Below are 93,162 nucleotides of genomic sequence, written 5' to 3'. Positions count from 1 at the left end.
CTCGACGAGCTCAACGAAGCGCTGAAGACGCCGGCCCCGCAGATCGAGAACAAGGCCAACATCGATCTCGTCGGCAAGTACTACGACAAGCTGGTCGCGGCGCTGGGTGACGATCAGAACTGAACCTCTACTCTCACCGCTGTCATGCCCCGCGACCCGGCTACGCCAAGGCTTCGCCGAGGTTAAGGTGAAGGGGCGCCGAAGCTTTAGCGAAGGCGGCAGGCGGGGCATCCAGCACGCCGCGGCGGATGCGGTGAGAGCGAGCTCTACAACGCGGGCCTCTGGATACTGGATCGCCCGGTCAAGCCGGACGATGACACCTTTGGTAACGCGAGCTTTCGCTTAACCCCGCCATCAGCGCCCCAACAAAAAGCCCCGGAGACATCTCCGGGGCTTTCGTCGTTTCCGACCCTCACGCGTCGCTCAGCGGTTCACGTCCGCGTCCGCATCCGCATCATGAAACTGTCGAAGCTCAGTTCGGCGACCTGCATCCAGGCCAGCGATTCGCTGCGGAAACCGGTCAGGCTCGCATACATCTTGCCGAAATGCGGGTTGGTCTTGGCGAGATCGGCGTAGATCTCGTTGGCCGCGCCATAGCAGCTTTCCAGCACTTCCTGCGGGAACGGTTTCAGGATCGCGCCGGCCACCAGCAGGCGCTTCAGCGCCGGCGGATTGACGTAATCGTATTTGCCGGTCACCCAGGTGAAGGTATCGCGCGACGCGGCATCGACCGCGGCCTGGTAGTGCTTCGGCAGCGTGTTCCACTTGTCGAGATTGATGATGTTGTGACCCTGGCCGGTGCCTTCCCACCAGCCCGGATAGTAGTAGTATTTCGCCACCTTCACGAAGCCGAGCTTCTCGTCGTCATAGGGCCCGACCCATTCGGCGGCATCGAGCGTGCCCTTCTCCAGCGCCGGATAGATGTCGCCCGCCGCGATCTGCTGCGGCACGCCGCCAACCTTGGCGATGATCGTTCCGGCAAAACCACCGACCCGGAATTTCAGTCCCTTGAGGTCGTCGATCGACTTGATCTCCTTCCGGAACCAGCCGCCCATCTGCGCGCCGGTCGACCCGGTCGGAATGCCGATGGCGTTGTATTCCTTCAGGAGATTGTTGATCAGGTCCTGACCGCCGCCCCACTGCAGCCACGAAATGTGCTGGCGCGTGTTCAAGCCGAAGGGCAGCGACGTGCCGAACGTGAAGGCGGGGTTCTTGCCCCAATAATAATACAGCGCGGTGTTGCCCATCTCGACCGTGCCGTTGGCGACGGCGTCGAGCACTTGCAGGCCCGGCACGATCTCACCGGCGGCGAATGGCTGGATCTGGAAACGATTGTCGGTGATCTCGGCGACGCGCTTGGCGAAATACTCGCAGCCGCCGTAGAGCGTATCGAGCGCCTTGGGCCAGCTCGCGGCATATCGCCATTTGATCTCGGGCATCGACTGCGCGATCGCCGGCGCAGCGACGGCACTTGCGGCCAGGCCCAATCCGCCTGCCGTCAGGAATTTACGACGTTCCATGCGCTTCCCTCCGTTAAGTCGATGCTTCGACCTGGGGAACGATCTTGGTGTCGTCTTGTCTTCGTCGACGCTCGACGTTTTCTGTTGAGACGTTGTGGCGTTTCCGAACGGCCCTTGCGGGCACTCGTAGATGGAATTCCGATCATTGCGGTTCCGCGGCGAGGATGACCGGGCGCTTCGCCGGAATCAAGCCTCAAGTCTCAAGCCTCTTGAGCGCCTCGCAAGTGCGAACGCCGGCCTGACGCAAGTCGGGCCTGCGAGCGATCTGCTATTCAGTCGCGCAAAAACCAGGGAGGCTCGCGCATGACGGGCAAGAAAGTCGTGGTTGCCGGAGCGAGCGGTCTCGTCGGCAATGCCGCGTTGCGACACTTTGGCATCTCGGGCGGGTGCGATGTCGTTGCCCTGTCCCGGCGGAAGCCGCGCGAGCTCTACGGCGCCCGCCATGTCCCGATCGACCTGACCAGCGCAGCGGATTGCGAGCGCGCCGCCTCGGACCTGAGCGGCGCCACGCATCTGATCTACGCCGCGCTCTACGAGGCGCCGCAGCTCGTCGACGGCTGGCGCGACCCGCAGCAGATCAAGATCAACGACCTGATGCTGCGCAATCTGATGGGCGTGCTTGAGCCGGTGTCACCCGGCCTCAGGCATGTCGCCCTGTTGCAGGGCACCAAGGCCTACGGCGTCCATGTTCGCCCCTTGGCCGTGCCGGCCCGCGAAGGCCGCTCCGAAATGTACGAGCAGCCCAACTTCTACTGGGCGCAGGAAAACTTCTTGCGCGAGCTCCAAGCCGGCAAGAGCTGGCATTGGAGCATCCTGCGGCCGGTGCTGATCGTCGGCCTCGCCATGGGCGGCGCCATGGATTTGATTCCGCCGCTCGGGGTCTATGCCGCGATGCTGCGCGACCAGGGCAGACCGCTCGATTATCCCGGCGGCGCCCCGCGGGTGGGGCAGGCCGTCGACGTCGATCTCCTCGCCCGCGCCATCGCCTGGTCGGGCGAGGCGGAGGCCGCGCGCAACGAGGCCTTCAACGTGACCAATGGCGACGTCTTCACCTGGGAGAACATCTGGCCTGCGGTCGCCGATGCGCTGGAGATGAAGCCGGGCAAGCCGGTGCCGCTGTCGCTCGCCAGGGAGTCGACATCCTGGGTCGGCCCCTGGGATGCGCTGCGGCGCAAGCACGACCTTGCATCGCCTGCGCTGGCCGAATTCGTCGGCCTCTCGTTCCAATACGCCGATTACAGCCTGCGCTACGGCCACGCCGAATCCGGTCCGCCCTCGATCGTCTCGACCGTGAAGATCAACCGCGCGGGCTTCACCGAGATGATGGACACCGAGGACATGTTCCGGAAGTGGTTCAGGCAGGCGAAGCAAGAGCGACTGCTGCCTTGAGCGAAGTCACCACCCTCTAGCTGGTCGAGGACATTGCTCGGCGTCGCGTGCTGCGAACACCGACACCCGTATCTACACGGTAGATGAAATTAAGAGAGCTGCAATCGCTCGATTACCATAGTTTCCCGCGCGAACAGCGACGGGCGAATCGCGCGATTTTAGGTTCCCGTCAAGGAACAGGCGCCTCGACATGTCCTTCCTCGGAAATTTCCGCATCATCACCAAAATTCTTACTGTCATCACGCTGATCGGCGTGATGGTTCTCGCCGGCATCTGGTACGCCACGTCGCGCATGAGCACCATCGACGACGCCTATTCCACCTTTCTTGAGAAGGATGCCAAGAGTGTCAGCACGGTCTCGCGCCTGAACCGGAGTATTTTCGAGATCCGTTACCTGCTTTATCGGATCCTTGCCGAGCCTGATGTTCAGGAGATCAAGGAAGCCGCAGCTCTGGCGGGCAAGGCTTACGAGGAAAACGGCAAGCTGCTGAAGCTGATCCAGGACACAACGCCTCTCTATACCAAGCAGCTCGACATCATCGGCGGCGAGATCGCCAAGACGCAGCAGGCGATGCAGTCGGTCATCAACGCGTCCCTCGCCAATCAGAAAGATCAGGCCCTCGCCGTGGTGCGGTCACAGATGCGTCCCGCCTTCGTCAAGGCGCTCGAAGACACGCGCAGCTTGCGCGACACCATGGACAAGGTCATCCAGAAGGGCTCGAACGATCTTACGGACATGACAAATGCCACGATCCGCATGACCTGGACCGTGATGGGGACCATCCTCGCGATTGGTTGCGGCTTCGGCTTCGTCATCGCGCGGTTCGGTGTCACGAAGCCCATCCGTCTGGTTGTGGACTTGCTGCAGAATCTCGCCAACGGCGACTACAGTGTCGAGGTTGTCGGCACCGAACGTAAGGACGAGGTCGGCGATATCGCCAAGGCGGCTGTCGTGTTCAAGGAAAACGGCTTGGCCAAGATCCGCATGGAGGCGGAGCAGAAGGTCACCGACAGACGCGCGGCCGAGCAGCGCAAAGCCGAGATGATCCAGCTGGCTGATGACTTCGAATCGGCTGTCGGCGAGATCATCGAGACGGTATCATCTGCATCGACCGAGCTCGAAGCCTCCGCCGGAACACTCAGCAAGACCGCTGAGCGCGCCCAGGAGGTGACAACCGCGGTCGCCGCGGCTTCGGAGGAGGCTTCTACCAACGTGCAGTCGGTTGCGTCGGCAACGGAAGAATTGACGTCCTCGGTAAATGAGATCAGCCGTCAGGTTCAGGAATCAGCGCGGACCGCAAATGAAGCAGTCAATCAGGCACGCAGGACCAATGATCGCGTCAGCGAATTGTCCAGAGCTGCCGCCCGGATCGGCGACGTGGTCGAACTGATCAACACCATCGCGGGCCAGACCAATCTGCTGGCGCTCAATGCCACCATCGAGGCGGCCCGGGCCGGCGAAGCCGGCCGCGGGTTTGCCGTGGTTGCTTCCGAGGTGAAGGCCCTGGCGGAGCAAACGGCGAAGGCGACCGGCGAGATCGGCCAGCAGATCACCGGCATTCAGTCGGCAACACAGGAGTCGGTCGCGACTATCAAGGTGATCAGCGGTACCATTGAAAGCCTGTCCGAGATTTCTTCGACGATCGCAGCCGCCGTGGAAGAGCAGGGTGCGGCAACCCAGGAGATCTCTCGCAACGTGCAGCAGGCAGCCCGGGGCACGCAGCAGGTCTCTTCCAACATCATCGACGTGCAGCGCGGTTCGGGCGAGACCGGCGCGGCCTCCTTGCAGGTGCTGTCGGCGGCGCAGTCGCTGTCCCGCGATAGCAACCGACTCAAGCTGGAGGTCAGTAAATTTCTGAGCACGGTTCGAGCTGCCTGAGTCGCATTCTGTACTCGCCCCGCAGCTGACACCAAGCCGATGTTCGTTTGACTCCGTGAGAATGGGTCGCGGACATCGCGCTCAAGTTCGTCATCCGGGACTTTGCGGCGCAGATTTTTCCGGCTGTAGACGTCCTGCGCATCTGGTCCGTTCGGCCTTCAGCGGTGATTTCGCAGAGCAGGTTCATTAGATCCTGCCGAGCTAGCCCCCGATATTCACGAACGCCGCTTCCATGGCCCTCCGCGTCCTGACCGTCTCGTTGCCTGCGTCGAATTCGACGTCGCTCCAGCGCACGATCTCGCCGTGGGCGATATCGCGCTTCAGCCTCACGCGATGCGCCAGCCCGATCGGCAGCGCGCCGGCCTTGAGGCTCGCGGCCGCCGGCACCAGCTTGCCCCACACCGTGTAGCCGCCTTCGCCGTCCAGCATCTCGCCGGCGCGCAGATTGCGCTTTGCCACGGCGGCGACGTCGCCACGGAAGCCGTGGGGCTGCCCGGTCGGCTCGCCCCGCAGCGCGGCCGACAGCACCGAGATGTTCAGCTCGAGGCCGATCAGATGATAGGGCTTGTACATCGCCGCGTACCGTCCGCTGCCGTCGGTCTTCAGGCCGTACTGCCTGAAGCAGTCGGCGGCATAGTCATTCGGCGCCTCCAGCACCACGTAAACGCCCCAGCGCAGATCGCGAAACACCGGCCTTCCGTCGCGCTCCAGCGAGGAGACCACCTCCACAACGCTCGATCGCTCCAGCACGCCGCCCCTGCTGCGCGGCCGCATGATATGCGGCAGGTCGTCGACGCCACAGGGTGGAAACAGCAGACCCTCCGCAGGCACGTCCAGTCCGCAGGCGTTCGCGATCGCGGCCATCTCGATCGCCGACTTGGTGCCGTCAAGGAAGGAGTTGAACATCTGCGGGTTCATCCCGGCCGATTGCGCCTCGCCCGCGGTCAGCCCGTAATGCTGCCAGACGCTGTCAGGCGTCACGTCGTGATAGGCCGGCAGATATTTTGTGCCCTTGCCGGCGGCAACCACGTGAAAACCGGTGGCGCGAGCCCAATCCACCATCTCCGCGGTCAGCGCCGGCTGGTCGCCATAGGCGAGCGAATAGACCACGCCGGCCTTGCGGGCTTCATCGGCGAGCAGCGGACCCGCCAGCACGTCGGCTTCGACATTGACCATCACGATATGCTTGCCCGCCGCGATCGCGGCGCGGGCGTGCCTGATCCCGACGGCCGGATTGCCGGTCGCCTCCACCACCACATCCATCGCGCCGCCGGCAATGGCGCGCGCGCCGTCATCGGTGAAAACCGTGGCGGCGATGCGGTCCTCGTCCCATCCGACCGTGCGGCAGGCCTCGCGCGCGCGATCGCGATCGATGTCGACAATGATGGGGACCACGAGCCCCGGCGTGTGCGGCACCTGCGCCAGAAACATCGAGCCGAATTTTCCCGCGCCGATCAGCGCCACACGGACGGGCTTACCGGCGGCAGCGCGGGCCTGGAGGAGGCGGAAGAGGTTCATGGGGATGTCCAGCGAGGGCAGAATTGGTGAGGTGCGTATATCTATCAGCTCGTCATGGCCGGGCTTGTCCCGGCCATCCACGTCTTTGCCTGCAGTGATCGTCTCAAGGCGTGGATGCCCGGGCCTTCGCCTCGCCGAAGCGGCTTCGGCCGCGCAGGCGGGACAAGCCCGGGCATGACGGCTGAGGATGTCCTGCGAGTAAGTCTACTCCGCCGCCTGCCGCGGCGCACGGGCGAGCCGCACCAGCGCGTCGTCGTCCACCGTCTTGATCGGTGCGAAGTCGCGATGCGCGATGTACTCCGGCCGCGTCGGGGTGCGGATGTAGTTCGAAACTGCGTTCAGCGTCAGGTACACGATCTTGCGCGGGTAGGGCGTGATGTTGCCGGCCGAGCCATGCACGAGATTGCCGTGGAACATCAGCATGCCGCCGGGCTTCCCCGTCGGCGCCACGATGCCGCCCTGCTTGACGAGGCGTGTCACGGTCTCCTCGTCCAGCGTCCACAGCGGATAGGAGGTCGTCGCGAGGTCGTGCGAGGCCTTGAGGTCGCCGGCGTTCTGGCTCTGCGGCACCAGCATCAGCGGGCCGTTGATCGGCATCACCTCGTCGAGGAAGATCGCGATGTTCATCGCGCGCGGCTCGGGCATGCCGTCGTCGCGCTTCCAGGTGCCGTAATCCTGGTGCCATTGCCAAACGTCGCCGGTGAAGGCGGATTTTGCGTTGATCTTGAACTGGTGCATGTAGACCTGCTCGCCGAACAATTGCTCGACCGGGTCGATCATGCGCGGATGCGCGCCGAGGATTCTGAACGCTTCGTTGTAGAGATGCGCGGCAAAGGCGGTGCGCGGTGCGCCGCTCTTCTCGCGCCAGACTTCCGGCCGGTTCGCGTCATAGATGGCAACCGCCTCGCGCGCGAGGAGATCGACCTCCTCCGGGCTGAACAGTTCGGGCAGGAACAGCCAGCCCTCGCGCTGGAAGAACTCCAATTGCTCCTGGGACAGTTTCATGGCGCGTCCTCCTGTTTTGTCATTTTTTCTCTCTCGTCATGCCCGGGCTTGTCCCGGGCATCCACGTTCTTCCAGCGTCGAACAAAGTCGCGGATGGCCGGGTCAAGCCCGGCCATGACGGCGACGGAGATCGTGATCTACGCCGCCGCCTCTTCCGTTGCCCTCAGTCTCTCCTCGGTCATTCGTCCCGCCGTCTGCGCATGCGCAAGCGCCGCACGCTCGGCCGCCTTCGCGTCGCCCGCGAGAATGTGTCCGGCAATGTCGGCATGCTCGGCCCAGGCGCTGCCGCGATAATCGAGTTCGGACAGCACTGTTGCCATCGAGCGGCGCATATGCGGCCATTGCGGCGTAATCGTCTCCTCGATCACGGGATTGCCGGCGAGCCGATAGATCGCGCGATGAAACGCGACGTCGAGCGCGATCAGCTCGGCGAGCGTGGTCTTGCCATCAACCCCGCGCCCGGCTGCGAGCGCCGCCTCCAGCCGCGCGCGTCCCGCCGCATCGCTTGCGGCGCGTTCGCCGGCAAGCCGTGCCGCCAGCGCATCGATCGCGCCGCGCACCTCGTAGAGCTGGCGGATGCGCGCGGGATCGAGCTGGGTGACTTCAAAGCCGCGCCGGCCGCTTTCGGCGACCAGTCCCTGCCGGTGCAACAGGTGCAGCGCATGCGATACCGGCTGGCGCGATACGCCGAGCCTATCGGCGAGCTCGTTCTGCCGGATGCGCTGGCCGGGCTGCAGCGTGCGGTCGGAGATCGCCTCCAGGATCCGCGCATAGACTTGGTCGATCAAGTTCGGAAGCGGGTCGAGAGGGATCACGCCGGCAGCTCCGAGAGCATGAGAGCGAATACGGAATTCCGTATTCAAAGATACGGCCGAGAGGGGAACGGCGTCAAGCGCGGACCAACGGGGCGTCCGATCCCATTTTTGCGCTCGGCCAAGCCATTGATATTGCTAGGCTCAGCTACTGTGCATGGGGTTGTTTTCAAAAAAAGAGAGCGTGAGGCCGCTTACTCCGCCAAAAACGCGCTGACCGCCTCGCCGAACTCCAGCGGCGCCTGCTCGAACATCCAGTGCCCGGCATTGGGGATCACGGCCGTTTTGGCGCCCGCGATGTGCGCGGCCAGCACGCGCCACATCACGGACAGGCTCCCCGCAGTCGCCCCGCCGCCGATCAGGAGCGTCGGGGTCCTGATCGCCTGCGCGTCCGCGAGCGTGTAGGGCCTGCGCTGCTCGTTGATCTGGCCGAGGAAGGTGATCGCGTTGTCGCGCAATTGCTGCTTCGCCGCCGCCGGCACGCGCCGCCACGAGCCGTCGCCTTCGATCCCTTCGTAGAAGTTCTGCAGCGCGCCCTCGGTGTCGCCGGCGCGGATCATCTCGACCGAGCGCGCCGTGCGCGCGGCCAGCGGCGGATGCGCGGGCGTGCCTGCAGGCACCGGCAGGCTAGCATCGAGATCGCCGCCGGGCTCGGCCAGCACCAGCTTGCGCAACAGATCAGGCCGCGACTGCGCCACGCGAAAGGCGATGTGGCCGCCGCGCGAATGGCCCATGAGGTCGACCGGCCTGGGGTCGACCTGCTCGATGAAAGCGATCACGTCGGCGACGTGCTGGGCCATCTTGTAGTCGTCGCCGACGGCATCCCAATGCTCAGGAAAGAAATGCCTCAGGCTCACCGAGATCACGCGATGTGATTTCGACAGCGGGCCGAGCACGGAGTACCAGGTGCGGAAATCACCGAGCGTGCCGTGCACGCAGACCAGCGGCGGGCCTTCTCCCACTTCGAGATAGGCCATGTCGTAATCGTTGACGCGAAATGTCTGCATGATCAGCCCGCCAGAAAATCCAGCACCACTTCGGAGTATTTCTGCGGCGCCTGCTCGAACATCGGGTGCGTTGCGTTCGGGATGACGGCCGTCCTGGAATATGGCACATGCGCCGCCAGCGCATGCAGCACCTTCGGCAGCAGGCCCTTGGTCCGCGCGCCCAGGACGAACAGCGTCGGCATCCTGATGGACTCCGCGTCCGCCTTCGAGAACGGCGGGCGGTTGTCGCGGACCTGGCCGATCAGCGTGAAAGCGTTGTCACGCAGATTCTGCTTCACCAGCGCCGGCAGCCGCGGCCAGGTGCCGGGTCCCTCCAGCGTGTCGACGAAGACGGCAAGACCGCCGTCGATGTCGCCGGCCGCGATCTTCTCGGCCGAGGCCGTGAACCGCGCCAGCAGCGGTGAGGGACCGCCGGCATAATCAGGATCGAGGCTCGCATCGAGCTCGCCGCCGGGCTCGGCCAGCACCAGCCGCCGGAGCAGATCCGGCCGCCGCTGCGCCACGCGGAAGCAGATATGCCCGCCGCGGGAATGGCCCATCAAATCGACCGGGCCGAGGTCGAGTTCCTCGATGAAGGCGATGACGTCGTCAACATGCTGGGCGATCGAATAGGTGTCGCCGACGCCATCCCATCGCGCCGGGAAAAAATGCCGCAGACTGACGCAGATCAGCCGGTGCCGCTGCGACAGCGGCCCGAGCACGCAGCCCCAGACACGGAAGTCGTTGAGCGAGCCATGCACGCAGACCAGCGGCGGCCGGCCCCGGTCTTCGCCCACGTCGAGATAGGGCATGTCGTATCCGTTGACGTGGAGGCTCTGCATTCTGGGCTCGCGAAAAGGGAGGCGGAACTCCTGTGCAAGATTCCCGGAAACCGGGTGGATCGCAACTATTTCCAAGCCTAGATTTGAGTTCAGTTCACATTGGGGCATGCGAGGGAACGCAAGCCAGGGACCGAACCATGACCGACCAGCATTTTGCCCTGTTCGATAGCAAGATCGGCCTGTGCGCCATTGCCTGGGGTCCGCGCGGCATCAACGGCACGCAACTGCCGATGGGCGGCGAGCAGAAGATCCGCACCCGCATCAGCCAGCGCCATGCCGACGCCAGCGAAGCCGAGCCGACCGCCGAAGTGCAGCAGGCGATCGACCGCATCACAAAATTGCTCGCCGGCGAGCCGGATGACCTCACCGACATCCCGCTCGACCTCGACGGCGTGCCCGGCTTCAACCGCGGGGTCTACGCGATCGCCCGCACCATTCCGCCGGGCAAGACCGTCACCTATGGCGACATCGCCAAGCAGCTCGGCGGTGTCGAACTGTCGCGCGAGGTCGGCCAGGCGCTCGGCCGCAATCCGTGCCCGATCGTCGTGCCCTGCCATCGCGTGCTGGCGGCCGGCAACAAGCCCGGCGGCTTCTCCGCGAATGGCGGCGTGGTGACGAAGCTGAAGATGCTGGAGATCGAAGGCGCGCTGGTGAACCACACGCCGAGCTTGTTTGATTGAGGCGATGACGCCGCGGGCTAGATCTTCGCCGCCGCCTTCGGCCAATATTTGTCGCGCAAATGCCGCTTCACCAGCTTGCCGGTCGGCGTGCGCGGCAGCTCGGCTTCGAAGTCGATCGAGCGCGGGCATTTGATCGTCGAGAGGCGGCTCTTGCAGTAGGCGATCAGGTCGGCCTCGAGCTCCTTGCCGGCGCGCTTGGGATCGTGCGGCTGCACCACGGCCTTGACCTCTTCGCCCATCTCCTCGTTCGGCACACCGAACACGGCGACGTCGGCGACTTCAGGGTGGGTGATGAGCACGTCCTCGGTCTCCTGCGGGTAGATGTTCACGCCGCCCGAGATGATCATGTAGGACTTGCGGTCGGTGAGAAAGAGAAAGCCGTCACTGTCGAGATAGCCGACGTCGCCGAGCGTCGACCAGCCTTTTGCGTTGTAGGCCTTCTTCGTCTTCTCGGGATCGTTGTGATAGGTGAAAACAGGCGCATCGGCGAAATAGACGGTGCCGATCTCGCCCGTCGGCTGCTCGTCGTCGTTCTCGTCCAAAATCTTGATCTTGCCGACCACGGCGCGGCCGACGCTGCCGCGGTGCTCCAGCCATTCTTTCGAGTTGCAGACGGTGACGCCGTTGCCTTCGGAGCCGGCGTAATACTCGATCAGGATCGGCCCCCACCATTCGATCATCTTGGCCTTGACCTCGACCGGGCAGGGCGCGGCGGCGTGGATCGCGCCCTTCAGGGTCGAGACGTCGTGGCGGTTGCGGACCTCGTCCGGCAGCTTCAGCATGCGCACGAACATGGTCGGCACGAGCTGCGCGTGGGTCACCTTGTATTTTTCGACCAGCCTCAGGAAATCTTCGGCGTCAAAGTGCTCCATGATGATGGAAGTGCCGCCGAGCAGGATCGCCATCATGTTGAAGCGCAAGGGAGCCGCGTGATAGAGCGGTGCCGGTGAGAGATAAGTGGTCTCGTCGTTCATGCCGCACATGCTTGCGCAGAGCACGCGCAGAAACGCGTTCGGCTCGTCGATCGGCTTGCCCTCGAATGCTTTCTTGATGCCCTTGGGCCGGCCGGTGGTGCCGGACGAATACAGCATGTCATAGCCGGCGATCTCGTCGGCGATCGGCGTTGTCGGCTGGGCGGCCGCTTCCTTGTCGTAGGAGCGGAAGCCGGCTTGCGGCTCGTCCATCATGTAGAAGACCGGCTCGCCGGCCGCACCCCTGATCAGGGCCTTGATCTGGTCGGCGCATTTCGGCGTCGTGATCACGACCTTGGCGCCGCAATCGGCGATGATGTAGTCGATCTCGTCCTGCTTCAAATAGCGGCTGATCGCGGTGTAATAGAGCCCGCTGCGTTGCGCAGCCCAGCAGATCTCCATGAAGGCGAGGCGGTTCTCCATCAGCAGCGCGATGTGGTCGCCGGCCTTCAGCCCGAGCGAGCGGAACAGGTGCGCGCCTTGGTTCGAAAGCTCGTCGAGCTCACGATAGGTGATCGCCTTGCCGGTCCCGGCCATCTGATAGGCGATCTTGTCGGGTGTGGCGCGGGCGTGGATGGAGGGGTGAGTCATACGCGGTCCCAAGGCAAAAATGGTGTCGTCCCGGCGTAGGCCGGGACCCATACCCACTGCTGCAAATTGTTGAAGCGCGATGTCGCCACAGCTCGCCCTAACCACAAACTCCTGCGGTTATGGGTCCCGGCCTACGCCGGGACGACACCGTTAATGTGGTGACCAATGAGGCGACGGCTTACAGCCGCTCCACGATCGTCACGTTGGCCATGCCGCCGCCCTCGCACATGGTCTGCAGGCCGTAGCGCTTGCCGCGCTGATGCAGGGCATGCACCAGCGTCGTCATCAGTTTGGTGCCGGAGCCGCCGAGCGGATGGCCGAGCGCGATGGCGCCGCCATTGACGTTGAGACGTTCCGGATCGGCGCCGGTGGTCTTGAGCCACCCGGTCGGCACCGAGGCAAAGGCCTCGTTGACCTCGAACAGGTCGATGTCGTCGATCGTCATGCCGGCCTTTTCCAGCGCGCGCTTGGTGGCGTGCAGCGGTGCGTCGAGCATGATCACGGGATCGCCGCCCATCATGGTCATGTGGTGGACGCGCGCCAGCGGCTTCACGCCGAGCTGCTTCAGGCCGCGCTCGTTCACCACCATCACGCCGGAGGCGCCGTCGCAGATCTGGCTGGCGCTGGCCGCGGAGAGCTTGCCGTTCTCGGCGATCAGCTTGACGCCCTTGATGCCGTCGAGCGTGGCGTCGAAGCGGATGCCCTCGTCGATGTGGTGGGTGTCCTTGGAGCCGTCGGCGCGGGTGATCTCGAGCGGCACGATCTCCTTTTTGAAGTGGCCGGCCTGGGTTGCCGCGATCGCGCGCTGATGGCTGTTGTAGGAGTACTCGTCGAGCTCGTCCTTGGAGAGACCGTACTTCTCGGCCATCATCTCGGCGCCGGTGAACTGGCTGAACACGATGTTCGGATAACGCTGCTCGATACCCGGGCTCTTGTAGTTGCCAAAGCCGTTCTTGGCGGGAAGCTGTGACGACAGGCCCATCGGCACGCGCGTCATCGATTCCACGCCGGCGGCGATCACCACGTCCATCGCGCCGGACATCACCGCCTGGGCTGCGAAGTGCAGTGCCTGCTGCGAGGAGCCGCACTGGCGGTCGATCGAGGTGCCCGGCACGCTCTCCGGCAGTTTCGAGGCCATGATGGCGTTGCGCGCGACATTGTTGGACTGCTCGCCGACCTGCATGACGCAGCCCATGATCACATCCTCGACCAGCGCGGGATCGACCTTGGTGCGGTCAACCAGCTCGTCCAGCACCTTCGCGGCGAGATCGGCCGGATGCCATCCGGCGAGGCGGCCCCCCTTGCGCCCACCGGCGGTACGCGCAGCGGCGACGATGTAAGCCTCGGCCATGTCGGTTTCTCCCTGGATTGTTTTGAACGGTTGCTTGTCGGGGCGGATTTAAGGGGCGACGGGTTGTTTAGTCAATCGATCAATTAACTCTTGTGGGGAGACGCCGCTTGGGCTTATCTGCGGCCGCTCTCGCGCCAAAATCAGGGATCTCCGTGACTACCAGCGTACCGAACAGGCTCCCCAGCGGAAAGAATTCCACGGCAGAGAAATTGCTCGTGGCCGCGAGCGAGCTGATGATCGAACGCTCCTCGATCGAGATTTCGCTGAGCGACATCGCCCAGAAGTCCGGCGCCAACGCCGCGCTGGTCAAATATCACTTCGGCAACAAGGACGGCCTGCTGTTGGCGCTGCTCGAGCGCGACGCGGGAACGGAACTGTCCAACCTCGAATATCTGTCGGCTCAGCCGATCACGCCGACCGCGAAGCTGAAGCTGCATATCGGCGGCATCATTCGCGCCTATCACCGGTTTCCCTACATGAACCGGCTGATCCACTATCTGCTGCACGAGAGCGTCGCGGGCTCCGCGGACGAAGTCTCGAAATTCTTCGTCGCACCGCTGCTGGATTTCCATCGCCGCCTGCTCGCCGAAGGCGTCAGTCAGGGCGAATTCCGCGCGACTGATCCGGTGCTGTTCTACACCAGCCTGATCGGCGCCTGCGATCATTTGTTCTTCGGCCGGCACGCGATGTCGCGCGCGACCGGCGTTGGCCCGGTCACCGACGACGTCTGCCGGCAATACATCAAGCATATGGAAACGCTGATCTGCGGTGGCATCCTCACGCAAGGCGAGGAAGCTGTCGCAGCCGGATGATCCGGCCAGAACGCAGAAGTCTAGAGAAGAAACGCCCAAGGAAAAGGTTCGAGGAAAGGTACAAGCGATGCAGTTGAAAGACGTTGCCGTTCTCATCACCGGCGGCGGGTCCGGCCTTGGTGCCGCGACCGCCCGCGCCATGGCCGCCAAGGGCGCCAAGGTCGGCGTGATCGATCAGAGCAAGGAAAACGCCGAGAAGGTTGCCGCCGAAGTGAAGGGCATCGCGCTTCACGCCGATGTCACCAGCGAGGAGCAGATCAAGGCGGCGATCGCCAAGGCGGAAGCCGCGCACGGCGTCGCGCGCGTGCTGATGAACTGCGCCGGCATCGGCGGCTCGCAGCGCATCGTCGGCCGCGACGGGGTCTACCCGCTGGAAAAGTTCGCGCGCATCATCAATGTCAATCTGATCGGCACCTTCAACTGCCTGCGTTTGTTCGCCGAGCGCCTCGTCACGATCGAGCCGGTCGGTGAAGAACGCGGAGTCATCGTTAACACGGCGTCGGTCGCGGCTTACGAAGGTCAGATCGGCCAGATCGCTTATGCGGCGTCGAAGGGCGGCGTCGTCGGTCTCACCCTGCCGGCGGCGCGCGACCTCGCGAGCCAGAAGATCCGCGTCAACACCATCGCGCCCGGCCTGTTCCTGACGCCGCTGCTGATGGGCTTGAACGAAGAGGCCCGCAAGAGCCTCGGTGCCCAGGTGCCGCATCCCGCGCGTCTCGGCGACGCCAATGAATACGGCTCGCTGGCCGTGCACATCGTCGAGAACCCGATGCTCAATGGCGAGACCATCCGTCTCGACGGCGCGATCCGCATGGCGCCGCGGTAGCTCTTCCTCCCTTCTCCCCTTGTGGGAGAAGGTGGCGCGCTTTTGAGCGCGCCGGATGAGGGGTCTCTATCCACGGAGACAGACCCCTCACCCAGGCGAATTCCGGGTTCGCAGCGTACATGCCCTCTCCCACAAGGGGAGAGGGCGCAGCAATCGGCACCGCGAATGGCGGCAAGCACGAGGCGCCTCATGTCCCAACCGCTGCTGATCGAGCACAATGACGGCGTCGACACGGTGACGCTCAATCGTCCCGAACACCTCAACGCGCTCGATTCTGCGCTGATCGACGCGCTCAACGTTTACTTCCGGGGCCTCCAGCGCAACCGCGACACGCGCGTCGTGGTGCTGAAGGGCGCCGGAAAGAATTTTTGCGCAGGACTCGATCTCAAGGCGGCGATGGCGCGCCGTGCCGGGCAGCAGGAGCCGCCTGATGTCACCGAGTCGCTGGATTCGCAGCGGCGCATCGCCGACATCGTGATGCTGATGCGGCGCTGTCCGCAGCCGATCCTCGCGCTGGTGCAGGGCGCGGCGGCGGGCGGCGGCTTTGCTCTTGCGCTCGCCTCCGACATTCGCATCGCGACGATATCGGCGCGAATGAACTGCGCTTTCATCAAGCTCGGCCTTGGCGGCTGCGACATCGGCACCAGTTATTTCCTGCCGCGCCTGGTCGGTGTCTCCGTTGCCTCGGAGCTGATCCTCACGGGACGCTTCATCGGCGCCGAGCGGGCGCTCGCGGTCGGGCTGGTCTCCGAGGTCGTCGACGAGGACAAGCTCGATGAGGCCGCCGAACCCTATGTCGACGCGATGATCACGGCCTCGCCCGTGGGCCTACGCCTGTCCAAGGAATGCCTCAACATGAGCGTCGATGCCGGATCGCTGGAAGCCGTGATCGCGATGGAGGATCGCAACCAGGTCCTGTGCAGCCGCTCCGAGGAATTTTCGGAAGGCATCAGGGCCTTCCTTGAGAAGCGAAAGCCTGTCTATATCAGGCGCTGAAAATGAAGATCCGTAAAGGACAAGAAATTCCGGGAGACGCACAATGAGTGGAAGCGCGGCGGCGGTGATGACGAAGCCCGCCTTTCGCAAGGTCAAGTGGCTTGCGCGCGACATCGATGTCGAGCGCCGCGACGACGGCACGGTGGTGCTGAAGTCGCGCATCCCGCTGCAGACCTACGAGAAGCATATCCCGGCTTCGCTGGCAAAATGGGCGAAGGAAGCGCCCGAGCGGATCTGGCTTGCCCAGCGCGGCGGCCCTAACCGCGAATGGCGTAAGGTGTCCTATGGGGAGGCCAAGCGCACCGTGGATGCGCTGACGCAAGGCCTGCTCAATCTCGCGCTCGACGGCCGCCCGGTCACGATCCTCTCCGGTAATTCGATCGAGCACGCGCTGATGACGCAGGCGGCGATGCAGGCGCGCGTCCCGGCCGCGCCGGTCTCGCCCGCCTACTCCTTGATGAGCCATGATCACGTCAAGCTGAAATACCTGTTCGACCTGATCAAGCCGGGCGTGGTGATGGTGCAGGACGGCCCAACCTTCGAGAAGGCGCTGAAAGCGCTCGATCTCACCGGCGTCACCGTGGTTCACGTCTTGCGGCCCTGCGAGGGTATCGCGAGCGTCAGCTTTGCCGAGATCGCGGCGACAGCCGTGACTGCCGATGTCGAAGCGTCGATCGCGAAGATCACGCCTGAGACCGTCGGCAAGCTGCTGTTCACGTCAGGCTCGACCGGCATGCCCAAGGCCGTCATCAACACGCAAGCGATGATGTGCGCCAACGCGGCGATGATGATGCAGGTGCGGCCGCGCGATCCGCGCGGTCCGATCTCGACCATGCTGGACTGGATGCCCTGGAACCACACCATGGGCGGCAACGCGGCGTTCCACCCGATCCTGGTCGACGGCGGCACGCTCTATATCGATGACGGCCGACCGATGCCGGGCCAATTCGAGGAAACTCTCCGGAATCTGCGCGAGATCTCGCCGACCTATTACGCCAACGTGCCTGCCGGCTATGCCGCGCTCGCCGCCGCCATGGAGAAGGACGAGGCGCTGTGCCGATCCTTCTTCAAGAATCTCTCGATCATGGCCTATGGCGGCGCGCGACTGCCGGATGATCTCTACGACCGCATGCAGGCCCTCGCCGTGAAGACGACCGGTGAGCGCATCGTGTTCTACACCGGCTGGGGCTCGACCGAGACCGCGCCGACCTCGACCGGCACCTATTGGGACACCGAGCGCGTCGGCCTGATCGGCCTGCCGTTCCCCGGCGTCGAGTTGAAGATGGTGCCCTGCGGCTCGAAATACGAGCTGCGTCTGCGCGGCGTCAACGTCACGCCGGGCTATTTCGGCCAGCCTGACCTGACGAAGAAGATGTTCGACGAGGAAGGTTTTTATTGCATTGGTGACGCCGGAATCTTCGTCGACGATGCCGATCCGGTGAAAGGCATCATCTTTGCCGGCCGCGTGGTTGAGGATTTCAAGCTGACCACCGGCACCTTCGTCCATGTCGGCTCGCTGCGCACGGATGCGATCGCAGCCGCGACGCCCGTCGTGCATGATGCGCTGGTCGCGGGGCAGGATCGCGCCTTCATCGGCCTGCTGGCCTGGCCGAACCTGCATGCCTGCCGCCAGCTCGTCGGCAAGGCCGATCTCAGCTTCGATGATGCAGTGAAGCATCCCGAGGTGATCGCTTGCTTCAGGCGCGGGCTGGAGGCTCACAACAGGGAGTGCGAGGGCGCCAGCAGCCGCATCATCGCGCGCGCCATGCTGATGGCGGAACCGCCCTCGATCGACGGCAACGAGCTCACCGATAAGGGCTACATCAACCAGCGCGCCGGCCTGGAGCGCCGTGCCGCTCTGGTGGAGCGGCTTTATGCCGACAAGCCTGACCAGGACGTCATCGTTCTCAAGTAATCGACATCATCAACACGGATACGCGCCATGAATTTCGATTTCTCCGACGACCAGAAGCAGCTCCGCGATCAGGCGCGCAAATTCCTCACCGAGAAGTGCCCACCGAAGGCGGTGCGCGCAGTTCTCGACGGCAAGGCGCCGTACGACAAGGAGCTGTGGAAGGGCCTCGCCGAGATGGGCTTTCTTGGCGTCGCCATTCCCGAGGATTTTGGTGGCGCCGGTGCCGGTCATCTCGAACTTTGCGTGATAGCCGAGGAGATGGGCCGTGCGAACGCGCCGGTGCCGTTTTCCTCCACCGTCTATCTCGCGGCCGAGGCGCTGCTGATCGCCGGCAGTGAGGCGCAGAAGAAGAAATGGTTGCCGGCGATTGCCTCGGGCGAGGCGATCGGCACGCTGGCGCTGTTCGAGGGCAAGGGCAATCCGTCGCCGAAGAACGTCAAGCTGACGGCTGCGAACGGCGTGCTCAACGGTGTCAAGAAGCCGGTCGCCGATGGCGCGATCGCCGACTTCGCGGTGGTCGCGGCACGCACGGGATCGAGCGGACGCGACGGCGACATCTCCTTGTTCATTGTCGACCTCAAGGGCGGCGGTGTCGAGGTGAAGAGCCTGACCAATCTCGATCCCACCCGCGGGCAGGCCGAGATCACTTTCAGGGATTGCAAGGCCGAGCCGCTGGGCGCGTCCGGCGAAGGCTGGAGCATCTTGACTCAAGTGCTCGATCGCGCCGCGGTGCTCTGCGCGTTCGAGCAGGTGGGCGGCTCCGACCGCGCGCTGGAGATGGGCCGCGACTACGCGCTCGACCGCATTGCCTTCGGCCGCCAGATCGGCTCGTTCCAGGCCGTCAAGCACATGCTGGCAGACATGTACGTGTCGGCGACGCTGGCCCGTTCCAACAGCTATTACGGCGCCTGGGCGCTCTCGACCAACGCCGCGGAGCTGCCGGAAGCCGCCGCCGCGGCCCGTATCAGCGCGACGCAGGCGTTCCAGCACTGCGCCAAGAACAATATCCAGGTTCACGGCGGCATGGGTTTCACCTGGGAGTTCGACTGCCACATGTATTACCGCCGCGCCAACGCCATGGCGCTCGGGCTCGGCAGCCTGTCCTATTGGGAGGACCAGTTGATCGACCGCATGCGCAAGAAGAACGCGGCGTAGGCAAAGGGCAACGTCATGAACTTCGACGACACGCCGCAGGAAGCCGAATTTCGCGCCACTGCTCGCGCCTGGATCGCGGCGAATGCGCCCAAGCAGTACGAGGACGAGCTTCGCAAGTCCTCGCTCGGCCGCACGCAATTGAAGAACGCCAACATCCTCGACGTTGCAAAGGCCTGGCAGAAGAAGAAGGCGGATGCCGGCTGGGCCTGTCTGCACTGGCCGAAGGAGTATGGTGGTCGCGGCTCGTCGCCGATCGAACGTGTGATCTGGCAGCAGGAAGAGGGGCCGTTCGGCCAGCTCTCCCGCATGTTCATCATCGGCCATGGCATGTGCGGGCCGACTATGATGGCGTTCGCACGCGAGGAGCATAAGCGCGCTTATCTGCCGCCACTCGCCTCCGGCGAAAAGGTCTGGTGCCAGCTGTTCTCCGAGCCCGCCGGCGGCTCCGACGTTGCGGGCCTGCGCACGCGCGCCGAGAAGGACGGCGATGACTGGGTGATCAACGGCCAGAAGATCTGGACGTCGGGCGCGCATTATTCCGATTACGGCATTTTGCTCACCCGCACCGATCCGACCGTGCCCAAGCACAAGGGCCTTACCATGTTCTTCCTGGACATGAAGAGCCCGGGCGTCGAGGTGCGGCCGATCAAGCAGGCGAGCGGCGCTTCCGACTTCAACGAGGTCTATTTCACCAACGTCCGCATTCCCGATCACCAGCGCCTCGGCGAGGTCGGTGACGGCTGGAACGTCTCGCTGACCACGCTGATGAATGAGCGCAGCGCGATCGGCGCGGCCGTCTCGACAGGCTTCCCCGAGTTGTTCGAATATTGCTCCAGCCTGATGCTGGACGATGGCCCGGCCATCGAGGATCGTGCCGTGCGCGCGAAACTGGCGAGCTGGGCGGTGAAGGCGAGCGGGCTGAAATACACCAGCATGCGCGCGATCTCCGCGCTGTCGAAGGGCGAGCGCCCGGGACCGGAAAATTCCATCGGCAAGCTGGTGGCGGGCGCGATGATCCAGGATGTCGCGACTTATGCGCTAGACTTGCAGGGTGCGGGCGGAGTGGTCAGCGGCGAGGACGCCGAACTCGCCGGCCGCTTCCAGGCGATGCTGCTGCGCGCGCCGGGCACCCGTGTCGAAGGCGGCACCGATGAGATCATGCGCAACATCATCGCCGAGCGGGTGTTGGGCCTGCCCGGCGACATCCGGGTCGACAAGGACGTGCCGTTCAACAAGATCCCGACGAAGGGAAGATGAATTGTAGGGTGGGCAAAGGCGCACAGCGCCGTGCCCACCAATCTGTCGAGCACGAGGGAAGGCGGTGGGCACGCTTCGCTTTGCCCACCCTACGCACCGAACAAGGATTGAGAGGTCCGCCATGAATTTCGACGACACCCCGCAGGAAGCCGCATTCCGCGAGACCGCGCGCAAATGGGTCGAGGCCAACGCGCCGAAGGAGTTTTTGGCCGAGCTGTCAAAATCCTCGCTCGGCCGCATCCGGCTCGCCAACCACGACATCGTCGATGTCGGCAAGGCCTGGCAGAAGAAGAAGGCCGAAGGCAACTGGGCCTGCCTGCATTGGCCCAAGGAATATGGCGGCCGGGGTGCGACGCCGATCGAGCGCGTGATCTGGCAGCAGGAGGAAGGCGTCTATGGCAAGCTGACGCAGCCGTTCCAGATCGGCGAGGGCATGTGCGGGCCCACCGTGATGGCTTTTGGCAGCGAGCACGCCAAGCGGCGCCATTTGCCGAAGCTGGCCGCGGGCCAGGAGATCTGGTGCCAGCTGTTCTCCGAGCCGTCAGCGGGCTCCGATGTCGCGGGCTTGCGCACGCGCGCGGAGAAGAAGGGCGACAATTGGGTCGTCAACGGCCAGAAGATCTGGACTTCGGGTGCGCACTATTCTGACTACGGTCTTTTGATCGCGCGCACCGATCCCAATGTGCCCAAGCACAAGGGTCTCACGATGTTCTTCCTGGATATGAAGAGCCCCGGCGTCGAGGTGCGCCCGATCAAGCAGGCCAACGGCATGCAGGAGTTCAACGAGGTCTATTTCACCGACGTCGTCATTCCCGACAGCCAGCGTCTTGGCGCGATCGGCGAGGGCTGGAGCGTGTCGCTGACCACGCTGATGAACGAGCGGATGTCGATCGGCTCGCGGCTCGCGACCGGCGTCCCCGAGATGTTCGAGTTCTGCTCCAATCTGATGCTGGAGGATGGCCTCGCCATCGACGATCCCGCCGTGCGCTCAAAACTCGCGAGCTGGGCGGTGAAGTCGAGCGGGCTGAAATACACCAGCTACCGGGCGATCTCGGCGCTGTCCAAGGGCGAGCGGCCGGGGCCGGAGAATTCGATCGGCAAGCTCGTCTCCGGCATGATGCTGCAGGACATCGCAACCTACGCCATGGACCTCCAGGGCGCGGCCGGCGTTCTCACCGGCAGCGACGAGGAAACCGTTCAGGGCCAGTTCCAGCAGATGCTGCTGTCCTCGCCCTCGATGCGCATCGCGGGCGGCACCGACGAGATCTTGCGCAGCATCATCGCCGAGCGTGTGCTGGGATTGCCGGGTGACATCCGCGTCGACAAGGACGTGCCGTATAACAAGATCCCGACCAAGGGACGGTGATCCAGCCTCTCGCCGTATCTTGTAGGGTGGGCAAAGCGAAGCGTGCCCACCATGCGCAGATGCGCCGAGGTAAGTCTGTCGGTGGGCACGGCGCTGTGCGCCTTTGCCCACCCTACGAAGAGAAGGCGCGAGTTGATCCATGGACGCACAAGTAAAGCAAAACGACCGCATCGGCGTGCTCGAAGAGCTACTCAACGAGCGCTACTCGGTGCGCGCCTTCCTGGCCAAGGAGGTCGATCGTGCGACGATCGAACATGTGCTGACCACCGCGCAGCGCACGGCGTCCTGGTGCAACAGCCAGCCCTGGCAGGTCGTCATCGCCAGCGGCGAGGCCAAGGAGCGTTTCCGCAAGCTGATTTACGCAGAAGCATCGAGCGGGCTCGGCGACGACTATGATTTCACGCCCCCGCGCGAATATCTCGGCGCCTATCTCGAACGCCGCCGCGAGAGCGGCTTCCAGCTCTACAACACACTCGGCATCGCGCGCGGAGACAAGATGGCCTATGCCAAGCAGGCGCTGGAGAACTACAACTTCTTCGGCGCGCCGCATGTGGCCATCATTCACACCGACGAGCCGCTCGGCATCTACGGTGCGATCGATTGCGGCGCCTATGTCTCGAACTTCATGCTGGCCGCGCAGGCGCTCGGGCTCGGCACCATTCCGCAGGCGGCGCTCGCGCGCCACTCCGGCCTGATCCGCCGCCATTTCAATCTGCCTGCTGACCGCCGCATCGTTTGCGGCATTTCGTTCGGCTATGCCGACAATGCCCACAAGGTCAACAGCTACCGCACGTCGCGTGCGAGCGTGGCCGAGACCGTGACCTTCGTGGACGAGTGACCAAGCGTGGACCGGTGATCGAGGCGGCCCAGGCACGCATCAAGTTTCACGCTTCAGACATACGAAGACGGCCGCGGAAGCGGCCGCCTTCATCGGGGTCTCAGTCGGATTGACGCCGGCGGTCAGCCGCCGCTGCCGCCGATCACGGCGCGAATGGTCTCGTCGGGCCCGAAATCCTCGGCGCCATCGACATAGAGCAGTGCCGCGAGCTTGGAGCGCGCACGGTTCACGCGGCTCTTGATCGTGCCGACTGCGCAGCCGCAGATCGAGGCCGCATCCTCATAGGAGAAGCCGGAGGCGCCGACGAGGATCAGCGCTTCACGCTGGTCCTGCGGAAGCTTGTCGAGCGCCGTGCGGAATTCCTCGAACTCGAGATGTGCGTTCTGCGACGGCTGCGTCTTCAGCGTCTTGGCATAATTGCCTTCGGCGTCCTCGACTTCCCGCCGCCGCTTGCGATAGTCGGAGCGGAACAGGTTGCGCAGGATCGTGAACAGCCACGCCGGCAGATTGGAGCCGGGCTGGAACGAGTCGATGTTGGCGAGCGCGCGCAACAGCGTCTCCTGAACCAGATCGTCGGCGCGATCGGCATTGCCGCTGAGCGAGATGGCGAACGCGCGCAGACTGGGCACGGCCGCCAGGATGTCGTTACGCAGGGAGTCCGTGAGAGGCATTAGTCCCTCCCATTGTTGTTGTCGTTAGAGCCGCCACCATTTTCCACTTGGGGTGTCGCTCCCGGCGCATCAAGTTTCTTGATTAGTTCCGCGAACCGGTCCGGAACCCCCTGCCGCACCACGTCGTCGTACATGGCGCGCAGCTGGTGCCCGATCCGGGACTGGATCTCCGGAGTGAGCCCTCCCTTGCCGGGGGTCGTGCTTTTGCTGGCTTGAGACTTGAGATCTTTCATGACCTGTTCCACGTTTCCCCGAGTTAAGTAACTGTAAAATCGAGAAGTTCTCTCAACCGGGAGCCGTTCCCTGGATAGGCTCAATGCGAGTTGCGAGAAAAAGTTCCGCCCCCATGCGGAACTTTTCTCAGTCTGAGGCGTAATCAGCCCAGCAGGGGAACCCGGGCCCCCCGCCTAACGCCTGCACGTCAAGGTCGGCCCGATGATGATATGGAGTGGGGATGTCCCGTTCACAGCTCGTTGCTGAACACTTGCCGTTGTTGCGCCGGTACGCGCGCGCCCTGACGGGCAGCCAGTCCTCCGGTGACGCCTATGTCGCAGCCATGTTGGAAGCCATGCTGGGGGATCCGTCGGTGCTCGACGAGAGCCACGGGCCGCGCGCCGGCCTGTTCCGGCTGTTCACCCAAATCTGGAATTCCGTTTCCGTCAACGACGATTCCGAGGTGACGAACTTGCCGATGCCCCCGGAGCGACGGCTGTCGAACATCACGCCATTGCCGCGGCAAGCCTTCCTGCTGCTCTCGCTCGAGGGATTTTCGGAAGAAGAGGTCGGCTACATTCTCGGCACCGACGTCGGCGAGACGCGCCGGCTTGCGGATGCTGCAGGACGTGAGATGGCCGCCGAGATCGCCACCGACGTGCTGATCATTGAGGATGAGACCTTCATCGCCATGGATCTCGAGAGCCTGGTGAAGAATCTCGGCCACAATGTCGTCGGCGTCGCCCGTACCCACGCCGATGCGGTCGCCTTGGCAAAGAACAGGCGGCCCGGCCTGATCCTCGCCGACATCCAGCTCGCCGACGGCTCGTCGGGCCTCGACGCCGTGAACGAGCTGCTCCGCACCTTCGAGGTGCCGGTGGTGTTCATCACCGCCTACCCGGAGCGCTTCCTCACCGGCGAGCGTCCCGAGCCGGCGTTCCTGATCTCAAAACCGTTCCAGCCGGCGATGGTGTCGGCGGTGGCGAGCCAGGCCCTGTTCTTCCAGCGCAACTCCCGCAACCGCGCGCCGAAAGTGCCGGCGGCGTAAGGGAGCGCCTACTCCCGACATTTGACGAAATCCGATCCGGCGTGCCGCAAGGTGCGCCGGATTTTTGTTGACCAGGTTGCCGCGCTTGACGGCCATCGAATTCGCCGCTCATACCTCCTGCAGCGGCCGCGTTGCAGCCGCAGCGCATCGGAGACGTGTTCATGGACCAGCAACTCCTCGATCGCCTCGCCATCCGCGACCTCGTCGAGAACTGGGCGGTGTGGCGGGATGCCGGCGACTGGGAGCGCTTTGCCACGGTCTGGCATGAAGAGGGCTGGATGTCCGCCACCTGGTTTCAGGGGCCGGCGCGGGATTTCATGCGGGTCAGCCAGGAGGGGTTCGCCAAGGGCGTGCGCATCCTGCATTTCCTGGGCGGCTGCAGTATCGACCTCGAGGGGGCGCGCGCCATCGCGCAGACCAAGATGACCATCTCGCAGCGCGCGCCGGTGCACGACGTGCACTGCGACGTCGTCTGCACCGGGCGCTTCTACGATTTCCTGGAGAAGCGGCAGGGAAAATGGGGCATCGTCCGCCGCCAGCCGATCTACGAGAAGGACCGGATCGACCCGGTCGATCCCGCCGCGACACTTCAGCTCGACCAGAAAGCCCTTGCCGCGCTCCCGGAAGGCTACCGCCACCTCGCCTACATGCAGGAGCTGATCGGCTACAAGGTCAAGCGCGACATGCCGGGCCTCACCGGGCCCGAGGTCGAGAAGCTCTATGGGGAGGGGCGGGAGTGGCTCGCGGAGAAGGCGAACTGAACGCCAGACAAAAGTAAGGCGCGACTGGCATCACCACAGTCGCGCCCTACGTCGCCGGCTTATGGGGCAGGGGGGAATAGCCGGCTGTTGAGACGACTCCCGTCCGCGAAAGTCGTTCCAGGCGGTTGCGAAATTTTTCGCAGGTCGTGTCTTTTTCGCACACGGTTAAGTGATCTTAACGACTGAGAACTCCCGGTCCTCTCCTCGCGTTGTTCCCGCGATCGCCATGGGGCGAGGGACCGACAGCCATGTCACAGATCCAAAAGGTATTTTTAGGCGCCGTCGCGCTCGCCGCGACGCTTGGCGCCGTTCAGGTCGGCGCCGTGCAGCTGGCCTCCGGCCATGATCTGGCCGACCGCTGGCAGGCGGTCGCTGACAAGCCGGGCCATAACGTCAATCGCTCCAGCAAAGCCGACCGGCTCGCCGACATCAAGCAGGCGGAGGTTCCAACCCGTACCGTGTCGATGCGGCTGAACGATCTCGCCGACACGTCGGTGCTGCTGCGGGTCCCCGCGGTGATCGAGACCGGTAACGCCAAGCCGCCGGTGTTGCTCCCGGACCAGAAGCAGAGCCGCAAAAAGCCGACGATTGCCTGCGAGCCGATGGTCAGCTCCCTGACCGAGGTCGCAAAACTGCTCCAGCCCGGTCGCTGCGTGACCTGATCGGCATTTGCCAGGGACAAGTCGGCCTCCGCCTGGAGGGCGATTGCTTGCGTCCACTTGATCCCCTGCCCCCTCGCGTTATATCCCGGGTTTCTTTCCCTTTCGATTGACCGGGTAAACGCATGACGACGTCAGACACGGCTGTGCATACGCAGCCCTTCCAGGCCGAGGTTTCCGAGCTTCTGCACCTGATGGTGCACTCCGTCTATTCCGAGACCGATATCTTCCTGCGCGAGCTCGTCTCCAACGCATCGGACGCCTGCGACAAGCTGCGCTATAAGGCCATCGCGAGTCCGGCGCTGCTGGGCGAGGGCGACGCGCTCAAGATCCGGATCATTCCGAACAAGACGGCCGGAACGCTTGCGATCGCTGACAATGGCATCGGCATGGAGCGGCAGGAGCTGATCGACCACCTCGGCACCATCGCCCGCTCGGGCACCAAGGCCTTCGTGTCGAAGCTCAAGGAAGCCAAGGATGGACTTGGCCTGATCGGCCAGTTCGGCGTCGGCTTCTATTCCGCTTTCATGGTCGCCGACAAGATCGTCGTGGTCAGCCGCCGCGCCGGCGAGAGCGACGTCTGGACCTGGACGTCCACAGGCGGGTCGGGCTTCGAGATCGCGCGTGCCAGCGAGGAGGATGCGGCCCGCGTGCAGCGCGGCACCGAGATCGTCCTGCACCTCAAGGACGATGCGAAGAAATATCTCGAAGCCTACGAGATCGAGCGTGTCGTCGCCGCTTATTCCGACAACATCCTCTTCCCCATCGAGCTCGTGCCCGAAGAGGGCGAGCCGCGTCAGATCAATTCTGCAAGCGCACTGTGGCAGCGCTCGAAATCCGAGCTCACGCCGGAAGACTACAAGAAGGCTTATCAGCAGATCGCCTCCGCCTTCGACGATCCCGCGATGACGCTGCATTATCGCGCGGAGGGGCGTTACTCCTACGCCGTGCTGCTGTTTGCGCCCTCGACCAAGCCGTTCGACCTGTTCGAGCCGAACCGCAAGGGACGCGTCAAGCTCTATGTCCGCCGCGTCTTCATCACCGACGATGCCGATCTTCTGCCGGGCTACCTCCGCTTCATCCGCGGCGTCGTCGACAGCGAGGATCTCCCGCTCAACATCTCCCGCGAGATGCTTCAGAACAATCCGCAGCTCGCACAGATCCGCAAGGCCGTGGCGACCCGCGTCTTGTCCGAGCTCGAAAGCCTTGCGGAGAAGGATCCGGAGAACTTCGCGAAGATCTGGGAGGCCTTCGGCGCGGTGCTGAAGGAAGGCATCTACGAGGATTTCGAGCGCCGCGAAAAGCTGCTCGCGCTGTCGCGTTTCACTACGACCTCGGGCGAGAGGCGCTCGCTCAAGGACGTCATTGCCGATTTCAAGCCGAACCAGACCGAGATCTATTATCTCGTCGGTGACGGCATCGAGCGGCTGAAGTCGAGCCCCCGGCTCGAGGCGGCGACTGCGCGTGGCATCGAAGTGCTGCTGCTGTCCGATCCCGTCGACGCCTTCTGGACCTCGATGCCATCGGAGTTCGACGGCAAACCGCTGAAGTCGCTGAGCCAGGGTGATCTCAATCTCGACCTCATCCCGCGCGTCGACGAGGTGGACGAAGCGAAGAAGGACGAGCCGGCCGCCGACGAGGGCGCCACCATCGCGGTGATCAAGGCCGCGCTCGGCGAGCGCGTCAGCGACGTCAAGGCATCGACGCGCCTCACCAGTTCCGCGTCCTGCCTCGTTGCCGACAGCCAGGGCCCGAGCCGCGAGCTCGAGCGCATCCTGGCCCAGCAGAACCGCGGCATGCGCACCAAGCCGATCCTCGAGATCAATCTGCGCCATCCGATGGTCACGGCGATCACGAAGGCTCAGGCCGGCTCGAAGGCGGTCGACGATCTCAGCCTGCTCCTGCTCGAACAGGCGCAGATCCTGGACGGCGAACTGCCGGAAGACCCGGCGGCGTTTGCGGCAAGATTGAACCGGCTGGTGTTGCAAGGGCTCGGCGCGTAGCGGGCGCAGTGCACCGCACTCACCTTGCCGTCATTTACGCGCAGGAACGGTCGCCTCTGCCGTGGTGTTATGCCATACGAGGTGGCCGGCATCTGGGCCGCCGACATGACAGATTCGAGGATTTCTCCATGCGTTTGCCGATCCTGACCCTCACCGCAATTGTCACGCTGTTCGTGGCGGCAGATGCCAGCGCCCAGACCTATGATCCGCGTTATCCGGTGTGCATGCACGTCTATACGCCCGGCGGCTTCGGCGGGGGCGGCGGCGATTATTTCGATTGCTCCTTCACCTCGCTGCCGCAGTGCCGCGCCACGGCCTCGGGCCGCTCGGCAAGCTGCGACGTCAATCCCTACTATGCGTTCGACCAACCCCCGCCGCCGCCGCGCCGGCGTCACAAGAACGTGCACTAGCGATCCGCAACGCGGCTTTCAGGGGGAATTCCTATGCGTCGCTTATTCGGCCTGATCATGACCGTCGGTGCCCTGCTCACGGCCGCGCCGTCGCATGCGCAGACCTTCGATCCGCGCTATCCCGTCTGCATGCACGTCTATTCCGGCGCGAACGGCGGTGGCGGGGAGTGGTATGATTGCTCCTTCACCTCAGTGCCGCAGTGCCAAGCTACCGCTTCAGGCCGCTCCGCCAGTTGCGATCTCAATCCGTATTATCCGTTCAACGTACCGCCGCAGCGCTCGCGCCATCATCGGGGCGGATAGCGCTGCGCGAATCCTACGCTCCCGCTTCGCGTGCAGGCGCGGTCGTTACTCCTTCCTGATTCCCGACAACTCCACCACCTTGCGCCAGCGGTCGGTCTCCGCCGTCAGCATGCCGCCAAATTCGCCGGCATTGCCGTGCAGCGGGATCGCGCCGAGCCCGGCGATGCGGGACTTGATCTCCGCATCCGACAGCGCGGCGTCGATTTCGCGATTGAGCAGGTCGACGATCTCGCGCGGCGTGTCGTGCGGGGCGCCGACGCCGTAGAATGAACTCGTCTCGTAGCCGCTGAGCGTGTCCGCGATCGATGGCACGTCCGGCAAAATCTCCGAGCGCTCGCGCGTGGTGACGCCGAGCGCGCGCAATTTTCCGGCGCGCACGAGCTCGAAGGATGAAGTGACGTTGTCGAACATGCCCTGGATCTGGCCGCTCATCACGTCGGTCAATCCGGGCGCCGAGCCGCGATAGGGCACGTGGATGAACTGCACGCCGGCCAGCGACTTGAACAGCTCGCCGGAGAGATGCAGCGAGGTGCCGATGCCGGAAGAGGCGATCGACATCTTGCCGGGATTGGCCTTGGCGTAGGCGATGAAGTCGGCGACGCTGGTCACCGGCAGGTCGTTGTTGACGACCAGCACCAGCGGAATTCGCGCGACGCCGGCGACCGGCGCGATGCCCCTGGCGAAATCATACGGCAGCGCCGGGTCGAACGAGGCGTTGATGGCGTTCGCGGTCGAGGTCAACAGCAGGGTGTGACCATCCGGGGCGGACGTGATCACTGCCTGTGTCCCGATATTGCTGCCGGCGCCAGGCTTGTTCTCGACGACGAAGGTCTGGCCGAGCCGGTCGGAGAGGCGCTGGCAGAGCAGTCGCGACAGCACGTCGGTGGCCCCGCCCGGCGCATAGGGCACCACCCATTTCACGCTATGCGAGGGATAGGAGGGATTCCCGATCGCAAAGGCGCGTGGCGTGGCGAGCACGGTTGCCGCAGCGGCCGCAGCCTGAATGAAATGTCGCTTGGTGATCATCATGCTCTCCAGTTCACCTTGCGCTGCAAGCGGGGCAAGGGGACACGCGCAGCGCGCCCCGACAACTGGCCTTGCTATCGCAAGAATTGCGAGGCCGCGCACGCCGATCCCACTGGCTTGGTAAAGGATGACTAGAGTTAATCACCCACTAACCCGGTTTTACCTTGTCTCTTAACACCTGAGCAGGGCGTGCGAGCTAAGCTCTCGGAACCAGCAGACACGTTCCGAAAGAATGAACGGCATGACAACCGGCGTCATCGAGCAACCGAAAGCCGCGCGCGCACCTTCGGCTTCGAAAATCTGGCTGAAGGCGATCGAGCTCACCGCACGGATCGAGACGTTGCCGGGCCGGCTGTTCGCCGATGTCGTCGATGATTGGGCGCAGCGCCAGCCCGATCGCATTGCGCTGGCCACCGATCACGCGAGCCTCGACTATGAGGGGCTTTCAAGACGCATCAATCGTTATGCGCGGTGGGCGCGCTCGGCCGGTGTGGCCAAGGGCGATACTGTCGCGCTGATCATGCCGAACGGCATCGACTATGTCGCGGCCTGGCTCGGCATCAGTCGGGTCGGCGGCGTGGTGGCGATGATCAACACCAAGCTCGTCGGCCGATCGCTCGCGCATTGCATCGGAGTAGCAAAGCCCGCCCACATCATTGTCGCGCACGAGCTCGAGGATGCGCTGGACGGCGCGTCGCCACCCCTGAAGACGGAAGCAAAGGTCTGGACCCATGGCGATGCTCGCTGCGAGCGCGCGATCGATGTCGCGCTTGCCGCGCTCGATGACGGGCCGCTTTCGCCGGACGAGCGTGGCGACGTCACCATCGACGACCGGGCCCTGCTGATCTACACGTCCGGGACGACCGGCCTGCCGAAAGCCGCCAGCATCAGCCACCGCCGCATCCTCAATTGGGGCTTTTGGTTCGCCGGCCTCACCGGCGCGACACCGCAGGATCGGCTCTACGATTGCCTGCCGCTGTTCCACTCGGTCGGCGGCATTGTCGCGCCATGCAGTATGCTTGCCGCCGGCGGTTCGGTGGTGATCGCGGAAAAATTCTCAGCATCGAATTTCTGGCCCGACATCGTGCGCCACGACTGCACGTTGTTTCAGTATATCGGCGAGCTCTGCCGCTATCTGCTCAAGGCACCGCCGTCAGAATACGAGAACCGGCATCGCCTGCGGCTCGTCTGCGGCAACGGCCTGCGCGGTGACATCTGGGACGATTTTCAGACGCGTTTCGCCATTCCGCGCATTCTCGAATTCTACGCGGCGACGGAAGGCAATTTCTCGCTGTTCAACGTCGAGGGCCAGCCCGGCGCGATCGGCCGCGTTCCGCCGCTGCTCGCGCATCGTTTCCCTGCCGGTCTCGTCAAGCTCGACCCCGATAACGGCGCGCCGCTGCGCAATGCGGAGGGGTTTTGTATCCCCTGCGCGCGCGGCGAGCCCGGCGAAGCCATAGGACGCATCGGCACGGCGGATGAGGGCGGCGGTCGCTTCGAGGGCTACACCGACGCGAGCGAGACCGAGAAGAAGATCCTGCGCGATGTCTTTGCCAAGGGCGATTCCTGGTTCCGCACCGGCGATCTGATGCGGCTCGACGACAAGGGTTTCTTCCATTTCGTCGACCGCATCGGCGACACCTTTCGCTGGAAGGGCGAGAACGTCGCGACTTCGGAGGTCAATGACGCCGTGCGCGACTTCAGCGGCGTGATCGACGCCACCACCTACGGCGTCAGCATCCCCGGTACCGACGGCCGCGCCGGCATGAGCGCGATCGTGGTAAACGAGGGCTTCGTCCTAGAGGCGCTGCCCGCCCATCTTGCTCAGCGCCTGCCGGCCTATGCTCATCCCGTCTTCATACGCATCTCGCGCGAGCTCGATGCGACCGAGACGTTCAAGCAGAAAAAGGGCGAGCTCGCGCGCGAGGGATTTGATCCGGCCGTGGTCTCCGATCCGCTGTTCATGCTGGACCCGAAGGCCGGCACCTATGTCGCGCTGGACGCGGAGACATATGCGCAAATCAACGAGGGCACGATCCGGCTCTAGTCGCACGAAAATTCGGAGATAGGTCCAATTTTATCCGAATTGTCCAAGAAGCCATTTACTTCTATCGGGTAAACAAGCGGCCCAGGGAGGCGGTCATCAAGAGCCGCCGTAACACGAACGACAACAGAAGCGAGCCAGCCATGTCGGTACGGTCTAAGGTCATTGAAGCGATCCAGCAGATCGCCAAGGAGCAGCACGTCGCGCTTCCCGCACTCTCGGACGATCTGTCCCTGCACGAGACGGGCTTCGACTCGCTCGCCTTCGCCATCCTGGTGGCGCGCCTCGAGGACGAGACCGGCGTCGACCCCTTCACCATCTCCGAGGACGCAGCGTTCCCCGCCACCGTAGGCGATTTCGTGCGGGCCTACGAAAATGTCCCCGCGTGAGATCTTTGCGCTTCGCGACCATCTCGGCGCGGAGCTGACCGGCCGCACGCTGTCGGATGCGCACCATGTCGTGTCGCTGTCCGATATCCTGTCGCAGACGGTCCTGGGTGGCCGTCTGGGCGAGCTGTCCGGGCGCGCGGTGCTGCTGAAATTGTCCGACCAGCTCCGATCGGGCCTTGCCATGATCGAGCTCGACGGTATTGCCCGCCGCATGCTGCTGTGCCCGCCCGATCTCAATCCCGCGCATCTCGATGCGCTGATGTCGGATGCCGGGATCGATGCCGTCGTCACCGACGAGCCCGATCGCTGGGCCGAGACCGGCGTGCCGATGGTCGTCACCGCTCAACTGCCGCTTCAAGCCATGGCGCCGGCCAGGACCGAACGCGCCACGGAGTGGCTGATGCTCACTTCGGGCACGTCGGGCGTGCCGAAGATCGTCGGCCATACGCTGGAAGCGCTCACCGGCGCCATCGTCGCCGAAGGCCCGGCGCGTGGACCCGCGCCGGTATGGGCGACGTTCTACGACATCCGCCGCTATGGCGGCCTGCAGATATTCCTCCGCGCCATCCTCTCCGGCGGTTCGATGGTGCTGTCCGATCCGCATGAGGCGCTCGGCGATCACGTCACGCGGCTGAACGCGCGCGCCGTCTCCCACATCTCCGGCACGCCCTCGCACTGGCGCAAGCTGTTGATGAGCGGTGCGGCCGCGCAGTTCGCGCCGCGCTATGTCCGCCTCTCCGGCGAGATCGCCGATCAGGCGGTGCTGGACGGCCTGAAGGCGGCGTTCCCGAATTCCTCCGTTGGCCATGCCTATGCATCCACCGAGGCCGGCGTCGGCTTTGCCGTCAATGACGGGCTGGAAGGCTTTCCGGCCGACTATCTCGGCAACCGCAACGGCGTCGAGATGAAGGTCGTCGACGGCTCGCTACGTATCCGCTCGACGCGCACGGCGCACGCCTATATCGGCCGCGACGCGGCTGCGCTCACCGATGCAGACGGGTATGTCGACAGCGGCGATATCGTCGAATTGCGCGGCGACCGCTACTATTTCGTCGGCCGCCGCGGCGGCATCATCAATATTGGCGGGCTGAAGGTTCACCCCGAAGAGATCGAGGCGGTGATCAACCGTCATCCCGACGTGCGGATGTCGCGGGCGAAGTCACGCAAGAGCCCGATCACCGGCGGCATCGTCGTCGCCGACGTGATCCTCGCCGACGGCACCGATCCGGCGCGCGCGAAAGAGATCCGCGACCAGATCCTGGATCAGTGCCGCGCGCAGCTCGCGTCCCACAAGGTGCCGGCGGTGATCCGCTTCGTCGAGGCGCTCGACGTCACCCCGGCCGGCAAACTGGCGCGCACCGATGCATAATGTCCTCGTCACCGGCGGCAGCCGCGGCATCGGCCTTGCGATCGGCAGGCGGCTTGTCGATGCCGGCTACAACGTGATCGCGGCGGCGCGGCGCGAGAGCGACGAGCTCACGGCGGCGATCGCCGGGTCGGAAGGGCGCCTGCATTTCCGCGCCTGTGATCTCGCCGTGATCGACGCGATCCCGGCCTATGCCAAACTCGTGCGCGATGAATTCGGCCCGATCTACGGCCTCGTCAACAACGCCGGCCTCGGCACCGAAGGCCTGCTCGCGACCATGCACAATTCCGAGATCGAGGCGCTGGTACAGCTCAACGTGTTGTCGCCGATCATTCTCACCAAATATGTCGCACGCCAGATGATGGCCGACGGTGCCGGCCGCATCATCAACATCTCCTCGATCATCGCGACCACCGGCTATAACGGCCTCTCGGTTTACGGTGCGACCAAGGCCGCCGCCACAGGCTTCACCCGTTCGCTCGCGCGCGAGGTCGGCAAGCTCGGCATCACCGTGAACGCGATCGCGCCCGGTTTCATCGACACCGAGCTGACGCACAATCTCTCCGACGACAGCCGCAAGCGCATCGCCGGCCGCAGCGCGCTGCGCCGCCTGCCGGAGACCGACGACGTCGCTCGCATGGTGGAATATCTGCTGGGCGAGGGCGGTCGCAATGTGACGGGTACCGTGTTCACGGTCGACGCGGGCAACACGGCGTAAGCGGAACTCCATCGCCACAATTGCATTGATCCGGCGCAATGACATCATCCGGATTTGGTCGTAAGATGCCGCGCAATCGATTGGCTTACGTCAATCGATCTGCCCTAATCGATAGGGAGCAGTCCATGACCGCTTCGAGCCAGATCAAGGCGTCGGCAAAGCCATCTTGCGCACAGCAAAGCGACGTTCACAGCCAGGCCATTCACTGCCAACCGATGTCTCATCAAAATTCCGGTGATCACGGTTACGAAATGTATCCGCAGAAACTCGTGCGTCTGGTCGGCTGCCACGACGTACCCTCATCTGCGCTGCGCAAGTGCGAGGGCGAGAAGCTGCACTAGATATTCAGGTCCGGTGCTTCGGCAGGTCAATCCATTCGTGTGAGAACTCCGGCGGGCCGTCGGTCAGGCGGCGGATCCGGCGCTCGCGTTCGTCTTCAGACAGGGCGGGATCGAGCAGTCCCTCGAGTTCATGCACTGCGAGCTCTTCGATCCTGGTGGCATCCGAGGCGAGCGGGTGCCCTGGCCGGAGTGCCGGAGGCGCGACCTTCAGGCCCAGCTCGACCAGCGTGCGGATAGCATCGGAGCGCGACAGGTGATGGGTTTCGGCCCAGCTATCGACGGCTGCGGTCAGGCTTTCCGGCATCTTCACCGCGCTGATGGGATCACGCCCGGTGCGCCGGCGTACCGGAGCGATGGAGTCCTTCCCGTCGAAGTCGGACACGTCGATGTTCCCGCGCAACCATGTGAGATCATCGAGACTAGACGCCATTTGCGGCCCGCTGTTTGATGCCGATCAATGACCTTCTGTGGCATTGCAGCGCGCCCTCGTCTTGTTGTCCGGGTCCATTTCGGCCAATGGTTGCAAGAGCGCGCTCCCGGCGAACCCGAATCGATTCTGCTACGTATGTCTTTTGGACGTGCGTCCCAACCATCCGGCATCATCCGATGACATCAGCGTTCTATAGCGGCATTCCGGTCTTTCGCGGCTTCACCAGCCTGATGGACCCCGCTTTGTACTCGCCGCTGCCGGACGATTGGAGCATCGGCGTTGCCGACATCGTGGATTCCACTAAGGCCATCGCGGCGCAGCGCTACAAGGCGGTGAACATGGCCGGTGCCGCCGTGATCGCGGCCGTGACGAACGCATTGGAGGGACGCGAATTTCCCTTCGTGTTCGGCGGTGACGGCGCGAGTTTTGCGGTCGCGCCCCGCGATCTCGAGCCGGCCCGCGAGGCCTTGGCTGCGACCGCGACCTGGGTGCGGGAAGATCTCGATTTGGGGATGCGCGTCGCGCTGGTGCCGGTGAGCGCCATCCGCGCGCAGGGCCTCGACGTGCGCGTCGCGCGCTTTGGTCCGTCGGCCAATTTGTCTTATGCGATGTTTTCTGGCGGCGGGCTCGCCTGGGCCGACGCCGCGATGAAGCGCGGCGAGTTTGCGATCACCGAAGCGCCCGCGGGCACGCAGCCCGATCTCTCCGGCCTGTCCTGCCGCTTCGAGGTCATTCCGGCTGCGCGCGGCCTGATCCTGTCCGTGCTGGTGATGCCGACCCAGGACGCCGATCCCTCGGCATTCCGCAAGGTGATCGAGGACATCATCCATCTCGTCGAGCGCAGCCCGGATGCCGGTCGGCCCGTGCCGCCGCAAGGGCCGCCGCTGACATGGCCGCCGCAGGGGCTGGACTATGAGGCGCGCACCAAGCGCGGAGGTCCGTTGCTCGCACGCCGCGCCAGCGTGCTGGCCTATACGCTGTTCGTCTATCTGATCATGCGCTTCGATCTCAAGGTCGGCGGCTTCGTGCCGAAGCTTTATAAGCGGCAGGTCGTGGAGAACTCCGACTTCCGAAAATACGACGACGGCCTGCGCATGATCCTCGACTGTACGCCGGAGCTCGAGCGTGCCCTCAGCGATCGCCTCGCGACTGCCGCGCGCGACGGCATCGTGCGTTACGGGCTCCACCAGCAGGACGCCGCGATGATGACCTGCTTCACCCCGTCGGCGCTGCGCAGCGACCACGTCCATTTCATCGACGGCGCGCGGGGCGGCTACGCCTCGGCGGCGACGGCGCTGAAGGCAATGATGGCGTGAAGCGCTAGCGCCCCGCGCGGGTCCACGTTTCGCCGCCGCAGAGCGCGCCGACGCAGCCTTCGACCCGCAGCGAATCCGCTGATGTCACCGTAACGCTGCTCGCATAGGTGCTGCCGTCGTCGGCATTGTAGATCTGGCCCGACCATTTGTTCGGCCCGGAAGGCTGCATGCCGCTGAACAACGGCAAGCCGATCATCGGGCGCCTGGCGAGGGCGGGATTGGGATTTTTGCTGTCGGTGGCGGGCTGGCCGGTCGCGGTGTCGTGGGGTTCACGCAGCCAGACGACGTTGCCGCAGATGCCGCCGCCGCATTTGCTGATCTTGACGCGGGCATCGCCGGCCTGGGTCAGCCAGGTCCCGTCGGCGCTCTGCGCATGGGCGGCAGTCGCGCCAAGGAGCGCAGCCAGAAGGACGATGAGAGCAGCGAATCTGGAAGTCATGGAGAGAGCCCCGAAGTGGAGCGCCTCCATAGCAGCCTAGCAGGATAGTGCAACGCTGGATGGAATCACATTCCCGCGTTTATTTGCCTGCGTGCATTGACCTGTGCTCATTTGCCCCAGCGCACCAAGGCGACCGAGGCCGCGGTCGAAAGCCCGAACACCGCCATGGCGCCGCCAACCAGCGCGAACAGGGTCCAGGCCGGAGCCTGCGCCATCATGAGGGTGCCGCCGCCGATTGCGACGATCAGAAGCCGCGCGGTGGAGGCGAGCACGGGACCGCCGACGCGCGCCGCGCCTTGCGAGGAGAAATAAAGCGACACGCCGATGCCGAAGAACACGAAGGTCGGGCCCGCCCAATGGAAATAGCTGTGCGCGGCGGCGGCAACGCCGGGATCCCTGGTGAAGAGCGAAACCCACAGGGATGGATCGAGCGCGATGACGACGCCGATCAGGCCAACCGTGATTCCCGAGGCCGCGGCGGCGGTCCAGGCCACGCGCCGCGCGCGCTTCACCTGTCCGGCGCCCATCGCCATGCCGACCATCGGCACCGAGGCGATGCCGAAGGCGAAGGTGATCGGGATCAGCAGGAATTCCAGCCGCGAGCCGATGCCATAGCCGGCCAGCATCTCGGTGCCGAAGGTCGCCAGGATCTTGGTGAAGATCAAAATGGTGAGCACGGTCTGGAGCGGCGACAGGCAGGCGACCGCGCCGACCTTGAGGATGTCGAAGAACAACGCGCGATCGAAATGGAACGCGCGGAAATCCAGCGGCAGCCGGCTGCGGCCGGACCAGAGATACCAGAGGAAAAAGATCGCGGCACAGGTGAACGCGATCAACTGACCGGCGGCGACACCGGGCATGCCGAATTGCGGCACACCGAACAGGCCGAGCCCCAGCGTGCCGCCGAGCGCGATCTGGAGCACGCTCGTCCCGATCAGCGCCATCGAGGGCAGACGCATGTCGCCGGTGCCGCGGATCACCGAGGCCAGCGTGTTGACGAGCCAGATCGCGACCGCGCCGGAGAACAGCATTTGCGAATAGCCGCTGGCTTCCTCGAGCACGCGCTCGCGCCCGCCCAGCAGCGTGAAGAACGAGCGGCCGAAGACGAGCATCGTCACCGTGAAAAAAAGCCCGCCGCAGAGGCCGATGATGGCGGCATGCAGCGCCAGCGTCGCCGCTCGGGTCCTGTCGCCTGCGCCGAGCGCGCGGCTGATCGCAGACGAGACGCCGCCGCCCATCGCGCCTGCGCTCATCATCTGCGTCAGCATGGCGAACGGAAACACCAGCGCGATCGCTGCGAGCGGGATCGTGCCGAGCCGGCCGATATAGGAGGTCTCGGCGATCGCAACCAGCGTGCTGCCGACCATCGCGATCATGTTGGGGATCGCAAGCCGCAGCAGTGTCGGCAGGATCGGTGCCGTCAGCAAGCTGGCGATGGGGGAGGCGACCGGGGCAGGCGGCGGCACGGCGTCCAGGGAGGCGTCGATCGTCATGTGTCACCGCGCGGAATATTGGATGATGATCGACATATTATATGGCGTGCAGCCCCGGCACCAGCCGCGCCTCACGCAGGGCTCACCAGGGCAGGCCGCAGAGGTCGATGGTGCCCAGCGTCGGCGCGCTGACGATGTTGCAGACATAGGGCGCCATGTGGGTGAAGCGGATCCGCCCCTCCGGCTGCTCGCAATGGACCTCGCCCTTGAAGGGGAGCCAGCTGCGGGCCTGGTAAAAGGCGACATTGTGCGGCTCGCAGAGCAGCAGCGCGAAGCGGACCGCCTCGTTGGCGCGCATGGTATGCACCGCGGCATCGATCGCCATGGTCGCATAGCCGCGGCCGCGCCGGTCCTCCCGCGTGCAGACTCCGCCGATGCCGCCGATGTGAACCTTCTGCCCATTCCAGGTGACGGTGCGGAAGTAGATGCCGACATGGCAGACGAGACCATCCTCGGGCGTCTCGATCAGCACGCGCAGGTCGGCATTGGCCCATTTGACGTGAGCCCAGGGCTGCTTCCCGACGATATCAGGTCCGAAGACCGCCTGATGCAGTGGCTCCGCCATCCGCCAGGACGCGTCGCCGTTCAAAATGTCGATCTCGATGCTCATCGCTCTCTCTTCCGCATCTCCGCGCCGTCGGTGCGTTTCGTTCTGCCATAAGCACCTCAAAGGCAATGATATTTTACGGCCTGGTTGAAACGCCGACATCCTTGCGACGATTTTATGCAATCCGGCCAAGCCGCCGCACCACGCCTTTTGCAAAATTCGCGGTATTTAACGGCCACGGAACCTTCTATAAGGGGTGACCGTTAAGTCTCGTTCCCCCATCAGTCGCGGACAACACCCATGACCTTTACGCTGCCCCCACTCCCCTACGCCTATGACGCCCTCGGACAATTCATGTCGAAGGAAACGCTCGAATTCCACCACGACAAGCATCATCAGGCCTATGTCACCAACGGCAACAACGCGCTCAAGGGCACCGAATGGGAAGGCAAGTCCCTTGAGGAGATCGTCAAGGGCTCGTTCGGCAAGAACCCCGCGGTGTTCAACAATGCCGGCCAGCACTACAACCACATCCATTTCTGGAGCTGGATGAAGCCCAATGGCGGCGGCACCAAGCTGCCGGGCAAGCTCGAGAAGAAGATCAACGAGGACCTCGGCGGCTTCGAGAAGTTCAAGACGGACTTCCAGGCGGCCGGCGTCGGCCAGTTCGGCTCCGGCTGGTGCTGGCTCCAGGTCAAGAACGGCAAGCTCGAGATTGCCAAGACCCCGAACGGCGAGAATCCGCTGGTGCACGGCGCCACCCCGATCCTCGGCTGCGACGTCTGGGAGCACTCCTACTACATCGACTATCGCAACCGCCGTCCCGATTATCTGAAGGCGTTTGTCGAGAACCTCGTGAACTGGGAATACGTCGAGTCCCTGTTCGACAAGGCCTGAGTTAAGCCTCATCGGAATAGCGAAAGGCGGTCGCATGCGCGGCCGCCTTTTTGCTGTGCGGAATTCGCACTTCACCTCGCATGGCCCTGCGCGAGGTGCGCATCGCTCCCGTCATCGTACTGTTTGCATCGCATCCGCGGCGCCCTTAATCAGGACGGGCATCACCCTCGAGCCGAACGCGCCCGTTGTCAGAACCTTCCCCGAAAGACCCGGCGCCCGCCGAGGACGCGGACTCCGAGCCGCGGCCGGGTCGCGTGCGCAAGCCGATCGGCTGGTCGACCATCATCATCGCAGCGCTGGTGGCGGTGAGCGCGGGTCTGGTCTGGCGGCGTGACGGCACCGACGGTGTTCTCGACATACTGACTCACGATCTCTCGCTGTTCGGCGGCATCCTGCCGCGCGTGCTCGCCGGTTGCCTGCTCGGCGCGTTCATCTCCGAGATCCTGCCGCACGAAAAAGTCTCGCGTGCGCTCGGGCCGAAATCGGGCCTGAAAGGCCTTCTGATCGGCACCGCATTCGGCGCGATCCTGCCCGGCGGTCCCTTCACCGCCTATCCCGTGGCGAGTGCGCTGCTCGCGGTCGGCGCCGATTTCGGTGCCACCATCGCCATGGTCGTGAGCTGGACCTTGATCGGCTATGGCCGGGCCGTGGCCTGGGAGATCCCGATCATGGGCACCGACTTCACGCTGTGGCGCATCGTCATCTCGCTGCCGTTGCCGGTGCTCGCAGGCGCGCTCGGCCGCTTCGTCTACGTCCGGCTTTATCCGAAGCCGGCCATCAAGGACGACGAGAATTGAGCGCCGCGCTTCTGATCGACATCCTGTTGTGGGGCTCGGTGTTCGGCGTTGGCCTGATCGCCTTTCGCCGCGGCCCACCGGTGTTCAAGGCCTCGCTGCGCGAAGGCTCGATGGACTTCATCAACATCGTGCCGCGGATCGCGCTGGGGGTGATCGGCTCCGGCTACATCGCTGCCATCATCCCGCAGGAGGTGATCAGCGGCTGGCTCGGCCCGGATAGCGGCTGGCTTGGGGTCGCGACTGCCGTGGTCGCCGGGGCCGCGACCCCCGGCGGCCCGGTGATCGGGTTCTCCATCGGTACGGTGGCGCTGAAATCGGGCGGTGGGGTGCCGCAGGTGGTGGCCTACGTCGTCGCCTGGGCGCTGTTTGCCTTCCAGCGGGTGATTTTGTGGGAGATTCCGTTCATGCCGGCCCGTTTCGTCTGGTTCCGCTGTGCGGTTTCGGTGCCGTTCCCGTTCGTCGCCGCCGCCATCGCCATGGTGATCGGCAAGCCCTGAGCCCGGCGTGGACAGGGGTAATGTTATAATATAACGTTTCGGCATGGTTCCCGCCGCGTCCCCAGCCCATCAACACGACCATGCTCATGGCCATTCCCATGATCACGGGCATTCGCACGGACACGATCACACCCACGCACATGTCCACGGTGCGGCCTCTCCGCATCCGGCTCAGGCGGCGCACTGGTCGATCCTGCGCATGACGATGGCCGCCCGCCTCGCGGCCGCGCTCGCGGTCTGCGCCGTGCTTTGGGGCGTGGTCTTCCTGGCGATGAGGTGACCATGGCGGCGCTGCATTTCCACAACGTCACGCTTGGCTATGACCGTCATCCGGCCGTGCACCACCTCAATGGTGAGGTCGCCCCCGGCGCGCTGTTGGCCGTGATCGGCCCGAACGGCGCCGGGAAGTCGACCCTGCTGCGGGGCATCGTCGGCATCCTCAGGCCGCTCGACGGCAGCATCCATCTCGGCGGGCTCGACAGCCGCGATATCGCCTATCTGCCGCAGAGCGCGGAGATCGACCGCAGCTTCCCGATCTCGGTGCTGGACTTCGTTGCAACCGGGCTGTGGCGCGGGACCGGCCTGTTCGGCGGCATCGGCAAGGCGGCGCGCGAAAAAATCCTCCGCGCGATCGCTTCCGTCGGCCTCAACGGCTTTGAGAACCGCCCGATCGGCACGCTCTCGGGCGGCCAGATGCAGCGCGTGCTGTTCGCGCGCGTACTGCTCCAGGACACGCGGCTGATCGTGCTCGACGAGCCCTTCAACGCCATCGACAGCAAGACCACGGCCGATCTGCTGACGCTGGTGAAGCACTGGCACGGCGAGGGCCGCACAGTGCTCGCCGCACTGCACGACATGGAGATGGTGCGCACCCATTTCAGCGAGACGCTGGTGCTGGCGCGCGGCCCTGTGGCGTGGGGGCCGACGGCGGAGGTGCTGACGCCGGAAAACCTGATGGTCGCAATGCGGATGTGCGAAGCCTTCGACGACAGCGCCGCCGCCTGCTCGGCCGATGATGCCCGCTCACGGGCGGCTTGATATCCGATGCTCTATGACGCGCTGATCGGCCCGTTCACCGAATTCGAGTTCATGCGACGTGCGCTCGCGGCCGTTATCGCGCTGTCGCTCGCGGGTGCGCCGATCGGCGTGTTCCTGATGTTGCGGCGGATGAGCCTGGTCGGCGACGCCATGGCACATGCAATCCTCCCCGGCGCCGCTGTCGGTTTCCTGCTCTCCGGTCTTAATCTGTTCGCGATGACGGCCGGAGGCCTGATCGCAGGTTTTGCCGTCGCAATCCTCGCAGGCCTCGTCGCGCGATCGACCGGGTTGAAGGAGGATGCCTCGCTCGCGACTTTCTATCTGGCATCGCTGGCGCTGGGCGTGACCATCGTCTCGATCAAGGGCACCAATATCGACCTGCTGCACGTGCTGTTCGGCAATATTCTCGCGATGGACGACCAGACGCTGCTGGTCGTCGCATTCAACGCCACGGTGACGCTGCTGGTGCTCGCGGTGATCTATCGTCCGCTGGTGATCGAGAGTGTCGACCCCTTGTTCTTGCGCACCGTGAGCCGGGCGGGCGGCCCTGCGCATCTCGCTTTCCTCGCGCTGGTCGTGATCAACCTCGTCAACGGCTTTCAGGCGCTCGGCACGCTGCTCGCGGTCGGTCTGATGATCCTCCCGGCCGGCATCGCGCGGTTCTGGTCGCGCGATCTCACCGTCATGATCTGCATCGCGGTCGTCGCTGCCGCCGTCTCCGGCTATGCAGGCCTCGTGCTGTCGTTCCAGACCCGTGTGCCCTCGGGCCCTGCGGTCATTCTGGTGGCGAGCGCGCTCTACACCGTCTCGGTCATGTTCGGCCGGGTCGGCGGCGTCGTCAGGCAGCTGTTTCCCGGCCGGCATCTGGAAGCGTGACAGCGATGCGGCGCATCCTGCTTTGTGTGCTTTTGCTGATTGCCTCGCCGCTGCACGCCGCGGAGCAGCTGAAGGTCGTCGCGAGCTTCTCGATTCTGGCCGATTTCGTCCGCAATGTCGGCGGCGACCGGGTCAATCTGACGACGCTGGTCGGGGCCGACAGTGACGTCCACGTCTACACGCCCGCGCCAAGCGATGCGAAGCGGATCGCGGACGCAAAGCTCGTCATCGTCAACGGGCTTGGTCTCGAGGGTTGGCTGCCACGGCTCGTGCAGTCCTCTGGATCCAAGGCGCAGGTGATCACCGCGAGCGCCGGCATCGCACCCCTCAAGCTCGGCTCGGCCGCTGACCCGCATGGCTGGCAGTCCGTCCCCAACGCCAAAATCTACGTCACCGACATCGCCGATGCGCTGGCCGCGGCCGACCCAGATGATGCGGAGTTCTTCCGCGCCCACGCCAAGGCCTATCTGGAAAGGCTCGAAACGCTCGACCGCGAGGTCCGCGAAGCCGTGGTCAAGATCCCGCCGGAGCGGCGCAAGGTGATCTCGACCCATGACGCCTTCGGCTATTTCGCCGCCGAATACGGCGTCCAGTTCATCGCACCGCTCGGCGTCTCCACGGAAACCGAGCCCAGCGCGCGGGACATCGCCACCATCATCGGCCAGATCAAGGCCCAAAAAATCCCGGCCGTGTTCCTGGAAAATATCAGCGACGACCGGCTGATCCGGCGGATCGCGGCGGAGACCGGCTCAAAAGTCGGCGGGACCCTGATTTCGGACGGTTTGACCGGCGAAAAGGGGCCTGCACCCACTTACATTGATATGGTCAGGCACAATATAAAGGCCCTGACCAGCGCGCTTGACCACTAGGGCAGGGGCCACCCCGCCTCGCGTCGCGCGAAAAGCCCGAAGTCCGGAGTTGTTATGTCTGAAGCGACCGCCCCAAAAATTCCCGTGACCGTCCTGACCGGCTATCTCGGTGCCGGCAAGACCACGCTGTTGAACCGCATCCTGTCGGAAAACCACGGCAAGAAATACGCCGTCATCGTCAACGAATTCGGCGAGATCGGCATCGACAACGACCTCATCATCGGCGCCGATGAGGAAGTGTTCGAGATGAACAACGGCTGCATCTGCTGCACCGTGCGCGGCGATCTCGTGCGCATCATGGAAGGCCTGATGAAGCGCAAGGGCAAGTTCGACGCCATCATCGTCGAGACCACCGGTCTTGCCGATCCGGCACCGGTGGCCCAGACCTTCTTCGTCGACGAGGACGTGCAGAAGAACGCGCGCCTTGACGCGGTCGTGACGGTTGCGGACGCAAAATGGCTGTCCGACCGTCTCAAGGATGCACCCGAGGCCAAGAACCAGATCGCCTTTGCCGACGTCATCGTGCTGAACAAGACTGATCTTGTCACCAAGGGCGAGCTTGCCGAGGTCGAGGCTCGCATCCGCGCCATCAATCCCTATGCGAAGCTGCATCGCACCGAGCGCTGCTCGGTGGCTTTGGCGGACGTGCTCGACCGCGGCGCCTTCGATCTCGACCGCATCCTCGACATCGAGCCGGACTTCCTGAATGCCGAGGATCATGACCACGACCATGATCATCATCACCATGGTCACGACCATCATCACGATCATGATCACGGCCACGGCCTGAAGCACTATCATGACGAGGACATGCAATCGCTGTCGCTCAAGACCGACAAGCCGCTCGATCCGAACGTGTTCATGCCCTGGCTCCAGAACCTGGTGCAAGTCGAGGGCGGCAAGATCCTGCGCTCCAAGGGCATCCTCGCCTTCCACGACGACGACGACCGCTACGTCTTCCAGGGCGTGCATATGATGCTGGAGGGCAACCACCAGCGGAAGTGGAAGGATGGCGAGCCGCGCGAGAGCCGCCTCGTCTTCATCGGCCGCGAATTGCCGCAAGACCTCATTCGCCAAGGTTTTGAGAGCTGCATCGTCTCGTGATGAAAGAGTTTACGCCGCCCGCCGATTCCGCCTCGATCGTCTCCGTCACCGAGCGCGTCAAACCGCTTGCGCTCGGCATGGTCGTGACCTCCGTGCATTTCCTTGGGCCCCGCGCTGCCTTCGTCGGCGGCGAGGAGAACGTTGCGTTCGTGGATGGTCAGGGCGAGATCAGCAAGGTCGCCGTGCATAGCGGCGGCATTCTCTCGGCCGCCTCCGATGGCAAGCGCCTCGTGATGGGCGGCGACGATGGAAAAGTCGTATCGCTCGACGCCAAGGGCGAGGTGACGCTGCTTGCGACCGACCCGAAGCGGCGCTGGATCGATGCGGTGGCGCTGCATCCGGACGGTGCCTACGCCTGGTCGGCCGGCAAGACCGCGTTCTTCAAGAGCGGCAAGAGCGAGGAGAAGTCGCTCGATGTGCCCTCGACCGTCGGCGGCCTTGCGTTTGCGCCGAAGGGCCAGCGTCTCGCGATCGCCCATTACAACGGCGCGACGCTGTGGTTTCCCAACATGGCGGGATCGGCCGAATTCCTGCCCTGGGCCGGCTCCCATCTCGGCGTCACCTTCAGCCCGGACAACAAATTCCTGGTCACCACGATGCACGAATCGGCGCTGCACGGCTGGCGGCTTGCCGACAACAGGCACATGCGCATGACCGGCTATCCCGGCCGCGTCCGCTCGATGTCCTGGAGCGCGGGCGGCAAGGGGCTCGCGACGTCGGGCGCCGACACCGTCATCATATGGCCGTTCGCCAGCAAGGACGGCCCGATGGGCAAGGAGCCTGCGATGCTCGCGCCGCTGCAGGCGCGCGTGTCGGTCGTTGCCTGCCATCCCAGGAACGACATCTTCGCCGCCGGCTACAGCGACGGCACCGTGCTGATGGTGCGTCTGGAGGACGGCGCCGAGATCCTCGTCCGCCGCAACGGCACCCCGCCGGTGGCCGCGATCGCCTGGAACGCCAAGGGGACGCTGCTGGCGTTCGCCGACGAAAATGGCGACGGCGGCCTGCTCGAGCTTTAATCTGTCATCGTTCCGACCGTAGATGGGGCCATGCGGTTTCTGACGACCTTCCAGATCGCTGATTTTGCGGACACGCTGGTCAGCCTGTTCACGGCCTTCGTGCTGGGCACGCTGATCGGGGCTGAGCGGCAGTACCGGCAGCGCACCGCGGGCCTGCGTACCAACGTGCTGGTCGCGGTCGGCGCCGCCGCCTTCGTCGATCTCGCCATGCACCTGACCGGCGCCGACGGCGCGGTGCGGGTGATCTCCTACGTCGTCTCAGGCATCGGCTTCCTCGGCGCCGGCGTCATCATGAAGCAGGGCATGGACGTGCGCGGGCTCAATACCGCGGCGACGCTGTGGGCTTCGGCCGCGGTCGGCTCCTGCGCCGGCGCCGACATGGTCGCGCAGGCCGCGGCGCTCACCGTCTTCGTCATTGCCGGCAACACCATGCTGCGGCCACTGGTCAACGCCATCAACCGCATCCCTCTCAACGAGAAGACCTCCGAGGCGACCTATTACTTCAAGCTCGCGGTCGCATCGGACGCCTTGCCCGACATGCGTGACCGGCTGGTCGAGAAGCTCGAGAGCGCAAAATATCTGGTGGCCGATATCGAAATGGTCGAAACCGGGGATGATCTGATCGAGATCGTGGCAAAGCTGGTCGCGAGCGCCGTCGATCCAAACGAGCTGAATGCAGTGGCGACCGATCTCCAGCACCTGCCCGGCGTCCGCCACGCCACCTGGGAAGTCAGCACCACGGACTGAGCGCGGCGATTGGGCGCGCTGGCGTCGAGTTCCCGCCACCGCGGGCAGGGAACCGTGGACCGGCGATTTCGTTGATCCCACGGACAAAGGCGGTGATCGACATGCCCGGCCAATATGACAAGCGCAGACTGAAACTCGACCTGATGGTTGCCTGCTCGCTGTTCGCGGCAGGCGTCGTGGTGTCAGGCATGTCGCTGGCGCAAATCCGCGCCGAGACCCGGATGCAGACGGCCCAGGCGACGCAACCGCTTCAGGGCACGCCGTCCGACGATCAGAACAAGCCCGCGGAAGCCAAGCCCGGCGGCGACCGGCCGACCACGCCGGCCCCGGAGCCCGCGCGGCCCGACCCGCAGACGCAAGGCGCTGCGGGCGCGGCTAAACCAGCATTGCCGCCAGCGCCAGCCGAGAAGATCGCGCCTCCGATCGAGAGGAAGTAGCTAGCTGCCAGTTGTGGCGTCATGGCCGGGCTTGTCCCGGCCATCCACGTTCTTGGAGTCGCGAGACAATTGCGTGTATGCCCGGGACAAGTCCTGGCATGACGGCACAATCACCGCACCAGAACATTCCGGAACTGCCACGGATCGCTGGTGTCGATATCTTCCGGAAACAGTCCCGGACGATCCGTGAGCGGCGTCCAGTCGGTGTAGAAACCCTTCACCGGGCCGAGATACGGCAACTGGATTTCCAGCAGACGGTCGAAATCCATCTCGTCGGCTTCGACGATGCCTTCCTTCGGGTTTTCCAGCGCCCACACCATGCCGCCGAGCACGGCGGAGGTCACTTGCAGGCCGGTGGCGTTCTGATAGGGCGCGAGCTTGCGGGTCTCTTCGATGGAGAGCTGCGAGCCGTACCAATAGGCATTGTTGTCGTGGCCGAACAGCAGCACGCCGAGTTCGTCGATACCGTCGACGATCTCGTTCTCGTCGAGGATGTGATGCTTTTCCTGCATCTTCGCGGCGCGGCCGAACATTTCGTGCAGCGACAGCACGGCATCGTCTGCCGGATGATAGGCGTAGTGGCAGGTCGGCCGGTAGACCGCGGTGCCCGATGCATCGCGCACCGTGAAGTAATCGGCGATCGAGATCGACTCATTGTGGGTGACGAGGAAGCCGTACTGCGCGCCGCGGGTCGGGCACCATGTGCGCACGCGCGTGTTGGCGCCGGGCTGCATCAGATAGATGGCGGCGCCGCAGCCGGCTTCGTGAGTCCGCGCATTCTCGGGCATCCAGTTTTCATGGGTGCCCCAGCCGAGCTCGGAGGGCTGCACGCCTTCCGACAGGAAACCTTCCACCGACCAGGTGTTGACGAAGACATCGGGCTCTTTCGGCTTCTTGGAGCGCTGGGTGTCGCGTTCAGCGATGTGGATGCCCTTGATGCCGGCCTGCCGCATCAAGTCCGCCCATTCGGCTTTGGTCTTCGGCTTGGGGGCATTGAGCTTCAGATCGGCGGCGACGTTGAGCAGCGCTTGCTTGACGAAAAACGAGACCATGCCGGGATTGGCGCCACAGCAGGAGACGGCCGTCGTCGAGCCTGCGGGGCGCGCCTTCTTGGCGGCCAGCGTCGCTTCGCGAAGGGCGTAGTTGGAGCGCGCCTCCGGGCCCTTCGACGAATCGAAATAGAAGCCGAGCCAGGGCTCGTTGACGGTGTCGATATAGAGAGCGCCGAGCTCGTTGCAGAGCTCCATGATGTCGGTGGAGCCGGTGTCGACCGAGAGATTGACGCAAAAGCCCTGGCCGCCGCCCTCAGTGAGCAGCGGGGTCAGCAACTCCCGATAATTGTCCTTGGTCACGCCCTTCTGGATGAAGCGCACATTGTGCTTCTCGCAATGGGCCTTGCGACCCTCGTCCTTCGGATCAATCACGGTGATGCGCGACTTGTCGTAATCGAGATGCCGCTCGATCAGCGGCAGCGTGCCTTTGCCGATGGAGCCGAAGCCGACCATGACGATGGGACCAGTGATCTTCGCGTAGATCTGCGAGGCGGGGCTCATGGGATGGTTTCTCCGGAACGTGCTGGCGAACAAATGGTGAGGGATGGCTCAGGCGCTGCGGCGCTTGGCAGTGGCTTCGATCTCGACCTTCATCTCGGGCTTGTAGAGCGCCGAGACGACCAGAAGCGTGGCGGCCGGGCGGATCTCGCCGAGGACTTCGCCGCAGACCGCGAAATGCGCGTCCGCATCCTTGATGTCGGTGAGGTAGTAGGTCACGCGGACGATATCGGCCATCTCGAAGCCGCCCTCCTTCAGGGCAGCTTCGATGGTCTTGAAGCAGTTGCGTGACTGGCTCGTGACATCGGCCGGCATGGTCATCGTGGTGTAGTCGTAACCGGTGGTTCCCGCGACGAAGGCGAACTCGCCGTCGATCACGGCTCGGCTGTAGCCGGCGGTTTTCTCGAACGGGGAGCCGGTGGAAATCAGGCGGCGGGACATGGTCGTGGGCCTCGACTGAAGGGGGCGTTTGGCGGGTTAAAGGGCGTTTCTCAGGCCCGCGCAACCCTAAAGCAAAGGGTCGCGCGAGCATCTCCGCTCGCCGCGGCTTTGGTCATCGCCATCATGGCAATCCCTTACGCCGCGCGCGCCTCGAGGCCGCGAACTACCCTCCGTTTGGGTAGGGCCGCGCCAGTCGGGACGATCATCCCCTCGGCGCCATCCAGCGCACCGGCATGGAATTCGATCGCCAGCAGGCGGTCGCGCTCGAACGGGCCGGGCAGCGACAGCTCGCCGGTCTTCTCAGGCGAGAAGCCGAAGCGGGCGTAATAAGGGGCATCGCCGAGCAGGATCACGGCGGAATGCCCGCGCGCCCGGGCGGCAGCCAGCGCTTGTTGCATCAGCGCGGCGCCGATCCCGAGCTCGCGGCAGGCAGGGTCCACCGCCAGCGGTCCGAGGACCAGAGCGGGCCTGCCTCCGGCGCTGACGTGCCACAGCCGCACGGTTCCCACGAGCTTCCCCTCGCGCATCGCGGCCAGCGCGAGGCCGGCTGCGGGTGCGCGTCCGTCACGCAGGCGCTGGCAGGTGCGGCCATGGCGGTTATCGCCAAAGGACGCATCGAGCAGCGCTTCACGCATCGCAACGTCGCCAGCACGCTCCGCACGGATCGCGAACGGAGCGGCTTTCGAGGTGGGGTTAATCTGTGTCTTCCGAAGAGCAGTCATGGCGCGTCAGTCCCCGCTTGAAACCGACGTGCGCAAAGCACGCCGGTCCAAGGCGTCGTCAGATCGAAATGTCAGGGAGGAGCCGGCAAGCCGGCTCCCGGGTTCGTCAGGCCTCGGAAAAAGAGGCGATCAGATATGGTAGGTCTTCAGCGGCGGGATGCCATTGAACGCCACCGCCGAGTAGGTCGACGTATAGGCCCCGGTGCCTTCGATCAGCAGCTTGTCGCCGATCTCGAGCGTCACCGGAAGCGGATACGGGTTCTTCTCGTACAGCACGTCGGCGCTGTCGCAGGTTGGCCCAGCGAGCACGCACGGCGTCATGTCCGCGCCGTCATGCGGGGTGCGGATGGCGTAGCGGATCGACTCGTCCATGGTCTCGGCGAGACCACCGAACTTGCCGATGTCCAGATAGACCCAGCGCACCTCGTCCTCGTCGCTCTTCTTCGAGATGAGCACGACTTCGGACTCGATGATGCCGGCGTTGCCCACCATGCCGCGGCCCGGCTCGATGATGGTCTCCGGAATCTGGTTGCCGAAGTGCTTGCGCAGCGCGCGGAAGATCGAGCGCCCGTAGGTCACCACCGGCGGTACGTCCTTCAGGTACTTGGTCGGGAAACCGCCGCCCATGTTGACCATGGTCAGGTTGATGCCGCGCTCGGCGCAGTCACGGAACACCTGCGAGGCCATCGCCAGCGCACGGTCCCACGCCTTCACCTTGCGCTGCTGCGAGCCGACATGGAAGGAGATGCCGCATGGCTCCAGGCCCAGACGCTTGGCAACGTCGAGCACGTCGACGGCCATCTCCGGGTCGCAGCCGAACTTGCGCGACAGCGGCCATTCGGCACCGGCGCAGTCATAGAGGATGCGGCAGAACACCTTCGCGCCGGGCGCGGCACGGGCGACCTTCTCGACCTCGGCGACGCAATCGACCGCGAACAGCCGAATGCCGAGCGCGAAGGCGCGCGCGATGTCGCGCTCCTTCTTGATCGTGTTGCCGAAGGAGATGCGGTCGGGCGTCGCACCGGCGGCCAGCGCCATCTCGATCTCGGCGACCGTCGCGGTGTCGAAGCAGGAGCCCATGGAGGCGAGCAAAGCCAGCACTTCCGGCGCCGGGTTCGCCTTGACGGCATAGAACACGCGGCTGTCGGGCAGCGCCTTGGCAAAGGTCTGGTAATTGTCGCGCACGACTTCGAGGTCGACGACGAGGCAAGGCTCGGTGTCGAGGCCCTCGCTGCGGCGGTTGCGCAGGAATTCCTGGATACGATCGGTCATAGCACTCTCCCAAACGGCCCAGCGACGGGGATCCGTTCAAAAAATGACGTCGGATAAGAGCACTCCGGCCAGATCGCGCGATGGAGGCGCGACGAGCCAAAGACTCACATCAGACTGTGCTGCCGTGGATTGGTTGGGAATGTTCCCGCCCGCACACCTGGCAATGAAGGACAAGCCTTTTCAGTAGCCCGCGCCGGCGTTGGACTGCCGGTAGAGACCAAAAAAGCCCGATCCGTCGTTGCTTTAAGTCGCGTCCCCCGTTGAGAGCGGGGTGCGCCGGTTCGCCTCCGGCTGCCAGTCACGGTTGCAAAGAGCAAAGTCACCTTCGACAAGGCATCTCTTTGAGAGAGATGCTGGACGCTCCGGGTTTGCTTTCGTCTTCCGGCTATGAGCCTTCCGACTTCCACACTTCCGAAGAGCCCCTCGGCTTCTTCACCCCTTGGCGGCTGTCCGGCCTCTTGTCCGGATACCTACCGACTGACACACGACCACAGGCACGTGCGAAATTGGGCAATCCGCACATAAGTGTTTTGACTCTGCTTCGCAAGAGATTTTTTAGACTGCGAACAGAATTGCCTAACATCTGCTTGCGCAGTGTTGCGCGAGCGACGCGGAAGATGAACGCGCGTTAAGTTTTCTGTGCGGCGCGCGTCACTTGCGCGCCTGCGCGCTTCAGCCGCGCTTCGTGAACGGCTCGACGCGTTGAGCGGCGCGGATGAAGGCCGTCATGACGAGCACGCCGAGTGCAAACAGCGCGGCCTGAAGGATGTGCGTGCCCTGCTCGCCCAGCCCGAACAGGATCGCGAGCGCCCAGCCGCCGGCAAACGCCGCGCCAAACACCTCGGCGCCGATCAGGATGGCGGCGCTGATGACGGTGATGACGCTCGGCCAGACGATCCGACGGGAAGACGAGGAGGTCGCGTTCATGAGCTCAGGGGTCCTAGGCTTGGAGGGCCGCAATCTCCCCGAAAAGGCAGCCGGGAGCAAGGGCAAATGGCCCAAAAAAGCCCCATCGCGTGCTATAGCTGGCCGCAACAATCGAGCCACAAATCGGGACTTGTAATGTCAGAACCCCGCCAAACTACGGACTCCGAGACCAACCCGCTGCTGAAGGCGTGGGTGACGCCGTTTGCGACCCCGCCCTTCGACGAGATCAAGCCGGAGCACTTCCTCCCGGCCTTCGAGCAGGCCTTCGCCGACCACTCCGCCGAGATCGCAGCGATTACCAACGACCCGACCGCGGCCGACTTCGCTAACACCATCACGGCGCTGGAGCGCTCGGGCAAGCTGCTCAGCAAGGTCGCGTCGGTCTTCTACGACCTCGTCTCGGCGCATTCCAACCCGGCCATCCTGGAGATCGACAAGGAGGTTTCCTTGCGGATGGCGCGGCACTGGAATCCGATCATGATGAACGCCGTGCTGTTTGGCCGCATCGCCCAGCTGCACGAGAACCGCGCCAATCTCGGTCTGACACCGGAACAGCTCCGCCTGCTCGAGCGCACCTACACCCGTTTCCACCGCTCCGGCGCCGGCCTCTCCGAAGAGGCCAAGACGCGGATGGCGGAGATCAACGAGAGACTCGCCCAGCTCGGCACCAGCTTCAGCCATCATCTGCTCGGCGACGAGCAGGAATGGTTCATGGAGCTCGGCGAAGCCGACCGCCAGGGCCTGCCGGAAAGTTTTGTCGCCAGCGCCAAGGCTGCGGCAGAAGAACGCGGCATGGCTGGCAAGGCCATCGTCACCCTGTCGCGCTCCTCGGTCGAACAGTTCCTGAAGAGCTCGGCACGGCGTGACCTGCGCGAGAAGGCCTACAAGGCCTTCACCGCGCGGGGCGACAACGGCAATTCCAACGACAACAACGCGACCATCGTCGAGGTCCTGAAGCTGCGTGAGGAGAGCGCCAATCTCCTGGGCTACCCGACCTTCGCGGCCTACCGGCTCGAGGATTCCATGGCCAAGACGCCGGAAGCGGTGCGCGGCCTTCTGGAGCGGGTCTGGAAGCCGGCGCGGGCGCGGGCCCTCGCCGACCGCGACGACATGCAGGCGCTGATCACCGAGGAGGGCGGCAATTTCAAGCTCGCCCCCTGGGACTGGCGCTTCTATGCCGAAAAGCTGCGCCTTCAGCGCGCCAATTTCGACGACGCCGCGATCAAGCCGTATCTCGCGCTCGATCACATGATCGCCGCCGCGTTCGACTGCGCCACGCGCCTGTTCGGCGTCACCTTCGAGGAGCGCAAGGACGTGCCGGTCTGGCATCCGGACGTCCGGGTTTGGGAGATGAAGGGGCGGGACGGCAAGCACAAGGCGCTGTTCTATGGCGACTACTTCGCCCGGCCGTCGAAGCGCTCCGGGGCCTGGATGACCTCGCTGCGCGACCAGCAGAAGCTCGACGGCGAGGTCGCGCCGCTGATCCTCAACATCTGCAACTTCTCCAAGGGCGCGGATGGGGAACCCTCGCTGCTGTCGCCCGACGATGCCCGCACCCTGTTCCACGAGTTCGGCCACGGCCTGCACGGCATGCTCTCCAACGTGACCTATCCGTCGCTGTCGGGCACCTCCGTGTTCACCGACTTCGTCGAATTGCCCTCGCAGCTCTACGAGCACTGGCAGGAGCGGCCGGAGGTGCTGCAGCAGTTCGCACGCCACTACCAGACCGGCGAGCCGCTGCCGGACGATCTGCTGCAACGTTTCCTGGCCGCACGAAAATTCAACCAGGGTTTTGCCACCGTCGAGTTCGTCTCCTCGGCGCTGATCGATCTCGAATTCCACACCCAGCCGGCCTCCGCCGCGCAGGATGTCCGCGCCTTCGAGAGACGCGAGCTGGAAAAGATCGGCATGCCCGAGGAGATCTCGCTGCGTCACCGTCCCACGCAATTCGGTCACATCTTCACCGGCGATCATTATGCGGCCGGCTATTACAGCTACATGTGGTCGGAGGTGATGGACGCCGACGCCTTCGGCGCGTTCGAGGAAGCCGGCGACATCTTCGATCCCGCCGTCGCAAAGCGCCTGCACGACGACATCTACTCGAGCGGTGGATCGGTCGATCCGGAAGCCGCCTACGAGGCCTTCCGCGGCCGGCCGCCGGAGCCCGACGCGCTGCTGCGCCGCCGCGGCCTGCTCGACGCTCCGAAGGCGGCCTGATCGGCATGCGCGCCCTGTTCGGGCTGCTGCTCGCTGTCGCCCTGTCGCTCGCATCAGGCGCGGCGTGGGCGCATCCGCATGTCTGGATCACCGCGACCAGTGAACTGCTCTATAGTGGGGACGGCACCATCACCGGCGTGCGCCACGCCTGGACCTTTGACGACATGTTCTCGGCCTATGCGGTGCAGGGGCTCGAGAGCAAGGCCAAGGGCGCCTACACCCGCGAGGAGCTGGGTCCACTGGCGCAGACCAATGTCGAGTCGCTGAAGGAATACGCCTACTTCACCTTCGCGCGAGCCGACGGCAAGAAGGAGCGATTCCAGGAGCCGGTCGACTACTTTCTCGACTACAAGGATACGGTCCTGACCCTGCACTTCACGCTGCCCCTGAAGAACCCGGTCAAGCCCAAGCAATTGGTGCTCGAAGTGTTCGACCGCTCCTTTTTCATCGACTTCCAGATGGCCAAGGACAATCCGGTCAGGCTGGTCGGCGCGCCCGCCGGCTGCCAGATGAAACTTGAACGGCCGAGCGACGGCACCGCGACCGCGCAGAAGCTCAACGAGCAGACGTTCATGAACGGCGAGAATTCTAATTTCGGCATGATGTTCGCCAACAAGATCACGGTGGATTGCCCTTGAATCCGCAACTCGCGCCCATGGCACGCGGGCTCGCTGTCTGCGCCGGCGTTCTTCTCATCGTGGGCGCGGCCGATGCGGCGCTCCACGATCTCCTCGCGCAGAACCCGTTCGGCGCGCCGCGTTCGCCACAAGCCACCCAGCCCGAGGCCGGCGGCCTGATCGGCTGGCTGCTGGCAAAACAGTCGGAATTTTACCGCCAGATGTCGGCGACCATCCGCGCCGCGAAGTCCGATGGCTCCGCGGTGTGGACGCTGCTCTTCATCTCGTTTGCCTATGGCATCTTCCACGCGGCTGGTCCCGGGCACGGCAAGGCGGTGATCGCCTCCTATCTCGTCGCCAATCGCGAGACCGCCCGGCGCGGCATCGTGCTGTCGTTTGCCTCCGCGTTGATGCAGTCGCTGGTGGCGATCCTGATCGTCGGCATCTCGGCCTGGGTGCTGAATGCGACCGCCAAGACCATGTGCAAGGCGGAAGGCGCGATCGAGATCGCAAGCTACGCCCTGATCGCGCTGTTCGGCCTGCGGCTGGTCTGGGTCAAGGGCCGCACCTTCATCCGTGCGCTGCAGGCGGTTCAGCCGGTGCCGGCGATCGCGGGCGTGCCGCATGACCATCATGATCTCGGTCACCACCATCACGATGCGCACGATCATCATGGCCACGATCACGCCCAGGCCCATCATCACCACCAGCATGACCACGTTCACGACGAGCATTGCGGCCATTCCCACGGTCCCACGCCGAGCGAGCTCGCCGGCCCCGGTGGCTGGGGACGCGGCTTTGCCGCGATCCTGACCGTCGGCATTCGCCCCTGTTCGGGCGCGATCCTGGTGCTGGTGTTCGCGCTGGCCCAGGGCCTGTTCTGGGCCGGCATTGCCGCGACCCTGCTGATGGGGCTCGGCACCGCGATCACGGTCGCGGCCATCGCTGTGGTCGCCGTCTCCGCCAAGGACATCGCCGCCCGCCTGAGCGCCGGACGCGACGGCGGCGGCGCACTGTTCATGCGCGGCATCGAATTCGCCGCCGCCGGCCTCGTGCTGCTGTTCGGCGCGGGTCTGTTGCTGGGCTACGTCGCGGCCGAACGGACGACGTGTTTTTGAGCGGCAGGCGTTGTAGCCCGGATGGAGCGAAGCGCAATCCGGGACAGTGCCGCCGTGGAGGAATCCCGGATTACGCTTCGCTCCATCCGGGCTACGATCTCAAGCTCACACCGGCAAGAACTGCTTCAACGCTGGCATGAAGAAGATCCCGAGATTGATCGCAAAGCCGATGCTCCAGAGGATGGAGCGCAGCGTCGGGCGGTTGCCGAGATAGGTCAGCACATAGGCGATCCGTACGATCAGGAACAGCACCGCGAGCTCGTCGATCAGGCGCTGCGGCGAATCCCTGTATTCGGCGAGCAGCACCGCAAAGGCGAAGAACGGAAAGGTCTCGATGCCGTTCTGGTGAGCGCCGAGCGCGCGCTGCGCGATGGCGTCCTCGAAGAAGGCCGGGTCGCGCGGCCGCGAATTGTCGAAGCCGCGAAATCTGATCCATTTGATCGAGACGATCGTTAAGAGATAGAGCAGCAGCGCCCCGAAAACGCACCATTCCGCCAGCGTCATGGTTCTCCCCCTGTGTACTGACCCTAGCGAAACCGCCCCAATCTTGACAAGTTCGGAACAACGCGCGACGCAACGGATCATGATGACAATCGCTCCCAGCCAGACCGCGATGCCGGCCACGCAGCCCGCCCCCTCGCGCGTCGGCGTGCTCCTGGTCAATCTCGGCACGCCCGATACCGCCGACGCGCGCGGCGTGCGGGTCTATCTGAAAGAGTTCCTCTCGGACGCCCGTGTCATCGAGGATCAGGGCTTGATCTGGAAGCTGGTGCTGAACGGCATCATCCTGCGCACCCGCCCCCGCGCCAAGGCGCGCGACTATCTGAAGATCTGGAACACCGAGAAGAACGAGTCGCCGCTCAAGACCATCACGCGCTCGCAGAGCGACAGGCTCGCGGCCATGCTCTCGGACCGCGACCAGGTCACGGTGGAGTGGGCGATGCGCTATGGTAATCCTTCGATCAAGTCGGGCATCGATGCCCTGATTGCGAAGGGCTGCGATCGCATCCTTGCCGTACCGCTCTATCCGCAATATTCGGCTGCGACATCCGCCACCGTCTGCGACGAGGTGTTTCGCGTGCTTGCCCGCATGCGCGCGCAGCCGACGTTGCGGGTGACGCCGCCTTATTACGCGGACGAAGCCTATATCGAGGCGCTCGCCACCTCGGTCGAGACGCATCTGGCAAACCTGCCGTTCAAGCCGGAGCTGATCGTCGCCTCCTTCCACGGCATGCCGAAGGCCTATGTCGAGAAGGGCGATCCCTATCAGGGCCAATGCGTGGCCACGACGGAGGCGCTGCGGCGCCGGCTCGGCATGGACGAGACAAAGCTGCTGCTGACGTTCCAGTCGCGCTTCGGATTCGACGAGTGGCTGCAGCCCTACACCGACAAGACCATGGAGCGTCTGGCGAAAGAGGGCGTGCGCCGCATCGCGGTGATCACGCCGGGTTTTTCCGCCGACTGCCTGGAGACGCTGGAGGAGATCGCGCAGGAGAATGCCGAGATCTTCGAGCACAATGGCGGCGAGCAGTTTTCCGCGATCCCCTGCCTCAACGACAGCGCCCCAGGCATGGATGTGATCCGAACGCTGGTGCTGCGCGAGCTCCAGGGCTGGATATAGTGAGCCTGGATCCGAGGAGCGCCCCATGAACCGTCGCGAGGTTCTGGCGCTTCTTGGGCTGACCGCGTCGCTGCCGACCTCGGTGCTGGCACAGCAAACGAATGCGACGCGCCGGCTCGGCGTGCTCTCGGTTACGGCGGCCGACGATGCGATCGGGCAGACGCGTAGCGCGGTCCTGGTCCAGGCGCTTGCCGACCATGGCTGGAAGGAGCGCGACAACCTCAAGATCGATTGGCGCAACGGCGGCGGCGACCGCGCACGGATCGCGCAATTCGCCGACGAACTCGTGGCGCTCAAGCCCGACATCCTGCTTGCAGTCGGCACGCCCTCCGTGGAGGAGCTGCGCCGGCGCACGACGACGGTCCCGATCGTTTTCGCCGTCGTCACCGATCCTGTCAGCCAGGGCTTTGTCCAGAATCTCGCCCATCCCGGCGGCAATGTCACCGGCTTCACCGATTACGACGGCCCGCTGGCCGGCAAATGGCTGGAGATGCTGACGCAGGTCACACCAAGACCGTCCCGTGTGTTCGTGGTCTACAATCCCGCCACCGCGCCGTTCGCGCCCCTGATGCTGCGTACGATCGAGGACGCCGGCCGCGCGCTCGATGTGACGGTGGAGCCCGCGCCGGTCCATGACACGGCCTCGATCGCCGCCCTGGCCTCGCGAAAGGACGGCGGCCTGCTGGTGCTGCCGGACTTCTTCACCATGTCCAACCGCGCGCTTCTGCTGGCGGCGATCAATGACGCGCGCGTGCCGGCGGTGTTCTGGAGCCGCACCTTCGTCGACGAGGGTGGCTTGATGTCCTACAGCACCGACAGCGCCGAGCAGCTCCGCCGCGCCGCCTCCTATATCGATCGCATCCTGAAGGGGGCGCGGGCGGCCGACCTGCCGGTCCAAAATCCAACCACGTTCGAGCTGGCGATCAACTTGAAGACGGCCAGGGCGCTCGGCGTCACGCTTTCGCCAAGCCTGCTCGCAACCGCGAACGAAGTCATCGAGTAGGATTTGGCTGCGACCGCCGGCGTGGCCGGATTCGTTAACGTCGTCGCTAGGTCTGCGCCAGCACGCTTTCAAGAGCGCCTCGCAAATACATAATCGCGACCATTCCCTCTCCCGGCGTCTTGTGTAGAATCCTGCCGATGCCGAAATCATCTACGACCGCTGAAGACTGAATCCTTTACTGAACGCTTTACTGAACCCTTGGGGTCGTGATCCCGACCAATGACAGCGCGGAAAAGGCCTTTCCCGACAATCTTTCCCGCCTTGGAGGAAATATGAGCGGTTTCGACATTTTCGCAATTGTGCTGGTTTTGCTGGTCATCGTCACGCTGGTTGCCGGCGTGAAAACGGTACCGCAGGGCTATGACTGGACCATCGAGCGGTTCGGCAAATACACCCAGACGCTGAGCCCGGGTCTCAATCTGATCGTGCCCTATTTCGATCGCGTCGGGCGCAAGATCAACATGATGGAGCAGGTGATCGACATCCCCGAGCAGGAGGTGATCACCAAGGACAACGCCACCGTGACGGTCGACGGCGTCGCTTTCTTTCAGGTGTTCGACGCCGCCAAGGCGAGCTACGAGGTCTCCAACCTGACCCAAGCCGTTACCGTGCTGACGATGACCAACATCCGTTCGGTGATGGGTTCGATGGATCTCGACCAGGTGTTGTCGCACCGCGACGAAATCAACGAGCGCCTGCTGCGTGTGGTCGATGCCGCCGTCTCGCCCTGGGGCCTCAAGGTCAATCGTATCGAGATCAAGGACATCGTGCCGCCGGCAGACCTCGTCGAAGCCATGGGCCGACAGATGAAGGCCGAGCGTGTCAAACGCGCCGACATCCTTCAGGCCGAAGGTGCACGCCAGTCCGAGATCCTGCGCGCCGAGGGTGCCAAGCAGGGCCAAATTCTCCAGGCGGAAGGTCGCCGCGAGGCCGCCTTCCGCGACGCCGAAGCACGCGAGCGGTCGGCGGAAGCTGAGGCCAAGGCGACGCAGATGGTCAGTGAAGCCATTGCCAAGGGCGACGTCGCGGCGCTGAACTATTTTATCGCCGACAAGTATATCAAGGCGTTCGGCCAGTTCGCGGACTCGCCGAACCAGAAGATCATCATGCTGCCGATCGAAGCCACCAGCATGCTCGGCTCGCTCGCCGGCATCGGCGAGATCGCGAAAGCCACGTTCGGCGAGAGTGCTGCATCCGCCGCTGCCGCCGCTCGTCGCGGTTCGGTGCCGTCGTCAAGTCCGACGCCGCCGGCGGTGCCGCCGCGGCAGAGCTAAAGCGCATGCCCCGGAAAAGTGAACACCGGTTTTCCCTCGCGACAAACGCGGAACGCGTTTGCGCGGAGGGCATGCGCCATTTCAAAGAGGTCGTGTCATGACCGACATGTTCGTATCGCTCGGCACCTGGAACTGGCTGATCTTCGGCTTCATCCTGATGGCGCTGGAGGTGCTGGCGCCGGGCGTGTTCCTGTTCTGGCTCGGGCTCGCCGCGCTGCTGGTCGGGCTGATCTCGTTCGGAGTAGGGATATCCTGGCAGATCCAGCTCGTGATGTTCGCGATCTTCGCCGCCGCCGCCGTGCCGGTATGGCGCCGGCTCGCCCGGCCGAAGCCGGATGCAATTGCCGCCAGCCCCTTCCTCAACAAGCGCGCGGATGCGCTGCTCGGCCGCGAGTTCACGCTGGAGAAGCCGATCGTCGACGGCAACGGCACCATGCGTATCGGCGACACGGTCTGGCGCGTCGCAGGTCCCGATACGCCGGCGGGCACGCGTGTGAAGGTGGTGCAGGTCGACGGTGCGAATCTGACGGTGGCGGCGGCGTAGCTATTTTCCCTCCCCCCTTGTGGGGGAGGGTGGCTCGCCGCGGAGCGGCGAGACGGGTGATGGGTATCTCGCCTCCAACGCTGAGCTGAGTTTGCGGAGACAAACCCCTCATCCGGCGCTTCGCGCCACCTTCTCCCACAAGGGGAGAAGGAAGATTGGAGTGCGGAGCTACGACTAACGCTACCTCTTCCACCGCTCCGCAAACCTATGCAGCGGCATGAACGTCTCGCACAATTCCCGCCCCAGCGCCGTCAGCCCGTAACCGCCAGCTTCGCCCAGCTCCACGAACCCGGCCTCGCGCAAATCGCCCAGCCGCGCCTGCAGCACCGTCGGCGAGGCCTCGTCGCAGGCCGCTCGCAATGCGCGCGAGGTGAGGGGGGCGTCGCGCAGCTCCCACAGGATTCGCAAGGCCCAGCGTCGTCCCAGGAGGTCGAGCAGCACCATGACCGGCCGCGCGGTGCGCGAGCCACGGACGCCGCGCGATCTCGAAGTGGTCTGTTTCGCCATCGCCGCCTCTTGCGTGATGCTACAAATAGTGTAGCGTACCGCTACAATAAATGTAGCAAAAGAGGCGGCCGATGTCCCAGGCCACACCGCGTATTGCCCCGCTCACCCCGCCTTATCCCCCGGAGATCCAGGCGCAGTTCGACCGCATCATGCGCGGTGCGCCGCCGCTGCTGCTGTTCCGGATAATGGCGGGCCACACCCGCGCCTGGGACAAGTTTCGCGCCGGCGGCCTGCTCGATCCCGGCCCGCTGTCGTTGCGCCAGCGCGAGATCGTGATCGATCGTACCTGCGCGCTGAACAAATGCGAATATGAATGGGGCGTGCACGTTGCGATCTTCGCCGCGCCGGCGGGGCTCAGCGCGGCGGAGGTGCGGGCGACCGTGCAGGGTGATGCGGCGTCGTCGTGCTGGTCCCCGGCCGAGCAGGCGCTGATCGCCGCCGTCGACGCGCTGCATCACCGCGCGACCTTTGACGACGCCGAGTTCGCCGCGCTGTCGGCGCATTACGACGAGGCGCAGATCCTGGAGATCATGCTGCTGTGCGGCTTCTACCGCACGGTGTCGTATCTGGCGAACGGGCTGCGGCTGCCGCTGGAGGACACGGCGGCAAGATTTCCGGCGTTGCTCTAACCGCCGTCATTGCGAGGAGCTTTTGCGACGAAGCAATCCAGGCTGTTTCCGCGGAGGCAGTCTGGATTGCTTCGCTGCGCTCGCAATGACGAGCGGATAGAGCGTGTCTTAAGCCACGCCCGCCCGCAGCAGATCGTGCAGATGCACGATGCCCACCACCTTGTCCGCCTCGGTCACGACCAGCGTCGTGATCTTGCGCGTGTTCAGCACCTCGATCATCTCGGTGGCCAGCATCGAGGGCGGCACGGTCTTTGGCTGTCTGGTCATGATGTCGTCGACCGACGCCGCCAGCAGGTCCGGCCGCATCTGGCGACGCAAATCGCCGTCGGTGATGATGCCGACGGCCTCGACCGCATCGTTGACGATGCAGACGCAGCCGAGACCCTTGGCCGACATCTCCATCACCGCGTCCGACATCTTGGTGCCGAGCGGCTTGACCGGGATCTCTGCGCCGGTGCGCATGTAGTCGCGGACGAATTTCAGCATCGCCCCTAACTTGCCGCCGGGGTGGAAATGCGCGAACTCCAGCGCGGTGAAGCCGCGGCCTTCGAGCAGCGCGATCGCGATGGCATCGCCGATCGCTGCCTGCATCAGGGTCGAGGTGGTCGGCGCCAGATTGTGCGGGCAGGCCTCGCGCGCCTTCGGCAGCTCGATCACGATGTCGGCGGCTTGTCCCAGCGAGGACGCCGCGTTCGACGTCACCGCGATCATGGGAATGGCGAACCGTGCCGAATAGTTCACCAGCGTCTTCATCTCCGGCTGCTCGCCGGACCAGGACAGCGCCATGATGACATCGTCGGTCGTGATCATGCCGAGGTCGCCATGACCGGCTTCGGCGGCGTGGACAAAGAAGGCGGGCGTGCCGGTCGAGGCCAGCGTTGCCGCGATCTTGCGACCCATATGACCCGACTTGCCGAGCCCGGTGACGATGACGCGGCCCTTTGCGTTGCGGATCAGATCGACCGCCTTGGCGAAGCTCGCGCCAAGCGGGCCGCGCAGGGCGGCGGCGAGCGCGTTGATGCCGCCGCTCTCCGTTTCCAGGGTGCGGAGTGCGGATTCGACACTGTCGGGAATGGGGCCGGATGATTGGGTCATCAGCGGTTTCGAACTCGGCATGTTCTGGTCCAGGGAGGAGGGGCGTTTGCCCGTTGGCGTCTGCTTAGCACGCCAGGGCCTTCGAGGCGACGAGGGCTCCCCAGCCCTCAACCGGTCGTTAACCATAATTGTTTTAACTCCATTAACGATGGTTCCCTCCGATCGGCGGGGATAATCGCGAAAGTGTTTGATTTCGTTGGAGTTCTTCCATCGTGGGGTCGTCTCCAGGCACGAGCCGGAGCAAGCGCGCGCATTTCCTGCGCGCGGCTTTGCCGTGCTTTTGGCTGACGGTCCTTGGAAGCGCCCCCGGGGCCGCCCAGAGCCTCACGGCCGACCTGTTCAGTCCTAACCGCGGTGGCTTCGCCTCGCCCGACACGCTGCCGACGCGCCGTACCGCGGGCGTGCCGCAGGCACCGTCGGATGCGCTGCCGACGTTGCCCGATCCCAATGCCGATTTGCGCAAGCGCCAGCAGGCGCCGGCGCGCCCAGGCCAGACCCCGAACAACCAAAACCCGACCAACCAAAATCCGACCAACCAGGTCCCGATCTACGGCCTGCCCGCAGCCAATGGCGCCAGCGCCTCCGGCTACGATTCGCTCAACCGCAAGCGACAGCAGCCCAAGCTCCATCCCGGACAGCCGAAGCCGAAGCGTCCGGTCGGTCCCGGCTCGCCGGTGCCGCCGGCAACGCCGGAGCGAACGCTCGGCCCGCCGCGCATCGCGCCGCCCCCGTCCGAGACCGCGCACAAGACACCGGTCCCGCCGGCGTTGGCCGGCAACGTGCCCGGCCAGCCGCTGCGCCGCCGCCTCAAGCTCGACGAGGATGCGTTCGGCGCGGTCGGCGACTATGCCGGCAGCTTCCTGATCAAGGGCGGGCTCGAGCTCTCCACCGGTTACGACACCAACCCGGCGCGTTTGAACAAGCCGGTCGGCTCGCCGGCCTATGTCGTTGCGCCCGACCTGCTCGTGGCGTCCGATTGGGAGCGCCACGCGCTGGTCGCGGATCTGCGCGGCTCGTTCTCGGGCTACACCAACAACATGCCGGCGACGATCGACGGCTTTGCCTCGCCCTCGCCGGTCGAGGTCGACCGCCCCGACTTCAACGGCCACATCGACGGCCGCATCGACGTCAATCGCGATCTCAAGCTGACCACGCAGCTGCGCCTGCGGCTCGCCACCGATAATCCCGGCAGCCCGAACGTGCAGGCCGGCCTGCAGAAGTATCCTGTTTACGCGACCTATGGCACGACCGTCGGCTTCGACCAGACCTTCAACCGCTTCCAGGTCGCGGCCGGCGCCACCGCGGATCGCACCGCCTACACCAACTCAAAACTCACCGACGGCTCGACCTTCAGCAACGACGATCGCGACTTCAACCAGTATGGCGGTGTGGGGCGCTTCTCCTACGAGCTGAAGCCGGGCCTGAAGCCGTTCGTCGAAATCCAGGGTGACACCCGCGTCCACGACCAGGCCGCCGACCGCAATGGCTTCTTCCGCGATTCGAACGGCGGCTACGCCAAGGTCGGCACGTCCTTCGAGTTCTCGCGCATCCTCACCGGCGAAGTCTCGGTCGGCTATTCCGCGCGCAACTATGTCGATCCGCGCCTCAGCCAGCTCGCGGGCTTCCTGACCTCGGGCTCGCTGATCTGGAATGCAAGCGGCCTGACCACGGTGAAATTCGCCACCGACACGCAGATCGCCGAGACCACCATCCCCGGCTCCTCCGGCGTGCTGGTGCACACCTACGGGGTCGAAGTCGATCACGACTTCCGCCGCTGGCTTACGGCCGTGGGCAAGTTCACCTACGGCACCTACGACTACCAGGGCCAGAATCGCAACGACAAGACCTACTCGTTCGAAAGCAATCTGATCTACAAGCTCAACCGCAACATCTGGATCAAGGGCACGCTGCGCCACGACATCCTGGATTCGAACCAGCCGGGGTCAAGCTCGCAGGGGACGGTGGTGATGGTGGGGGTGAGGTTGCAGAATTAGCGGGCACCTGACCGTAGGCTCCTAATGAAGCCAAACCTCAGCTGTCGTCCTGGCGAAAGCCAGGACCCATTACCCCAGGAGTGATTTGGCGAAGACTGATCGCTCGGGATTAGCGCCGTCTACCATCGAGAGATTCCGCGGTATGGGTCCTGGCTTTCGCCAGGACGACAGCGGATTGTTTGTCTGCCTTAAGCGGTGGCAGCTCGCCCCAACTCAGCGCGGCAGATCCGTCTTCCCCATCAAAAACGTATCGATCGACCTGGCGCACAGCCGGCCCTCGCGGATGGCCCAGACCACCAGCGATTGGCCGCGGCGCATGTCGCCGGCGGTGAACACGTTCGGGCGCGAGGTCTGATAGTCGAGCGTGTTGGCCTTGACGTTGCCGCGCGGGTCGAGCTCGACCGAGAGCATCTTGAGCAGTCCTTCGTGCACGGGATGGACGAAGCCCATCGCGAGCAGGACGAGGTCGGCGTCGAGTTCGAACTCGGTGCCGGCGATCGGCTTGAACTTGTCGTCGACGCGCACGCAATGCAGCTTCTTCACCTTGCCGTTCTCGCCGGTGAACTTCTGCGTCAGCACGGCGAATTCGCGGACCGCGCCTTCGGCCTGGCTGGAGGACGTCCGCATCTTGAGCGGCCAGTTCGGCCAGGTGAGGCCCTTGTTCTCGTGCTCCGGCGGGGCGGGCATGATCTCGAGCTGGGTCACGGAGAGCGCGCCCTGGCGCAACGAGGTGCCGATGCAGTCGGATCCGGTGTCGCCGCCGCCGATGACGACGACATGCTTGCCGGCGGCCAGAATCTCCTGGACGCCGCCCAGCGGTTCCTCGGACACGCGGCGGTTCTGCTGCGGCAGGAAGTCCATCGCGTAGTGGATGCCGGCAAGGTCGCGGCCGGGGATCGGCAGGTCGCGCGGGGCTTCGGCGCCGCCGGTCAGCGCCACGGCGTCGTACTCGTTGAGCATCTCGCGCGGATCGACATTGCCGTCGACGCCGACATGGCTGTTGTAGTGGAACGTGACGCCTTCGCCTTCCATCTGCGCGACGCGGCGGTCGATGACGTTCTTTTCCATCTTGAAGTCGGGGATGCCGTAGCGCAGCAGGCCGCCGGCCTTGGCGAACTTCTCGAACAGATGCACGTCGTGGCCGGCGCGCGCGAGCTGCTGCGCGCAGGCCATGCCGGCCGGACCCGAGCCGATCACCGCGACCTTCTTGCCGGTCTTCACGGTCGCCACTTCCGGCTTCAGCCAGCCATTGTCCCAGGCGCGGTCGACGATCGCGCATTCGATGGTCTTGATGGTGACGGGGTTGTCGTCGATGTTGAGCGTGCAGGAGGCTTCACACGGCGCTGGACAGATGCGTCCCGTGAACTCCGGGAAATTGTTGGTCGAGTGCAGATTGCGCGAGGCCTCTTCCCAGTTGCCCTGGTAGACGAGGTCGTTCCAGTCCGGGATCTGGTTGTTGACCGGGCAGCCGGGCGTGCCGGGCGCGACCGAGCCGGTGCCGTGGCAATAGGGAATGCCGCAGTTCATGCAGCGCGCGGCCTGGTCGCGCGTTTCCTTCTCGGAGAGGGGAACGACGAACTCGTGGAAATGCTTCACGCGCTCGGCGACCGGGGTGTACTTGCGGTCATGCCGTTCGATTTCGAGAAAACCCGTGATCTTGCCCATTAAACCCGAAGTCCCTGCCGCTTAAATTCGTTGTGTTTCTCTCTCGTCGTCATTGCGAGGAGCGTGAGCTTCGAAGCAATCCAGTCCGCATCAGAGGAGAAAGTCTGGATTGCTTCGCTACGCTCGCAATGACGGGGTGTGATGCTCAGGCCCCGATCGCGATTTTCGGCTCGGCGTCCGCGTTGGCGGCCATCTCGCGCAGCGCGCGCCGGTATTCGACCGGCATCACCTTGCGGAATTTGGGCAGCCAGTCCTTCCAGTTGGCCAGGATGTCGGCGGCACGCCTGGAGCCGGTCGCCTTGGCATGGCGCGTGATCAGGACGTGCAACCGCTCGACGTCGGAGGCGAGCAGGTCCTTGAACACGTCGACCCGGCCGTGCGCCTCGAGGTCACCGGAGTGGTGATAGGTGCCGGCGTTGATCAGCTCTTCCGACAGCACCGGCTCGAGCTCGACCATTGCCATGTTGCACAGCCTGTCGAAGTCGCCGGTCTCGTCCAGCACATAGGCGATGCCGCCGGACATGCCGGCCGCGAAGTTGCGCCCGGTCTTGCCGAGCACGACCACGATGCCGCCGGTCATGTATTCGCAGCAATGGTCGCCCGCGCCCTCGACCACCGCCACGGCGCCGGAATTGCGCACGGCAAAACGCTCGCCGGCGATGCCGCGGAAGTAGCACTCGCCTTGAATGGCGCCGTACATCACGGTGTTGCCGACGATGATACTCTCTTCCGGCACGATGCCGCTGTTGGCCGGCGGCTTGACGATGATCTTGCCGCCCGAGAGGCCCTTGCCGACATAGTCGTTGGCTTCGCCTTCGAGCTCGAAGGTGACGCCTTGCGCCAGCCACGCGCCGAAGGCCTGGCCGGCGGTGCCCTTGAGGCTGACATGGATGGTCTCATGGGGCAGGCCGGCATGGCCGTAGATCTTGGCGACCGCACCCGACAGCATCGCGCCCGCGGAGCGGTTGGTGCTGTTGATCTTGGCCTCGATCTTCACCGGCGCACCGCGGTCGAGCGCAGGCGTCGCCTGCTCGATCAGCGTGCGATCGAGCACCGCTTCCAGATGATGGTTCTGGCGCTCGGAGTGATAAATCTTCTGGCCCTTCTCTTCCTTCTGCTTGACGAAGAGCTTGGAGAAGTCGAGCCCCTTGGCCTTCCAGTGCGCGACCAGCTTGGTCTGGTCGAGCAGCTGCACCTGGCCGATCATCTCGTTGAAGCTGCGGAAGCCGAGCGAGGCCATGAGCTCGCGGACCTCCTCGGCGACGAAGAAGAAGTAGTTGATCACATGCTCGGGCTGGCCGGTGAAGCGCTTGCGCAGGACGGGGTCCTGGGTCGCGACGCCGACCGGGCAGGTGTTGAGATGGCACTTGCGCATCATGATGCAGCCGGCCGCGATCAAGGGCGCGGTGGCGAAGCCGAACTCGTCGGCGCCGAGCAGCGCGCCGATCACGACGTCACGGCCGGTGCGGAAGCCGCCGTCGACCTGGACCACGATGCGGCTGCGCAGCCGCTCTCGCACCAGCGTCTGGTGGGTTTCGGCGAGGCCGATCTCCCAGGGGCTGCCGGCGTGCTTGATCGAGGTTAGCGGCGAAGCGCCGGTGCCGCCCTCGAAGCCCGCGATGGTGACATGGTCGGCGCGCGCCTTGGCGACGCCCGCCGCCACCGTGCCGACGCCGATCTCCGAGACGAGCTTGACCGAGACCGCGCCGTCCGGGTTGACGTTCTTGAGGTCGTAGATGAGCTGCGCCAGATCCTCGATCGAGTAGATGTCGTGGTGCGGCGGCGGCGAGATCAGGCCGACGCCAGGCGTCGAATGCCGGACCTTGGCGATGGTCGCGTCGACCTTGTGGCCGGGCAATTGGCCGCCTTCGCCGGGCTTGGCGCCCTGCGCCATCTTGATCTGCATCATGTCGGAGTTGACGAGATACTCCGTGGTGACGCCGAAGCGGCCCGAGGCGACCTGCTTGATTGCCGAGCGCATGCTGTCGCCGTTCGGCAGCGGCTTGAAACGGTCGGCTTCCTCGCCGCCTTCGCCGGTGTTCGACTTGCCGCCGATCCGGTTCATGGCGATCGCGAGCGTGGTGTGCGCCTCGCGCGAGATCGAGCCGAAGCTCATCGCGCCGGTGGCGAAACGCTTGACGATGTCCTTGGCCGGCTCGACCTGGTCGAGCGGTATCGGCTTGCGCTTCTCTTCGTCCGCGTTCTTGATCCGGAACAGGCCGCGTAGCGTCAGGAGACGCTCCGACTGCTCGTTGAGGATCTTCGCGAAGGCGCGGTAGCGTTCCAGCGAATTGCCGCGCGCGGCGTGCTGCAGCAGCCCCACCGACTCGGCGGTCCATGCATGGTCCTCGCCGCGGCTGCGATAGGCATATTCGCCGCCGACATCGAGCGAAGTCTTGTAAACGAGCGCATCGCCGAACGCGTCGGCATGACGGCGCACCGCCTCTTCGGCGATCTCGCCAAGACCGACGCCCTCGACGCGGGTATGCGTGCCGGCGAAGAATTTTCCGACGAATTCCGCCTTCAGGCCGATGGCGTCAAAGATCTGCGCGCCGCAATAGGACTGGTAGGTCGAGATGCCCATCTTGGACATCACCTTGAGCAGGCCCTTGCCGATCGACTTGATATAGCGCTTGACGATTTCGTAGTCGTCGAGCGAGCCGGGCAGGCGGTCCTTCATCGCGATGATGGTCTCGAACGCCAGATAAGGATTGATCGCTTCCGCGCCGTAGCCGGCGAGACAGGCGAAGTGATGCACTTCGCGCGGCTCGCCGGATTCGACGACAAGGCCGACCGAGGTGCGCAATCCCGTGCGGATCAAATGATGATGCACGGCGGCGCAGGCCAGCAGCGACGGGATCGGAACCCGATCGGTGCCGACCATGCGGTCGGACAGGATGATGATGTTGACGCCCTCGCGCACTGCGCTCTCGGCGCGTGCGCAGAGCTCATCCAGCACCTGGTCCATGCCGGCCGCGCCGAGGCCGGCGTGGAAGGTGGTGTCCAGCGTGCGCGACTTGAAATGCGACTCGGCGACCTCGGAGATCGAGCGGATCTTTTCGAGGTCCGCGTCGGTCAGAATCGGCTGACGCGCTTCGAGGCGCTTGGTGGTGGCAAGGCCTTGCAGGTCGAACAGGTTCGGCCGCGGTCCGATGATGGAGACGAGGCTCATCACCAGCTCCTCGCGGATCGGGTCGATCGGCGGGTTGGTGACCTGCGCAAAGTTCTGCTTGAAGTAGGTGAACAGCGGCTTGGCCTTGGCCGACAGCGCCGAGATCGGCGTGTCGTTGCCCATCGAACCTGCGGCTTCCTCGCCGGTGGAGGCCATCGGCGTCATCAGGATGGTGATGTCTTCCTGGCTGTAGCCGAACGCCTGCTGGCGATCGAGCAGCGACAGGTTGGAGCGCACGCCGGTGGTCGGCACCTTCGGCAGCTCTTCCAGCACGATCTGGGTCCGCTCCAGCCACTCCGTGTAGGGATGGCTTCTGGCGAGCTCAGCTTTGATCTCGTCGTCGGGGATGAGGCGGCCCTGCTCGAGGTCGACCAGCAGCATCTTGCCGGGCTGCAAGCGCCACTTGGTGATGATCTGGTCCTCGGGAATCGTCAGCACGCCCATCTCGGACGCCATCACGATGCGGTCGTCCTTGGTGACGAGATAGCGCGCCGGCCGAAGGCCGTTGCGGTCCAGCGTGGCACCGATCTGGCGGCCGTCGGTGAAGGCGATCGCGGCGGGGCCGTCCCACGGCTCCATCAAGGCTGCATGATATTCGTAGAAGGCGCGGCGCTTCTCATCCATCAAGGGATTGCCGGCCCACGCCTCCGGAATCATCATCATGACGGCGTGCGGCAGCGAGTAGCCGCCCTGCACCAGGAATTCGAGCGCGTTGTCGAAGCAGGCGGTGTCCGACTGGCCTTCGTAGGAGATCGGCCAGAGCCGGTTGATGTCCTTGCCGTACAGCTCGGAGCTCACCGAGGCCTGGCGCGCCGCCATCCAGTTGACGTTGCCGCGCAGCGTGTTGATCTCGCCGTTATGCGCGATCATGCGGTAGGGATGCGCCAGCGACCATGCCGGGAAGGTGTTGGTCGAGAAGCGCTGGTGAACGAGCGCCAGCGCGCTCTCGAAATCCTTCTCGTGCAAATCGGGATAGTACTTGCCGAGCTGGTCGGCGAGGAACATGCCCTTGTAGATCACGGTGCGGCAGGACATCGAGCACGGATAATAGCCGGCGAGGCCGCGGTCGCGACGCTGATAGATCGCTTGCGAGATCGACTTGCGCAGGATGTAAAGCCGGCGCTCGAAATCGTCCTCGGTCTTGGCGGTGCCGTTGCGGCCGATGAACACCTGCATGCAGGCGGGCTCGGTCGGCTTCACGGTGACGCCGAGCGAGGAATTGTCGGTCGGCACGTCGCGCCAGCCGAGCAGCGTCAGGCCCTCTTCCTTGATCTGGTCGGCGATGATGCTCTTGATGACGTTGCGCCAGGCGGTGTCGCGCGGCATGAACAACGCGCCGATGGCGTATTCGCCGGGATTGGGCAGTGCGAAGCCGAGCTCCTTCGCCTTGCGGCTGAAGAAAGCATGCGGGATCTGCACCAGAATGCCGGCGCCGTCACCGGCGCGCGGGTCGGCGCCGACGGCGCCGCGGTGCTCGAGGTTGCAGAGGATGCTGAGCGCGTCCGCGACGATCTCGTGGGACTTCTGGCCCTTGATGTTGGCGATGAAGCCGACGCCGCAGGAATCTTTTTCCAGGCTCGGATCGTAGAGACCTACGGCCGGCGGCCGTGAATTGTGTTCCTGAATCGGATCGGTCGTTTTCGAGGCGACCGTCGCCGACAGTTGTTCTGCCACGATGTTTCCGCGCTCGACTTGCGACCCGTTCATGTTCTCGTCCTCTCCATGCGGCAAGCTGCCTCACCGCCATCTTCGGCGCACCTTGGGCGTCCCGCGGCACCCGCTTCTGGGTCACCGCTCGTCCGCTTGCGAGCCGCATTTTCTTAAATTCAGGCCAAGGCGTTCTTCGTCCCCGAGAACGGCTTTGCCTGTTGCCTTCTTGGCGCTCGAAAGCACCGACTTTCGTTGCAATCCCTATGCCGGGAACCGCAAGCAAAATTGAGACAGTCTTCCTGTCCTAACCGTCACCTTGCCAAATTTTTGTCTATCACACAAGCGCGCGCAAGTCCCGATTCCCCATAGATCAATCAATCGCTTTCCAAAAGTTGCGCGGCCCCGCTTTTGAAGCAAACGCGCCCTGATCCGGCCCCGCCGACGCCGGAATCCCCAATGAAGCTTCGGATCAACCCTTCGGAAGCCGCGCCACGCCGCAAGAAGCGAAAGAGCGCGATCCATCCGGGGGCCTGACAGGAGCGTCTCGATCATGAAGTTTTTCACAGGATGGATGGCTGCCGCCGCGCTGGCGCTGGCCGCGACCGCCGCTCAAGCGCAAGTTCCAGCGCGAGGGGCGATGATCGCAGTCTCGGATTTCGACGGACCCTATGCGCCACCGGAGGCCGCGCCGCCGCCGCCGCGCTACGGCTATGGCTACGAAGAGCGTGGGCCGGCTCCGGTGCTGCTGCCATCGACCGAGGTCTACGCGGTGCTGCGCGAGAACGGCTTCTCTCCACTGGGCATCCCGCGCCTGCGCGGCGGTGTCTACACCATCGCGGTGATCGACCGCCGCGGCGAGGACGGCCGGCTCGTGATCGATGCCCGCGACGGAAGGATCTTGCGCTTCATGCCGGCTGCCGACGCCTACGGCATGGCACCGGGCTACGAGCAGCCTGCGGTTGCACCTTACCGCCCGCAAAGTGCGCTGCCGCCGCCGACCATGGTCCGCAGTGGTCCGCCCCGCCCACCGGCCCCGATCCCGCATGTCGCCAGCCGCTCCGTGCCGCTGCCCAAGGCGGCTCCGCCGCGTGAGGCCCCGGTCGTCGCCGCCAAGCCGGCCGAGCCTGCGACGCCGCAGGCCCAGGCGCCGCAGGCACAGCCTGTGACGCAGACCGCGGCCGCCGTGCCGTCCAAGCCCGCTGAGGTCGCACCGCAAGCCGCCGCGCCAACCGTGGGTCAGGTCAAGCCTGCCGCGACGATCCTGCCTACGCAGGAGATGCCGGCGGCACAGGGGCTGGACTAAGCGCGGGCGTTTGATGCGATGGCCCGCATCACACCAACGGTGTCGTCCTGGCGAAGGCCAGGACCCATACCGCGAGGTGCATCATTTGAATGACGCGGGAGTACCGAACTCCGAATTTTCGCCAAACTCTTCCCTGGGGTAATGGGTCCTGGCCTTCGCCAGGACGACGTTGGGGAGAGAGTGGAACAAAGCAAAGGCACCTGAGCATTCAGGCGCCTTTGCACCATGACTAGCGCCGCTCAGCTCCGGCCATACCCCGCCGCTTCCAGGATCAAATTCGACACCTCCTTCGGATGCGACACCAGCGAGAGGTGGCCGGCATCGAGTTCGATCGTGGTTGCGTTCATGCGCTTGGCGAGGAAGCGTTCGAGATCGGGATTGATGGTGTAGTCGTTCTTCGACACCGCGTACCAGCTCGGCTTGGAGTGCCATGCCGCCTCGGTGGTGCGACCGGCGAAGATCGAGGCGGCGGTCGGCCATTGCACGGCGTAGAGCTCCTTGGCCTGCTCCGGCCTCACGCCATTGGCAAAATACTTCAGGAAGGCGTCTTCCGAGAGTTTTGTGTAGCCGTCGCGCTCGACGACGCCGGCGCGTGCCGGTCCCGCCGGAAACTGCTTCGACAGCGCGACGAAATCCTCGTTGGCATCGGGCGCACGTGCGGCGACATAGACGAGGCCGCTGACCTTCGGGTCGGTGCCGACCTGGCTGATCACAGTGCCGCCCCAGGAATGCGCGACCAGCACGGTCGGACCATCCTGTTCGGCCAGCACGCGCTTGGTCGCCTCGACGGAGTCCGCAAGCGACGACAACGGATTTTGCACGGCAGTCACGTTGAGGCCGGCGGCCTGGAGGATCGGGATCACCTCCGACCAACTCGAGCCGTCGGCCCAGGCGCCGTGCACCAGCACGACGTTCTTGGCCTTTACGGTCTGCGGCGTCTGCGCGTGAGCAAGGGTGAGCGGGGCCGCCAGCAGGCTCGCGGCGACGAAAAAGCTGCGCCAGAAAGTCATGATCGTTCTCCGTCTTGTTTTGGGGTTCGATAGCCAAAGGACGACGCGCGGGCCGACGGCGTTACGCCAATTCACCGCTCTGTGATGCGGCGCAACAGTCCAGCACGGCCGTTCAGCAATCGGTGACGTCCCGGCCACGGCCGAGACCATCTTCAGGCAAGGTATGGCAGATCCGTCGTTCGGTATTTCTTCCGCGCACGATTGATCGAACTCGCGGCAGGATTCCCCGGCTCTCGCCGGGACGAGGAGAGCCCAACAAAAAAACGCCCCGGGGCACCGGGGCGTTTTCGCAACCTGGAAGTGGCCGACGTGATTTACGCGGCTACCGAGTTCTCGATCACCTGTGCGCCTTGCGCACCGGTGTTGATCGCGATCTGGCGGGGCTTCTTCGCTTCGGGAATCTCACGGACGAGGTCGACGTGAAGCAGCCCGTTCTCGAGCGAGGCGTTCTTCACTTGCACGAAGTCGGCAAGCTGGAAGGCGCGCTCGAAGGCACGCGCGGCGATGCCGCGGTACAGCACTTCGGCCTTCGAGTTCTCGTTGGCGACTTTCTCACCCTTGATCGTCAGCGTGTTTTCCTTCGCGACGATGGAGAGCTCATCCTTGGCAAAGCCCGAGACCGCAACGGTGATGCGGTAGTCGTTCTCGCCGGTGCGCTCGATATTGTAGGGGGGATAACCGGGGCTGCCGTCCGAACCGGCCTGGTCGAGCAGGTTGAAGAGGCGGTCGAAGCCGACGGTGGAACGGTAGAAGGGGGTCAGGTCGTAGGTACGCATAGTCAAGTCCTCCATTGAGCGACTGTTGAGTAACCCGCCCGCCAATCGGGCCGGGCTTTCGTCTGTGTGCAGCCTGATGTTCCGGTTCCGAAACACTGGTAGCGGCCTGCACCAAGGTGATATGGGTTGAGGAGAACGGCGTTCAAGAGGGCGGATACTTAGCCTTTTCGGCGCTCCCGCCCCCTGATTTGCAGCACTTCGTGCCCAAGCCCTCCCCATCATGACGCTGGTCTCGATACCCTCCAATCCCGTTCCCGAAGACGTCGTCAGCGGCACCATCAAAACCCCTGATGGCGTCGAGCTGCGCTTTGCGCGCTGGGCGCCGCCGGCGAACCGCAAGGGCACCGTCTGCGTCTTCACCGGACGCAGCGAGCAGATCGAGAAATATTTCGAGACCGTGCGCGATTTGCGTGACCGCGGCTTTGCGGTGGCGATGATCGACTGGCGCGGGCAGGGCCACTCCTCGCGTCGCCTGCGCGATCCGCGCAAGGGCTATGTCCGCGACTTCGCGGATTTCGAGATCGACGTCGAGACCTTCGTGCAGCAGGTGGTGCTGCCGGATTGCCCGCCGCCCTTCTTCGCGCTCGCCCACTCGATGGGCGGCACGGTGATGCTGCGGGTGGCGCATGCGGGCAAGCGCTGGTTCGACCGCATGGTGCTGTCGGCGCCGATGATCGACCTGCCCGGCCGCGCCACCTCGTTTCCGGCGCGGGCTCTGCTGAAAACGATGCGCGTGTTGGGGATGGGCGGCCGCTATGTCCCCGGCGGCAGCGACCAGATCACCGGGCTCAATCCCTTCATCAACAATCCGCTGACCAGCGATCCCGTGCGCTATGCGCGCAATGCCGCGATCCTGGAGGAGGATCCGACCCTCGGGCTCGCGTCACCGACGGTCGCCTGGGCCGATACCGCCTTCCGCGCGATGAACACCTTCAGGGGCAAGAACTACCCGTCCGAGATCCGTCAGCCGATCCTGATGCTGGCGGCCTCCAGCGATACCGTGGTCTCGATCGCGGCGATCGAGGAGTTCGCCTATCATTTGCGCGCCGGCTCCCATCTCGTGATCGCCGGCGCCAAGCACGAGATTCTCCAGGAGCAGGACCGCTACCGCTCCCAATTCTGGGCAGCCTTCGACGCCTTCGTGCCGGGCACGCCGCTGTTCAAGTGAGGGGAAGCGACGGTGCGCTCCCTCGCCCCGTTCTTACGGGGAGAGGGTTGGGGTGAGGGGCCTCTCCCGGCACGCAAGATCGTCGAGAGACCTGTACCCCCTCACCCGGATTGCATCTTCGATGCAATCCGACCTCTCCCCGCAAGCGGGGCGAGGTAAGGCCCACTACAGCGTTTTCAGATACTCGATCAGATCGTAGCGCTCGCTGTCGTCCTTGAACACGCGGCCGATCACGCCCGGACGTTTTTCCTCGCCTGGTTTGCGCTCGAAGGAATGGCCGAGCACGCTATTGCCCTGGATCGGATCCTTCTCCGACCCCGCCGAGAACTCGGTTTCACCCGTCTTGCATTTCTCGTCGGCGGTGACCGCAAAGCCGACGGTCACGGGATCGTAGTCGCGGCGGCCCATGCAGAATTTTTGCGGGCGCTCGCTTGCAGGCTTCAGCAACCAGTAGAGAGACGGCACCGAACCGTTGTGCAGATAGGGCGCCGTGGCCCAGATGCCATTCAGCGGCCGTGCCCGATAGCGCGCTCCCCCCACCGGATTGAGGCAGTTCTTGCGCGCGAGATTCCACAATTTCGCCCGCTCGGCATCCGGAGTCTTCTCGTCATCCATCCATTTGCGGGCGACGAGGTCCACCACCGTCATCAGCCCGAGCGCATACACCATCTCGGTCGGCGAGCTTGCGGTCGAGACGTCGCATTGCCACCATTTCTGGAGGTCGGCCGTATTCACCTTCAGGAAGCCAGGCAAATCGACGATCCTGTTGCTGAGCACGAGCGACTGTTCGGGATCCGTCTTGATCTCGTCGAGGGGGATCGTCACCGCGTTCAGCACCTTGCTGTCGCCGCTCGGCTCCCAATGTCCCGAAGACCAGAAAGCCGGGGTGTCGATCGCCGGCAAATGGCATCCGGAGCACATTTCGGCGTAGATCTTGCGGCCATTGTCGACCTTCTTCTGATCGAGCCTCCAATTGTCGCCAAGGATCTGAGAGGGCCATTTCGGCGCCAGCAGGCCGCCGAACTTCGGACCGGTGGAGGGATCCGCCGTCTTGAACGGATCTGGCCCCCTGAGCATGTCCTCGATCCAGCCGAGCGTGTTGATATGAACCGAGGATCGCCACAGCCTGTCCTCAGGATAGGCGTCGGACAGATTGAGCAGCGCCGTCACGCCGAGGGCTTCCCCGGCGTTGCGGATCAGCGGCTGCTCGATCGAGGCGTCGTACTGGGCGAACTTGAACCAGGGCACGGTCCAGATCGGGGGATAGCTGACCGGGGCGTCCTGGGCGTGCAGGTTCTTCTCGAAACCCTTAAGCCCGCTCAGCGCGAGATCCTGCGAAAAAACCTGATTGCCGATGCGATTGAGAGCGTCGAGGCGACCGAACCCTTCCTCGGTGTCACTCTGCTGCCGGCCGTTCCAGGTCTTCTTGCCTTCGATCGTCTTTTGCTGGGTTTTCGCCCAGTCGATCAGGAAGTTGCCGATCGCGCTGAGCTTCTGCTTGAGCGCGGCGCGGTCAGCCTTGCTGGCATCGGGGCCGAGCACGCGATCGGCAAAGCGCTGGAAGCGGAACGGCACGTGAAGCGTGTAGGCGATCGACAGGCCGGTGGAGAGCTCGAGCTTCTTCAAGTCGGTCATGGCCGGGCCGCCGTCGAAACGCACGTCCACGCCCTGGTAATGGATCTGGCCGGTATGGCAGGCGGCGCAGGTCAGCCCGATCTTGTCCTCTTCGCGACGGCCGGTCGCGGGATCGCTGACCCCGGTCATCCGTGCAAAGCCGACCGGCAGGCCGTCGACGTTCTCCGCCGGCGTCCATCTGGTCGACCAGTCCGGCACCTGCGTCGTCTCGTAGAGATTGGCGTAGCCGAAGCGGCGCAGGGACGTCGCATCGGTCTGGATCGACTGCGGGCTCGGAATGAACCCGAAGCGCTCGAGATAGGCGCTGTCCGTCATCATGCCCGGCCGCGAGAACAAATGCAGGCGCGGCTGCTCCAGCGCCATGAACCATTCATAGGGCACCGGGAAGGTCGCTGTGCCCTGGCTGGCATGGTGAAACCAGTGCCTGTCCTTCAGCGACCAGTTCTGTTCGAGCCAAAAGGCCGCCTTTGTCTCGGGGAGCGCAGGCAAGGGCGGCGGCAGGAGATTCACGAGAATTCCCTTTTGCGGCAGCATCGCGCGAACCTGGTCGGGGAATTCGGCGAGCGCAACGAGCAAGGCGAGACCGAGGGCGACCAGCAGGGCCGCAACCTTGAGCGCGCCCCGAACCACGCGCTGGCAGGTCGACAGCACAGGCTGCGATACGAGCCGCTGGTTGATGCGAGCAGGGAATTGCCGCTCGTTGAACAGAGTGCGCACGTCGGCCACGCTGAGATAGCGGTCCTCACCCGCGCCCCTGCCCACGATCTTCAGGAGGATCGGCCACTCGAACTTCATCAGCAGGGGGTAGTACCAGCGCGCGGCGCTGCCGGCGCGCTTGAGATTGTCGCGCATGAAGACGCCGATTTCCGAGGCGTTGAGACCCGGCTCAGAGCCGCCGCCGTTCGGATCCTGGTAGGTCCGGCCGAAGCTCGCAAACCGCGAAAGCTCGCCCTCATCGACCTTGCCGTCGACGCCGAGGACGCGCGAGCCGGCACCGCGCTTGTCGAGAGGGCCGCCACGCAACGCGTCGAGCTGCGCGCCCGAAAATATGCTCTTCAGGATGTGCCCCAGACCGTTGGCGATGAGCGCGACGCCGCGGACCTGGATGCGGGCCGAGACCTTCTTCAGCCCGGTCTCGCCGCTCGCATTCGCGATCGTTTGCGACAGCGTGCCGAGCGGCACGGTTCCGCCGTCAACAAACCCCTCGCCGACGAGGCCGCGGAGGAATGGACAGGGATTGTTCGGCGAGACCTGGATCGAGGGGTCGAAGGGGGGCTTCGGAGCGGAGTCATGCATGGCCCAAAATCCTGAAAACGGCGAATCGTGAAATACAGACGCGGCGATAGAGCGCGGAAAGTCCTGACAAACCGACAACACGTTATACTACTTCAGCGTGTAGCGGAGTGTGGCTGAATTCACTGTCGTGTCAATAAAGGCGGAGGGGACATTGCCGCGTGGCCGCGGCTGGCCCTCAGGATTCGGCGATGCGTTTGACGTCGCTCGAGACCAGGGTCAGTTTGCCGAGCGGCACGCCCGCATTCAAGAGTCCGGCGCGGTAGTGGGCGAGGTCCTCGGGCCGCTTCCAGTGGAAATTGCGCAAATGGCGGTCGACATTGAGTGTCGGGTAGTTAGCCATCAGCACGCGGGTCGCCTCGACCGCCTCGTCGCCTCGCCCCAATTGCGCCAGCGCCGCGGCGCGGATTGCCAGCGCCTGCAAATGGTTCGGGTTGATGTAGAGCTGTTCTCGAGCCCATGACAGGGTCGCGTCATATTGGCCCAGCAGATAATGGCTGAAGGCGTTCAGTGCGGCCCATTGGTAGCGCGGATCGCTGTTGTCGCGCTGTGCGGCCATCGAGAACAGCTCGATCGCCTCGCGGTGCTCGCCGATGGCGAAATGGCAGATGCCGAGCACGCCGCGCGCGCCGTTGTCGTAGGGGTTGAGCGCGACGGCGCGCTTGGCGGCGTCCATTGCGGCCTCGTAATGGCCCTCCAGCGCGTGGGTCCAGGACAGGATCGAGAACGCAAATGACGAGCGCGGGTCGAGCCTGACGCTGGTTTCGGCAAGCTTCATCGCCTCGGCCCACATCTCGCGCGTGCCCTTGACCCAGCCGAAGTGGATGCTCTGGATCTGGATCGTGGCAAGATAGGCGTGCGCAATCGACAGCTTGGGCTCGAGCCTGATGGCCTCCCGGAACAGGTCAACGGCGATGGCAAGGTCTTCCTTGGTTTGCCGATAATAGTGCGACAGCCCCTTGAGGAAGCGGTCCCAGGCGGTGACATCGGTCGAGAGTCGCGCCGGCGCCGAGGCCTCGGCCCGGACGATCTCGGTGGCGATGGCGGCGGACAGGTTGGTGGTGATCTCGTCCTGCATCGCGAAGAGATCGCCGATGTCGCGGTCGTAGCGGCCGGTCCAGAGCTGCTCCCCGGTCTCCGGCGCGATCAGCTCGGCGGTGACGCGGATCTTGGCTCCGGCACGCCGCACCGAACCCTGGATCAGATAGCTGGCGTCGATCTCGCGCGCGATCAGGCGGGTGCTGACGTTGTTGCCCTTGAACACGAAGGTCGAGTTGCGGCTCAGCACGCGATAGAAGGATTGCAGCGACAGCGCGTGGATCAGATCCTCGGTCAGGCCGTCGGAGAAATACTCGTCCTGGGCGTCGCTGAGATTGGCAAAGGGCAGCACGCCGACGATCGCGGTGCGGTACTGCTGCGAGAGGGCGGATGCCTCCCTCAGCGCGGGCGCAAGCGCCGGTGCACCCTCAGGTGTCCAGGTCCAGACCCCGATCGGATCCTTGATGTTCTTGAAGCGGTGGTTGCCGGCATCGACCAGCGGCACGGTGAGATGCTTGCCGGCCTCCTTGTAGGCCTTGGCCGAGATCGCAAAGCCGCCGGGGCTCGCCACGGCTTCGAGGCGGACGGCAATGTTGACATCGTCACCGAACACCTCGTCCTCGTCGGCGATGACGTCACCCATGTGGATACCGAGGCGGAACTGCATGGCGCGATCGGCGGGCAGATGGTGATTGCGCTCCGCCATCAGCGTCTGCATCGCGATCGCGGCCTCGGTGGCGCCGACGATCGAGGGGAATTCCAGCAGGAAGCCGTCGCCGGTGTTTTTGACGACGCGGCCGCCGTGATTGAGGATGATGGGGTGGATCGCGCTGCGATGGGCCTTGAAGGCGGCATGGGTGCCGGCCTCATCGGTGCCCATCATGCGCGAATAGCCGGCGACATCGGCGCAGACAATGGCAGCCAGACGTCTTTCCATATTCCGGAGCTCCAAGAGACTTGCAAGAGACTTGGAAGAGATCGAGGACCGGCCACGGCGTGGCAGTCGCCTCGAATCCCACGTTCAAAGAACCCGTTCCTTATAGAGCAGATGAGGCCGAGCGAAAGTACGAACCGCATTGCAAATTCGAGGTAAATCCTCGGCAATCCCGGCAGTGGACGGGGACGAGCGAACCCACTAAGCCGGCCTCTTGGGCCATGGTTGGGCGACGGAGGCACGTCACACATGCTGGGCATTCACGAAATCTGGCTGTTCGTCCTGTCGGGGGTGCTGCTCAACATCACGCCGGGGCCTGATACGGTCTATGTGATCGGCCGCAGCATGCAGTTGGGCTGGCGAGGTGGCGCCGCGGCCGCGCTGGGCATCAGTTGCGGCTGCTTTTTCCATGTCGCGGGCGCGGCAATCGGCCTTTCGGCCCTGCTGATGGCCTCGTCGACCGCATTCTCGATCCTGAAGCTGGTCGGAGCGGCCTATCTCGTCGTGACCGGGCTTCAGATGCTGTGGTCGCGCCCGGTGCTGGCCTCGGCCATCGACGAGCCGGTGCAGAACTCGCTGCGGCGGGTTTTCCTCCAGGGCGTCTTCACCAACGCGCTCAATCCCAAGGTCGCGCTGTTCTTCCTGGCCTTCCTGCCGCAATTCGTCGCAGCCGACTCGGCGCACAAGCCGCTCGCCTTCCTGACGCTCGGTCTGATCTTCATCTGCACGGGAACGCTGTGGTGCCTGGTGCTGGCGGCGTTCGCGGCAAAGGCCGCCCACCGCTTGCAGAGCTCCGAAGGCGCGGTCGCCTGGGTCAACCGTGCCCTCGGCGGCCTCTTCATCTATCTCGGCATCCGCGTCGCCATGCTGGAGACGCGGTAACGTCTTTTACGCGAATTCCTTCAGCAGCGCGCTGCCGGCGAGATAGAGGCCGAGCAGGATCATCGCGATCAGGAACCAGCGGCGAAACGCTTCCGCCGGCATCCGCGCCCGCACCGTTTGGCCGATATACATGCCGGCAAACGCGCATGCCATGCCCACGGCGCCCGGCACTGCATTGGCCGGCGTCAACAATCCGCCCGCGGTGAGGTTGAAGGCGAGCGCCAATGTCGCTGTCGTGAAGAACACGCCGAGCGCCTGCACCAGTTCATCCTTCTCCATGCCGATCGCCTGCATGAACGGCATCGAGGGGATCACCTGCACGCCGGTCGAGGCCGAGATCACGCCGGTGACCACGCCGACCACGCCGCCGACCCATTTCTCGTTCTTTGGCGCAACGTGGAACTGGAATTTGTTCAGCCCGATGATCGCATAGATCACCAGGAGTACGCCGAGCACGATCGTGCCGTAGCGCGCATGCGGGCCGGTGAGCGCCCCGGCATTGAGCCAGCACCCGATCACGGTGCCGATCATCAGCGGCCACAGCCGCCTCAGGATGTCGCGCAAATGGGGGCCGACGAAAGTCTGCCAGATGTTGGTGACGATGGCGGGCACGATCACGATGGCGATCGCGCGGCTCGGCGCCATGCTCACGGCGAGCAGTCCCATGGACACCGTCGGCAGGCCAAGCCCGACGACGCCCTTGACGAATCCGGCGAGCAGGAAGACGGCGGCAATGAGAATGAGGAGCGGGTCGATCATATCTGCACATTGACCGATGCCGCGCGTCGGCACAATCTGTAGCTTACGGAGAAAGCCTTCGTCTGGAGCGAAGGCTGAAGGGACCCGGGATGCGCTTCGACCTCGTCGACCTCCAGCTGTTCATCGCGGTCGCCGACCAGCGCAGCATCACCCGTGGTGCGGAGCGGTCGCATCTGGCGCTAGCCTCGGCCAGCGCGCGCATCAAGGGGCTGGAGGATGCGCTCGGCGTCGCGCTGCTCAAGCGCGGGCGCCGCGGCGTTGAGTTGACCTCGGCCGGCGAGAGCCTGCTCGATCACGCCCGTCTCGTCATTCACCAGATCGACGCCATGCGCGGCGATCTCGCCGGCTTTGCCAGTGGCGTGCGCGCCAGCGTGCATTTCCTCGCCAATACCTCCGGTCTGTCGGAGCATCTGCCGAAGGCGCTCGCCGGCTTCCTGCGCGAGCACCGCGACGTCGCCATCGACATCGAGGAGCGCGAGAGCACCGACATCGCGGCCGCGATCACTGCGGGCGCGGCCGATCTCGGCTTCGCCGCCGAGCACGCGCTGCCCGATCATATCGAGCGATTCGCCTTCAGCGCGGATCGCCTGACGCTGGTGACGTCCAGGCGCGGCCCGTTCGCCGGCCGCCGCGCGATCGATTTCCAGGAGGCGGGCGCTTGTGACTTCGTCGGGCTGACCAGCGCCACCGCGCTCCAGGTGCATATTTCGAAGCACGCCGCCCGGCTCGGCATGCGGCCGCATTACCGCGCGCGCCTGCGTGACTTCGACGCGATCTGCCCGATGGTCGCCGCCGATGTCGGCGTCGCGCTGGTGCCCGAAGCCGCCGCCCGCCGCTGCGCCAAGCTGATGCCGCTCGCCATGGTTCGCCTGCGCGATAGCTGGGCCAACCGCAAACTCGTGATCTGCGCGCGAAGCTTCAAGACGCTGCCGCGCCCGGCCAAGATGCTGGTGGAGCATCTGAGGGCTGCGGCAGTGTGAGCTCTGCGCTACTTCGCGGTCTCCACGCCAGCGTCCTTGATCACCTTCGCCCATTTCTTCATCTCGTCTGCGATGAATGTGCGAAAATGCTCCGGCTGATCGCCGACCAGCGTTGCGCCCTGGGCGGCGAGCTTTTCCTTCACCGCGGGATCCGCCATCGCCTTCGTGGCGAGATCATGCAGCGCGGTGACGATCTCCTTCGGCGTGCCCTTCGGCGCCACCATGCCGTACCAGTTCTCGATGCGAAGATCAGGAAAGCCGGCTTCCGCGGTGGTCGGCACATCAGGCGCCGTCGGCGAACGCTGGGCCGAGCCGACCGCGATCGGCTTCAATGCGCCCGCCTTGACCTGCGGCAGCAGCACGGGGAGGTCCAGGAACGTCATCTGCACCTGCTGGCCCAGCAGATCGTTCACGGCCGGCGCGGCGCCGCGATAGGGCACGTGCACGATGTCGATCCTCACCGTCAGCTTGAACAATTCACCGGCGAGATGCGGCAGGCTGCCGGGGCCGGAGGAGGCGAAGTTGAGTTTTCCCGGCTGCGCCTTGGCGAGCGCGATCAATTCGCCGATGTCCTTTGCGGGGACGTTGGTGGCTACAACGAGCATTTCCGGCACGGTCGCAACCAGCGTCACCGGTGTGAGGTCGTTGAGCGTATCGTAGGCGACCCTTTCCATGCTCGGGCTGATCGCCAGCGCGCCGGCGCTGGAGATCGCGATGGTGTAGCCATCAGGTGCAGCCTTGGAGACGGCATCGGTGCCGAGCACGCCGCCCTGGCCACCGCGATTGTCGATCAGCACCGGCTGCCCTGACAGCTCCGACATGCGCTGGCCGATCACCCGCGCGATAATGTCGTTGGGGCCTCCGGCCGGAAACGGCACGATCAGCTTGATCGGCTTGGCCGGGAAATTCTGGGCGGAGGCGAGCGTCGGAAACAGAAGCAAGGCCGCGAGAAGGAGCGTGCGCCGGTTGGTCATGCAGGCTCCTTTGAGGCGCTTATCCGTTGAGCAGTTTCAGTGCTTCTTCGTGAACCCTGGCGTCGCCGGCCGCGACGATGCGGCCGCCGCCCTGCGCGGGCTTGCCTTCCCAGGTGGTGACGACGCCGCCGGCGCCGGTCACGATCGGGATCAGGGCTGCGATGTCGTAAGGCTTCAGCTCGGTCTCGACCACGAGATCGACGTGACCCGCCGCCAGCATGCAATAGGAGTAGCAGTCGCCGCCATAGCGCGACAGCCGCGCGCCCTTCTCGATGCGGCCGAAGATGGCGCGGTCGCGCTCGTTCATCAGCAGCGGGCTGGTGGTGTAGGTCGTCGCCTCCGACAGCGAAGCACAGCGCCGGACCTGGAGCCGGCGCTCGCCGGAGGGGCCATTATAATGAGCCGAGCCGCTGTCGCCGGAAAAGCGTTCGCCGATGAAGGGCTGGTGCATCATGCCGTAGACCGGCGTGCCCTTGTGCAGGAGCGCGATCAGCGTGCCCCAGATCGGAAATCCGCCGATGAAGGATTTGGTGCCGTCGATGGGGTCGAGCACCCAGACGTAGTCGGAATCCTCGCGCTCGTTGCCGAATTCCTCGCCGACGATGCCGTGCTGGGGAAAGTTGGCCTTGATCAGACGCCGCATCACCGCCTCCGCAGCGCGGTCGGCCTCGGTCACGGGGTCGAATTCCCTGGTCTTGCTCTTGTCCTCGATCGACAGCGAAGTGCGGAAGAACGGCAGGATGGTTTCGCCGGAGGCGGTGGCGAGCCGTCCGATGAAGGCGGAGAAATCGATCACCGTCACGGCGTATCCTCAAAAAGCGAAAGTCGGGTGAAGCTCACTCCTGCCTAGCTCAAATCAGAAGGATCGTGCAGCGCTGTCTTGCTTTTGCACCCTGGTATTTTGGATGCGGGAAGCGTTCGCCTCGTCGAAGACACCCGCTGGGCAAATATCGATCATTGAGTTGAAACCTTAGTTCCGGGCCTGCCTTGTTGGTATGCAAATGACTATCAACCCATTGAATTTCCTTATCAAAGGAACTGAATCTGGGTTTCTCTGGAAGCAACCGAGCTATGTCCTCATTGCATGGGAAATCGCTCGAAAGCCCTTGCACTTTGTGCGTCGCGGCCGCATATTGTTGCGGTGCGGTAGCGCTTCTCGCGTTACTGCTGCCCTCCTTGGGCGTTTCCTCCCTAGACTTGGGCCGCTTCTTCATTAGAAGCGGCCCTTTTTTCTTTCAGCCTCTCATTTCTTTAAGCCTTGTCTCTAAGCCTTGGCTTTCATTTCAAAGCGCGCCGCGAAACGCGTTCGCGCTGATCGCACCCAACACAGTCATTCGCAGAAAATGCCGCGCTTATTCCGCCGCGGCCTGGAACGGGCCGAGATCGCCGAACGGGACCGTGGTCGCCAGCACATCGGCGAGCACGCCGAAGTCCGACGCCACTTGCGCAAAGCGCGGGCTGCGCTCGCGCCGCCGCTCGTCCATGTAGATTGCGCGGTTGAGCTCGAGCTGCACGGCGTGGAGGCCGCTGGCCGGGTTACCGTAATGCTCGGTGATGAAGCCGCCGGCATAGGGCTTGTTACGGCCAATCGAATAGCCGAGCCCGGTCATGGTCTCCTCGACCCGGTCGGGCAATAGCGGCGTGCAGCTCGTGCCGTAGCGGTCGCCGATCACGATGTCGGGCCGGCGCGGTTCGTCGCGGGAGACGCCGACCGAGGGCATCGAATGGCAATCGACCAGCACGACGGTGCCGAACATCTGGTGTACCTTGTTGATCAGCCGGCGCAGCGCGCGATGATAGGGCTTGTACAGCGTCTCGATCCGCCCCAGCGCGTCGTCGACCAGGATGCGCTCGCGATAGATCTCCTGGCCGTCGCCGACCACGCGCGGAATGGTGCCGAGCCCGCCGGCGACCCGCATCGAGCGGGTGTTGGCAAAGCTCGGCAGGCGCCCGGTGAACATCCGGGGATCGAGCTCATAGGGCTCACGATTGACGTCGACATAGGAGCGGGGAAAGTTGACCCGCACGGTCGGAAAGCCGCGCTCGCTGAGATGGCCGATCAACTCGTCCATGAAGGAATCTTCGGAACGCCGTAGCGTCGGCAGGTCGATCCTGGAGGCGCTGAGGAATTCGTCCGGATAGGTCGAGCCGGAATGGGGCGAGTTGAAGATAATCGGCGCGCGCCATTGCGCGGGCTCAACGATCTCGAAGGCTGGCGACTTGTCGCCGTCAAACCGGGTCATCTTCTCAGGCTTCGTCCCTTGGTGTCAGGCTTCGTCCCTTTGGCGATCGGGCTTCGCCCCTTGGTATCAGGCTTCGCCCTTGGCGCCGCACGATCCAACAAGCCCGGCACCGGTCTCAACGCAGTGATTCGGCCGATCGCGCGGCTCTTATGTGTCGTCATTGTCCGGAATCGCAACCATCCTGCCAAGCGAAAAGATGATATCTGCGCTGGAACATGTCTTAACCCTGCGGGCAGCGAGGTGGGGACCGGCAGGTACCGCTCGATTGCTTCGAACTGCTTTCAGGTTCACAAGGGGTCGGCAAGCACAGCCGGCTCAGGGTAAAGATTTTCACCCCAAATTTACCCTCCGTCGGGCTTAGTGACCTCTGCTGATATCCTCTGGGGATTCGACATTTCCGCCATGCCAAAGATCCTGCTCGCCGAAGACGACAACGACATGCGCCGTTTCCTGGTCAAGGCGCTGGAAAACGCCGGTTTTCAGGTCTCATCCCACGACAACGGCATGGCCGCCTACCAGCGGCTGCGGGAAGAGCCGTTCGAAATGCTGCTCACCGACATCGTGATGCCGGAGATGGACGGCATCGAGCTCGCCCGCCGGGCCTCGGAACTCGACCCCGACATCAAGATCATGTTCATCACCGGCTTCGCCGCGGTCGCCCTGAACTCGGATTCGGACGCCCCCAAGAACGCCAAGGTGCTGTCCAAGCCCGTGCATTTGCGCGAATTGGTCAGCGAAGTGAACAAGATGCTGGCGGCCTAAATCGGCCCCCTTCCGTCCTTGCACCGGCTCCCCTGAGCCGTTATAGGGACCCGACCCGATCTAGACGACATCTAGGGCGCGTAGCTCAGCGGGAGAGCACTACCTTGACATGGTAGGGGTCACAGGTTCGATCCCTGTCGCGCCCACCATCCTTCGCTCGCGAAGCGAGAGAAGGATGTCGCGCCGAAGCCCAACGGGCGCAGGCGGACTTTTTGCCGCGAGCTTCGGCTCGGCAAGCCGCAATCTTCGCTCGCGATAGCCGAGTGAAGGATGCCACGCCGAAGCCCAAAGGGCGCAGGCGGGCTGCCGCCGCGAGCTTCGGCTCGGCAAGCCACCAATCTCATCACGGCGAAGCGTGTCCGGCGTAGCTCGAAGAGCGTAGACGGACTGGAGCGGCAGCCTCCTTCGCCGACACACCGCCGCTCAATCCCCTATTTCAGTTCCGTATTCGCGACCGGAAGGATGGAGGCAACGTGCCAGCCGTCCGGATCCTGAACGTAGGTCTGGCTGATCAGAAACGTATTTTGTTGTGGCGGCTTGCCCGGAAGGCCGCGCGTGAAAACGATAGGAACGAGGATCTGCATGACCTCGTTCGAGATGACGGCGACGTGGAATTTCGACATGTCGGGTTCGAGGTGCCAGGTGCCTTCGTAATACGCCTTGAAGCGTTCGGCGACCGCATCGCGCCCTCTGGTCTCGATGCCTCTCGCAAACAACAGCGCGCTCGGCGAAGTCCAGAGCATGGCTTTCACATCGTCCGCGTTATGCGCATTCTGCGCGGCAATGAACTTGTCGAAGATGGTTCGCGCCTCGGCATCATTTGCGGCAGCCAGCGCAGATCCCGCCGGCCAGAACGTTGCGGCGAAAAACAGCGCTGCAGTCATCGCGGCAAGATGGGAGCGTCGCGCAATCGGTCGTGGCCCGGCGCCGGCAAAAGACTTCCTCGGACGGATCATGTTCACCTCTCGTCGTTTGCCGGTTGGCATTTTGAATGCTGGTTGTCATACCATTGATCGCTTCGCTGATTTTTCAGGATCGCGCGATCAGAGCTCACAGCTGCATCACAGATGCGTTGGTCCGGCCACGGTCGGATTCCGTGGGAAGTAGCGCAAACTCTCGCCGCCGGCATCAAGTTGAGTTATCGTCTAGCGGTGCCACTAGCCCGGATGGGCATCCGGGCCACGATGCCGCCTGGCGTGATCCGGGCGGACCACGGTGAAGGAACTCCGCACCATGCGAGCGAGCTGTCTTGCCGTGGCGATATTGTCGCTAATTGCGTCGCGCGCCGACGCCGCGACCATCGACTGGCAGGCCGAGCTCCAACGTTGTCGTGTGCTGCGCGAAAACGTGGCGCCGTTGCTTCAGGCCGGCGAGGGGATTTCGGCGGTCGGCCGCTCCAACAGATCCGTGCGTCGCTGCATATGGATCCAGCGCATGGCGGTACGAAGGAAGATTCCGGGCGCGGAGACGTGGTAACGCGGGCGCCTCTCAAGGGGACGCCTTCTTCGGCCCCCGTAGCAGGTCCTTCAATCCGGTCGGATCGCGGCTTGGTGCTGGCCCGAAAGTGCCGCCTGGCGCAGCCTTGATCCGTGACTCGCCGCCTGCCATTGTCCGATCCTTCACCGCGGCGGCGAACCTGGCATTCGGCGAAACTGTATCGCTCACCGCGGATGTGGAAAGAAGGCAGGTTACCGAAATGAGTAGCGTGAACAAGCCCGGGGGCAACTACCTGCCGGTGATCATCCATAGTGGAATTGCGTATGTCAGTGGTCAGCTGCCGCGTCGCGGCGAAGACCTGCTGTACTCAGGCAAAGTCGGCGCAGGTGTCGATGTCGCCGCCGCACAGGAAGCTGCTGCGCTCTGCGCTGATCTCTGCATTTCGGCCATCAACCACGCAACAGGCGGAGACGACAAGATCGTCCAGGTCTTGCAGCTCGTTGGATACGTTGCCTCGGCGCCTGGATTTACGCAGCAATCGCAAGTCATGAACGGCGCTTCCGACCGGCTGATCGAGCGCCTGGGTGATCGCGGTCGTCACACGCGTACATCTGTCGGTGTCGCCGAGTTGCCACGTGGCGCACCGGTCGAGCTGAGTATGGTTGCCGCTGTTCGCTCGTAGGACGGCATGTCGCTCGGTTATCGTGAGGCTCCGACGTCCGCACTTTGATGCGTCTCGACGAAACACGGTCTATTCGACCAGATACTTCTTCACCGCCGCCTCGTCCCACGCAATGCCGTTGCCGGGCTCCTCGCTTGGCAGGGCAAAGCCGTCCTTGATCTGCAAACGCGTCGCCAGCACCGCGTCGGCCCAGTCGACATATTCCAGCCAGTGCGCGGTGGGCGTCACGCACAAAAGATGCGCGCTGACTTCCGAGAACAGATGCGTCGACATCTCGATCCCGGCGGCATGCGCGAGCGCGGCGGCGCGCAGCCAGCCGGTGACGCCGCCGATGCGCTGCACGTCGGGCATCAAATAGTCGCAGGCTTCCGCTGAGAGCGCGGCTTGCATCGCGAACGCGCTGTCGAAATTCTCGCCGATCTGGACCGGCGTGCGAAGCGCATCCGCGATACGGGCGCAGCCGGAATAATCGTCGTGACGGATCGGCTCCTCGATCCAGGTCAGGCCCTCATCGTCGAGCATCTCGCCGCGGCGGATGGCCTCGCTGACCGTCAGCGCCTGATTGTAGTCGCACATCAAGGTCACGTCGTCGCCGACGGCCTTGCGCACCGCGCGCACCACCTTCAGGTCTTCCCGCGCATCGGGGCGGCCGACGCGGATCTTCGCGGCCTGAAAGCCCTCGGCCAGCAGCTTGTGGGCTTCCTCGACCGCGGCGCCCGCCGGCATGATGCCGAGCCCCTTCGAATTGTAGGCCGGAACCGGTTTCGGCGCGCCGCCGAGCAGGCGCGCCAGCGGCAGGCTTCGAGCGCGGGCCAGCGCGTCCCATGCCGCCATGTCGATGCCGGATTGCGCCAGCCGCTGCAGGCCGGCCAAACCCAAGAGCGTGAAGCGCTGGGTCAGCTTGCGCTCGATCTCGAACGGCAGCAGCTCGTCGCCCGCAAGCAGCTCCGACATTTCCGCGACCATCGCCGCCAGCGGCTTCAAGGCCGAGGGTGTGATCGAGAACAGATAGGCGTGGCCGGTTGCGCCCAGGTCGGTCTCGCAGTCGATCAGCACCAGCGGCGCCTTTGCGACCGCTCCGGTCGAGGTTTTGAGCGGGAGGTTCATCGGCACGATCACGGGGCGCGCATTGAAGCGCTTGATGCGGATGGTCTCGGTCATTTGATGGATCTCCCGGTGGAGTGAATGCAGGTTAATGCCGATCTTAAACATTCGCCATGAAACGAAAAGCCGCTTGGCGCGACCACCATAAAATGGGGTTGCGCGGGAGCGCGTTTATTGGCTCTGTTCCGCATCCCCCGAGTTCGAGACAACAACGCTCATCACGGAGCCAAAGAGTGAAGCAAGAGATCTCCGAAGAACAGCGCAAGAGCGGCATCCGGACCGGTGCCGCGGTCGCCTTCCTCCTGCTCGCTTTGCCGCTCGCGGTGTGGCTGGACCTGACCGAACTCAGCAAGACCGCGCTGCGCCGGCAGGCGATCGACCTGAATTCGGTGATCACGAGCGTGCGCAGTTACTACGCGACCAACGTGGTCGGGCGCATCATCGCCAATCCGAACGGCACGACCAGGGTGGTTCACAACTACGAATCCGTCCCCGGCGGGGTCCCGATCCCGGCCACGCTGTCGCTGGAGCTCGGGCGGGTGATCGGAGCGCAGCAGGAAAACATCACCTACCGTTTCGTCTCGGACTTCCCGTTCCAGAACCGCGCCCCGCACCAGCTCGACAAGTTCGAGAAGGATGCGCTGGAGGCCCTGCGCGCCGATCCCGAGCAGAAGATCGTCGAGACCGAGACCTCGCTGTTCAACGACAAGGTCCGGCTGATCGCTCCGGTGATGATGGGCCCGGCCTGCGTCAGCTGCCACAACAGCCACCCCGAGAGCCCGAAGAAGGACTGGAAGGTGGGTGACGTCAGGGGCATCCAGGAGGTGATCATCGCCCAGCCGATCGCCGCCAACATCTTCTCGTTCAAATTCCTCTTGGCCTATTTCCTGATCGCGGCCGGCAGCGGCTTGTCGTTTCTCTCGCTGCAGCGCCGTCAGGCGAGCCGCATCAAGGGCATGAACAAAGAGCTCGAATCCGCCAACGACTTCCTGGCTTCGCTCTCGATGAAGATCTCGCGCTACATTCCGCCGCAGGTCTACCGAAGCATCTTCTCTGGCCAGAAGGACGTCACCATCCACACCGAACGCAAGAAGCTCACCATCTTCTTCTCGGACATCCAGAACTTCACCGCGACGGCGGAGCGGCTCCAGCCGGAGTTGCTGACCCAGCTTCTCAACGAATATTTCACCGAAATGTCGGCGGTCGCCCACGAATTTGGCGGGACCATCGACAAGTTCATCGGTGATGCCATGCTGATCTTCTTCGGCGACCCCGAGACCAGGGGCGACCGCGCTGACGCCCAGGCCTGCCTCCGGATGGCCTGGCGCATGCAGCACCGTCTCACCGAGCTCAATGCGAAATGGCGCGCCTCCGGCATCGAGCTGCCGTTCAAGGCGCGCATGGGCATCAATTCCGGCTATTGCAATGTCGGCAATTTCGGCAGCAGCGACCGCATGGACTACACCATCATCGGTGCCGAGGCGAACCTCGCCGCCCGCCTGCAATCGATCGCCGAGCCCGGCGGCATCGTGCTGAGCTATGAAACCTTCGCACTGGTCAGCGACATCGTCCGCGCCCACGCGCTGCCCGCGATCACGATGAAGGGCATCAGCCGCGAAGTGATTCCGTACTCCGTGGATGCGCTGAACGACGCTTCAGTGGAGACAAGCGGCATCATCACCGAGCGCGCACCGGGGCTGGAGCTCTATCTCGATCCCGCCGTGGTCAAATCCGGCGACGCAGCGCGGGTGCGCTCGCTGCTGGAGAACGCGCTGGCCTCACTGAAGCCGGCGTGAGCCGAATTCAGCTCGGGTCGTTCCCGGATGTTACCAAGACGCAGGTGCGTCGCCTCTCCCGCTTGCGGGAGAGGTCGGCGCGTCCGGGCGATGCGAAGCATCGTCCCGTGCGCCGGGTGAGGGCTTTCTCCTCTTGGGGGGTCTCGATTGCGGATGCACCCTCTCCCCAGCCCTCCCCCGCAAGCGGGGGAGGGAGCGCACCTGGCTCCTCGATGCCACAAGCGCCGGCCTCTCCCGCTGCCCGAATCACCTCACCGCGCCGCGCCTTCCGTGAAGGCGGTTTCGATCACCTCGCCAAAAGGTTGCCACGAGCGCCCGTCGAACTGGACCAGCCGCATCTGCCTGATCGGCAGGTAGCTGTTTGGCGAGGTGTTCATCCTGATGTTCGGCAGGGCGACCGAGGGCTGATAATTCCTTAGCGAAGCAGCCTGACGCATGATGTTCTCGCGCGATAAATCGTCGCCGCATTGCTTCAGCACTTGCGTCAGCGCCTCGGCCGCGGCGTAGCCATAGAGCGCGGCGCTGTTGTTGGTGCTTTCGTCGTGATGGTATTTGTCCATGAACGCGAACCAGTCCTTCATGGCGGGATCGTCTTTCCACGCGGGATCGCTCGGATCCTTGAGGAAAGCCGCCGAGATCACGCCGGAGGAATTCTCCAGGCCTGCGGGCGCCATCGCGTTGGCGATCGAGGCGGAGGCGTCGTTGACGATGAAGACCGGGCGCCATTTCATTGATGCCGCCAGCTTGATCACCTTGGACGCCGTCGATGGCACGCCGAGAAAGACGAAGATATCGGCGCCTGCGCGCTTGAGGATCGAGACGTGTCCGTCAAGATGCTCATCGGCAATGTCGAAGGCGATATCGACGAGGACGAGACGGTTCAGATCGCCAAGACCTTCCTCCATGCCCTTGAGAAGCGCACGCCCGAACTGGTCGTTCTGCCAGAGCACCACGATCTTCTTCCTGGGATAATAGGCCTGGAGATAGTTGGCGTAGATGCGCCCCTCCGACCGGAACGATGGCTGCCAGCCCATGGTCCAGGGAAACGCCTTGGCCTGGCTCAGCTCCTCGTCGCCGGAGGCGACGAACAATTGTGGGATCTTCTTCGCGTTCAGGTACCAGCGCGCGGCGAGATTGCCCGGCGTGCCGAACGAGCCGAACATCAAATGCACGTCGTCCGTCTCGACCAGCTTGCGCGTCA

The 93,162-nt window shown here is 64.4% G+C and carries 88 protein-coding genes and 1 tRNA gene (2 of these 89 cut by a window edge); 53 read left to right on the top strand and 36 right to left on the bottom strand.

The window, feature by feature from the left end:
- Nucleotides 1-123, top strand: partial view of a hypothetical protein gene (locus AC0L3J_RS13075; protein WP_473347249.1) — the 3' end only. It extends 468 nt beyond the left edge of the window; the window shows 123 of its 591 coding nt (coding positions 469-591); the start codon falls outside the window, past its left edge; the stop codon is at nucleotides 121-123.
- Between the two features lie 308 nt (nucleotides 124-431).
- On the opposite strand, the gene AC0L3J_RS13070 is transcribed toward AC0L3J_RS13075, so the two are convergent.
- Nucleotides 432-1,520 (bottom strand): TRAP transporter substrate-binding protein, encoded by a 1,089-nt coding sequence (locus AC0L3J_RS13070; RefSeq protein ID WP_473347248.1) that lies wholly within the window; start codon nucleotides 1,518-1,520, stop codon nucleotides 432-434.
- A 303-nt stretch (nucleotides 1,521-1,823) separates the two neighbouring features.
- Between AC0L3J_RS13070 and AC0L3J_RS13065 the strand changes: the two genes are divergently transcribed.
- Both AC0L3J_RS13065 and AC0L3J_RS13060 read left to right on the top strand, forming a co-directional pair.
- Nucleotides 1,824-2,909: an NAD-dependent epimerase/dehydratase family protein gene (locus AC0L3J_RS13065; protein WP_473347247.1), complete on the top strand. Its 1,086-nt coding sequence runs from the start codon at nucleotides 1,824-1,826 to the stop codon at nucleotides 2,907-2,909.
- A gap of 190 nt (nucleotides 2,910-3,099) precedes the next feature.
- A complete protein-coding gene (locus AC0L3J_RS13060; RefSeq protein WP_456767569.1) occupies nucleotides 3,100-4,788 on the top strand; it encodes a methyl-accepting chemotaxis protein in 1,689 nt (562 codons plus the stop codon).
- 201 nt (nucleotides 4,789-4,989) lie between these two features.
- Here AC0L3J_RS13060 and AC0L3J_RS13055 read toward each other — a convergent pair whose 3' ends face one another.
- From AC0L3J_RS13055 to AC0L3J_RS13035, 5 genes are all read right to left on the bottom strand, one after another.
- Nucleotides 4,990-6,306 carry an NAD(P)H-dependent oxidoreductase gene (locus AC0L3J_RS13055; protein WP_456767570.1) on the bottom strand — a complete coding sequence of 439 codons (1,317 nt, stop codon included), beginning with the start codon at nucleotides 6,304-6,306 and terminating at the stop codon, nucleotides 4,990-4,992.
- A 204-nt stretch (nucleotides 6,307-6,510) separates the two neighbouring features.
- Entirely contained in the window at nucleotides 6,511-7,311 is an 801-nt protein-coding gene (locus AC0L3J_RS13050; protein ID WP_456767571.1) for a phytanoyl-CoA dioxygenase family protein, read from the bottom strand.
- Nucleotides 7,312-7,448: 137 nt separating this feature from the next.
- Entirely contained in the window at nucleotides 7,449-8,126 is a 678-nt protein-coding gene (locus tag AC0L3J_RS13045) for a GntR family transcriptional regulator (RefSeq protein ID WP_473347246.1), read from the bottom strand.
- 191 nt (nucleotides 8,127-8,317) lie between these two features.
- Complete coding sequence (locus AC0L3J_RS13040) at nucleotides 8,318-9,130, bottom strand: alpha/beta fold hydrolase (protein ID WP_456767573.1); 813 nt, start codon at nucleotides 9,128-9,130, stop codon at nucleotides 8,318-8,320.
- Between the two features lie 2 nt (nucleotides 9,131-9,132).
- Nucleotides 9,133-9,951, bottom strand: a complete 819-nt coding sequence (locus AC0L3J_RS13035; protein ID WP_473347245.1) for an alpha/beta fold hydrolase — start codon at nucleotides 9,949-9,951, stop codon at nucleotides 9,133-9,135.
- A 137-nt stretch (nucleotides 9,952-10,088) separates the two neighbouring features.
- On the opposite strand from AC0L3J_RS13035, the gene AC0L3J_RS13030 reads away from it, so the two are divergent.
- Nucleotides 10,089-10,631: a methylated-DNA--[protein]-cysteine S-methyltransferase gene (locus AC0L3J_RS13030; protein ID WP_473347244.1), complete on the top strand. Its 543-nt coding sequence runs from the start codon at nucleotides 10,089-10,091 to the stop codon at nucleotides 10,629-10,631.
- Between the two features lie 17 nt (nucleotides 10,632-10,648).
- Here the strand turns inward: AC0L3J_RS13030 and AC0L3J_RS13025 are convergent, their stop codons facing one another.
- Together AC0L3J_RS13025 and AC0L3J_RS13020 are read right to left on the bottom strand one after the other, a co-directional pair.
- The gene (locus AC0L3J_RS13025) at nucleotides 10,649-12,193 is read right to left on the bottom strand and encodes an acyl-CoA synthetase (RefSeq protein WP_473347243.1); all 1,545 of its coding nucleotides are present in this window, start codon (nucleotides 12,191-12,193) and stop codon (nucleotides 10,649-10,651) included.
- 178 nt (nucleotides 12,194-12,371) lie between these two features.
- Complete coding sequence (locus tag AC0L3J_RS13020; protein WP_473263779.1) at nucleotides 12,372-13,544, bottom strand: acetyl-CoA C-acetyltransferase; 1,173 nt, start codon at nucleotides 13,542-13,544, stop codon at nucleotides 12,372-12,374.
- A gap of 209 nt (nucleotides 13,545-13,753) precedes the next feature.
- Between AC0L3J_RS13020 and AC0L3J_RS13015 the strand changes: the two genes are divergently transcribed.
- The 8 genes from AC0L3J_RS13015 to AC0L3J_RS12980 all read left to right on the top strand — a co-directional run bounded on the left by AC0L3J_RS13015 (nucleotide 13,754) and on the right by AC0L3J_RS12980 (nucleotide 22,709).
- The gene (locus tag AC0L3J_RS13015; RefSeq protein ID WP_473347320.1) at nucleotides 13,754-14,356 is read left to right on the top strand and encodes a TetR family transcriptional regulator; all 603 of its coding nucleotides are present in this window, start codon (nucleotides 13,754-13,756) and stop codon (nucleotides 14,354-14,356) included.
- Between the two features lie 67 nt (nucleotides 14,357-14,423).
- The gene (locus AC0L3J_RS13010) at nucleotides 14,424-15,182 is read left to right on the top strand and encodes an SDR family NAD(P)-dependent oxidoreductase (RefSeq protein WP_473347242.1); all 759 of its coding nucleotides are present in this window, start codon (nucleotides 14,424-14,426) and stop codon (nucleotides 15,180-15,182) included.
- 189 nt (nucleotides 15,183-15,371) lie between these two features.
- On the top strand, nucleotides 15,372-16,178 hold the full coding sequence (locus tag AC0L3J_RS13005) for an enoyl-CoA hydratase/isomerase family protein (RefSeq protein WP_473347241.1): 807 nt from the start codon (nucleotides 15,372-15,374) through the stop codon (nucleotides 16,176-16,178).
- Between the two features lie 43 nt (nucleotides 16,179-16,221).
- Nucleotides 16,222-18,093 (top strand): AMP-binding protein, encoded by a 1,872-nt coding sequence (locus AC0L3J_RS13000; protein WP_473347240.1) that lies wholly within the window; start codon nucleotides 16,222-16,224, stop codon nucleotides 18,091-18,093.
- Between the two features lie 27 nt (nucleotides 18,094-18,120).
- Nucleotides 18,121-19,248, top strand: a complete 1,128-nt coding sequence (locus AC0L3J_RS12995; protein WP_473347239.1) for an acyl-CoA dehydrogenase family protein — start codon at nucleotides 18,121-18,123, stop codon at nucleotides 19,246-19,248.
- A 15-nt stretch (nucleotides 19,249-19,263) separates the two neighbouring features.
- Entirely contained in the window at nucleotides 19,264-20,505 is a 1,242-nt protein-coding gene (locus AC0L3J_RS12990) for an acyl-CoA dehydrogenase (protein ID WP_473347238.1), read from the top strand.
- A 121-nt stretch (nucleotides 20,506-20,626) separates the two neighbouring features.
- A complete protein-coding gene (locus AC0L3J_RS12985) occupies nucleotides 20,627-21,871 on the top strand; it encodes an acyl-CoA dehydrogenase (RefSeq protein ID WP_473347237.1) in 1,245 nt (414 codons plus the stop codon).
- 139 nt (nucleotides 21,872-22,010) lie between these two features.
- Nucleotides 22,011-22,709, top strand: coding sequence for a nitroreductase (locus AC0L3J_RS12980; RefSeq protein ID WP_473347236.1), 699 nt, complete (start codon nucleotides 22,011-22,013; stop codon nucleotides 22,707-22,709).
- A 122-nt stretch (nucleotides 22,710-22,831) separates the two neighbouring features.
- On the opposite strand, the gene AC0L3J_RS12975 is transcribed toward AC0L3J_RS12980, so the two are convergent.
- Both AC0L3J_RS12975 and AC0L3J_RS12970 read right to left on the bottom strand, forming a co-directional pair.
- Complete coding sequence (locus AC0L3J_RS12975; protein WP_007597240.1) at nucleotides 22,832-23,380, bottom strand: sigma-70 family RNA polymerase sigma factor; 549 nt, start codon at nucleotides 23,378-23,380, stop codon at nucleotides 22,832-22,834.
- Complete coding sequence (locus tag AC0L3J_RS12970) at nucleotides 23,380-23,613, bottom strand: NepR family anti-sigma factor (RefSeq protein WP_007597239.1); 234 nt, start codon at nucleotides 23,611-23,613, stop codon at nucleotides 23,380-23,382. Before AC0L3J_RS12970 ends, AC0L3J_RS12975 begins: the two co-directional genes overlap by 1 nt.
- A gap of 221 nt (nucleotides 23,614-23,834) precedes the next feature.
- On the opposite strand from AC0L3J_RS12970, the gene AC0L3J_RS12965 reads away from it, so the two are divergent.
- From AC0L3J_RS12965 to AC0L3J_RS12940, 6 genes are all read left to right on the top strand, one after another.
- Nucleotides 23,835-24,641, top strand: a complete 807-nt coding sequence (locus tag AC0L3J_RS12965) for a response regulator (protein WP_027565571.1) — start codon at nucleotides 23,835-23,837, stop codon at nucleotides 24,639-24,641.
- A gap of 161 nt (nucleotides 24,642-24,802) precedes the next feature.
- Nucleotides 24,803-25,402 (top strand): nuclear transport factor 2 family protein, encoded by a 600-nt coding sequence (locus AC0L3J_RS12960; RefSeq protein WP_473347235.1) that lies wholly within the window; start codon nucleotides 24,803-24,805, stop codon nucleotides 25,400-25,402.
- Between the two features lie 248 nt (nucleotides 25,403-25,650).
- Complete coding sequence (locus AC0L3J_RS12955; protein WP_027514096.1) at nucleotides 25,651-26,064, top strand: hypothetical protein; 414 nt, start codon at nucleotides 25,651-25,653, stop codon at nucleotides 26,062-26,064.
- A gap of 122 nt (nucleotides 26,065-26,186) precedes the next feature.
- Nucleotides 26,187-28,064: a molecular chaperone HtpG gene (gene htpG / locus AC0L3J_RS12950; RefSeq protein ID WP_473347234.1), complete on the top strand. Its 1,878-nt coding sequence runs from the start codon at nucleotides 26,187-26,189 to the stop codon at nucleotides 28,062-28,064.
- Between the two features lie 128 nt (nucleotides 28,065-28,192).
- On the top strand, nucleotides 28,193-28,474 hold the full coding sequence (locus tag AC0L3J_RS12945; protein ID WP_027514094.1) for a DUF3551 domain-containing protein: 282 nt from the start codon (nucleotides 28,193-28,195) through the stop codon (nucleotides 28,472-28,474).
- A 33-nt stretch (nucleotides 28,475-28,507) separates the two neighbouring features.
- Complete coding sequence (locus tag AC0L3J_RS12940) at nucleotides 28,508-28,777, top strand: DUF3551 domain-containing protein (RefSeq protein ID WP_473347233.1); 270 nt, start codon at nucleotides 28,508-28,510, stop codon at nucleotides 28,775-28,777.
- A 45-nt stretch (nucleotides 28,778-28,822) separates the two neighbouring features.
- Here AC0L3J_RS12940 and AC0L3J_RS12935 read toward each other — a convergent pair whose 3' ends face one another.
- Nucleotides 28,823-29,803 carry a Bug family tripartite tricarboxylate transporter substrate binding protein gene (locus tag AC0L3J_RS12935; protein ID WP_473347319.1) on the bottom strand — a complete coding sequence of 327 codons (981 nt, stop codon included), beginning with the start codon at nucleotides 29,801-29,803 and terminating at the stop codon, nucleotides 28,823-28,825.
- A gap of 232 nt (nucleotides 29,804-30,035) precedes the next feature.
- Between AC0L3J_RS12935 and AC0L3J_RS12930 the strand changes: the two genes are divergently transcribed.
- The 5 genes from AC0L3J_RS12930 to AC0L3J_RS12910 all read left to right on the top strand — a co-directional run bounded on the left by AC0L3J_RS12930 (nucleotide 30,036) and on the right by AC0L3J_RS12910 (nucleotide 34,661).
- Nucleotides 30,036-31,850, top strand: a complete 1,815-nt coding sequence (locus AC0L3J_RS12930) for a long-chain-acyl-CoA synthetase (RefSeq protein WP_473347232.1) — start codon at nucleotides 30,036-30,038, stop codon at nucleotides 31,848-31,850.
- A gap of 140 nt (nucleotides 31,851-31,990) precedes the next feature.
- Entirely contained in the window at nucleotides 31,991-32,236 is a 246-nt protein-coding gene (locus AC0L3J_RS12925) for an acyl carrier protein (protein ID WP_007597226.1), read from the top strand.
- Nucleotides 32,223-33,605: a class I adenylate-forming enzyme family protein gene (locus AC0L3J_RS12920; protein WP_473347231.1), complete on the top strand. Its 1,383-nt coding sequence runs from the start codon at nucleotides 32,223-32,225 to the stop codon at nucleotides 33,603-33,605. Before AC0L3J_RS12925 ends, AC0L3J_RS12920 begins: the two co-directional genes overlap by 14 nt.
- Nucleotides 33,598-34,320 (top strand): SDR family NAD(P)-dependent oxidoreductase, encoded by a 723-nt coding sequence (locus AC0L3J_RS12915; protein ID WP_473347230.1) that lies wholly within the window; start codon nucleotides 33,598-33,600, stop codon nucleotides 34,318-34,320. Before AC0L3J_RS12920 ends, AC0L3J_RS12915 begins: the two co-directional genes overlap by 8 nt.
- A gap of 125 nt (nucleotides 34,321-34,445) precedes the next feature.
- Nucleotides 34,446-34,661: a hypothetical protein gene (locus tag AC0L3J_RS12910; protein WP_473347229.1), complete on the top strand. Its 216-nt coding sequence runs from the start codon at nucleotides 34,446-34,448 to the stop codon at nucleotides 34,659-34,661.
- A gap of 4 nt (nucleotides 34,662-34,665) precedes the next feature.
- On the opposite strand, the gene AC0L3J_RS12905 is transcribed toward AC0L3J_RS12910, so the two are convergent.
- On the bottom strand, nucleotides 34,666-35,091 hold the full coding sequence (locus AC0L3J_RS12905) for a ribbon-helix-helix domain-containing protein (RefSeq protein ID WP_473347228.1): 426 nt from the start codon (nucleotides 35,089-35,091) through the stop codon (nucleotides 34,666-34,668).
- A gap of 176 nt (nucleotides 35,092-35,267) precedes the next feature.
- On the opposite strand from AC0L3J_RS12905, the gene AC0L3J_RS12900 reads away from it, so the two are divergent.
- Nucleotides 35,268-36,407 carry a DUF3095 domain-containing protein gene (locus tag AC0L3J_RS12900; protein ID WP_473347227.1) on the top strand — a complete coding sequence of 380 codons (1,140 nt, stop codon included), beginning with the start codon at nucleotides 35,268-35,270 and terminating at the stop codon, nucleotides 36,405-36,407.
- A gap of 4 nt (nucleotides 36,408-36,411) precedes the next feature.
- On the opposite strand, the gene AC0L3J_RS12895 is transcribed toward AC0L3J_RS12900, so the two are convergent.
- The 3 genes from AC0L3J_RS12895 to AC0L3J_RS12885 form a co-directional block, all read right to left on the bottom strand.
- Nucleotides 36,412-36,846 (bottom strand): DUF2147 domain-containing protein, encoded by a 435-nt coding sequence (locus AC0L3J_RS12895; RefSeq protein WP_247462933.1) that lies wholly within the window; start codon nucleotides 36,844-36,846, stop codon nucleotides 36,412-36,414.
- A gap of 107 nt (nucleotides 36,847-36,953) precedes the next feature.
- Nucleotides 36,954-38,339: an MATE family efflux transporter gene (locus AC0L3J_RS12890; RefSeq protein WP_473347226.1), complete on the bottom strand. Its 1,386-nt coding sequence runs from the start codon at nucleotides 38,337-38,339 to the stop codon at nucleotides 36,954-36,956.
- A gap of 82 nt (nucleotides 38,340-38,421) precedes the next feature.
- Nucleotides 38,422-38,949 (bottom strand): GNAT family N-acetyltransferase, encoded by a 528-nt coding sequence (locus AC0L3J_RS12885; protein WP_473347225.1) that lies wholly within the window; start codon nucleotides 38,947-38,949, stop codon nucleotides 38,422-38,424.
- A 237-nt stretch (nucleotides 38,950-39,186) separates the two neighbouring features.
- Here AC0L3J_RS12885 and AC0L3J_RS12880 point away from each other — a divergent pair, with 237 nt between their 5' ends.
- From AC0L3J_RS12880 to AC0L3J_RS12830, 11 genes are all read left to right on the top strand, one after another.
- On the top strand, nucleotides 39,187-39,783 hold the full coding sequence (locus tag AC0L3J_RS12880) for a superoxide dismutase (RefSeq protein WP_211381291.1): 597 nt from the start codon (nucleotides 39,187-39,189) through the stop codon (nucleotides 39,781-39,783).
- Between the two features lie 185 nt (nucleotides 39,784-39,968).
- Complete coding sequence (locus AC0L3J_RS12875; protein WP_027514083.1) at nucleotides 39,969-40,580, top strand: permease; 612 nt, start codon at nucleotides 39,969-39,971, stop codon at nucleotides 40,578-40,580.
- On the top strand, nucleotides 40,577-41,077 hold the full coding sequence (locus AC0L3J_RS12870; RefSeq protein WP_148775145.1) for a hypothetical protein: 501 nt from the start codon (nucleotides 40,577-40,579) through the stop codon (nucleotides 41,075-41,077). Before AC0L3J_RS12875 ends, AC0L3J_RS12870 begins: the two co-directional genes overlap by 4 nt.
- A 43-nt stretch (nucleotides 41,078-41,120) precedes the next feature.
- Nucleotides 41,121-41,357, top strand: coding sequence for a hypothetical protein (locus AC0L3J_RS12865; protein WP_473347224.1), 237 nt, complete (start codon nucleotides 41,121-41,123; stop codon nucleotides 41,355-41,357).
- Between the two features lie 2 nt (nucleotides 41,358-41,359).
- The gene (locus tag AC0L3J_RS12860) at nucleotides 41,360-42,115 is read left to right on the top strand and encodes a metal ABC transporter ATP-binding protein (protein ID WP_473347223.1); all 756 of its coding nucleotides are present in this window, start codon (nucleotides 41,360-41,362) and stop codon (nucleotides 42,113-42,115) included.
- 6 nt (nucleotides 42,116-42,121) lie between these two features.
- On the top strand, nucleotides 42,122-42,991 hold the full coding sequence (locus tag AC0L3J_RS12855; RefSeq protein ID WP_473347222.1) for a metal ABC transporter permease: 870 nt from the start codon (nucleotides 42,122-42,124) through the stop codon (nucleotides 42,989-42,991).
- Nucleotides 42,992-42,996: 5 nt separating this feature from the next.
- Nucleotides 42,997-43,860, top strand: coding sequence for a metal ABC transporter solute-binding protein, Zn/Mn family (locus tag AC0L3J_RS12850; RefSeq protein WP_473347221.1), 864 nt, complete (start codon nucleotides 42,997-42,999; stop codon nucleotides 43,858-43,860).
- Nucleotides 43,861-43,914: 54 nt separating this feature from the next.
- Nucleotides 43,915-44,964, top strand: coding sequence for a CobW family GTP-binding protein (locus AC0L3J_RS12845; protein WP_007615189.1), 1,050 nt, complete (start codon nucleotides 43,915-43,917; stop codon nucleotides 44,962-44,964).
- On the top strand, nucleotides 44,964-45,983 hold the full coding sequence (locus AC0L3J_RS12840) for a WD40 repeat domain-containing protein (protein ID WP_473347318.1): 1,020 nt from the start codon (nucleotides 44,964-44,966) through the stop codon (nucleotides 45,981-45,983). The genes AC0L3J_RS12845 and AC0L3J_RS12840 overlap by 1 nt, the downstream gene beginning before the upstream one ends.
- Before the next feature lie 30 nt (nucleotides 45,984-46,013).
- Entirely contained in the window at nucleotides 46,014-46,730 is a 717-nt protein-coding gene (locus AC0L3J_RS12835) for an MgtC/SapB family protein (RefSeq protein ID WP_027565549.1), read from the top strand.
- Nucleotides 46,731-46,831: 101 nt separating this feature from the next.
- Nucleotides 46,832-47,167: a hypothetical protein gene (locus AC0L3J_RS12830; RefSeq protein WP_007597175.1), complete on the top strand. Its 336-nt coding sequence runs from the start codon at nucleotides 46,832-46,834 to the stop codon at nucleotides 47,165-47,167.
- Nucleotides 47,168-47,277: 110 nt separating this feature from the next.
- Here AC0L3J_RS12830 and AC0L3J_RS12825 read toward each other — a convergent pair whose 3' ends face one another.
- From AC0L3J_RS12825 to AC0L3J_RS12805, 5 genes are all read right to left on the bottom strand, one after another.
- Nucleotides 47,278-48,720 (bottom strand): homospermidine synthase, encoded by a 1,443-nt coding sequence (locus AC0L3J_RS12825; RefSeq protein WP_473347220.1) that lies wholly within the window; start codon nucleotides 48,718-48,720, stop codon nucleotides 47,278-47,280.
- Nucleotides 48,721-48,768: 48 nt separating this feature from the next.
- Nucleotides 48,769-49,158: a RidA family protein gene (locus AC0L3J_RS12820; protein WP_456767605.1), complete on the bottom strand. Its 390-nt coding sequence runs from the start codon at nucleotides 49,156-49,158 to the stop codon at nucleotides 48,769-48,771.
- A gap of 134 nt (nucleotides 49,159-49,292) precedes the next feature.
- Entirely contained in the window at nucleotides 49,293-49,880 is a 588-nt protein-coding gene (locus tag AC0L3J_RS12815; protein ID WP_473347219.1) for a GNAT family N-acetyltransferase, read from the bottom strand.
- A 129-nt stretch (nucleotides 49,881-50,009) separates the two neighbouring features.
- On the bottom strand, nucleotides 50,010-51,152 hold the full coding sequence (locus AC0L3J_RS12810; protein ID WP_354171485.1) for a type III PLP-dependent enzyme: 1,143 nt from the start codon (nucleotides 51,150-51,152) through the stop codon (nucleotides 50,010-50,012).
- Nucleotides 51,153-51,824: 672 nt separating this feature from the next.
- Nucleotides 51,825-52,079, bottom strand: coding sequence for a hypothetical protein (locus tag AC0L3J_RS12805; protein ID WP_007597166.1), 255 nt, complete (start codon nucleotides 52,077-52,079; stop codon nucleotides 51,825-51,827).
- A gap of 135 nt (nucleotides 52,080-52,214) precedes the next feature.
- On the opposite strand from AC0L3J_RS12805, the gene AC0L3J_RS12800 reads away from it, so the two are divergent.
- The 3 genes from AC0L3J_RS12800 to AC0L3J_RS12790 are packed head-to-tail and all read left to right on the top strand — an operon-like array spanning nucleotide 52,215 to nucleotide 56,031.
- Entirely contained in the window at nucleotides 52,215-54,296 is a 2,082-nt protein-coding gene (locus AC0L3J_RS12800; protein WP_473347218.1) for a M3 family metallopeptidase, read from the top strand.
- A complete protein-coding gene (locus tag AC0L3J_RS12795) occupies nucleotides 54,296-54,934 on the top strand; it encodes a DUF1007 family protein (RefSeq protein WP_473347317.1) in 639 nt (212 codons plus the stop codon). Before AC0L3J_RS12800 ends, AC0L3J_RS12795 begins: the two co-directional genes overlap by 1 nt.
- A 17-nt stretch (nucleotides 54,935-54,951) precedes the next feature.
- A complete protein-coding gene (locus tag AC0L3J_RS12790) occupies nucleotides 54,952-56,031 on the top strand; it encodes a nickel/cobalt transporter (protein WP_473347316.1) in 1,080 nt (359 codons plus the stop codon).
- Between the two features lie 105 nt (nucleotides 56,032-56,136).
- On the opposite strand, the gene AC0L3J_RS12785 is transcribed toward AC0L3J_RS12790, so the two are convergent.
- Nucleotides 56,137-56,535 (bottom strand): MAPEG family protein, encoded by a 399-nt coding sequence (locus AC0L3J_RS12785; protein WP_027565541.1) that lies wholly within the window; start codon nucleotides 56,533-56,535, stop codon nucleotides 56,137-56,139.
- Between the two features lie 79 nt (nucleotides 56,536-56,614).
- Here AC0L3J_RS12785 and hemH point away from each other — a divergent pair, with 79 nt between their 5' ends.
- From hemH to AC0L3J_RS12765, 4 genes are all read left to right on the top strand, one after another.
- Nucleotides 56,615-57,652, top strand: a complete 1,038-nt coding sequence (hemH, locus tag AC0L3J_RS12780) for a ferrochelatase (protein WP_473347217.1) — start codon at nucleotides 56,615-56,617, stop codon at nucleotides 57,650-57,652.
- Between the two features lie 25 nt (nucleotides 57,653-57,677).
- A complete protein-coding gene (locus AC0L3J_RS12775) occupies nucleotides 57,678-58,655 on the top strand; it encodes an ABC transporter substrate-binding protein (protein ID WP_473347216.1) in 978 nt (325 codons plus the stop codon).
- Between the two features lie 272 nt (nucleotides 58,656-58,927).
- On the top strand, nucleotides 58,928-59,929 hold the full coding sequence (locus AC0L3J_RS12770) for an SPFH domain-containing protein (RefSeq protein WP_473347215.1): 1,002 nt from the start codon (nucleotides 58,928-58,930) through the stop codon (nucleotides 59,927-59,929).
- Between the two features lie 97 nt (nucleotides 59,930-60,026).
- Nucleotides 60,027-60,473, top strand: a complete 447-nt coding sequence (locus AC0L3J_RS12765) for an NfeD family protein (protein ID WP_473347214.1) — start codon at nucleotides 60,027-60,029, stop codon at nucleotides 60,471-60,473.
- A gap of 180 nt (nucleotides 60,474-60,653) precedes the next feature.
- Here AC0L3J_RS12765 and AC0L3J_RS12760 read toward each other — a convergent pair whose 3' ends face one another.
- Nucleotides 60,654-60,980, bottom strand: a complete 327-nt coding sequence (locus tag AC0L3J_RS12760; RefSeq protein ID WP_473347213.1) for a winged helix-turn-helix transcriptional regulator — start codon at nucleotides 60,978-60,980, stop codon at nucleotides 60,654-60,656.
- Between the two features lie 71 nt (nucleotides 60,981-61,051).
- On the opposite strand from AC0L3J_RS12760, the gene AC0L3J_RS12755 reads away from it, so the two are divergent.
- Nucleotides 61,052-61,609, top strand: a complete 558-nt coding sequence (locus AC0L3J_RS12755) for a carboxymuconolactone decarboxylase family protein (protein ID WP_473347212.1) — start codon at nucleotides 61,052-61,054, stop codon at nucleotides 61,607-61,609.
- 108 nt (nucleotides 61,610-61,717) lie between these two features.
- Here AC0L3J_RS12755 and AC0L3J_RS12750 read toward each other — a convergent pair whose 3' ends face one another.
- The gene (locus AC0L3J_RS12750; RefSeq protein WP_473347211.1) at nucleotides 61,718-62,725 is read right to left on the bottom strand and encodes a KpsF/GutQ family sugar-phosphate isomerase; all 1,008 of its coding nucleotides are present in this window, start codon (nucleotides 62,723-62,725) and stop codon (nucleotides 61,718-61,720) included.
- A gap of 191 nt (nucleotides 62,726-62,916) precedes the next feature.
- On the opposite strand from AC0L3J_RS12750, the gene AC0L3J_RS12745 reads away from it, so the two are divergent.
- Nucleotides 62,917-64,698, top strand: a complete 1,782-nt coding sequence (locus AC0L3J_RS12745; RefSeq protein WP_473347210.1) for an outer membrane beta-barrel protein — start codon at nucleotides 62,917-62,919, stop codon at nucleotides 64,696-64,698.
- A 213-nt stretch (nucleotides 64,699-64,911) separates the two neighbouring features.
- Here the strand turns inward: AC0L3J_RS12745 and AC0L3J_RS12740 are convergent, their stop codons facing one another.
- A complete protein-coding gene (locus AC0L3J_RS12740; protein WP_456767614.1) occupies nucleotides 64,912-66,363 on the bottom strand; it encodes a glutamate synthase subunit beta in 1,452 nt (483 codons plus the stop codon).
- Between the two features lie 145 nt (nucleotides 66,364-66,508).
- Nucleotides 66,509-71,242, bottom strand: a complete 4,734-nt coding sequence (gltB, locus tag AC0L3J_RS12735) for a glutamate synthase large subunit (protein WP_473347209.1) — start codon at nucleotides 71,240-71,242, stop codon at nucleotides 66,509-66,511.
- A gap of 493 nt (nucleotides 71,243-71,735) precedes the next feature.
- Between gltB and AC0L3J_RS12730 the strand changes: the two genes are divergently transcribed.
- Complete coding sequence (locus AC0L3J_RS12730; protein WP_456767616.1) at nucleotides 71,736-72,488, top strand: hypothetical protein; 753 nt, start codon at nucleotides 71,736-71,738, stop codon at nucleotides 72,486-72,488.
- Nucleotides 72,489-72,727: 239 nt separating this feature from the next.
- Here AC0L3J_RS12730 and AC0L3J_RS12725 read toward each other — a convergent pair whose 3' ends face one another.
- The gene (locus tag AC0L3J_RS12725; protein WP_473347208.1) at nucleotides 72,728-73,498 is read right to left on the bottom strand and encodes an alpha/beta fold hydrolase; all 771 of its coding nucleotides are present in this window, start codon (nucleotides 73,496-73,498) and stop codon (nucleotides 72,728-72,730) included.
- Between the two features lie 314 nt (nucleotides 73,499-73,812).
- Nucleotides 73,813-74,274: an Hsp20 family protein gene (locus AC0L3J_RS12720; RefSeq protein WP_007597127.1), complete on the bottom strand. Its 462-nt coding sequence runs from the start codon at nucleotides 74,272-74,274 to the stop codon at nucleotides 73,813-73,815.
- 220 nt (nucleotides 74,275-74,494) lie between these two features.
- Between AC0L3J_RS12720 and AC0L3J_RS12715 the strand changes: the two genes are divergently transcribed.
- Nucleotides 74,495-75,442 (top strand): alpha/beta fold hydrolase, encoded by a 948-nt coding sequence (locus AC0L3J_RS12715; protein ID WP_007597126.1) that lies wholly within the window; start codon nucleotides 74,495-74,497, stop codon nucleotides 75,440-75,442.
- A gap of 165 nt (nucleotides 75,443-75,607) precedes the next feature.
- Here the strand turns inward: AC0L3J_RS12715 and AC0L3J_RS12710 are convergent, their stop codons facing one another.
- Both AC0L3J_RS12710 and AC0L3J_RS12705 read right to left on the bottom strand, forming a co-directional pair.
- A complete protein-coding gene (locus AC0L3J_RS12710; protein WP_473347207.1) occupies nucleotides 75,608-78,373 on the bottom strand; it encodes a di-heme-cytochrome C peroxidase in 2,766 nt (921 codons plus the stop codon).
- A gap of 175 nt (nucleotides 78,374-78,548) precedes the next feature.
- Nucleotides 78,549-80,345 (bottom strand): adenylate/guanylate cyclase domain-containing protein, encoded by a 1,797-nt coding sequence (locus AC0L3J_RS12705; protein ID WP_473347206.1) that lies wholly within the window; start codon nucleotides 80,343-80,345, stop codon nucleotides 78,549-78,551.
- A gap of 246 nt (nucleotides 80,346-80,591) precedes the next feature.
- On the opposite strand from AC0L3J_RS12705, the gene AC0L3J_RS12700 reads away from it, so the two are divergent.
- Nucleotides 80,592-81,224, top strand: a complete 633-nt coding sequence (locus AC0L3J_RS12700; protein WP_473347205.1) for a LysE family translocator — start codon at nucleotides 80,592-80,594, stop codon at nucleotides 81,222-81,224.
- Nucleotides 81,225-81,230: 6 nt separating this feature from the next.
- Here the strand turns inward: AC0L3J_RS12700 and AC0L3J_RS12695 are convergent, their stop codons facing one another.
- Complete coding sequence (locus AC0L3J_RS12695) at nucleotides 81,231-81,983, bottom strand: sulfite exporter TauE/SafE family protein (RefSeq protein WP_473347204.1); 753 nt, start codon at nucleotides 81,981-81,983, stop codon at nucleotides 81,231-81,233.
- 89 nt (nucleotides 81,984-82,072) lie between these two features.
- Between AC0L3J_RS12695 and AC0L3J_RS12690 the strand changes: the two genes are divergently transcribed.
- Nucleotides 82,073-82,963, top strand: a complete 891-nt coding sequence (locus AC0L3J_RS12690) for a LysR substrate-binding domain-containing protein (protein WP_473347203.1) — start codon at nucleotides 82,073-82,075, stop codon at nucleotides 82,961-82,963.
- A gap of 8 nt (nucleotides 82,964-82,971) precedes the next feature.
- On the opposite strand, the gene AC0L3J_RS12685 is transcribed toward AC0L3J_RS12690, so the two are convergent.
- The 3 genes from AC0L3J_RS12685 to AC0L3J_RS12675 all read right to left on the bottom strand — a co-directional run bounded on the left by AC0L3J_RS12685 (nucleotide 82,972) and on the right by AC0L3J_RS12675 (nucleotide 86,180).
- Complete coding sequence (locus AC0L3J_RS12685) at nucleotides 82,972-83,937, bottom strand: Bug family tripartite tricarboxylate transporter substrate binding protein (RefSeq protein WP_473347202.1); 966 nt, start codon at nucleotides 83,935-83,937, stop codon at nucleotides 82,972-82,974.
- Nucleotides 83,938-83,956: 19 nt separating this feature from the next.
- Nucleotides 83,957-84,739 (bottom strand): histidinol-phosphatase, encoded by a 783-nt coding sequence (gene hisN / locus AC0L3J_RS12680; protein ID WP_456767625.1) that lies wholly within the window; start codon nucleotides 84,737-84,739, stop codon nucleotides 83,957-83,959.
- 550 nt (nucleotides 84,740-85,289) lie between these two features.
- A complete protein-coding gene (locus AC0L3J_RS12675) occupies nucleotides 85,290-86,180 on the bottom strand; it encodes an N-formylglutamate amidohydrolase (RefSeq protein ID WP_473347201.1) in 891 nt (296 codons plus the stop codon).
- A gap of 402 nt (nucleotides 86,181-86,582) precedes the next feature.
- On the opposite strand from AC0L3J_RS12675, the gene cpdR reads away from it, so the two are divergent.
- Both cpdR and AC0L3J_RS12665 read left to right on the top strand, forming a co-directional pair.
- On the top strand, nucleotides 86,583-86,942 hold the full coding sequence (cpdR, locus tag AC0L3J_RS12670; protein ID WP_007597092.1) for a cell cycle two-component system response regulator CpdR: 360 nt from the start codon (nucleotides 86,583-86,585) through the stop codon (nucleotides 86,940-86,942).
- Nucleotides 86,943-87,016: 74 nt separating this feature from the next.
- Nucleotides 87,017-87,091 (top strand) — tRNA-Val (locus tag AC0L3J_RS12665).
- Between the two features lie 282 nt (nucleotides 87,092-87,373).
- On the opposite strand, the gene AC0L3J_RS12660 is transcribed toward AC0L3J_RS12665, so the two are convergent.
- Nucleotides 87,374-87,898, bottom strand: a complete 525-nt coding sequence (locus tag AC0L3J_RS12660) for a Cif family virulence factor (RefSeq protein ID WP_473287874.1) — start codon at nucleotides 87,896-87,898, stop codon at nucleotides 87,374-87,376.
- A 277-nt stretch (nucleotides 87,899-88,175) separates the two neighbouring features.
- Between AC0L3J_RS12660 and AC0L3J_RS12655 the strand changes: the two genes are divergently transcribed.
- Nucleotides 88,176-88,418: a hypothetical protein gene (locus tag AC0L3J_RS12655; protein ID WP_473347200.1), complete on the top strand. Its 243-nt coding sequence runs from the start codon at nucleotides 88,176-88,178 to the stop codon at nucleotides 88,416-88,418.
- A 106-nt stretch (nucleotides 88,419-88,524) separates the two neighbouring features.
- A complete protein-coding gene (locus AC0L3J_RS12650; protein WP_473347199.1) occupies nucleotides 88,525-89,061 on the top strand; it encodes a RidA family protein in 537 nt (178 codons plus the stop codon).
- Nucleotides 89,062-89,130: 69 nt separating this feature from the next.
- On the opposite strand, the gene AC0L3J_RS12645 is transcribed toward AC0L3J_RS12650, so the two are convergent.
- Nucleotides 89,131-90,222, bottom strand: a complete 1,092-nt coding sequence (locus AC0L3J_RS12645) for an enolase C-terminal domain-like protein (RefSeq protein ID WP_473347198.1) — start codon at nucleotides 90,220-90,222, stop codon at nucleotides 89,131-89,133.
- A gap of 176 nt (nucleotides 90,223-90,398) precedes the next feature.
- Here AC0L3J_RS12645 and AC0L3J_RS12640 point away from each other — a divergent pair, with 176 nt between their 5' ends.
- Entirely contained in the window at nucleotides 90,399-91,961 is a 1,563-nt protein-coding gene (locus tag AC0L3J_RS12640; RefSeq protein WP_473347197.1) for an adenylate/guanylate cyclase domain-containing protein, read from the top strand.
- 251 nt (nucleotides 91,962-92,212) lie between these two features.
- Here the strand turns inward: AC0L3J_RS12640 and AC0L3J_RS12635 are convergent, their stop codons facing one another.
- Nucleotides 92,213-93,162: the 3' portion of an ABC transporter substrate-binding protein gene (locus AC0L3J_RS12635; RefSeq protein WP_473347315.1), read on the bottom strand. It continues 274 nt past the right edge of the window; the window shows 950 of its 1,224 coding nt (coding positions 275-1,224); the start codon falls outside the window, past its right edge — the gene reads right to left on this strand; the stop codon is at nucleotides 92,213-92,215.

This window comes from Bradyrhizobium sp. Kon37, from assembly GCF_055807535.1.
This window is presented reverse-complemented; position numbering and strand designations above follow the sequence as displayed.

What these genes read in the sequence shown, in the direction of transcription:
- AC0L3J_RS13070 (WP_473347248.1), bottom strand. Translation starts at nt 1,520, where the DNA reads ATGGAACGTCGTAAATTCCTGACGGCAGGCGGATTGGGCCTGGCCGCA.
- AC0L3J_RS13065 (WP_473347247.1), top strand. Translation starts at nt 1,824, where the DNA reads ATGACGGGCAAGAAAGTCGTGGTTGCCGGAGCGAGCGGTCTCGTCGGC.
- AC0L3J_RS13060 (WP_456767569.1), top strand. Translation starts at nt 3,100, where the DNA reads ATGTCCTTCCTCGGAAATTTCCGCATCATCACCAAAATTCTTACTGTC.
- AC0L3J_RS13055 (WP_456767570.1), bottom strand. Translation starts at nt 6,306, where the DNA reads ATGAACCTCTTCCGCCTCCTCCAGGCCCGCGCTGCCGCCGGTAAGCCC.
- AC0L3J_RS13050 (WP_456767571.1), bottom strand. Translation starts at nt 7,311, where the DNA reads ATGAAACTGTCCCAGGAGCAATTGGAGTTCTTCCAGCGCGAGGGCTGG.
- AC0L3J_RS13040 (WP_456767573.1), bottom strand. Translation starts at nt 9,130, where the DNA reads ATGCAGACATTTCGCGTCAACGATTACGACATGGCCTATCTCGAAGTG.
- AC0L3J_RS13035 (WP_473347245.1), bottom strand. Translation starts at nt 9,951, where the DNA reads ATGCAGAGCCTCCACGTCAACGGATACGACATGCCCTATCTCGACGTG.
- AC0L3J_RS13030 (WP_473347244.1), top strand. Translation starts at nt 10,089, where the DNA reads ATGACCGACCAGCATTTTGCCCTGTTCGATAGCAAGATCGGCCTGTGC.
- AC0L3J_RS13025 (WP_473347243.1), bottom strand. Translation starts at nt 12,193, where the DNA reads ATGACTCACCCCTCCATCCACGCCCGCGCCACACCCGACAAGATCGCC.
- AC0L3J_RS13020 (WP_473263779.1), bottom strand. Translation starts at nt 13,544, where the DNA reads ATGGCCGAGGCTTACATCGTCGCCGCTGCGCGTACCGCCGGTGGGCGC.
- AC0L3J_RS13010 (WP_473347242.1), top strand. Translation starts at nt 14,424, where the DNA reads ATGCAGTTGAAAGACGTTGCCGTTCTCATCACCGGCGGCGGGTCCGGC.
- AC0L3J_RS13005 (WP_473347241.1), top strand. Translation starts at nt 15,372, where the DNA reads ATGTCCCAACCGCTGCTGATCGAGCACAATGACGGCGTCGACACGGTG.
- AC0L3J_RS13000 (WP_473347240.1), top strand. Translation starts at nt 16,222, where the DNA reads ATGAGTGGAAGCGCGGCGGCGGTGATGACGAAGCCCGCCTTTCGCAAG.
- AC0L3J_RS12995 (WP_473347239.1), top strand. Translation starts at nt 18,121, where the DNA reads ATGAATTTCGATTTCTCCGACGACCAGAAGCAGCTCCGCGATCAGGCG.
- AC0L3J_RS12990 (WP_473347238.1), top strand. Translation starts at nt 19,264, where the DNA reads ATGAACTTCGACGACACGCCGCAGGAAGCCGAATTTCGCGCCACTGCT.
- AC0L3J_RS12985 (WP_473347237.1), top strand. Translation starts at nt 20,627, where the DNA reads ATGAATTTCGACGACACCCCGCAGGAAGCCGCATTCCGCGAGACCGCG.
- AC0L3J_RS12980 (WP_473347236.1), top strand. Translation starts at nt 22,011, where the DNA reads ATGGACGCACAAGTAAAGCAAAACGACCGCATCGGCGTGCTCGAAGAG.
- AC0L3J_RS12975 (WP_007597240.1), bottom strand. Translation starts at nt 23,380, where the DNA reads ATGCCTCTCACGGACTCCCTGCGTAACGACATCCTGGCGGCCGTGCCC.
- AC0L3J_RS12970 (WP_007597239.1), bottom strand. Translation starts at nt 23,613, where the DNA reads ATGAAAGATCTCAAGTCTCAAGCCAGCAAAAGCACGACCCCCGGCAAG.
- AC0L3J_RS12965 (WP_027565571.1), top strand. Translation starts at nt 23,835, where the DNA reads ATGTCCCGTTCACAGCTCGTTGCTGAACACTTGCCGTTGTTGCGCCGG.
- AC0L3J_RS12960 (WP_473347235.1), top strand. Translation starts at nt 24,803, where the DNA reads ATGGACCAGCAACTCCTCGATCGCCTCGCCATCCGCGACCTCGTCGAG.
- AC0L3J_RS12955 (WP_027514096.1), top strand. Translation starts at nt 25,651, where the DNA reads ATGTCACAGATCCAAAAGGTATTTTTAGGCGCCGTCGCGCTCGCCGCG.
- htpG (WP_473347234.1), top strand. Translation starts at nt 26,187, where the DNA reads ATGACGACGTCAGACACGGCTGTGCATACGCAGCCCTTCCAGGCCGAG.
- AC0L3J_RS12945 (WP_027514094.1), top strand. Translation starts at nt 28,193, where the DNA reads ATGCGTTTGCCGATCCTGACCCTCACCGCAATTGTCACGCTGTTCGTG.
- AC0L3J_RS12940 (WP_473347233.1), top strand. Translation starts at nt 28,508, where the DNA reads ATGCGTCGCTTATTCGGCCTGATCATGACCGTCGGTGCCCTGCTCACG.
- AC0L3J_RS12935 (WP_473347319.1), bottom strand. Translation starts at nt 29,803, where the DNA reads ATGATCACCAAGCGACATTTCATTCAGGCTGCGGCCGCTGCGGCAACC.
- AC0L3J_RS12930 (WP_473347232.1), top strand. Translation starts at nt 30,036, where the DNA reads ATGAACGGCATGACAACCGGCGTCATCGAGCAACCGAAAGCCGCGCGC.
- AC0L3J_RS12925 (WP_007597226.1), top strand. Translation starts at nt 31,991, where the DNA reads ATGTCGGTACGGTCTAAGGTCATTGAAGCGATCCAGCAGATCGCCAAG.
- AC0L3J_RS12920 (WP_473347231.1), top strand. Translation starts at nt 32,223, where the DNA reads ATGTCCCCGCGTGAGATCTTTGCGCTTCGCGACCATCTCGGCGCGGAG.
- AC0L3J_RS12915 (WP_473347230.1), top strand. Translation starts at nt 33,598, where the DNA reads ATGCATAATGTCCTCGTCACCGGCGGCAGCCGCGGCATCGGCCTTGCG.
- AC0L3J_RS12910 (WP_473347229.1), top strand. Translation starts at nt 34,446, where the DNA reads ATGACCGCTTCGAGCCAGATCAAGGCGTCGGCAAAGCCATCTTGCGCA.
- AC0L3J_RS12905 (WP_473347228.1), bottom strand. Translation starts at nt 35,091, where the DNA reads ATGGCGTCTAGTCTCGATGATCTCACATGGTTGCGCGGGAACATCGAC.
- AC0L3J_RS12900 (WP_473347227.1), top strand. Translation starts at nt 35,268, where the DNA reads ATGACATCAGCGTTCTATAGCGGCATTCCGGTCTTTCGCGGCTTCACC.
- AC0L3J_RS12895 (WP_247462933.1), bottom strand. Translation starts at nt 36,846, where the DNA reads ATGACTTCCAGATTCGCTGCTCTCATCGTCCTTCTGGCTGCGCTCCTT.
- AC0L3J_RS12890 (WP_473347226.1), bottom strand. Translation starts at nt 38,339, where the DNA reads ATGACGATCGACGCCTCCCTGGACGCCGTGCCGCCGCCTGCCCCGGTC.
- AC0L3J_RS12885 (WP_473347225.1), bottom strand. Translation starts at nt 38,949, where the DNA reads ATGAGCATCGAGATCGACATTTTGAACGGCGACGCGTCCTGGCGGATG.
- AC0L3J_RS12880 (WP_211381291.1), top strand. Translation starts at nt 39,187, where the DNA reads ATGACCTTTACGCTGCCCCCACTCCCCTACGCCTATGACGCCCTCGGA.
- AC0L3J_RS12865 (WP_473347224.1), top strand. Translation starts at nt 41,121, where the DNA reads ATGGTTCCCGCCGCGTCCCCAGCCCATCAACACGACCATGCTCATGGC.
- AC0L3J_RS12860 (WP_473347223.1), top strand. Translation starts at nt 41,360, where the DNA reads ATGGCGGCGCTGCATTTCCACAACGTCACGCTTGGCTATGACCGTCAT.
- AC0L3J_RS12855 (WP_473347222.1), top strand. Translation starts at nt 42,122, where the DNA reads ATGCTCTATGACGCGCTGATCGGCCCGTTCACCGAATTCGAGTTCATG.
- AC0L3J_RS12850 (WP_473347221.1), top strand. Translation starts at nt 42,997, where the DNA reads ATGCGGCGCATCCTGCTTTGTGTGCTTTTGCTGATTGCCTCGCCGCTG.
- AC0L3J_RS12845 (WP_007615189.1), top strand. Translation starts at nt 43,915, where the DNA reads ATGTCTGAAGCGACCGCCCCAAAAATTCCCGTGACCGTCCTGACCGGC.
- AC0L3J_RS12840 (WP_473347318.1), top strand. Translation starts at nt 44,964, where the DNA reads ATGAAAGAGTTTACGCCGCCCGCCGATTCCGCCTCGATCGTCTCCGTC.
- AC0L3J_RS12835 (WP_027565549.1), top strand. Translation starts at nt 46,014, where the DNA reads ATGCGGTTTCTGACGACCTTCCAGATCGCTGATTTTGCGGACACGCTG.
- AC0L3J_RS12830 (WP_007597175.1), top strand. Translation starts at nt 46,832, where the DNA reads ATGCCCGGCCAATATGACAAGCGCAGACTGAAACTCGACCTGATGGTT.
- AC0L3J_RS12825 (WP_473347220.1), bottom strand. Translation starts at nt 48,720, where the DNA reads ATGAGCCCCGCCTCGCAGATCTACGCGAAGATCACTGGTCCCATCGTC.
- AC0L3J_RS12820 (WP_456767605.1), bottom strand. Translation starts at nt 49,158, where the DNA reads ATGTCCCGCCGCCTGATTTCCACCGGCTCCCCGTTCGAGAAAACCGCC.
- AC0L3J_RS12815 (WP_473347219.1), bottom strand. Translation starts at nt 49,880, where the DNA reads ATGACTGCTCTTCGGAAGACACAGATTAACCCCACCTCGAAAGCCGCT.
- AC0L3J_RS12810 (WP_354171485.1), bottom strand. Translation starts at nt 51,152, where the DNA reads ATGACCGATCGTATCCAGGAATTCCTGCGCAACCGCCGCAGCGAGGGC.
- AC0L3J_RS12805 (WP_007597166.1), bottom strand. Translation starts at nt 52,079, where the DNA reads ATGAACGCGACCTCCTCGTCTTCCCGTCGGATCGTCTGGCCGAGCGTC.
- AC0L3J_RS12800 (WP_473347218.1), top strand. Translation starts at nt 52,215, where the DNA reads ATGTCAGAACCCCGCCAAACTACGGACTCCGAGACCAACCCGCTGCTG.
- AC0L3J_RS12790 (WP_473347316.1), top strand. Translation starts at nt 54,952, where the DNA reads ATGGCACGCGGGCTCGCTGTCTGCGCCGGCGTTCTTCTCATCGTGGGC.
- AC0L3J_RS12785 (WP_027565541.1), bottom strand. Translation starts at nt 56,535, where the DNA reads ATGACGCTGGCGGAATGGTGCGTTTTCGGGGCGCTGCTGCTCTATCTC.
- hemH (WP_473347217.1), top strand. Translation starts at nt 56,615, where the DNA reads ATGATGACAATCGCTCCCAGCCAGACCGCGATGCCGGCCACGCAGCCC.
- AC0L3J_RS12775 (WP_473347216.1), top strand. Translation starts at nt 57,678, where the DNA reads ATGAACCGTCGCGAGGTTCTGGCGCTTCTTGGGCTGACCGCGTCGCTG.
- AC0L3J_RS12770 (WP_473347215.1), top strand. Translation starts at nt 58,928, where the DNA reads ATGAGCGGTTTCGACATTTTCGCAATTGTGCTGGTTTTGCTGGTCATC.
- AC0L3J_RS12765 (WP_473347214.1), top strand. Translation starts at nt 60,027, where the DNA reads ATGACCGACATGTTCGTATCGCTCGGCACCTGGAACTGGCTGATCTTC.
- AC0L3J_RS12760 (WP_473347213.1), bottom strand. Translation starts at nt 60,980, where the DNA reads ATGGCGAAACAGACCACTTCGAGATCGCGCGGCGTCCGTGGCTCGCGC.
- AC0L3J_RS12755 (WP_473347212.1), top strand. Translation starts at nt 61,052, where the DNA reads ATGTCCCAGGCCACACCGCGTATTGCCCCGCTCACCCCGCCTTATCCC.
- AC0L3J_RS12750 (WP_473347211.1), bottom strand. Translation starts at nt 62,725, where the DNA reads ATGCCGAGTTCGAAACCGCTGATGACCCAATCATCCGGCCCCATTCCC.
- AC0L3J_RS12740 (WP_456767614.1), bottom strand. Translation starts at nt 66,363, where the DNA reads ATGGGCAAGATCACGGGTTTTCTCGAAATCGAACGGCATGACCGCAAG.
- gltB (WP_473347209.1), bottom strand. Translation starts at nt 71,242, where the DNA reads ATGAACGGGTCGCAAGTCGAGCGCGGAAACATCGTGGCAGAACAACTG.
- AC0L3J_RS12730 (WP_456767616.1), top strand. Translation starts at nt 71,736, where the DNA reads ATGAAGTTTTTCACAGGATGGATGGCTGCCGCCGCGCTGGCGCTGGCC.
- AC0L3J_RS12725 (WP_473347208.1), bottom strand. Translation starts at nt 73,498, where the DNA reads ATGACTTTCTGGCGCAGCTTTTTCGTCGCCGCGAGCCTGCTGGCGGCC.
- AC0L3J_RS12720 (WP_007597127.1), bottom strand. Translation starts at nt 74,274, where the DNA reads ATGCGTACCTACGACCTGACCCCCTTCTACCGTTCCACCGTCGGCTTC.
- AC0L3J_RS12715 (WP_007597126.1), top strand. Translation starts at nt 74,495, where the DNA reads ATGACGCTGGTCTCGATACCCTCCAATCCCGTTCCCGAAGACGTCGTC.
- AC0L3J_RS12710 (WP_473347207.1), bottom strand. Translation starts at nt 78,373, where the DNA reads ATGCATGACTCCGCTCCGAAGCCCCCCTTCGACCCCTCGATCCAGGTC.
- AC0L3J_RS12705 (WP_473347206.1), bottom strand. Translation starts at nt 80,345, where the DNA reads ATGGAAAGACGTCTGGCTGCCATTGTCTGCGCCGATGTCGCCGGCTAT.
- AC0L3J_RS12700 (WP_473347205.1), top strand. Translation starts at nt 80,592, where the DNA reads ATGCTGGGCATTCACGAAATCTGGCTGTTCGTCCTGTCGGGGGTGCTG.
- AC0L3J_RS12695 (WP_473347204.1), bottom strand. Translation starts at nt 81,983, where the DNA reads ATGATCGACCCGCTCCTCATTCTCATTGCCGCCGTCTTCCTGCTCGCC.
- AC0L3J_RS12690 (WP_473347203.1), top strand. Translation starts at nt 82,073, where the DNA reads ATGCGCTTCGACCTCGTCGACCTCCAGCTGTTCATCGCGGTCGCCGAC.
- AC0L3J_RS12685 (WP_473347202.1), bottom strand. Translation starts at nt 83,937, where the DNA reads ATGACCAACCGGCGCACGCTCCTTCTCGCGGCCTTGCTTCTGTTTCCG.
- AC0L3J_RS12675 (WP_473347201.1), bottom strand. Translation starts at nt 86,180, where the DNA reads ATGACCCGGTTTGACGGCGACAAGTCGCCAGCCTTCGAGATCGTTGAG.
- cpdR (WP_007597092.1), top strand. Translation starts at nt 86,583, where the DNA reads ATGCCAAAGATCCTGCTCGCCGAAGACGACAACGACATGCGCCGTTTC.
- AC0L3J_RS12660 (WP_473287874.1), bottom strand. Translation starts at nt 87,898, where the DNA reads ATGATCCGTCCGAGGAAGTCTTTTGCCGGCGCCGGGCCACGACCGATT.
- AC0L3J_RS12655 (WP_473347200.1), top strand. Translation starts at nt 88,176, where the DNA reads ATGCGAGCGAGCTGTCTTGCCGTGGCGATATTGTCGCTAATTGCGTCG.
- AC0L3J_RS12645 (WP_473347198.1), bottom strand. Translation starts at nt 90,222, where the DNA reads ATGACCGAGACCATCCGCATCAAGCGCTTCAATGCGCGCCCCGTGATC.